The 111,563-nt window shown below is 63.2% G+C and carries 116 protein-coding genes and 1 pseudogene (2 of these 117 cut by a window edge); 66 read left to right on the top strand and 51 right to left on the bottom strand.

What is annotated here, in order from left to right:
- Together wrbA and KNJ79_RS21260 are read right to left on the bottom strand one after the other, a co-directional pair.
- Positions 1-368, bottom strand: the 5' portion of a protein-coding gene (gene wrbA / locus KNJ79_RS21265; RefSeq protein ID WP_021316557.1) for an NAD(P)H:quinone oxidoreductase. Its footprint begins 232 nt before the window's first position; the window shows 368 of its 600 coding nt (coding positions 1-368); it begins with the start codon at positions 366-368; its stop codon lies beyond the left edge, outside the window.
- A 154-nt stretch (positions 369-522) separates the two neighbouring features.
- Positions 523-930: a DoxX family protein gene (locus tag KNJ79_RS21260; RefSeq protein ID WP_021316558.1), complete on the bottom strand. Its 408-nt coding sequence runs from the start codon at positions 928-930 to the stop codon at positions 523-525.
- Positions 931-1,030: 100 nt separating this feature from the next.
- Between KNJ79_RS21260 and KNJ79_RS21255 the strand changes: the two genes are divergently transcribed.
- A complete protein-coding gene (locus KNJ79_RS21255; protein WP_021316559.1) occupies positions 1,031-1,903 on the top strand; it encodes a LysR family transcriptional regulator in 873 nt (290 codons plus the stop codon).
- An 83-nt stretch (positions 1,904-1,986) separates the two neighbouring features.
- On the opposite strand, the gene KNJ79_RS21250 is transcribed toward KNJ79_RS21255, so the two are convergent.
- The 3 genes from KNJ79_RS21250 to KNJ79_RS21240 all read right to left on the bottom strand — a co-directional run bounded on the left by KNJ79_RS21250 (position 1,987) and on the right by KNJ79_RS21240 (position 4,985).
- A complete protein-coding gene (locus tag KNJ79_RS21250; protein ID WP_021316560.1) occupies positions 1,987-2,625 on the bottom strand; it encodes a TetR/AcrR family transcriptional regulator in 639 nt (212 codons plus the stop codon).
- A gap of 85 nt (positions 2,626-2,710) precedes the next feature.
- Entirely contained in the window at positions 2,711-3,925 is a 1,215-nt protein-coding gene (locus KNJ79_RS21245; RefSeq protein ID WP_006954973.1) for an IS256-like element ISSpma2 family transposase, read from the bottom strand.
- 250 nt (positions 3,926-4,175) lie between these two features.
- On the bottom strand, positions 4,176-4,985 hold the full coding sequence (locus tag KNJ79_RS21240; protein WP_021316562.1) for an enoyl-ACP reductase FabI: 810 nt from the start codon (positions 4,983-4,985) through the stop codon (positions 4,176-4,178).
- 179 nt (positions 4,986-5,164) lie between these two features.
- On the opposite strand from KNJ79_RS21240, the gene KNJ79_RS21235 reads away from it, so the two are divergent.
- From KNJ79_RS21235 to KNJ79_RS21215, 5 genes are all read left to right on the top strand, one after another.
- The gene (locus KNJ79_RS21235) at positions 5,165-6,697 is read left to right on the top strand and encodes an efflux transporter outer membrane subunit (RefSeq protein WP_084490773.1); all 1,533 of its coding nucleotides are present in this window, start codon (positions 5,165-5,167) and stop codon (positions 6,695-6,697) included.
- Positions 6,694-8,262 (top strand): MFS transporter, encoded by a 1,569-nt coding sequence (locus tag KNJ79_RS21230; protein WP_021316564.1) that lies wholly within the window; start codon positions 6,694-6,696, stop codon positions 8,260-8,262. Before KNJ79_RS21235 ends, KNJ79_RS21230 begins: the two co-directional genes overlap by 4 nt.
- A gap of 7 nt (positions 8,263-8,269) precedes the next feature.
- Positions 8,270-9,361, top strand: a complete 1,092-nt coding sequence (locus tag KNJ79_RS21225) for an HlyD family secretion protein (protein WP_317154194.1) — start codon at positions 8,270-8,272, stop codon at positions 9,359-9,361.
- A gap of 225 nt (positions 9,362-9,586) precedes the next feature.
- The gene (locus tag KNJ79_RS21220) at positions 9,587-10,195 is read left to right on the top strand and encodes a TetR/AcrR family transcriptional regulator (RefSeq protein WP_170935514.1); all 609 of its coding nucleotides are present in this window, start codon (positions 9,587-9,589) and stop codon (positions 10,193-10,195) included.
- A 93-nt stretch (positions 10,196-10,288) separates the two neighbouring features.
- Positions 10,289-10,729: a YidH family protein gene (locus KNJ79_RS21215; protein ID WP_021316568.1), complete on the top strand. Its 441-nt coding sequence runs from the start codon at positions 10,289-10,291 to the stop codon at positions 10,727-10,729.
- A 574-nt stretch (positions 10,730-11,303) separates the two neighbouring features.
- Here the strand turns inward: KNJ79_RS21215 and KNJ79_RS21210 are convergent.
- Positions 11,304-11,675, bottom strand: coding sequence for a phasin family protein (locus KNJ79_RS21210; protein ID WP_021316569.1), 372 nt, complete (start codon positions 11,673-11,675; stop codon positions 11,304-11,306).
- 91 nt (positions 11,676-11,766) lie between these two features.
- Here KNJ79_RS21210 and KNJ79_RS21205 point away from each other — a divergent pair, with 91 nt between their 5' ends.
- Positions 11,767-13,050 (top strand): phospholipase A, encoded by a 1,284-nt coding sequence (locus KNJ79_RS21205; RefSeq protein ID WP_317154193.1) that lies wholly within the window; start codon positions 11,767-11,769, stop codon positions 13,048-13,050.
- A gap of 262 nt (positions 13,051-13,312) precedes the next feature.
- Here the strand turns inward: KNJ79_RS21205 and KNJ79_RS21200 are convergent, their stop codons facing one another.
- A complete protein-coding gene (locus tag KNJ79_RS21200) occupies positions 13,313-13,468 on the bottom strand; it encodes a hypothetical protein (protein ID WP_021316571.1) in 156 nt (51 codons plus the stop codon).
- Positions 13,469-13,632: 164 nt separating this feature from the next.
- On the opposite strand from KNJ79_RS21200, the gene KNJ79_RS21195 reads away from it, so the two are divergent.
- The 3 genes from KNJ79_RS21195 (at position 13,633) to KNJ79_RS21185 (ending at position 17,690) form a co-directional block, all read left to right on the top strand.
- Positions 13,633-14,385: an acetoacetate decarboxylase gene (locus tag KNJ79_RS21195; RefSeq protein WP_317154192.1), complete on the top strand. Its 753-nt coding sequence runs from the start codon at positions 13,633-13,635 to the stop codon at positions 14,383-14,385.
- A gap of 87 nt (positions 14,386-14,472) precedes the next feature.
- Positions 14,473-16,914 carry an FAD-dependent oxidoreductase gene (locus tag KNJ79_RS21190; RefSeq protein WP_317154191.1) on the top strand — a complete coding sequence of 814 codons (2,442 nt, stop codon included), beginning with the start codon at positions 14,473-14,475 and terminating at the stop codon, positions 16,912-16,914.
- Positions 16,911-17,690 (top strand): 3-hydroxybutyrate dehydrogenase, encoded by a 780-nt coding sequence (locus tag KNJ79_RS21185; RefSeq protein WP_317154190.1) that lies wholly within the window; start codon positions 16,911-16,913, stop codon positions 17,688-17,690. Before KNJ79_RS21190 ends, KNJ79_RS21185 begins: the two co-directional genes overlap by 4 nt.
- 118 nt (positions 17,691-17,808) lie before the next feature.
- On the opposite strand, the gene KNJ79_RS21180 is transcribed toward KNJ79_RS21185, so the two are convergent.
- A complete protein-coding gene (locus KNJ79_RS21180) occupies positions 17,809-18,714 on the bottom strand; it encodes a LysR family transcriptional regulator (protein ID WP_317154189.1) in 906 nt (301 codons plus the stop codon).
- Positions 18,715-18,958: 244 nt separating this feature from the next.
- On the opposite strand from KNJ79_RS21180, the gene andAc reads away from it, so the two are divergent.
- The 9 genes from andAc (at position 18,959) to KNJ79_RS21135 (ending at position 26,489) form a co-directional block, all read left to right on the top strand.
- Entirely contained in the window at positions 18,959-20,209 is a 1,251-nt protein-coding gene (gene andAc / locus KNJ79_RS21175) for an anthranilate 1,2-dioxygenase large subunit AndAc (protein ID WP_317154188.1), read from the top strand.
- Complete coding sequence (locus KNJ79_RS21170) at positions 20,206-20,682, top strand: aromatic-ring-hydroxylating dioxygenase subunit beta (protein WP_317154187.1); 477 nt, start codon at positions 20,206-20,208, stop codon at positions 20,680-20,682. The genes andAc and KNJ79_RS21170 overlap by 4 nt, the downstream gene beginning before the upstream one ends.
- Positions 20,683-20,818: 136 nt before the next feature.
- Positions 20,819-21,592, top strand: coding sequence for a chlorocatechol 1,2-dioxygenase (locus KNJ79_RS21165; protein ID WP_317154186.1), 774 nt, complete (start codon positions 20,819-20,821; stop codon positions 21,590-21,592).
- A 13-nt stretch (positions 21,593-21,605) separates the two neighbouring features.
- On the top strand, positions 21,606-22,328 hold the full coding sequence (locus tag KNJ79_RS21160) for a dienelactone hydrolase family protein (protein ID WP_317154185.1): 723 nt from the start codon (positions 21,606-21,608) through the stop codon (positions 22,326-22,328).
- Positions 22,325-23,386 (top strand): maleylacetate reductase, encoded by a 1,062-nt coding sequence (locus KNJ79_RS21155; RefSeq protein ID WP_317154184.1) that lies wholly within the window; start codon positions 22,325-22,327, stop codon positions 23,384-23,386. The genes KNJ79_RS21160 and KNJ79_RS21155 overlap by 4 nt, the downstream gene beginning before the upstream one ends.
- Before the next feature lie 69 nt (positions 23,387-23,455).
- Positions 23,456-23,782 carry a non-heme iron oxygenase ferredoxin subunit gene (locus tag KNJ79_RS21150; protein WP_394357203.1) on the top strand — a complete coding sequence of 109 codons (327 nt, stop codon included), beginning with the start codon at positions 23,456-23,458 and terminating at the stop codon, positions 23,780-23,782.
- Complete coding sequence (locus KNJ79_RS21145) at positions 23,772-24,995, top strand: NAD(P)/FAD-dependent oxidoreductase (protein ID WP_317154183.1); 1,224 nt, start codon at positions 23,772-23,774, stop codon at positions 24,993-24,995. Before KNJ79_RS21150 ends, KNJ79_RS21145 begins: the two co-directional genes overlap by 11 nt.
- Complete coding sequence (locus tag KNJ79_RS21140) at positions 24,992-26,146, top strand: muconate/chloromuconate family cycloisomerase (RefSeq protein ID WP_317154182.1); 1,155 nt, start codon at positions 24,992-24,994, stop codon at positions 26,144-26,146. The genes KNJ79_RS21145 and KNJ79_RS21140 overlap by 4 nt, the downstream gene beginning before the upstream one ends.
- Before the next feature lie 7 nt (positions 26,147-26,153).
- On the top strand, positions 26,154-26,489 hold the full coding sequence (locus KNJ79_RS21135; protein WP_317154181.1) for a YciI family protein: 336 nt from the start codon (positions 26,154-26,156) through the stop codon (positions 26,487-26,489).
- Positions 26,490-26,506: 17 nt separating this feature from the next.
- Here KNJ79_RS21135 and KNJ79_RS21130 read toward each other — a convergent pair whose 3' ends face one another.
- Positions 26,507-27,409 carry a LysR family transcriptional regulator gene (locus KNJ79_RS21130; RefSeq protein ID WP_317154199.1) on the bottom strand — a complete coding sequence of 301 codons (903 nt, stop codon included), beginning with the start codon at positions 27,407-27,409 and terminating at the stop codon, positions 26,507-26,509.
- A gap of 217 nt (positions 27,410-27,626) precedes the next feature.
- Between KNJ79_RS21130 and KNJ79_RS21125 the strand changes: the two genes are divergently transcribed.
- The 6 genes from KNJ79_RS21125 (at position 27,627) to pcaF (ending at position 34,076) form a co-directional block, all read left to right on the top strand.
- Positions 27,627-29,384: an FAD-dependent oxidoreductase gene (locus tag KNJ79_RS21125; protein ID WP_317154180.1), complete on the top strand. Its 1,758-nt coding sequence runs from the start codon at positions 27,627-27,629 to the stop codon at positions 29,382-29,384.
- Between the two features lie 64 nt (positions 29,385-29,448).
- Entirely contained in the window at positions 29,449-30,096 is a 648-nt protein-coding gene (locus KNJ79_RS21120) for a glutathione S-transferase family protein (protein ID WP_021318767.1), read from the top strand.
- A gap of 201 nt (positions 30,097-30,297) precedes the next feature.
- Complete coding sequence (locus tag KNJ79_RS21115) at positions 30,298-31,488, top strand: muconate/chloromuconate family cycloisomerase (protein ID WP_021318766.1); 1,191 nt, start codon at positions 30,298-30,300, stop codon at positions 31,486-31,488.
- Positions 31,489-31,498: 10 nt separating this feature from the next.
- Positions 31,499-32,209: a CoA transferase subunit A gene (locus tag KNJ79_RS21110; RefSeq protein ID WP_021318765.1), complete on the top strand. Its 711-nt coding sequence runs from the start codon at positions 31,499-31,501 to the stop codon at positions 32,207-32,209.
- Entirely contained in the window at positions 32,209-32,871 is a 663-nt protein-coding gene (locus tag KNJ79_RS21105) for a 3-oxoacid CoA-transferase subunit B (RefSeq protein ID WP_021318764.1), read from the top strand. Before KNJ79_RS21110 ends, KNJ79_RS21105 begins: the two co-directional genes overlap by 1 nt.
- Positions 32,868-34,076 carry a 3-oxoadipyl-CoA thiolase gene (gene pcaF / locus KNJ79_RS21100; RefSeq protein WP_021318763.1) on the top strand — a complete coding sequence of 403 codons (1,209 nt, stop codon included), beginning with the start codon at positions 32,868-32,870 and terminating at the stop codon, positions 34,074-34,076. The genes KNJ79_RS21105 and pcaF overlap by 4 nt, the downstream gene beginning before the upstream one ends.
- A 56-nt stretch (positions 34,077-34,132) precedes the next feature.
- Here pcaF and KNJ79_RS21095 read toward each other — a convergent pair whose 3' ends face one another.
- Positions 34,133-35,428, bottom strand: a complete 1,296-nt coding sequence (locus tag KNJ79_RS21095; protein ID WP_021318762.1) for a tyrosine-type recombinase/integrase — start codon at positions 35,426-35,428, stop codon at positions 34,133-34,135.
- Positions 35,429-36,244: 816 nt separating this feature from the next.
- On the opposite strand from KNJ79_RS21095, the gene KNJ79_RS21090 reads away from it, so the two are divergent.
- Genes KNJ79_RS21090 through KNJ79_RS21080 form a run of 3 tightly spaced genes read left to right on the top strand, consistent with a single transcriptional unit; the run spans position 36,245 to position 38,793 of the window.
- On the top strand, positions 36,245-36,376 hold the full coding sequence (locus tag KNJ79_RS21090; protein WP_267960734.1) for a hypothetical protein: 132 nt from the start codon (positions 36,245-36,247) through the stop codon (positions 36,374-36,376).
- Between the two features lie 57 nt (positions 36,377-36,433).
- Positions 36,434-37,075: a lasso peptide biosynthesis B2 protein gene (locus KNJ79_RS21085; RefSeq protein WP_317154179.1), complete on the top strand. Its 642-nt coding sequence runs from the start codon at positions 36,434-36,436 to the stop codon at positions 37,073-37,075.
- Positions 37,075-38,793 carry an asparagine synthase-related protein gene (locus KNJ79_RS21080; protein WP_317154178.1) on the top strand — a complete coding sequence of 573 codons (1,719 nt, stop codon included), beginning with the start codon at positions 37,075-37,077 and terminating at the stop codon, positions 38,791-38,793. Before KNJ79_RS21085 ends, KNJ79_RS21080 begins: the two co-directional genes overlap by 1 nt.
- On the opposite strand, the gene KNJ79_RS21075 is transcribed toward KNJ79_RS21080, so the two are convergent.
- The 12 genes from KNJ79_RS21075 to KNJ79_RS21020 all read right to left on the bottom strand — a co-directional run bounded on the left by KNJ79_RS21075 (position 38,788) and on the right by KNJ79_RS21020 (position 50,384).
- Positions 38,788-40,941, bottom strand: a complete 2,154-nt coding sequence (locus KNJ79_RS21075) for a prolyl oligopeptidase family serine peptidase (protein ID WP_317154177.1) — start codon at positions 40,939-40,941, stop codon at positions 38,788-38,790. The two genes, KNJ79_RS21080 and KNJ79_RS21075, sit on opposite strands and share 6 nt — an antisense overlap.
- A gap of 25 nt (positions 40,942-40,966) precedes the next feature.
- Positions 40,967-43,504, bottom strand: a complete 2,538-nt coding sequence (locus tag KNJ79_RS21070; RefSeq protein WP_317154176.1) for a TonB-dependent receptor — start codon at positions 43,502-43,504, stop codon at positions 40,967-40,969.
- Between the two features lie 99 nt (positions 43,505-43,603).
- Positions 43,604-44,593, bottom strand: coding sequence for a FecR family protein (locus tag KNJ79_RS21065; RefSeq protein ID WP_317154175.1), 990 nt, complete (start codon positions 44,591-44,593; stop codon positions 43,604-43,606).
- Positions 44,590-45,198, bottom strand: a complete 609-nt coding sequence (locus KNJ79_RS21060) for an RNA polymerase sigma factor (RefSeq protein ID WP_317154174.1) — start codon at positions 45,196-45,198, stop codon at positions 44,590-44,592. Before KNJ79_RS21060 ends, KNJ79_RS21065 begins: the two co-directional genes overlap by 4 nt.
- A gap of 254 nt (positions 45,199-45,452) precedes the next feature.
- Entirely contained in the window at positions 45,453-46,064 is a 612-nt protein-coding gene (locus tag KNJ79_RS21055; protein ID WP_317154173.1) for a GntR family transcriptional regulator, read from the bottom strand.
- A complete protein-coding gene (locus KNJ79_RS21050; RefSeq protein ID WP_317154172.1) occupies positions 46,061-46,939 on the bottom strand; it encodes a phytanoyl-CoA dioxygenase family protein in 879 nt (292 codons plus the stop codon). The genes KNJ79_RS21055 and KNJ79_RS21050 overlap by 4 nt, the downstream gene beginning before the upstream one ends.
- On the bottom strand, positions 46,936-47,562 hold the full coding sequence (locus tag KNJ79_RS21045; protein ID WP_317154171.1) for an acyl-homoserine-lactone synthase: 627 nt from the start codon (positions 47,560-47,562) through the stop codon (positions 46,936-46,938). Before KNJ79_RS21045 ends, KNJ79_RS21050 begins: the two co-directional genes overlap by 4 nt.
- Before the next feature lie 97 nt (positions 47,563-47,659).
- Positions 47,660-48,421, bottom strand: a complete 762-nt coding sequence (locus KNJ79_RS21040) for a helix-turn-helix transcriptional regulator (RefSeq protein WP_317154170.1) — start codon at positions 48,419-48,421, stop codon at positions 47,660-47,662.
- 254 nt (positions 48,422-48,675) lie between these two features.
- Entirely contained in the window at positions 48,676-49,326 is a 651-nt protein-coding gene (locus tag KNJ79_RS21035) for an SOS response-associated peptidase (protein ID WP_317154169.1), read from the bottom strand.
- Between the two features lie 14 nt (positions 49,327-49,340).
- A complete protein-coding gene (locus KNJ79_RS21030; RefSeq protein WP_317154168.1) occupies positions 49,341-49,850 on the bottom strand; it encodes an SOS response-associated peptidase family protein in 510 nt (169 codons plus the stop codon).
- A gap of 11 nt (positions 49,851-49,861) precedes the next feature.
- Positions 49,862-50,191, bottom strand: a complete 330-nt coding sequence (locus KNJ79_RS21025) for a hypothetical protein (RefSeq protein ID WP_317154167.1) — start codon at positions 50,189-50,191, stop codon at positions 49,862-49,864.
- Between the two features lies 1 nt (position 50,192).
- Complete coding sequence (locus KNJ79_RS21020; protein WP_089216810.1) at positions 50,193-50,384, bottom strand: DUF6771 family protein; 192 nt, start codon at positions 50,382-50,384, stop codon at positions 50,193-50,195.
- Between the two features lie 238 nt (positions 50,385-50,622).
- Between KNJ79_RS21020 and KNJ79_RS21015 the strand changes: the two genes are divergently transcribed.
- From KNJ79_RS21015 to KNJ79_RS20980, 8 genes are all read left to right on the top strand, one after another.
- Complete coding sequence (locus tag KNJ79_RS21015; protein ID WP_317154166.1) at positions 50,623-51,024, top strand: DUF2958 domain-containing protein; 402 nt, start codon at positions 50,623-50,625, stop codon at positions 51,022-51,024.
- A gap of 123 nt (positions 51,025-51,147) precedes the next feature.
- The gene (locus tag KNJ79_RS21010) at positions 51,148-53,229 is read left to right on the top strand and encodes a ParB/RepB/Spo0J family partition protein (protein ID WP_317154165.1); all 2,082 of its coding nucleotides are present in this window, start codon (positions 51,148-51,150) and stop codon (positions 53,227-53,229) included.
- A 218-nt stretch (positions 53,230-53,447) separates the two neighbouring features.
- The gene (locus tag KNJ79_RS21005; RefSeq protein WP_317154164.1) at positions 53,448-55,046 is read left to right on the top strand and encodes a hypothetical protein; all 1,599 of its coding nucleotides are present in this window, start codon (positions 53,448-53,450) and stop codon (positions 55,044-55,046) included.
- Positions 55,047-55,049: 3 nt separating this feature from the next.
- Positions 55,050-56,012: a M28 family peptidase gene (locus KNJ79_RS21000; protein WP_317154163.1), complete on the top strand. Its 963-nt coding sequence runs from the start codon at positions 55,050-55,052 to the stop codon at positions 56,010-56,012.
- A gap of 252 nt (positions 56,013-56,264) precedes the next feature.
- A complete protein-coding gene (locus KNJ79_RS20995) occupies positions 56,265-57,317 on the top strand; it encodes a DUF7146 domain-containing protein (protein ID WP_317154162.1) in 1,053 nt (350 codons plus the stop codon).
- 317 nt (positions 57,318-57,634) lie between these two features.
- Positions 57,635-58,576, top strand: coding sequence for a DUF2493 domain-containing protein (locus KNJ79_RS20990; RefSeq protein WP_317154161.1), 942 nt, complete (start codon positions 57,635-57,637; stop codon positions 58,574-58,576).
- Between the two features lie 65 nt (positions 58,577-58,641).
- Positions 58,642-59,568 carry a HEPN domain-containing protein gene (locus tag KNJ79_RS20985; RefSeq protein WP_317154160.1) on the top strand — a complete coding sequence of 309 codons (927 nt, stop codon included), beginning with the start codon at positions 58,642-58,644 and terminating at the stop codon, positions 59,566-59,568.
- A 227-nt stretch (positions 59,569-59,795) separates the two neighbouring features.
- The gene (locus tag KNJ79_RS20980; RefSeq protein WP_317154159.1) at positions 59,796-60,710 is read left to right on the top strand and encodes an Abi family protein; all 915 of its coding nucleotides are present in this window, start codon (positions 59,796-59,798) and stop codon (positions 60,708-60,710) included.
- A gap of 128 nt (positions 60,711-60,838) precedes the next feature.
- Here the strand turns inward: KNJ79_RS20980 and KNJ79_RS20975 are convergent, their stop codons facing one another.
- Genes KNJ79_RS20975 through KNJ79_RS20960 form a run of 4 tightly spaced genes read right to left on the bottom strand, consistent with a single transcriptional unit; the run spans position 60,839 to position 63,406 of the window.
- Positions 60,839-61,255 (bottom strand): hypothetical protein, encoded by a 417-nt coding sequence (locus tag KNJ79_RS20975; RefSeq protein ID WP_011542785.1) that lies wholly within the window; start codon positions 61,253-61,255, stop codon positions 60,839-60,841.
- Positions 61,256-61,288: 33 nt separating this feature from the next.
- On the bottom strand, positions 61,289-62,728 hold the full coding sequence (gene merA / locus KNJ79_RS20970; protein WP_011542784.1) for a mercury(II) reductase: 1,440 nt from the start codon (positions 62,726-62,728) through the stop codon (positions 61,289-61,291).
- 10 nt (positions 62,729-62,738) lie between these two features.
- Entirely contained in the window at positions 62,739-63,023 is a 285-nt protein-coding gene (merP, locus tag KNJ79_RS20965) for a mercury resistance system periplasmic binding protein MerP (protein WP_317154158.1), read from the bottom strand.
- Between the two features lie 11 nt (positions 63,024-63,034).
- Positions 63,035-63,406 carry a mercuric transporter MerT family protein gene (locus KNJ79_RS20960; protein ID WP_011542782.1) on the bottom strand — a complete coding sequence of 124 codons (372 nt, stop codon included), beginning with the start codon at positions 63,404-63,406 and terminating at the stop codon, positions 63,035-63,037.
- 74 nt (positions 63,407-63,480) lie between these two features.
- Here KNJ79_RS20960 and KNJ79_RS20955 point away from each other — a divergent pair, with 74 nt between their 5' ends.
- Positions 63,481-63,936, top strand: a complete 456-nt coding sequence (locus KNJ79_RS20955; protein WP_011542781.1) for a MerR family transcriptional regulator — start codon at positions 63,481-63,483, stop codon at positions 63,934-63,936.
- 121 nt (positions 63,937-64,057) lie between these two features.
- On the opposite strand, the gene KNJ79_RS20950 is transcribed toward KNJ79_RS20955, so the two are convergent.
- From KNJ79_RS20950 to KNJ79_RS20915, 8 genes are all read right to left on the bottom strand, one after another.
- The gene (locus KNJ79_RS20950) at positions 64,058-64,984 is read right to left on the bottom strand and encodes a cation diffusion facilitator family transporter (RefSeq protein ID WP_317154157.1); all 927 of its coding nucleotides are present in this window, start codon (positions 64,982-64,984) and stop codon (positions 64,058-64,060) included.
- Positions 64,971-65,348 (bottom strand): DUF190 domain-containing protein, encoded by a 378-nt coding sequence (locus tag KNJ79_RS20945; RefSeq protein WP_317154156.1) that lies wholly within the window; start codon positions 65,346-65,348, stop codon positions 64,971-64,973. Before KNJ79_RS20945 ends, KNJ79_RS20950 begins: the two co-directional genes overlap by 14 nt.
- Positions 65,341-68,598, bottom strand: a complete 3,258-nt coding sequence (locus KNJ79_RS20940; RefSeq protein WP_317154155.1) for an efflux RND transporter permease subunit — start codon at positions 68,596-68,598, stop codon at positions 65,341-65,343. The genes KNJ79_RS20945 and KNJ79_RS20940 overlap by 8 nt, the downstream gene beginning before the upstream one ends.
- 3 nt (positions 68,599-68,601) lie before the next feature.
- Positions 68,602-69,759 (bottom strand): efflux RND transporter periplasmic adaptor subunit, encoded by a 1,158-nt coding sequence (locus KNJ79_RS20935; RefSeq protein ID WP_317154154.1) that lies wholly within the window; start codon positions 69,757-69,759, stop codon positions 68,602-68,604.
- A 91-nt stretch (positions 69,760-69,850) separates the two neighbouring features.
- Positions 69,851-71,155, bottom strand: coding sequence for a TolC family protein (locus tag KNJ79_RS20930; RefSeq protein WP_317154153.1), 1,305 nt, complete (start codon positions 71,153-71,155; stop codon positions 69,851-69,853).
- 66 nt (positions 71,156-71,221) lie between these two features.
- Positions 71,222-71,578: a hypothetical protein gene (locus KNJ79_RS20925; protein WP_317154152.1), complete on the bottom strand. Its 357-nt coding sequence runs from the start codon at positions 71,576-71,578 to the stop codon at positions 71,222-71,224.
- 145 nt (positions 71,579-71,723) lie between these two features.
- Entirely contained in the window at positions 71,724-72,722 is a 999-nt protein-coding gene (gene dmeF, locus KNJ79_RS20920) for a CDF family Co(II)/Ni(II) efflux transporter DmeF (protein WP_317154151.1), read from the bottom strand.
- Between the two features lie 9 nt (positions 72,723-72,731).
- A complete protein-coding gene (locus KNJ79_RS20915; protein WP_317154150.1) occupies positions 72,732-73,004 on the bottom strand; it encodes a metal/formaldehyde-sensitive transcriptional repressor in 273 nt (90 codons plus the stop codon).
- A 117-nt stretch (positions 73,005-73,121) separates the two neighbouring features.
- Here KNJ79_RS20915 and KNJ79_RS20910 point away from each other — a divergent pair, with 117 nt between their 5' ends.
- Positions 73,122-73,397: a hypothetical protein gene (locus tag KNJ79_RS20910; protein WP_317154149.1), complete on the top strand. Its 276-nt coding sequence runs from the start codon at positions 73,122-73,124 to the stop codon at positions 73,395-73,397.
- Here the strand turns inward: KNJ79_RS20910 and KNJ79_RS20905 are convergent.
- Positions 73,363-73,845, bottom strand: a pseudogene (locus tag KNJ79_RS20905) (tyrosine-type recombinase/integrase); the annotation flags it as partial. The gene KNJ79_RS20910 and the pseudogene KNJ79_RS20905 sit on opposite strands and share 35 nt — an antisense overlap.
- A 181-nt stretch (positions 73,846-74,026) precedes the next feature.
- On the opposite strand from KNJ79_RS20905, the gene KNJ79_RS20900 reads away from it, so the two are divergent.
- The 14 genes from KNJ79_RS20900 (at position 74,027) to mobF (ending at position 85,510) form a co-directional block, all read left to right on the top strand.
- Entirely contained in the window at positions 74,027-74,251 is a 225-nt protein-coding gene (locus KNJ79_RS20900) for a hypothetical protein (RefSeq protein ID WP_317154148.1), read from the top strand.
- A 607-nt stretch (positions 74,252-74,858) separates the two neighbouring features.
- On the top strand, positions 74,859-75,179 hold the full coding sequence (locus tag KNJ79_RS20895) for a DUF736 domain-containing protein (protein ID WP_317154147.1): 321 nt from the start codon (positions 74,859-74,861) through the stop codon (positions 75,177-75,179).
- Positions 75,180-75,646: 467 nt separating this feature from the next.
- Entirely contained in the window at positions 75,647-75,811 is a 165-nt protein-coding gene (locus KNJ79_RS20890) for a hypothetical protein (protein ID WP_317154146.1), read from the top strand.
- Between the two features lie 84 nt (positions 75,812-75,895).
- Positions 75,896-76,366, top strand: coding sequence for a hypothetical protein (locus tag KNJ79_RS20885; protein ID WP_317154145.1), 471 nt, complete (start codon positions 75,896-75,898; stop codon positions 76,364-76,366).
- A gap of 310 nt (positions 76,367-76,676) precedes the next feature.
- Positions 76,677-76,991 (top strand): DUF736 domain-containing protein, encoded by a 315-nt coding sequence (locus KNJ79_RS20880; RefSeq protein ID WP_317154144.1) that lies wholly within the window; start codon positions 76,677-76,679, stop codon positions 76,989-76,991.
- 50 nt (positions 76,992-77,041) lie between these two features.
- Complete coding sequence (locus KNJ79_RS20875) at positions 77,042-77,323, top strand: transcriptional regulator domain-containing protein (RefSeq protein WP_317154143.1); 282 nt, start codon at positions 77,042-77,044, stop codon at positions 77,321-77,323.
- 151 nt (positions 77,324-77,474) lie between these two features.
- Positions 77,475-77,891, top strand: coding sequence for a DUF2285 domain-containing protein (locus KNJ79_RS20870; RefSeq protein ID WP_317154142.1), 417 nt, complete (start codon positions 77,475-77,477; stop codon positions 77,889-77,891).
- A gap of 102 nt (positions 77,892-77,993) precedes the next feature.
- Complete coding sequence (locus KNJ79_RS20865; RefSeq protein WP_170935583.1) at positions 77,994-78,236, top strand: helix-turn-helix transcriptional regulator; 243 nt, start codon at positions 77,994-77,996, stop codon at positions 78,234-78,236.
- Positions 78,236-78,781 carry a DUF2840 domain-containing protein gene (locus KNJ79_RS20860; protein ID WP_317154141.1) on the top strand — a complete coding sequence of 182 codons (546 nt, stop codon included), beginning with the start codon at positions 78,236-78,238 and terminating at the stop codon, positions 78,779-78,781. The genes KNJ79_RS20865 and KNJ79_RS20860 overlap by 1 nt, the downstream gene beginning before the upstream one ends.
- Positions 78,778-79,368, top strand: coding sequence for a S26 family signal peptidase (locus KNJ79_RS20855; RefSeq protein WP_317154140.1), 591 nt, complete (start codon positions 78,778-78,780; stop codon positions 79,366-79,368). Before KNJ79_RS20860 ends, KNJ79_RS20855 begins: the two co-directional genes overlap by 4 nt.
- A complete protein-coding gene (locus tag KNJ79_RS20850; protein WP_317154139.1) occupies positions 79,365-80,093 on the top strand; it encodes a lytic transglycosylase domain-containing protein in 729 nt (242 codons plus the stop codon). Before KNJ79_RS20855 ends, KNJ79_RS20850 begins: the two co-directional genes overlap by 4 nt.
- Before the next feature lie 346 nt (positions 80,094-80,439).
- Complete coding sequence (locus KNJ79_RS20845; RefSeq protein WP_317154138.1) at positions 80,440-80,811, top strand: hypothetical protein; 372 nt, start codon at positions 80,440-80,442, stop codon at positions 80,809-80,811.
- Positions 80,808-82,700, top strand: coding sequence for a type IV secretion system DNA-binding domain-containing protein (locus tag KNJ79_RS20840; protein WP_317154137.1), 1,893 nt, complete (start codon positions 80,808-80,810; stop codon positions 82,698-82,700). The genes KNJ79_RS20845 and KNJ79_RS20840 overlap by 4 nt, the downstream gene beginning before the upstream one ends.
- Positions 82,700-85,510: a MobF family relaxase gene (gene mobF / locus KNJ79_RS20835; RefSeq protein ID WP_317154136.1), complete on the top strand. Its 2,811-nt coding sequence runs from the start codon at positions 82,700-82,702 to the stop codon at positions 85,508-85,510. Before KNJ79_RS20840 ends, mobF begins: the two co-directional genes overlap by 1 nt.
- 85 nt (positions 85,511-85,595) lie before the next feature.
- Here the strand turns inward: mobF and KNJ79_RS20830 are convergent, their stop codons facing one another.
- The 4 genes from KNJ79_RS20830 to KNJ79_RS20815 form a co-directional block, all read right to left on the bottom strand.
- The gene (locus KNJ79_RS20830) at positions 85,596-86,408 is read right to left on the bottom strand and encodes a JAB domain-containing protein (RefSeq protein WP_317154135.1); all 813 of its coding nucleotides are present in this window, start codon (positions 86,406-86,408) and stop codon (positions 85,596-85,598) included.
- A 125-nt stretch (positions 86,409-86,533) separates the two neighbouring features.
- Complete coding sequence (locus KNJ79_RS20825) at positions 86,534-87,007, bottom strand: hypothetical protein (RefSeq protein ID WP_317154134.1); 474 nt, start codon at positions 87,005-87,007, stop codon at positions 86,534-86,536.
- A 41-nt stretch (positions 87,008-87,048) separates the two neighbouring features.
- A complete protein-coding gene (locus tag KNJ79_RS20820) occupies positions 87,049-87,381 on the bottom strand; it encodes a hypothetical protein (RefSeq protein WP_317154133.1) in 333 nt (110 codons plus the stop codon).
- A 59-nt stretch (positions 87,382-87,440) separates the two neighbouring features.
- On the bottom strand, positions 87,441-87,896 hold the full coding sequence (locus tag KNJ79_RS20815) for a helix-turn-helix transcriptional regulator (RefSeq protein ID WP_317154132.1): 456 nt from the start codon (positions 87,894-87,896) through the stop codon (positions 87,441-87,443).
- Between the two features lie 254 nt (positions 87,897-88,150).
- On the opposite strand from KNJ79_RS20815, the gene trbB reads away from it, so the two are divergent.
- From trbB to KNJ79_RS20760, 11 genes are read left to right on the top strand one after another with little or no spacing between them, the layout of a single operon-like run.
- Positions 88,151-89,134: a P-type conjugative transfer ATPase TrbB gene (gene trbB / locus KNJ79_RS20810; RefSeq protein WP_317154131.1), complete on the top strand. Its 984-nt coding sequence runs from the start codon at positions 88,151-88,153 to the stop codon at positions 89,132-89,134.
- Positions 89,131-89,463, top strand: a complete 333-nt coding sequence (locus KNJ79_RS20805; protein WP_317154130.1) for a TrbC/VirB2 family protein — start codon at positions 89,131-89,133, stop codon at positions 89,461-89,463. The genes trbB and KNJ79_RS20805 overlap by 4 nt, the downstream gene beginning before the upstream one ends.
- A complete protein-coding gene (locus KNJ79_RS20800; RefSeq protein ID WP_317154129.1) occupies positions 89,463-89,729 on the top strand; it encodes a VirB3 family type IV secretion system protein in 267 nt (88 codons plus the stop codon). The genes KNJ79_RS20805 and KNJ79_RS20800 overlap by 1 nt, the downstream gene beginning before the upstream one ends.
- The gene (trbE, locus tag KNJ79_RS20795) at positions 89,729-92,164 is read left to right on the top strand and encodes a conjugal transfer protein TrbE (RefSeq protein WP_317154128.1); all 2,436 of its coding nucleotides are present in this window, start codon (positions 89,729-89,731) and stop codon (positions 92,162-92,164) included. Before KNJ79_RS20800 ends, trbE begins: the two co-directional genes overlap by 1 nt.
- 13 nt (positions 92,165-92,177) lie before the next feature.
- Positions 92,178-92,897, top strand: a complete 720-nt coding sequence (trbJ, locus tag KNJ79_RS20790; RefSeq protein WP_317154198.1) for a P-type conjugative transfer protein TrbJ — start codon at positions 92,178-92,180, stop codon at positions 92,895-92,897.
- 1 nt (position 92,898) lies between these two features.
- Entirely contained in the window at positions 92,899-93,153 is a 255-nt protein-coding gene (gene trbK-alt / locus KNJ79_RS20785; protein ID WP_317154127.1) for a putative entry exclusion protein TrbK-alt, read from the top strand.
- Positions 93,150-94,430, top strand: coding sequence for a P-type conjugative transfer protein TrbL (trbL, locus tag KNJ79_RS20780; RefSeq protein ID WP_317154126.1), 1,281 nt, complete (start codon positions 93,150-93,152; stop codon positions 94,428-94,430). The genes trbK-alt and trbL overlap by 4 nt, the downstream gene beginning before the upstream one ends.
- Before the next feature lie 6 nt (positions 94,431-94,436).
- Positions 94,437-95,120: a conjugal transfer protein TrbF gene (gene trbF / locus KNJ79_RS20775; protein ID WP_317154125.1), complete on the top strand. Its 684-nt coding sequence runs from the start codon at positions 94,437-94,439 to the stop codon at positions 95,118-95,120.
- Positions 95,117-95,971: a P-type conjugative transfer protein TrbG gene (trbG, locus tag KNJ79_RS20770; protein ID WP_317154124.1), complete on the top strand. Its 855-nt coding sequence runs from the start codon at positions 95,117-95,119 to the stop codon at positions 95,969-95,971. Before trbF ends, trbG begins: the two co-directional genes overlap by 4 nt.
- A complete protein-coding gene (locus tag KNJ79_RS20765; RefSeq protein WP_394357199.1) occupies positions 95,968-97,194 on the top strand; it encodes a TrbI/VirB10 family protein in 1,227 nt (408 codons plus the stop codon). Before trbG ends, KNJ79_RS20765 begins: the two co-directional genes overlap by 4 nt.
- Positions 97,191-97,412 carry a DUF2274 domain-containing protein gene (locus KNJ79_RS20760; RefSeq protein WP_317154123.1) on the top strand — a complete coding sequence of 74 codons (222 nt, stop codon included), beginning with the start codon at positions 97,191-97,193 and terminating at the stop codon, positions 97,410-97,412. Before KNJ79_RS20765 ends, KNJ79_RS20760 begins: the two co-directional genes overlap by 4 nt.
- A gap of 142 nt (positions 97,413-97,554) precedes the next feature.
- Here the strand turns inward: KNJ79_RS20760 and KNJ79_RS20755 are convergent, their stop codons facing one another.
- The 12 genes from KNJ79_RS20755 to copC all read right to left on the bottom strand — a co-directional run bounded on the left by KNJ79_RS20755 (position 97,555) and on the right by copC (position 110,283).
- Positions 97,555-97,923 carry a copper-binding protein gene (locus tag KNJ79_RS20755; RefSeq protein ID WP_317154122.1) on the bottom strand — a complete coding sequence of 123 codons (369 nt, stop codon included), beginning with the start codon at positions 97,921-97,923 and terminating at the stop codon, positions 97,555-97,557.
- The gene (locus tag KNJ79_RS20750) at positions 97,920-101,054 is read right to left on the bottom strand and encodes an efflux RND transporter permease subunit (protein ID WP_317154121.1); all 3,135 of its coding nucleotides are present in this window, start codon (positions 101,052-101,054) and stop codon (positions 97,920-97,922) included. The genes KNJ79_RS20755 and KNJ79_RS20750 overlap by 4 nt, the downstream gene beginning before the upstream one ends.
- The gene (locus KNJ79_RS20745) at positions 101,051-102,283 is read right to left on the bottom strand and encodes an efflux RND transporter periplasmic adaptor subunit (protein ID WP_217373001.1); all 1,233 of its coding nucleotides are present in this window, start codon (positions 102,281-102,283) and stop codon (positions 101,051-101,053) included. Before KNJ79_RS20745 ends, KNJ79_RS20750 begins: the two co-directional genes overlap by 4 nt.
- The gene (locus KNJ79_RS20740; protein WP_317154120.1) at positions 102,280-103,509 is read right to left on the bottom strand and encodes a TolC family protein; all 1,230 of its coding nucleotides are present in this window, start codon (positions 103,507-103,509) and stop codon (positions 102,280-102,282) included. Before KNJ79_RS20740 ends, KNJ79_RS20745 begins: the two co-directional genes overlap by 4 nt.
- A gap of 64 nt (positions 103,510-103,573) precedes the next feature.
- Entirely contained in the window at positions 103,574-103,840 is a 267-nt protein-coding gene (locus KNJ79_RS20735) for a hypothetical protein (RefSeq protein WP_186401294.1), read from the bottom strand.
- A 66-nt stretch (positions 103,841-103,906) separates the two neighbouring features.
- Positions 103,907-104,272 carry a hypothetical protein gene (locus KNJ79_RS20730; RefSeq protein WP_186401293.1) on the bottom strand — a complete coding sequence of 122 codons (366 nt, stop codon included), beginning with the start codon at positions 104,270-104,272 and terminating at the stop codon, positions 103,907-103,909.
- A gap of 129 nt (positions 104,273-104,401) precedes the next feature.
- On the bottom strand, positions 104,402-104,860 hold the full coding sequence (locus KNJ79_RS20725; RefSeq protein ID WP_217373002.1) for a YybH family protein: 459 nt from the start codon (positions 104,858-104,860) through the stop codon (positions 104,402-104,404).
- Positions 104,861-104,913: 53 nt separating this feature from the next.
- Entirely contained in the window at positions 104,914-107,235 is a 2,322-nt protein-coding gene (locus KNJ79_RS20720; RefSeq protein WP_317154119.1) for a heavy metal translocating P-type ATPase, read from the bottom strand.
- 166 nt (positions 107,236-107,401) lie between these two features.
- On the bottom strand, positions 107,402-108,079 hold the full coding sequence (locus KNJ79_RS20715) for a class I SAM-dependent methyltransferase (protein ID WP_217373493.1): 678 nt from the start codon (positions 108,077-108,079) through the stop codon (positions 107,402-107,404).
- A gap of 125 nt (positions 108,080-108,204) precedes the next feature.
- Positions 108,205-108,894, bottom strand: coding sequence for a helix-turn-helix domain-containing protein (locus tag KNJ79_RS20710; RefSeq protein ID WP_217373004.1), 690 nt, complete (start codon positions 108,892-108,894; stop codon positions 108,205-108,207).
- A 32-nt stretch (positions 108,895-108,926) separates the two neighbouring features.
- Positions 108,927-109,844, bottom strand: coding sequence for a copper homeostasis membrane protein CopD (gene copD, locus KNJ79_RS20705; protein WP_317154118.1), 918 nt, complete (start codon positions 109,842-109,844; stop codon positions 108,927-108,929).
- A 55-nt stretch (positions 109,845-109,899) separates the two neighbouring features.
- Positions 109,900-110,283 carry a copper homeostasis periplasmic binding protein CopC gene (gene copC, locus KNJ79_RS20700; protein WP_217373006.1) on the bottom strand — a complete coding sequence of 128 codons (384 nt, stop codon included), beginning with the start codon at positions 110,281-110,283 and terminating at the stop codon, positions 109,900-109,902.
- Between the two features lie 88 nt (positions 110,284-110,371).
- Between copC and KNJ79_RS20695 the strand changes: the two genes are divergently transcribed.
- The 3 genes in view from KNJ79_RS20695 to KNJ79_RS20685 are tightly spaced (at most 1 nt apart) and all read left to right on the top strand, a layout consistent with a single transcriptional unit that may run on beyond the window.
- Entirely contained in the window at positions 110,372-110,692 is a 321-nt protein-coding gene (locus KNJ79_RS20695) for a hypothetical protein (protein ID WP_286750440.1), read from the top strand.
- 1 nt (position 110,693) lies between these two features.
- Positions 110,694-111,131, top strand: a complete 438-nt coding sequence (locus KNJ79_RS20690) for a periplasmic heavy metal sensor (RefSeq protein WP_217373008.1) — start codon at positions 110,694-110,696, stop codon at positions 111,129-111,131.
- Positions 111,128-111,563, top strand: partial view of an RNA polymerase sigma factor gene (locus tag KNJ79_RS20685; protein ID WP_217373009.1) — the 5' portion only. 131 nt of this gene lie beyond the right edge of the window; the window shows 436 of its 567 coding nt (coding positions 1-436); the start codon lies at positions 111,128-111,130; its stop codon lies off the right edge, out of view. The genes KNJ79_RS20690 and KNJ79_RS20685 overlap by 4 nt, the downstream gene beginning before the upstream one ends.

Here is a 111,563-nt window from a genome sequence, read left to right as displayed (position 1 = left end):
GTTTCTTGTCCGCCATGTTGCGAAGCGGTCGAAGTGAACGCTGCACCGACCTTGCCGTTGAGCGCGCCACGTGCCCAAAGGCCGCCAGCCTGATCGAGGAATGCAGCCATTTGAGAGGATAGCCGGCCGAAGCGCGTGCCGGTGCCGATGACGATCGCATCGTAGTTCTCGAGATCGTCCACCGTTGCAACAGGGGCGGCTTGCTCAAGCTTAAAATGTGCGCCCCTTGCGACGTCTTCGGGCACCGTTTCGGGCACGCGCTTGATGTCGACGATGGCGCCCGCCTCGCGGGCACCCGCAGCGACAGCTTCGGCCATGTTTTCGATATGGCCGTAGGTCGAATAATAGAGAACAAGAACTTTAGGCATGGCGTAACTTCCTTTCGAAATGAGGGCTGGTCAGTTTACGAAGGCGTAGGAATCTCAATGAAATGCGCGGTGGGTGTTGCTCGCATCGAGCTGGGTTGAGGCCGCGTTCGGACCGACGTTTCGTGCGTACACGAACGGTGGCCTCAATAACGCGTTAGCTGTTGCGCTTCGTGGGATCGCCCAGGGCATAGGCGCCATCGCCGAGCATGGCCTGCACAACCAGGACAAGCGACCAGAAGACCGGAAATTCCCAACCGCCGCCCGGATTGGAAAAGAGCAAGCCATTGCCCGCATGTGGAATGATCGAACCAATCAGGATCGGCAACGCGGCAAGCGCCGCCCATCGTGTCATAAAGCCCAACACAAGCGCCAATCCGAGCACGACCTCACCAGCCATGACCGGATACGCAAGGATTCCGGGGAAACCGATGCTCTCAAAAAAGCCGACAGTGCCTGCCGGCGTAAATACGAATACCTTGATCAGCCCGTGAGCGAGGAGAAAGCCTCCACTCGCGACCCGCAGCAGGGCGATAGCCCGCGAAGCCGATTCAGATTGTGTCATGCTGAACCTCCAATGTCGTTGGCGACCTCCTACCTCTCATCGAACGGGCATGAAATTCTCAAATATTGACTAGCATCCATGCGTTTTCGTATAATTGGGGATGGACTGGGACGACCTCCGCACCTTTCTCGCTATTGCCCGCCACGGAACATTGTCCGGCGCTGCCCGAGCATTGGGCGTAACCCAGCCGACTATGGGGCGCAGGCTTGCCGCGATGGAAAGCCGCACCGGTGCTCGCCTGCTGCAACGGTTGCCTGGACGTTTTGCCCTGACTCCACTTGGTCAGAGCGTGCTCAGCAATGCTGAGCGGATCGAACTCGAAGTGCTGTCAGCCGAGAGAATGATTACGGGGCGAGACGTAGCCCTTGAGGGTGTGGTGCGGATGACGACGGTCGATACGTTGGCTGCTCAGCTTGTCGTGCCCGCCTTGGCGGCCTTGCAGGAAAGGCACCCGGGGATAATCGTTGAGCTTGTACCCGATACGCGATCACTCAGCCTTTCCAAACGGGAAGCTGACATAGCATTACGCCTATCGCGCTTCGAAGGGCATGAAGTGGTCGCAAGGAAAGTCGGTTCGCTCGCGCTGGGTCTCTATGCGAGCCCAAAATGGCTAGAAGCCGAAGCGCTTGTCGAAGCACGCGTGATCACAGTGCTCGACGATCAAGCCCACCTTCCCGAAGCAAAGTGGCTGCACGCCCAGTTTCCCAACGCCGAGGTAGCATTGCGTTCCAATAGCCGAGACGTTCAAGTCTGGGCTGCAAAGTCTGGAATTGGTATAGCCGCCTTCGCCTGCTACTATGCTGAGGAAGAACCTGGCCTTGTCCGCTTGAAGCAGGATGTACCGAACCTAACTCGTGACATCTGGCTGGGCGTACACAGCGACATGCGTGACATGCCCCGCATTCGAGCGGTCATGGACGCGGTAATTAAGACGCTGCGCGACAGGAAAGGGGTACTTGTTCCCGTCCATTAAATTGATCGGAGGCTGATCTGCTCGGCCGCGAAATGTCATCTCTTCGCCGTGGCATCTCTACTCCATTTCAACTGCCCATGCGCTCATCGATGAACATCGTCGTTGGTGTTGCCCCCGTTTAGACGGACACCATCAAGCAGTATGTCAACCGCCGACCGGACGATGGTATCTGCCTCTTTCTTGCAGGGCGGTTCACGCAAGCCGAGCACCACCTGAAGGTGGAGGTTGCTCCGCAGCATGCCTACAAAATGGTTGGCCGCCATTTGGCAATCATCGATATCGATCTCGCCTCGAGAGCGAGCTTCTTCCAAGACTTCTGCAAGGCGAGTTGCCGAGCGTTCAGGGCCTTTTTGGTAAAAGGCACTTGCCAGGTCGGGAAAGCGAGAAGTTGCGGTAACAATCGTACGATAGACGCCGACCAAATTTTTGGACATATAGATCGATAATAGACGCCGGCCAAATTCCAGAAGTGTATCCTCGATATTCCGACCAACCATTTCTTCAACCGCCAATGCGGTAAGCGCCTCGTCTGCGCTCTCCGTTACTAGCGCAGTGAACAGCCCTTCCTTATTCCCAAATTCATTGTAGATGCTGCGCTTTGATCCACCTATGCGCTCAATGATTGCGTCGATACTCGTCGCTTCATAGCCATGCTCAAAGAAGGCTTCTGCGGCAGCCTTTAAGATGGTGGCCCGACGTTCCTCTGAGGATGGTCTCTTCATTGTTAAGCAGTCTGTCTACCCATGGAATTCGGTAAGGTCGCGTCCGTCAAGGTGGTGTAATTTCGGCTGTGGCCGTGGGCCATCGTCAGGCGGCTTTGGCGGTGATGTGTAGGGGCTGATTTTCCTCCTCGATCATGGGTTGGTTGAGTTCGGCCATGCCTTCGATCTGCATGTATCGGTGCTGGAGCTGCCACTCGTCGTTCTGCTCCATCAGCACAGCCCCGACGAGGCGGATGATGCTGTCTTCGTTCGGGAAGATTCCGACGACGTCGGCGCGGCGCTTGACCTCCTTGTTGAGCCGCTCGAGCGGATTGGTTGAGTGTAACTTCGTGCGGTGCTGGGTGGGGAAGCCGGTGTAGGCGAGCACGTCGGTTTCGGCCTCGTCCATGCAGGCGCCGAGCTTGGGCCAACGGGTGCGCAACTGGTCGGCGACCTGTCGCCAGACCTGCGTTGCGCTTTTCTGATCGGGCTGCAGGAAGACCTGGCGGATCGCGGCGGCGACGACAGTGTTCTGGCCCTTGGGCACATAGGACAGGGCATTGCGCATGAAGTGCACCCGGCAGCGCTGCCAGGTGGCGCCCATGACGCGGGTGATCGCGCCCTTGAGGCCCTCGTGAGCATCGGAGATGACCAGCTTCACGCCGGTAAGACCGCGCCGAACAAGGTCCTTCAGGAAGTCGGACCAGAAGACCTCCGCTTCCGAGGGGCCGATATGCAGGCCGACGATCTCGCGCCGGCCCTCGGTGTTGACGGCCATGGCGATTATTGCGGCAACGCTGATGATCCGCCCGCCTTCGCGTACCTTGAGATAGGTGGCATCGAGCCAGAGATACGGCCATTCGCCGGTGAGCGGGCGTTTCAGAAAGGCATGGACGCGCTCGTCAATGTCCTTGCAAAGCTTGGAGACGGTGGACTTGGAGATGCCGGTCATGCCCATGGCCTGGACGAGTTCATCGACCCGCCGGGTGCTGACCCCGCCGATCCACGCTTCCTGGATCACCGCAACCAGCGCTTTCTCGACCATCTTGCGGGGCTCAAGGAAGCCCGGAAAATAGGACCCAGCACGCAGCTTGGGGATTTTCAGGTTCAGCGTGCCTACCCGGGTATCCAGCGAACGGTCGCGATAGCCGTTGCGCCAGGTCGCGCGCTCGCTGCTGCGTTCGTGGCGACCCGCGCCGATCAGGCCATCAACGTCGGCCTCCATGATCAGCTGCAGCACGTTCTCGGCGATGGTGCGCAAAAAATCCGGTTGGCCGCCCTTTGCAGCCAGCTCTTCGATCAGTAATCTGTCCTCGGTCATCGGGAACTCCTCTTCGTCACGGTTGAAGTGTGCAAACTCCACCATAACGATGAACCCGGTGGCCACCAGCGACGCCGCATTCCGGGGTGGGGCATGCCCCACCCCGGAATACACCATCGCCTACACCGGAAATTACACCACGAGCGCGGACGCTAACATTCGGTAAGGCAAGGTACCATACCAATCTAGTCCAACGAACCTTGCCTAGCCTATGGAGTGAAATAAGTGTCCGGCATGTTCCGGCGTCTCGTCATAGATTTTCTTCGGCGGCCATTCCCATGATGTTATAGCCGCCATCCACATAGATGACCTCACCGGTTATGCCGGCGCTAAGATCAGACAGCATAAAGAGAGCCGCGCTGCCGACTTCGTCTAATGTGGCATTGCGGCGGAGCGGTGCGTTACTCGCAGCTTCCATATGAACTTTTCGAACGTTGCGGATGCCAGAGGCAGCCAATGTCCTCATTGGACCTGGAGAAAGAGCGTTTACGCGAATTCCCTCAGAACCGAGGTCGAAGGCGAGATAGCGCATGCTTGCTTCAAGGGCGGCTTTGGCCACACCCATGACATTGTAATTTGGAATGACTCGCTCTGAACCAAGATATGTCAAGGTGAGCAAGGATGCTCCGGGCCTCATCAGGGGACGCGCCCGCTTCGCCAAATCCGTGAACGAAAAGCAGGAAATTTCCATGGTATTCAAAAAGTTGTTTCGGCTGGTGTTGAGATAGCGCCCCTGCAATTCAGTTCGGTCAGAATGGGCGATTGCATGTAGCAGAAAATCGAGGTGCCCCCATTTCATCTCTATTGCCTCAAATAGTGCATCCAAGCTGCTTGCGTCTTGTACGTTAGCCGGCAGCACAAGCGGGGCTGCGACGCGTTCTGCCAACGGTGCAACACGACTCTGGAAAACATTGCTCTGGTAGGTGAAGGCCATTTCGGCACCATGAGCATGCAACGCTTGGGCAGCGGCCCACGCGATTGAACTCTGGTTGGCTACTCCCATCACTAAGCCGCGTTTGCCCTCCATCAACCCAGCCGCCATCATTTCTCCGTTGCCCATTCCTCGTATCTTCAGTTTGTTAGAACGCCTCTTGACGGATACGGTACGTCACCTTATCCGTCAAGGGAAGTGGTAACGCCTCGTACCCCTTCTGCTTGCGCGGCGGGGCGTTGCGATCATCCGGGCAAACAAGTCAGCCACAAGCATGTGTGAATTGCGTTGAGGGTAGTGGTAGAGAAATGAACGGACGGATCACGAATTCGTACAATCAACGGCGACTATGCACTTCTGGCTCGCTGCTATTTGCGGCCTTGCTCTCTGGTTGCACCGTAGGCCCAGATTTTGTTCGACCGACCAGTGGGCTCGAACAGGCAACGTTGATTCCCAGAGTCAGCTATCCCGACGGGACTCAGATCAAAGCGGCCGACGTTCCATCGAATTGGTGGCTGCTTTTCGACGATCCGGTACTCGCGGAACTGGAAGCCCACGCGCAGACTTCCAGCCTTACTCTGCAGATGGCTTCGATGCGGATTCAAGAGGCCCAGGCCCAGTTAGGAATCGTCAGCTCTCAACTATGGCCGGTTATCGGTACTGGCGGCAATTATTCTCGGCAGGCATTAAGTGAGAATGGAAGACTCGCAGCGTTGGGTGCGCCGACAGAGCCGAGTAATTATTGGCAGCTTGGTTTCAATGCGAGTTGGGAGATCGATCTATGGGGAAGAGCGCGGCGGGCCAATGAAAGCGCAGCGGCATCTTTGGAAGCCGCGACGTTTGAGCGAGAAGCGGTCCGTGTATCACTGACCGCCGAAGTCGCACGCGCATATCTATTGCTCCGTCAGACACAGGCACAGATCGGAATTGCGGAGAGTAATCAAGAGATAGCCACCAGAGTAGAGGCCCTCACGGAAAGTCGACAGCGCAACGGAGTGGCTACTCGCTTTGACGTCGCAACCGCTCGGAGCCAAGTCGCGATCATAGACGCAATGCTTCCTGAACTGCTTCAACGTCGCAATGCATTGATGAACACATTGGCGTTGTTGTTGGGTGAAGCGCCTCGTGCGCTCGATACGGCGCTTCAAGAAGCCTTGCCTCTGCCGTCGCTTCCCGAAGCCGTCCCTGTCGGGCTGCCTTCGGAACTTGCGCGTCGCAGGCCTGATATTCAGCGTGCGGAAGCGCAATTGCATGCGGCGACGGCCGCGATCGGTGTGGCGAAAGCGGACTTCTATCCTCGCATAAGCCTGACCGGAGCGTTGGGGACGGAGTCCTTCGAAGCGTCCGATTTGCTTGACTGGGACTCTCGCGCCTTTTCCGTCGGCCCGACTGTTTATCTACCAATATTTCAGGGGGGACGACTAACTCAGCGCCTAGCATTGACCGAGGCGCGTCAGAAGACGGCAGCCATCTCTTACAGACAGACTGTGCTTAGCGCTTGGCATGAAGTCGACAACGCCTTGGATGCATGGGTTTCGCAGCAACGTCAGCACGCTGACCTGCTCATCGCATATGATCAGAGCCGCCAAGCTCTGCGCGCGGCTGAACGAGGTTACGAGGAAGGTTCGGCGGACTATTTGACGGTGCTGATCGCACAACGCAACGTTCTCACCAGCCAGACACGCCTCAATTCGAGTTCAACCAACGTCGCTCTCGCACTTGTCAATCTTTACAAGTCATTGGGCGGAGGGTGGGTCCCTGGAGAATTGGCACCCTTATCTGCGAGTGCTGATGACACACATCTTTCGGCGCAAGGAGAGATTGCGGGGGAAAGGCCATGAGCAGCATTGCGGACAGCCCCGCTTCCGTAGCGCCGCCTGCGCCCCCGACGGCAAAGCCCAATCCGCGCGTCATTGGCGCGCTCGTTGGGATTCTCCTGGCAGCAATGATTTCGGGGCTCAACAATCGCGTCGGCGCACTGGCTCTGGCCGATGTGCGCGGCCTGCTCGGCGTCGACTCCGATGAAGGGTCCTGGATCGATACCGCTTACGCTGCCGGCGAACTCGTCATAATGCCTTTTGCAGCCTGGTTTGCGATCACGCTTTCAGTGCGGCGTTTCCAATTGTGGTTCCTGGGAACGTCAGCTGCACTCGCAGCGATCTTGCCTTTCGTTCACAATCTCAATCTCCTGGTGGGCCTGCGGTTTGTTCAAGGCGTCGCCGCTGGCGGGCTAATTCCCATCCTGATGATGGCAGCGCTGAAGTTCCTGCCACCGGCTATTCGCCTTCACGGTTTGGCGCTCTACGCTCTGACCGCCACTTTTGCGCCCAATCTCTCGATCTGGCTTGCCGGGCAGTGGACGGACGCATTGTCCGATTGGCGCTGGATATATTGGCAGTTCATTCCTGCTGCCCTTCTCGCCGGGTTTCTCATGGAGCGCGGCCTGCCACGAGAGCCTATACAATCGGAACGGTTTCAGCAAGGAAACTGGCGTGGCATGGCGTTCGGGATTCCGGCACTTGTTCTTATTGCTGTAGCGCTTACTCAGGGCGTCCGCCTGGACTGGTTCAATTCACCACTCATCACACAGTCGCTCATTGTCGGCATCGGACTTTTGGCCATCTATCTGATAACGGAGTGGTTTCACCCCACGCCTTTCGTCAGGCTTCATCTGCTAGGTCGGCGCAACCTCGGATTTGGCTTTCTGCTTTTTACCAGTATTCTGATCGTATTGCTGTCCGGGGTTCTACTTCCAGCGCTCTATCTCGGCGCTATTCAGGATTATCGTCCGCTGCAGACCGCTCCCGTAGGCCTGATCGTTGCTTTGCCACAACTGGTACTGGGTTTTTTTGTTGCAGCGATATTGTACCAAAAATGGGTTGACGCGCGTGTAGTCTTCGTTCTCGGCCTTTTCACGATCGCACTGGCCTGTTTAGAGGCATCGCAATTGACCTCTGATTGGAACTGGAGACAGTTCGTTCTTCCACAGGCACTCCAGGCTATCGGTCAGCCCTTGGTTGTCGTGTCAACCCTGTTCTTGATTACGAGTGTGGTGAGACCAGACGAGGGGCCCTCCGTCTCCGGCATGATCAACACACTCCGGGTCTTCGGTACGTTGATCGGTAGCGCCCTCATCCAGCAGCTTGTCACAGTGCGTGGTCGTTTCCACACTGAAATGCTTTTGGATCATGCGGCTTTCATTGGCAATTCGCTGCCTCAGCAACCCGACCCTTCATCACTCATGGGCATCATCGGTTCGCAAGGCTTAGTGTTGGCGACCGCCGATGCGTACCGCGTACTCGGCGTATTGGCCGTCCTACTGATCCCCATTGTCTTTTTACTAAACTACATTCCCGCGCCCGACCTGAAGAGGGCCGCAGATCAATCTTCGTCTTCGCAAGGGTGAGATAAAAATGGCGCGAAAGCCAATCAAAATCGCTGTCGCTTTTCTGCTGGCTGTAGCAGCTATCGGCGTGTTCCTGTTACTCAACCGTCCGGAATCCAGTTCATCAACTCAGTCCACGAACGATGCCTATGTTCAGGCAGATTTTACGGTCGTCGCACCGCAAATATCGGGCGTCGTAGCCAAGGTATTGGTTGACGACAATCAGCGGGTCGAAGCGGGTGATTTGCTGGCGATGATTGATGATCGTGATTTTGTTGTTGCCCTGGAGGCTGCCAGAGCAAGAGTGGCTGCTGCGCAGGCGGATATTGATAAACTGGAATCGAGCTTGGGGTTGCAGCAAAGCGTTATTCGCCAAGCGCAGGCGGCGTTGGTAGCTGACAATGCGGCGCTCACTCTCGCTAGGGCCAACGCCGAGCGTTATCGTAACTTGGCGGCAGATGGTTCCGGTACGCAGCAAGCAAAACAGCAAGCTGAAGCGGAGCTAAGCATCAAGCATGCAGGCCGGGATAGGAGCCAGGCCGGGCTGTTGGCCGCGCGGCAGCAAGTGAGCCTTCTTGAGGCAGATATCCAACGTGCCCGAGCAGAACTGGCTCAGGCACAAGCCGCAAAGTCGACTGCTGAACTGCAGCTTTCTTACACAAAGATCGTTGCGCCTATCGGTGGGACGGTCGGTCAGAAAGCAATCCGCGTGGGAGCATTCGTCAATGCAGGAAAACCTCTTCTGGCGATCATTCCGCTGCAGGACGTCTACATCGCTGCCAACTTTCGGGAAACGCAGTTGGCGCGTGTGCGGGTCGGGCAGACGGTGAAAATCAGGGTCGATGCCTTTCCTGGAGAAGTATTGAACGGCACGGTCGAAAGCTTGGGACCGGCGAGTGGGGTGAGTTATTCACCGGTCCCGCCGCACAACGCCACGGGTAATTTTACCAAGATCGTGCAGCGTCTGCCTGTGAGAATCCGTTTAACTCCCGACCAGCCTTTAGCCTCCAGCTTGCGTGTCGGCATGTCGGTTCAGCCGGAGATTGATGTGACGAGCGCGCAATCGCAATCCACTGCTCGAAGCGAATCCGCCCGTCGCTCACACTCAACGAGACGGTGAAGCCGCGCCTAATGCGAGCCGCATAGCAATGCACTGTGGGCATCCGTTGTACCGCTCGGTCTCGCGAGGCCGACATTCGACCGAGACCGATTTCTGTGTTGGCCGAGACAAGAGCTGTTCGCACTGGCGAAGCGCTGGCTCGCAGTCCATAGTTCGTAAACCATGGTACTATCAAAAGGACACGATGAAATCGCGGTAGCGGGACACGCGCGAAATCGCAGAGACTTGCGCCACATAAAAAGGCGCCAGGCCATAATCGACATCGCCCGAAAGCAATTTCTGGCCTCGGGTTATTCGGCGACGTCGATGTCGCTAATCGCTGAAAACCTGGGCGGCTCGAAAGGGACGCTGTGGCGTTATTTTCCTTCCAAGGAAGCTCTCTTCAAGGCTGTGATCGAGCATGAAGCCGCGAAATTCCGACGCGAACTCATCGTGGATCTTGACCTGGCAGACGATCTCCAACCTAGCTTGCTCAGGTTCTGCCGGAGGCTGATCCAACTCATCGTTTCGCCCGACGCCTTGGCGTTACGCCGCGTTGTGACAGCAGAGGCCGTGCGCTTCCCCGACGTCGGCTGCTTCTTTTACTCGAAGGCGCCCGCACGCCTCCACAGTGCTTTGGCCGAAGCGCTGAAGGCGGGCATGACCAAAGGCCTCCTCCGGGAGGCCGATCCCCTCGAGGCGGCAGAAGTGCTCGCCGCGCTTTGCCACTCGCGATGCTACCGTCGCGCCGCTTTCGCGCTAACATCCTCGGTGAGTTTGAATGAGATTGATGCGGACGCCGCACTGGCCGTCGATATATTTCTGCGATCCTATCAGCGGCAAAGCGGCTTATGAATCGGGACTCTGCCCTATTGGAACGTGCGAAAACAACTGTGCTCGGTAACCTTCCATCGGGAAACACGAAGCCTGATTTTTCGTTGTGACGGCATGACTGATTCCGCCGAACACCGCGCTGAGACGACGCACACAAAACTCGAGCATAGCGCGCGAGTGATGAAAGCGAGCGCGGTTGAACAGGTTGATAGCGCCGATCACCGTACAGAACTGGCCGCTGATAGAACAGTGCTCGCGGCCGAGCGGACTTACGCGGCTTGGATGCGTACAGGCCTTGCCGCACTTGCGTCCGGGATCGGCGCACGCGCCCTGCTCGATGGTGTAGTCGCAGACTGGTTGATCGTCTCGACCGGTTGCCTGATCGTTCTATTCGGCGGATTTTGCTTCGTCACCGCGGTATGGAGAGAGCTGTTGCCAGACATTCGGCCTCCTCCGGCGATGCGGCGCCTGCCCGCATGGCTCTTCATTTCCGTGAACGGTTTCCTCGTGCTGGTTTCCATCGCCGCTTTTGTCGGGCTTCTGACCATCGACTAAGCTTGCACATTGCCGCTGTCATGTGCCGTAGACATGACTCGATTATGAGCCTCAAAGCTCCCGTTGGCGAGTCGAAACGAACGGCAGTGTGCAGGATCCAACTCACACATGGCGCGCGCTGAAACTAGGGCTGTGTAAAATATTTCGACCGTCCCCGAGTTCGAAAAGCGCTCGATCGCCAAGTTGGGACTGTCAATCAACCCGAGCAATTCATGCTCGTCAGAAGACAAGTAATGTCTTCGCCCCTCAAGGATCGACCTTCCAAGACAGGCTTCAAAGCTGGAAAACAATGCATCGAAAACAGGCGCAAGCATTTCGCCGCAATAGGGTGCCAAAACTTGGACTAGTCGCGGAAGGACAGCCAACTTCTCGCACCGCGCGGAGCACCACCAGCGCACTGCATATATGATAAGATCAGGGGGGTGTTCGGCCAGGCACGGAGCCGGACCAGCTCGCAGCTCCATTTTGGCATCCTCTCCGCGCCGCTTTTATCATGCTTGTATCTCTGACGGCGTCTAAGCTGGCATGCTCCAGTGTTTGCGACTCGAAGGGTGCATGCATCCACACATTCCGATTATTTCGGTTCGGCGCCACCAAGCATGGCTTCGGCCGCAGAACTGATGTCTTTGAGGTAGTCTTGGAACGCGTTGAGCCGCGCTCGAATGAATTCCGACTGAAGCTGCGTCGCTTCCTTGAGGTCGTGCGTTTTCGTCATTCGCATCAGGTGTTCTGCAGTTTCGGCGGCGGCTGCCTGGGAAAAAGCGAGGGTTTTGGTGGTCGTTTCGACGGCGAGCTTGCTGGCTTGAATACTTTTTTCGCCGGCAGCATTCAGTGACGAGCGACCCGTCTGCATCGCCATGTCGACAAATTTGTGCATCCTCTCAAAGTTCGCGTCAGCCTCTCGCTCAAAGCCCGCTTCGGTTCTTTTCACTGCATCTTGTTCCATGATTGCGTTCGCCTTTGTTCTGACAGAAGGTGCCATAAGCTCTCCAGGAAGGCGAGTCAACCGAACCGTTCGGTTATCTTAGGCGTCGTCGTTGGCCGTTTGGTTTGCCACTGACCAATCGCAAAAACTGGGGATGCCGGACGTGGGCGTAAAGAAAATGTATTATGTTGGTTTCGCCGCGCTGGCACTCATCTCGGCTCCAGCAAACGCCCAGAATCCTCTCGAGGTCGTCGTGGTGCGTGTCGGAGACCGGTTGGTTGACGGAACCGCGATTGTGGAGATCAGGATACTCAATGCAGGCGATCAGACGCAGAACGTCGATTTGCCCCAACGCATTTCCGCTCAATTGGTGATGCGCGATGACAATCGCAGAGTCTGGCTCGACCGCGCCGCGCAGACGCCGGCTTCGATTTCGATTGCTGCGCGCGGCTTCGCTTCAGCCCGATACTGCGTAGATCTGCCACAAATCGCCGACACCGCGATTCTTTCGGTTCCCGCCTGGAGCAATCAACACGTCGCCATCGTCGCCAACACCCGCAACCCATCCCATAGGGCTAACATTAAAGGCATTGCCGAAGACATGGCGACAGCGACTTCCGTTGCGCCAACGCCCATACCGCCGACGCCGCCACCGACAGACCGCGGGATAGGTAATGCGTTCCTCAGCAATCTCTCAGCATATGAGCCCATTTATGCTGTCTACGGTCCCGGTACAAATACCGATGCACGCATCCAGCTTAGCTTCAAATATCAGCTCTTTGGGAGCCATGCGCGCCAGGACGGCGCATCGTCCTTGGCCGATGGCCTCTACTTCGCTTACACCCAACGCATGTTCTGGGATCTGGAGGCGGAATCCTCACCGTTCCGCAATATCGACTACCAGCCTGAGCTTTTCTATCTCTCGCCAGCTATGACAGTCTCGCAAAAGGCGACGGCCAGTGGCCAGGTTGGCATTCGCCACGAGTCGAATGGCAAGGCTGGACCGGACTCGCGCAGCGTGAACGGAATTTACGTCTCTCCGATGGGCGCATTCTCATTGGGCGGGGATGCGAGGCTAATCGTAGCGCCCCGCTTCTGGCTTTATGTCGGAGACCGCTCCGACAATCCTGATATACGCCGGTATCGCGGCAATACAGGATTGGTTGTTCAGATCGGCAGAGACAATGGGCTTCGGCTCACCACATCGTCACGATTCAATTTCTCGAGCGGCAAAGCGTCGCTGGGCGCTGATTTGTCTTACCCGATGACCCGGCTCCTGGGGGGCGGCCCCGATTTCTATCTCTTCGCACAGAGCTTCGTTGGCTATGGCGAAAACCTGCTGGATTACAACAAGAGCACCACGCGTCTGCGGATCGGGGTGGCGCTAGTACGGTAGGCGCAGAAACACTCCGTATCGTACAAGCTGGAGAAAATCAGCGCTCACCTTACTCAATCGAGCGCGCGAGCATCGAGAATTTTCCGCTAATCTGATCACTCGTAGTCACGGACGAGTCCACTGACCGCCACGGACGAAAAGCGTCCTATGGCTCGCAGGATCGAGCCTGGGGCCATCCAGGACAGGTCTCGAGGGCCGAGACGAACACTACGCCAAAAGGCGCGGCTCACAGCCATCGCATTTCACCTAGCAAGTCGAGCGATCATTTCTTCCGGTCGGGGATCGCGGACGACGTGGGCCGCGCAGCCTTGTGCTTTCGCGCGCTATAGGAAAGCGACAGCTTCTCCCGTCCACGCTTGACCTCGGCGGTCACTTGCTCGTCCCGCTCGTCCGGGCGATCGCGATCATCTGCAGCCATGAGTGATTGCACTCCTGATTGGGACTGATTCGGGCCTACTAGGCAGAGCAGCGCAGCAAGTCAACCGAACGGTTCGGTTGACTTGCTGCGCGGTATCGACCTATTGTCTCGCGTGCGCGCCATAACGGGATTGTCGCAGGGACGAGTCACAGGAGCATCGCCTAATGAACATCGATGAGGTTAAGGAACGCGCATTCGCGATGCCGGTTTGCAACCCTGCCTATCCGCGACCGCCATACCGCTTCTACAATCGCGAATATATCGTGATCAAATACCGCACCGATCCCGATGCGCTGCGCGAAGTAGTCCCCGAACCCCTCGAAATCGTCGAACCAGTCGTGAATTACGAATTCATCAGGATGCCCGATTCAACGGGCTTTGGCGATTACACCGAAACCGGCCAGGTCATTCCCGTGCGCTTCAACGGCGTCGCGGGCGGCTTTGTCCATTCCATGTATCTGGATGACGACGCGCCGATCGCCGGCGGCCGCGAGATCTGGGGTTTTCCCAAGAAGCTGGCCAAGCCTTCGATCGCCCACGAATCGGACGTGATCGTCGGCAAGCTCCACTACGGCAGCGCGCTCTGCGCGCTCGGCTCAATGGGCTACAAGCACGTCATCCTCGACCACGAACCCGTTCTGGCGGCCATGCAGCAGCCTAATTTCATGCTCAAGGTGGTGCCTCATGTCGACTGCACACCGCGCATCTGCGAGCTGGTGCGCTATTATCTCGAGGATATCGAACTCAAAGGCGCATGGAGCGGTCCTGCCGCGCTTGACCTCTATCCGCACGCGCTTGCCGACGTCGCGCGGTTGCCAGTGCGCGAGGTGATCTCGGCAACGCATTTCATCGCCGATCTCACGCTTGGCCTGGGTGAGGTCGTCCATGACTATCTGGCCGATCAGCAGCAGGCATGAGCGGGAACCCGTGGAACGGCCGTCCACGCAGCAGATGCGCGTGCCAGTGGCCAGTGTGTAGTGATGTCCCCAGCGGAGCGCAGTCTCATGGCGCCTGAGGCTTTCGACTTCTTGCTGCTCGGCGGCGGACTGGCGAGCGCGACCGCTGCGGAAACCCTGCGGCGAGAAGGCGCGGTCGGCACGATCGGCATTCTCTCAGCGGAGGAATTTCCCCCCTATCACCGGCCGCGTCTTTCCAAGCAATATCTTGTCGGCACGTCGAGCGATATCGATATTCTCGTCCACCCAGTCGACTACTACCGCCAGCACAACATCAAGCTCATCCTCGGCATGGATGTCGTGGGAGTCGATCCTTCCGCGAAGACAGTTCGGACGAGCGACGGCAGCGAAATCGAATATGGCAAGCTGCTTATCGCCACCGGCGCCGCCCCGCGCCGCCTTGGGGTGCCGGGCGCCGATAAGGCGGGTGTCTGCTATCTGCGCCGCAAGTCCGAATGCGATGCCGTGCGTGAAATGGCAAAGCCCGGCCGCAAAGCCGTCATCCTGGGGACCAGTTTCCTTGGCATGGAAATCGCGCTCTCGCTCCTTGAACTCGGGCTTGAGGTGACAATGCTCGATGTCGGTGAGCGTGTGCTGCCGCATGTAGAGTCCGAACCAATCTCCGCCTTTTTCCAGCGCCACGCCGAAAGCAAGGGCGCCACGGTCGTGCTCGGCGACACGGTGAGCGAAGTGCTCGGCGACGATCATGTGACCGGCGTTCGCACGGTCGGAGGCAAAGAGCTGGCCTGCGACATGGTGCTTGTCAGCATCGGCGTCGAGCCGGCCACGCATTTTCTCGATGATAGCGGGATAGTGCTCGACGACGGGTTCGTTGCGGTCGACGACAGGCTGCGGTCGAATGTGCCGGATGTCTTCGCGGCGGGCGACGTCACGCGCTTTTACGATCCCGTGTTCAGGTGCCGACGGCATATCGAGCATTGGGATAACGCCGTTCGGCAGGGTCGCCTCGCCGCCCGCAACATGCTCGGGCAACGCCGCCGATACGACGAGGTGTCCTATTTCTTTTGCGAGATGGGCGAACTCGGCTTCGACATGCTGGGAATTCCGGAAGGTGCATCGGAATGGGTCAGTCGCGGCAAGCTGGAAGACGGGTCGTACACGCTATTCTATCTCCGCGACGAAGTTCCGCGCGCGATTTTCTCGATGGGGCGGCCACCAGGCGAAATCCGGGTCGCAGAAGGACTGATCCGGTATCGCGTGAACATCGAGCGCTATAAAGAGCGGCTTGGCGACCCCGCCTATCTACTCGACAAGATTCCGATGCAGAACGTCTTGATCCTTCAGGGTGGCGGCGCGCTCGGTGCCTTTGAATGCGGTGTCATCCGAGCGCTCGAAGAAGAGAACGTCTATCCCGATATCGTCGCGGGAGTGTCGATCGGCGCGTTGAACGGCGCAATCTTGGCGGGCAATCCACGCCATGCTTCCAAAGCGCTCCACGCCTTTTGGAATGATCTAACGGTGGTAGCGCCGCCACTACCATTTGAGGAGATGCGGCGCGCGGCTGTGGCCGCCCAAATTCTCACCTTTGGTATTCCCAAATTCTTCAAACCCATCTGGATGCCTCCATTTGATCTGCTGGCACCCTGGACGGGCTATTATGACACCTCTCCGATGCGAAAGCTGATCGCGGACTATGTCGATTTCCCGAGCCTGAAAAACAGTCCCGTGCGGCTGCTGGTGGGTGCAGTTAACGTGACCACGGCGCAGATGGAGGTCTTCGACAGCTATGTCGATGATATCACGCCCGATCATATTCTTGCGAGCGGGAGCCTGCCTCCCGGCTTCTCCTGGACGATGGTCAACGGTACGCCCTACTGGGACGGCGGCATCGTCAGCAATTCGCCGCTCGATCTGGTACTCGACCGCTGCGGCCCGGATGGAAAGCAGGTCTACATCGTCGATCTGTTCGAAGGAGAGGCGCCGCTTCCCGGCAACATGATCGAAGTGCTCGCACGCCGTGATGAGGTGCTCTACTCAGAACGCGTTCGCAGCGACCTGCGCACGCGCGAGATGATGGATGCCTATCGCAGTATGATCAATGTCATCGTGTCGGGAATAGGTCCGGTCGATCGCGCCAAGATCATGCGCCATCCGCGCTACATCCAGTTGATGGGCGATGGCTTTGCCAATGAAATCACCCGGTTCCAGCGTCCGCGCAGACCCGGCGAGGCGTCCTCGCGAGACTATGATTTTTCCGATGAATCGATCCGCTACCTGCAGGACGAAGGCTATGCCCTGGTGAAGCGGACGCTCGCGCAGACGAGCAAGGCGGGCGTCACGGCGACGCCCAAGGCCAGCGCGGCGCTCGAACAGATCAAGGATGCGGAAGCGGCCGCAGGCACATCGTCGCCGGGCAAGACCCATTCGGGGGCCGATGCGCTCCTCCAGGGGCTGGCGCAGGCGGATGCTCAAGCTGCGGTCGCTCGGACTCCCCCGCGCAAAAAACCAAGCAGGAAGGCAACATCATGATGCTATCAGACAAGGTCGCCGTCATTACCGGTGCGGCAAGCGGGATCGGCAACGATATCGCCCTCGAATTCGTTCGCAACGGCGCGAAGGTGGTGATCGCCGACCTGCAGCTTGCCAGAGCACAGGCGGCAGCCGAAGCGCTCGATTCGAGCGGTGAGGCCGCAATGGCGGTCGAAATGGATGTTGCCAACGAGGATCAAGTGGAGGCGGGGATCGCCAAAGTCGTCGAGCGTTTCGGCCGCATCGACATCCTCGTGTCCAACGCCGGCATCCAGATCGTGGCGCCGCTCGACGAGTTCAAGTTCGCGGACTGGAAGCGCCTGCTGGCGATCCACCTCGACGGGGCGTTCCTGACGACCCGGGCATGCCTCAAACACATGTACGCGCAAGGCGGCGGCAGCGTGATCTACATGGGCTCGGTCCACTCGAAGGAAGCCTCGGTGCTCAAGGCGCCCTATGTTACCGCTAAGCATGGGCTGATCGGCCTCGCCAAGGTGGTCGCCAAGGAAGGCGCGGCCCATGGTGTGCGCGCCAATGTGATCTGCCCCGGCTTCGTTCGCACGCCCCTGGTCGAAAAGCAGATACCCGAGCAGGCGCAGGAACTCGGGATCAGCGAAGAAGACGTCATCAAGAAGGTGATGTTGAAGGAGACCGTCGACGGGGAATTCACGACCGTCGACGATGTCGCTCGCACGGCGGTGTTTCTCGCCGGCTTTCCCACTAATGCGCTCACTGGCCAGTCGATCGTCGTCAGCCATGGCTGGTTCATGCAATAAGCCGGCCGGGTCTTTGAAGGCCCCGGCGTACTGTCAAGAAAACGAGCGCGGAAGTCGCGTCACGCCAGCCATTCAATCCTACCGCGATGCCGAGCACGTGTGATTAAGCGCTACAGATTCAGACGACCTGTGGCCCGATCGTGCAGATTTCGCGCATTCGTTCGACTAGCGGCATTTGATCATCCCGTCGCGAAATCATGAACACGGTGATGCGCGGATCTTCTTCAAGAGGGATCAGCCGGATTGCGCCCTGATCGGCGAGTGTGCCGCGCAGATCCGGTACGAGCGCGACGGCATAACCCGCCGCCGCCATGGCGATGGCGATCGGCATGCTTGCCACTTGCTGGCGGATAAACGGTTGGAAGCCCGCCACATCGCAAATCTGGCAAAGACGTTCATAGGAAGCCGAATAACCGTGCCGGCTGAGCGCGACAAAAGGAAGGCCCTCGAGATCCCGGGCCGCGATCTGCGAGCGCTCAGCCAGCGGATGGTCGCAAGAAACGCAAAGCAAGAGATGTTCTTCCAGCGTGGGTCTGACGTCGAGACGGTCCGCGTCTGTGATTTCCGCATGATCGAGGGCGAGGTCGACAAAACCGACGTCCAATTCGCCGCGCAGGACTGCCATATACTGTTGATCAGATGGCATGCGTTCCAGGATCAAATCGGCTGACGGCACGTCACTACAGAAACGCTTCAAATAGGCTCCGAGCTTGAGCAGCATGACCGAGCTCATATAGCCCACCGAGAGGGTGCCAGCAGACCCGCGATCCGCCCATTGCGTCTCTTCTACCGCCTCCTGTGTGAGCGAGAGGATCTCGCGAGCACGCTTCAGGAACGTCCGCCCGGCAGCGGTGAGCTCAACGCCGCGGCTGTTTCGGACGAGTAGCTTCGCTCCCAACTCTGCTTCCAGCGCGGCGATCTGCTGGCTCAAAGGCGGCTGCGAGATGTTGAGGCGGGTTGCCGCCCGGCTGAAGTTCAGTTCCTCAGCTACCGCTACAAAATATCTGATATGCCGTAGCTCCAAACCCCGCCTCCTTGTGGGGACGAGGCTAATGAAGCTCTGGCAGTCAGGCAAGAGTCCTCCGCCATACGTACAACCTATCGGAGCGATCCGCCGAAGATATTTGACCTGCTCCTGCAGGTAAATGATCCTCTCATTTGTGCAGCCTACCGCGATTCATGAATAAAGCGCGGCTCATCTTAGACATGTGCTCCTGACGCAATCAGACAAATCGCGTTCGGCAAGACAACATTGAGGGTCATAAGCTATGCAAGTCGAGAATGTTACGTTTCCCAGAAGTGATGGCTCGCGAGTTCCTTATGCCGTCTTCAGCAGTCACGAAATATATCAGCGCGAGCAAGAGCGTATCTTTCGCGGCGAAACCTGGAGTTTCCTCGGCCTCGAAGCGGAAATCCCCAACCCGAACGATTTCAAGCGGACGTTTGTAGGCGACACGCCGGTTGTTATGACCCGCTGCGACGACGGAGCCTTGGCGGCGTGGGTGAACCGCTGCGCACATCGCGGGGCAGAAGTGTGCCGGCAGCTTCGTGGCAACGCCAAGACGCATGACTGCGTCTATCACCAATGGAGCTACTCGCCGAATGGCGATCTCATCGGCGTCCCTTTCCGCAGAGGATTGAAAGGCGCGCCAGGGATGCCGCGGGATTTTCAACCGAAGGAACATGGCCTGCGGACCCTGCGCGTCGAGAGCTATAAAGGGCTGGTCTTCGCCACATTCAGCGACAAGACGGTCCCGCTTGCCGATTATCTCGGCCCGATCATGCGGCCCTATATAGATAGAATTTTTGGCAAGCCTGTCGTGTATCTCGGCTGCACGAGACAATATTCGAGCTCGAATTGGAAACTTTACTTCGAAAATGTGAAAGACGCCTATCACGCCAGCCTGCTTCACTTGTTCCACACGACGTTCAATATCTACAGGGTCAGCGCCAAGCTCGCCCTGAAGCCCGACGATGACGGACTAAGCAGTCTCTTCTTCGCCGCCAAGGGCGACGACAATGAGGCGGTCGATGCCTACAAGGCGCAGAATATTCGTAGCTTCGCGGACGGCTTTCGGCTTGAGGACGATTCGATTCTCGGCCTGGTCAAAGAATATGACGAGGTGACCACCAACCAGATTCAGGCCATCTTTCCGCAGCTCGTCATTCAGCAAATCCACAATGTCCTTTGCGCCCGGCAATTGCTGCCGAAGGGGCCGGGCAATTTCGAGCTCATCTTCCACTTCTTCGGATATGAAGACGATACGCCCGAACTGCGGGCGCTGCGTATCAAGCAGGCCAATCTTGTCGGCCCCGCCGGTTACATCTCGATGGAAGACACCGAGGCGACCGAATTGGTTCAGCGTGGAACCGCGACCTCTCCTGGCGCCTGCTCGATCCTCGAGATGGGGCGCGATGCCGACGGAAACGAATCCTCGACCATCTCCGAGCACATGATCCGGGCGTTCTGGCAGGGATATGCCCACATCATGGATCTTCCGATGGAGAATGGCCAATGATGGCCGCGATCGAATTGCGCATGCAGATCCTTGCGCTGCTTGACCACTATGTTGATGCGATCGACAACGACGATCTCGAGGCATGGCCGGACTTTTTCGTCGATGATTGCCTGTACGAGATCATCCCGAAGGAAAATGTCGACTTTGACCTGCCGGCTCCGCTGATCCGGTGCGAGAACAAGCGGATGCTCCGGGACCGCGTCATCTCGCTGCGCAACGCGAATATCTACCCGCCCACGACGTACCGCCACATCATCTCCGGACTGCGGATCGTCACCGAGGACGCAGACGGCGTGGCCTTTACCGCCAATTACGCCGTCTTTTCCACGAACGTCGACGGTGAGACGCGGATTTATCAGACCGGCCGCTACATCGATCGCGTCAAGAAAATCGGTGACGCCTGGAAGTTCGTCGAGAAGCGGGCCGTCTTCGACACGAGCCGCGTGCAGACGCTGCTCGCGCTGCCCATTTGACCATGTCAGGCGATACGGTCCGCGTATCGCGGAACCTCGGATTTAGTATTTTACGGTATTCCAAGCGGAGTTGTACGATCTCACCGCACAAAGACCGCGGGCATGTCGAACGCGGCTTGGGACGAGGAGTGGATCAATGAGCAGCAATCGAATCGAAACAGTCGTCTCGGACATCGTCGACAGCGTGCGTCACGTTCTGATGAGACATGATGTCACTTTCGACGAATATCGAGCCGGCGTGATGTATTTGGTTGAGACTGCGAAGGCCGGCGAAATTCCGCTGCTCGTCGACGTATTTTTCAACTCGACAATCAGCGACATCGAAAATGCCGTGTTCGGAGGCACAGAGGGCACGATCGAAGGACCATATTATTTGCCCGATGCACCCATCATCCCCAATGGCGGCGAGGTGCTCACTTATGAGGACGATCGCAACGTACCGATGATCGTGCGCGGCACCGTGCGCGACCTTGAGGGTAAACCCATCGCGGGGGCCGTCGTCGACATCTGGCACTCGACGCCCGATGGCTATTATGGCGGCATTCACAACGACATTCCCGCAGACTTCTATCGCGGGAAAGTGCTGACTGACGCTGAGGGCCAGTATCTTGTGCGCTCGACGCTTCCGGTTGCCTACAAGATTCCTGACCAGGGTCCGACCGGCGCACTGCTCGTCAAAATGGGCCGCCATAGTTGGCGACCCGCCCACGTCCATTTCAAGGTTCGTGCCGACGGTTTCCACACGCTCACTACGCAGAGCTATTTCGAGGGCGGCGAATATGTCGATGATGACTGCTGCACCGGCGTGCGAAATTCTCAGATCAAGGGCGATGTCCGCGAGGACGGCGCGAAGGTGATCGAAAACGACTTTCAGCTCGCGCCCGCAGCGGCGGCGCGCCGCGCCGCCTGATCGGAGTTCTCCCATGTGTCACACCGAAAAGAGCGGGTTCTTCGCCCTAACGGCCGATGGCGAGCCCTTTCACGACGACGGGATAAGCGGTTTTCGGTTCGGTGAGGTGGTGTCCGACCGACGCGTTGCAATCTTGCCCGACATCTATGGCTGCACGCCCTTCTACAAAGGATTTGCAGCGCACCTCGCAGCGCTCGGCGCCAAGGTCGACCTTATCGATATTTTTGACGGACTAGGTGACTTACCTGAGCAAACCCGCGAGCGCGCATTCGAACGGCGGCACCGGCTTAAGGATCGCGCGTTTCTCGACCGTTTCGAGGCATATGCGCGCCGCGCAAAGGTGAACGGTGTTGTTGGCTTTTGCATCGGCGGCCTCTTTGTCTACGAGCTGGCGCGTCGGGACCTGCCTGCGGCACTGGTCAGCTTCTATGGCTTTCCGCAGGGGCTCCCGAACCAGGATGCGCTCGATACGCCGCTCACTTATCTGGGCGACGTAACTCGGCCGCATCTCTCGCTTTTCGGGGAGCAGGACGAGCTTGTTCCGGTGCCGGTTCAACAGCAATTGCGGGCTGTCGCCGAGCGTCAACCCGCATGCCGCATGACCATGTTCGCGGGGTCCGGACACGCCTTCCTGGCCGATCTCGATTCCGCCGAACCGCGGCGACGGGACAATGCAATCGAAGCGCTTCGTCTGTGCGAGGAGGCGCTGTTTGCTACCGCGCCAACCCCAGCATGAACCCTTTCATTTATGACGTCGCGGCAACCCGTGTCGTGTTCGGCGTCGGCACGCTTGCAGCGCTGGGAGAGGAAGCCGGACACTTAGGGATGAAGCGCGCATTCGTCCTGTCGACGGCTGCGCAGGCCGGTACGATCAATGCCGCAGCGCACGCCTTGGGGGAGGCTTTTGCCGGCAATTTTTCGGAGGCCGCAATGCATACGCCCATTGCCGTCACCGAGAAAGCTCTGGAAGCTGCGAGGGCGAATGGCGCGGACGGCCTCATCTCGATCGGCGGGGGTTCCGCGATCGGTCTCGGCAAAGCGCTCTCGTTGCGTACAGGCCTTCCGCATCTTGTCGTTCCCACGACCTATGCCGGGTCGGAAATGACACCCATCCTCGGCCAGACCGAAAATGGTGTGAAGACGACGATGCGCGATCGGGCCGTTCAGCCCGCCGCCGTAATCTATGACGTCAATCTCACGCTGACGCTGCCCACCAAAATGTCGGGCGTGAGCGGACTTAACGCGGTCGCCCATGCCGTCGAAGCGCTTTACGCTCCCGATGCTGACCCGATCATCAAATTGATGGCTAAAGAAGGCATCCGGGTTCTCGCGAAGAGCCTTCCTGTGGTCGCCTCCACTCCGGGTGACAAAGATGCGCGCTCGGACGCGCTTTACGGCGCCTGGCTATGCGCGGTGTGCCTTGGACGGACGAGTGTCGCGCTTCATCACAAGCTTTGCCACGTCCTGGGCGGCGCGTTCGACCTTCCGCATGCGGAAACCCATGCTGCGGTGTTGCCGCACGCCTATGCCTATAACGCTCCGGCCGTACCGGAAACCGCGGCTGTCCTGCGTGAAGTGCTCGGGAGCGATCAGCCTGCCGGAGTGCTGTTTGATCTGACGGCCTCTTTCGGCTCGCCAACGGCCTTGCGCGATCTCGGTATGCCGGCCGATGGCATCGATCGCGCGCTCGAGCTGATCTTCCAGAACCCCTATTCGAATCCGCGGCCGCTCCAACGCGACGCGATCCGAGAACTGCTCGAGAATGCCTGGGCGGGTCGCCGGCCCCAAGCCTGAGCGCTGTTAACGCCGCGCGGGATTTGTTTCTCAGTCGCGTCCGCCCCCATGCCGAAACGAAGGAGCGATATGAACTGGATCGACATCGGACCAAGTGAAATGGTTGAGGAAGGCGATGTGGCGGCAGCGGACGCGCACGGCACGCCTCTGGCCATCTTCCGCAAAGAGGGGCGGTTCTTCGCGCTGCATGACCTTTGCACACATGGGCAGGCCCGGCTTTCCGAGGGCTTTGTCGAGGACGGCTGTATCGAGTGCCCCTTGCATCAGGGCCTTTTCGACATTGAGACGGGCGAGCCCCGATCCGCGCCGGTCACCGTTGCCGTCCGGTGCTACACCGTGCGCGAGAAGGACGGCCGACTGGGAATCGAGCTTGGGCGCCAGGCCGATGAGGAATGACGTCTATGTCATCGTCGGCGCCGGCCAGGCCGGCGGATGGATTGTCAAGACGCTACGGGCCGAAGGATTCGATGGCAAGATCGTCCTCATCGGCGCCGAGCGACATCCACCCTATGAACGGCCGCCGCTGTCGAAGAATCTGCTTCGCGATGCCGAAGCGATAACGGAAACGGCCCTGCTTTCGTTGGACGATCTCTCCGACGCCGAGGTTGAGGTGTACCTTGGCGAGAAGGTCCGGCGCATCGACCGCGCGCGGCAGACTGTCGAGTGCAGCGGCGGACAGGAGATGCGCTACGACCGTCTCTTCCTGACAACCGGGAGCCAACCACGGATCCCGGAATGGGCCGCAGGGATAAATTCAGATCGCGTCCATTTGCTGCGGACCATCGATGACGCTGCGACCTTGCGGAACGTCTTGCCGGACACCTCCCGGTTGCTCATCGTCGGCGGCGGATGGATCGGCCTCGAAGTGGCGGCCAGCGCGCGAAGCCTCGGCGTGCCGGTTACGATACTGGAATCGGCACCGCGGCTCTGCCAGCGTTCGGTGCCTGAGGCGGTTTCGACGTGGCTGAAGAATCTGCATGAGCGCCATGGTGTGGAATTCTTGTTCGGTCGTACCGCAACGGCACTTACAGCGCGTCCCGATGGCGTCGAGCTGATCCTCGACGACGGCTCATCGATCACCGCAGACCGCCTGTTGGCCTGTATCGGCGCGGCGCCGGATATGGCGCTCGCCGAACGGGCCGGGTTGGAGGTGTCCAATGGGATCGTCGTCGATCAATCCGGGCGGACGAGCGATCCGCGCATTTTTGCAGCCGGTGACGTCACCAATTTTCCCTGTCGCTATGCGGGCCGAGCGACGCGGCGCGAAAGTTGGGCCAACGCGCAAAACCAGGCGATCGTCGCTGCAAAGGCCGCGCTCGGTCACGAACTGAGCTATTGCGATCTTCCCTGGCTATGGTCCGACCAATATGCACACAATATTCAGATCGCAGGGTTCCCCGAGCAGGCTGCGCAGGTGCTCTTCAGGTCAGGTCCGAGCGACGAAAGCGGGTGCTGGCTCTGCCTCGACGAAGATGGTCAAGCCATCGGAGGGGTGGGCGTGGATACGCCGAAACTCTTCAGACCGGTCTTGAAGACCCTTAAAGCGCGCACGGCACTGGATGATGCAGAGTGGTCGACTGCGCCGCGCGCGCACGGAGCCGCCGCATGACCGCAGACAGACTCGTCGAGCGGCGCGAGGCGGCCGTGCTTCCGGCGGCGGCGATCCACAGCGTCGAAACGCATATCGTCGATATTCCCCTCCGGCGCCCCCACAAGCTCAGTCGTGCGGTCCTCGTTCACCAGAGCTACCTGCTTATCCGGATTAGCACGCAGGACGGCGTGGTCGGCATCGGCGAAGCCACCGTCCCCGGGGGGCCGTGGTGGAGTGGCGAATCGGTTGAAGCGATGCAGGCACTTTTCTCGAACGAGATCGCGCCCAGTCTTCAGGGCCGGGATATTTTCACATCGAATGCGATTCTCGCCGAAATCGATCGGATCGTTTACGGGAATGCCGCACTCAAATCGGCCATCGAGACGGCGTTGCTCGATGCCGTTGCGCGTACGCTCGGTATTCCCCTCAGCAGTCTGTTCGGCGGACGGCTCGCGGATGAGCTCCCCGTGCTCTGGGTGCTGGCCACCGGCGAACTGGAAGCCGACATCGAGGAAGCCAAGGATAAGCTCGCGCAAAAGCTGCATCGTCGCTTCAAGATCAAGGTCGGACGAGCCGAGCCAGACATCGACGCTCGACGGGCCGCTATGACGGCCGACGCGGTGGGTTGTCCCTGTTCCATTGATCTCAATGAAGCCTGGAGTCTCGCCGACAGCGCAAGAGCGCTCGCGATTCTTGAGGGCTCCGGCGTCGACATTCTCGAGCAGCCGCTGCCACGGGCTGACATTGCTGGTCTGGCCGATCTCGCTCGCAGATCGAGCGTCGCGATCATGGCGGACGAAAGCGCGTGCGCGCAGAGTGACCTCACCGCGATCATTCGCGAAAGGGCCGCATCATACATCTCGCTGAAGATTTCGAAATCGGGCGGTCCGAGCCGCATGCTGGCGATTGCCCGCGCCGCGCAGGCCGCCGGTATCAACCTCTTCGGGGGCACGGCGCTCGATAGTTCGATCGGCACCGCGGCCAATCTGCAATGCTGCGCAACCCTCTCGCTTGCAGGCGGCACCGAATTGTTCATGCCGCTGCTTCTCGCTGACGATATCATCGAGGAGCCGCTCCAATATCGCGATTTCTCGGTCGCCGTTCCCATCGGCCCTGGAATTGGCGTGACAATCGACGAGGACAAGCTGCGCCATTACGCGCGCGAGTGAGGAACGGATGCCGCTTTACATCGCAACGATCCAGAACAGGCAGGGCGACGAATGTGACCGCGCTTCAAGCGTCGACGCCCATCGCCAGTATCTTCGCGCGCATGCATGGCGCATTCTGCTCGGCGGGGCGGTGCTGGACGAAACCGAGACGAAGCTCATTGGCGCTGTCTACGTGTTCGAGGCTGACGATCTGACGTCGGCACAAGGCTTTGTGAATGACGACCCGCTCAGCGTTGCGGGCCTGCGCGAGACGATTATTGTTCGGCCATGGCGTCAGGCGCTGTTCGATAGGGAATTTGTCCTGGGTACGGCAAAGGCCGGCGCCCCCTTTCCGGGTGAATAGACGGCCGAGCACCGTGCTTATTCCACACGCGCGACCGGAACTTCGGCCATCGCGTGGACGAGGTTGATAAACGCCCTTGTCGCGGGTCGTACTTCGTCTGTGCAGTAGATCATATTCACCGGAATTCGCGTGTTGGCGCCCCGTATCGGGCAGAACGCCACATGGGGCCAGGTCAGGGCGGCAATGGATTCGGGCACGATCGTCGCACCGATCCCGCTGGCGACCAGGCCCATGGCCGAGGTTACATCATCGGCGATCTGGGTCACGCGCGGTGCGATGCCCGCGTTTCCGAGAAAGCGCAGGATTTCATCGGCAAAATTCGGTCTGCCCCCTTGCGGGAAGAGGATGAGTGCGGCGTCGCTGAGCGCCTTGGGCTTTGCCTCCACCAGCGACGCTTCGGGCGCCGAGGCTGGAAACGCGGCCATGAGTTGCTCATCGCTGACCGTCTCGATCGTCATGTCGGGCTCACCGCCGTAATAACGGGCAAAGCCGACGTCGAGGCGGTGCGCGCGCAGAGCTTCCACTTGTTCGCTCTTGCTCATGGCATGGAATACAATTTCGACGTCGGGCACCTCTTCGCGAAAGCGCCTTAGCACAGCGGGCAGGTAGGCATAGATGCTAGAACCGAAAAATCCGATCTGGAGTTGCCCGCGCTCGCCTCGTCCTGCTGCGCTGCTCCTGTCGACCATACGCTGAACCTGCGCGAGCGTCTTGCGCGCTTCGGCTAGAAATTCCCTCCCGGCAGCGGTCAGACTGACCCCTTTTGTGCTGCGGACAAGCAGCTTGTGCCCGACCTTGCGTTCGAGCGACTGGATTGCGCGGGTCACCGGTGGCTGCGACACATTGAGTAGGCGGGCTGCAGCCGTGACGTTTTGCTCTTCGGCGACAGCCACGAAATAGCGCAATTGGTATAGTTCCATCACTCCTCGCGATACAGAATTCGTATCGTGAAGGCTATGCAATAGTATTTTTCTAGCATGGCTACCAGACGTTAGTGTCATCCTTCGCAGCGTCAGATCGGGCGGGCATTCAGGAACGTAGACACGGCTCCTGGCGCCAAAGACGACGCGCTGCCCAGGCCGGCTTCGTAGGAGGAAGCCGAAGAAAGTACAAAGAACGATCGCTTTGGGAAGAGGAATGATGCCAAATAACAAAGAACAACTTGAAACAGATGTGCTTATCATCGGGACCGGGCCAGCAGGATCAACCTGTGCCGCTGCATTGGCAATGTACGGCGTCAAGCCAATGGTCGTGAACAAATTTGGATGGACCGTTCGCACCCCACGGGCTCACATAACGAACCCAAGAGCCGTCGAGATTTTTCATGATCTTGGGGTCAAAGATGATCTCTTGGATCATGCGACTCCACATACGCTTATGGGAGAGCATGTCGTCTGTACAAGTATCGCCGGCGAGGAGCTTGGGAGGTATCGCACCTTTGGCACAGAGTACGATTATGGCCTTAACTACCGGAAAGCATCCCCCGAGAACTTTGTCGATCTGCCTCAAAACTACCTTGAGCCGATCATGTTGGGCGCGGCATGCCACCGTGGCGCGACCTATTTGAATCATACCGAATTCAAGAGATTTGAACAGGATGACGACGGCGTTACCTCCTATTTGACCAACAATCTCACCGACGAGGAGATCGTTGTTCGCTCAAAGTACCTTGTGGGAGCCGACGGCGCCAACTCGCAGGTGGCCAAAGGCGCGAACCTGCCGTTCGAAGGTCAATCCGGAAAGTCGGCTTCAATGAACATCGTGTTCAATGCTGACTTGACGAAACTCGTGGCGCACCGTCCGACGGCGCTCTTCACGGTAATCGCGACCGGAGCCGATGTTGGTGGTTTGGGTCTGGGCGTGTTCCGCATGGTGCGGCCGTGGCACCGCTGGCTGTTGATCTGGGGACATGACAAGCAGGCAGGGACGCCGGAGCAGGATGACGAGGAGGCGCTGCGCATTCTGCGAACAGTCATCGGCGACGATTCCATCCCTATCGAGCTCGATTCCGTGTCATTCTGGACCGTCAACGAGCGATATGCCACGCAACTGTCAGAAGGCCGGGTATATTGCATGGGCGACGCGGTGCATAGTCATCCGCCGGCGAAGGGACTCGGTTCGAACACGTCACTTCAGGACGCCTACAACCTCGCTTGGAAAATGGCCTATGTGCTCAAAGGCAAGGCTGGAGCAGCGCTCTTGGATAGCTACAACCAAGAGCGCGCTCCGATTGCGAAGCAGATCGTCACTGCGTCGAACAAGAGTCTGCAAACGTTTCCCGCAGTTCTTCAAACGCTCGGCGTTTTGGATACATGTGATACAGAGATGATGGTTAGGCGAATCGAAGCGCTCAAGGAGGCGAGCCCTGCGGCGGCCAAACGCCGGTCCGAGCTTCGGAGTGCGATCGAAGCAACGCATGATTGTTACAATGATCCGGGGATCGAACTAAACCAGCGCTATGTTTCCGGCGCGGTGGCAACAGATGAGCCGCACCCATCATTTTCGGTCGACCCTGAGCGATACCACGAAATATCCAGCCACCCCGGCGCGCGTCTGCCGCATGCTTGGGTCAAGGATGGGGAAAAGCTGATTTCCACGCTATATCTGTGTGGCGGCGGTGCGTTTTCAATCCTGACGGGTGTGAACGGACAGCCTTGGAGGGAAATCGCAAAACAGGTGTCCGAGAGCCTTGATGTACCGATCAATGTGCATGTGATCGGCCACGGCCAGCGCTATGCTGATAGCCATGGCGAATATGCCCGTGTGTCCGAGGTTGAAGAAGACGGCGCGTTGCTGGTCAGACCAGATGTCTACGTGGGATGGCGCAGCAAGACGCTGACGTCAACGTCCCAGAAAGAGCTTGAGGATGCTATGAGGCAAATCCTCGCGCTTTGACCACTTCGATGACGAATAGTTCACTCCGCTGAAGCCAGCGGCCTTCTGAAAAGGCAGGTGCAAGATGATCCTCTACTACAACAGCGGATCGTGTTCGTTGGCGTCGCATGTCGCTCTCGAAGAGACTGGATTGAAATATGAGGCAGTGCGGGTCGATCTTTCCAAGGATCAGCATCATGCACCCGAGTATCTCTTGAAGAACCCTTGGGCGCGCGTGCCGGCCCTCGACGTTTCGGGCAGCACGCTTACGGAAAATGTCGCGATACTCCAGTATCTCGCCGATCTCGTTCCCGAACGCCGCCTCCTTCCAAAGCCGGGGACTTTTGACCGTGCTTTGGCGACGAGATGGCTCGCCTTGCTTTCGAGCACGGTCCATGTGGCATTTCGACCGCTGTTCCGTCCCAATCGTCTGGCGACGACGCCGGAAGGGCAGGAAGATGTGCGCGACACAGGTGTGCGTGCCCTCAACGAAGTCCTGGGAAGGTTGGAGGCTGAGCTCGGCGACCGCGCGTTCTTGTTGGGGGACGAATACTCGCTCTGCGATGCCTACGCCCTTGTCTTTGCACTGTGGACGCTACGACCGAACGCAAGGACCATCGTTATTCCGACACCGAATCTCCATCGGATCGCCAAGACAGTTTCGCAGCGGCCTGCCGCGCTGGCGGCCATGCGCCAGGAAGGCCTCGCTTTCGTCGAGCCATCTTCCGAGTGAGACCATGCGAGCGAGCACATGACTGCGGCCTCCAGTGGATTTGACGCCGGACTAAGCTGAGGCACCGACAGAATTGGCTGCGGTCGATACGTGCGACGCATGAGCAACCCGCGTCCTTAGTATTAGAACGCATGGCAAGTGATTGTTACTTTAGATCAAGCGGCCGGCTGACCGCAATTGAGAGAAGCGAGGCAAACCGACGTGACACAACTCATTATCCGCGACATCGAGACCATCATCGTGGACTTGCCGCTGCGGCGTCTGCAGCGCTTTTCCGCGCTTGCCGCGCGAAGCCAGAGCCTTGTGGTGATTCGGGTGCAATCGGGTGACGGCGTGGTCGGCATCGGCGAAGGCTCGATACCGAGTGGCCCCTGGTGGGGCGGCGAATCGGTCGAGACCATCAAGACGATTATCGACAGCTATCTGACACCGGTTCTGGTTGGCCAGTGCGCCACCGACATGACGACGCTGCGCGCGCGCATGGATGAAGTAGCGTTCGGCAACAGCTTTGCCAAAGCTGGCGTCGAAATGGCGCTATGGGATCTGATCGGCAATACCCTTGAGCAGCCTTTGCATGCCCTGCTCGGAGGAAAGGTGCGTGACAGCCTCGCCGTTGCATGGCCGCTTGCGACCGGCGATCGACAGCAGGAAATCGATGAAGCGCTTGGCAAGCTCGAAGCTGGCGAGGCGTCTGCGTTCAAGCTGAAGATGGGCGCGGTCGAGCTCAAGAAAGATGTTGAACGCGCCTGTGACGTCACGCTCGCGCTGCGCGAAAAGGCGGGCGTGCGGGTCGATCCGAATGAACGCTGGACCGAGGTTGATGCGCTGTGGGCGTTACCCCGTCTGTCCGAGGTCGGCGTCGAGATGATCGAACAGCCGCTGCCGCGGTGCGATCTCGACGGCGCAGTGCGATTGCAGGCCCGCAGCCCGATGCCGATCATGCTGGATGAGAGTATCCGGACCACACGCGACATGCTTGAGGCAGCGAAGAAGGGTGCCGGTGCGCTCATTTCGCTCAAGCTCATGAAGTCGGGAGGGATCGTCAATTCCCGCGCGGTCGCCGATGTTGCGCTTGCAGCCGGGTCAGCACTCTACATGGGAACCTTTCTTGAATCGTCGCTGGGCACCGCCGGTAATATGCAATTTTGCTCAACGCTCCCGCAGCTTCCTCTGGGCGGCGAACTCGTCGGGCCAATGCTGATAGCAGATGACATCACGGAAGAGCCGGTGCGCTACGTCGGCGGGGCACTTCAACTTCCTCCCGGCAACGGGATTGGTGTGCGGATCGATGAAGACAAGCTCGCGGCGTATCGCCGTGACCGATCGCGCAGCGCGATCGCGATGGGGTCCAGTTGCGCGCAGGCGCCAGCGTCTGCTGGCGCCGGGGCATAAAGCACTAGCCATGGCGAACAAGATCTTCGGCAACGCTTACGATGCCCTGCATGATGTCTTGCACGATGGGATGACGATCATGTCGGGTGGTTTCGGGCTTTCGGGCAATCCCGAGAGCCTGATCCCGGAGATCCGGGCAGCAGGGGTGCGCGGTCTGACGGTCATCTCCAACAACGCCGGGGCCGACGGCTTCGGCTTGTGGATGCTGCTCGAGAGCCGGCAGGTGAAGAAGATGATCTCCTCCTATGTCGGCGAGAACAAGCTGTTCGAGCAGCAGTATCTCTCGGGCGAGCTGGAGCTGGAACTCAACCCGCAGGGCACGCTGGCAGAGCGCATCCGGGCGGGCGGCGCGGGTATCCCGGCCTTCTACACCAGGACCGGCGTCGGCACGGTGGTCGCCGAAGGCAAGCCCACCGAAATCTTCGAGGGCGAGGAATATGTGCGCGAGACCTGGCTGCGCGCCGACCTCGCGATCATCAAGGCGTGGAAGGGCGATCCGGCCGGCAACCTTGTGTTCCGCAAGACCGCGCGCAACTTCAACCCCAACATGGCGACTGCGGCCCGGGTGACGGTCGCGGAGGTCGAGGAGATCGTCGAGGCCGGCGCGCTCGATCCCGACTGCATCCACACGCCGGGCATCTATGTCGACCGCATCGTCAAGAGCACGATCAACGAGAAGCGTATCGAGAAACTCACCACGCGCCCGAGGGAGGCTGCCTGATGGCCTGGACCCGCGACCAGATGGCTGCCCGCGCCGCGCAGGAGCTTCGGGACGGCTATTACGTCAATCTCGGCATCGGCATCCCGACGCTAGTGGCCAACTATATCCCCGACGGCCTCGACGTGACGCTGCAATCGGAGAACGGGATGCTCGGCATGGGGCCGTTTCCCTATGAGGGCGAGGCCGATCCCGATCTGATCAATGCTGGCAAGCAGACCATCACCACATTGCCGACCTCAAGCTTCTTCTCCTCGGCCGACAGCTTCGCGATGATCCGCGGCGGCCATATCGACATGGCGGTGCTGGGCGCGATGGAGGTGGCCGCGAACGGCGACCTCGCCAACTGGACGATCCCCGGCAAGATGGTCAAGGGCATGGGCGGAGCGATGGACCTGGTGGCCGGCGTCAAGCGCGTCGTCGTCGTGATGGATCACATCAGCAAGGCAGGAGCGTCCAAGATACTGGAGCGCTGCACCCTGCCTCTGACAGGCCGAGGCGTTGTCGACCTCATCATCACCGACCTCGCGGTGATCGCCTGCGACAAAGCGGCCGGCGGCCTCACCCTGGTCGAGCTGGCGCCGGGCGTCAGCGTGGATGACGTGAAGGCGAAGACCGGCGCGGCCCTCGATACGGGCGCCGTCGGGAGCGAGCCGGCGCGATGAGCGACGCGTTCATCTGCGATGCAATCCGAACCCCGATCGGCCGCTTCGGCGGCGCGCTGTCGACAGTTCGCGCGGACGACCTCGCCGCCATTCCGATCCGGGCATTGATCGAGCGTAATCCAGGCGTGAACTGGCAGGCGGTCGACGATGTGCTTCTCGGCTGCGCGAACCAGGCGGGCGAGGATAATCGCAACGTAGCGCGCATGGCGACCCTGCTCGCAGGCCTGCCCAAGGAAGTCTCGGGCTCTACCGTCAATCGGCTCTGCGGTTCGGGGCTGGACGCGGTCGGATCGGCCGCGCGCGCAATCCGGGCCGGCGATGCTGAGCTTATCATCGCCGGCGGCGTGGAGAGCATGAGCCGCGCGCCTTATGTGATGGGCAAGGCCGATACTGCCTTCTCGCGCGGCCAACGCCTTGAGGACACGACGATCGGATGGCGCTTCGTCAACCCCGCGATGAAGGCCGCCTATGGCGTCGATACGATGCCCGAGACCGGCGAGAATGTCGCCCAGGAATGGGGCGTCAGCCGCGAGGACCAGGACGCCTTCGCCCTGGCAAGCCAGCGGAAGGCGGTCGCCGCACAGGCCAATGGCCGCCTCGCGTGCGAAATCGTGTCCGTCATCATCCCGCAAAAGAAGGGCGATCCAATCACCGTCGCGCAGGACGAACATCCTCGCCCGAATACGACGCTCGAAGGCTTGGCGAAGCTGAGGCCCATTGTGCGCCCGGATGGCACGGTGACCGCCGGGAATGCCTCCGGCGTCAATGATGGCGCGGCGGCGATGGTGGTCGCCAGCGAAGAGGCAGCAAAGCGGCATGGACTCAAACCCCGCGCCCGCGTGGTCGCTATGGCGGCGGCCGGCGTGGCGCCACGGGTCATGGGCATTGGTCCGGTGAACGCCGCTCGCAAGCTCCTGGCGCTTGGTGGCGGCCTCAGCATTGACCAGCTTGACGTGATCGAGCTCAACGAGGCGTTCGCTTCGCAGGCGATTGCCGTGCTGCGGGATCTCGGTCTTCAACCCGATGACGAGCGCGTCAACCGCAATGGCGGCGCGATCGCGCTCGGCCATCCGCTTGGCATGTCTGGCGCCCGGATTGCAATGAGCGCAGTCGAGGAACTCGATCGCTCGCGTGGCCGCTACGCGATGGTGTTCATGTGCGTCGGCGTGGGCCAAGGCATCGGCCTACTGCTGGAGCGGATCTGATCGCAACGATCGATGCATATTCCACCGATCGGCTGTAGGTGATCCGCCACGATGGATCATTGCTGCAGTGACGCGTACATTTCCGAAAAGCGGCGGCGCTTCACTTCCTTCATCGTCATGATCTCCCCTCCATCCAACAGCCTTGCGATTTCAGCAGCGACCTGATCAGCGGCGATCACTAGTGCAGCGTCGAGGTGGACATAGCGTTGCGTGACGCCCCGCGGGCCGTGTCCAAGCAGACCCGCGATTGTCAACTCGCTGAACCCGAGCGAAGCAGCGATGCTGGCGAATGTGTGGCGAAGAACATGGGGCGTCACGTCTTCGAGGCCGGCGCGCGCGCAGACGCGATCGAGAACGCGAACCACGCCAACAAAATGGCCATCACCCCAATCCGCCGGGAAAACAAACGCAGACCGACTGCGTTGCGCCTGCCGCAAAAGGTGAATGACCGCATCATCACCTGCCGCGCGCATCTGAGCACCCGACTTCGTCTCGGGGAAGGCGACGCAGTTGTCGTCGGCTTCGATCCATTCCTTTCGCATGGCCAGGACTTCCATCCGCCTGAACCCCGTCAACAGCATGGCGCGGATGGCCGCGAGCCCGGTCGGATGTTCTCCTTCGCGTTCCATCTGGGTCATGATCTTCCCCAGGTGACGCACCTCGCCGACGCTGAGATGGCGCTTGAGCCTGTCCGAAGCAATCACGCGGACGCCGTTGGCGGGACTTTGCTCGATCATGCCATGACGGCGCGCATGGTTGAGGAGGCTGCGCAGCGTGCTGATCGCTCGTCCTGCAACACCGGCACCGCCTGACGTTTTTCCGCCGCGCCCGCAGGTCTTCTTGCGCGCTGATTTGCCGGCGGCGATATCGGCCTGCAGCGCTTCGATATCGCCCAGCTTCAAATGGCTCACAAGCCGCGTCCCCACGAGCGGCTTAATGTGCTGTTCGATCCGGCTTCGGTCGCCCGCAACCGATGACGCCTTGATCGGGCGTCGATTGCGACCGAGCAGGCGACCGGCTTCGGCTTCCTCAAGATACCAGTCGCAAATCTCTGCCACGGTCAACCCGTCGCGCGCTGCGTGCCGCTCCTCCGATGGGTCACCGCCGTCGATTACAGAAGCAAGCTTCTTCTGCGCCAGATCGCGGGCGCGTTCGACGGTCAGGATCCCATATTGACCGATGACGTAGCGGCGCGTGCGGCGTTCGGCATTGCGATACTGAATAAGGAAAGTCTTCGTGCCCGAGGGCTTTACGCGGATGCCAAAGCCGCGCACTTCTGTGTCCCAAGCGAACATATCGCGCCCCGACGTATGTTGCAGTGCATCAACGAATTTCTTGGTTAGTTTAGGCATCTTTGGACTCCTTTCGCATGTGAGAATTGCGGTAAATCAGCGGCTTGTTGGGAGCGTGCGTCGGGCACGCGACGCCATCTGCTTCCCCACGCAGGTGCAGCATGGCCGGGGAAGCAGGGGGGAAGCAGCAGAACGCGTGTTGCCGGTTTTGCCAGCGTATTGTCGGCGGAACAGGTGTCAATGAAAGCACTTGAAACATCGTGCTTTTTCGCGCAATGGCGTGTAATTGCCTGCTGTAGCGTAGACCGCCTGATCCGGTTGCCAAGGTTGGGGTCGAGGGTTCGAATCCCTTCGCCCGCTCCAGTTTTCCGACATTTTTCAGTGACTTAGACCTCCAAGCGCACTGCGACGTTTGGTGACAAGGTGGTCTGCGTGGGGGGTTGTCCTCATAATGTCACCACTTGGGATCGTGGCATCGGAAAGAATCTGCAAGGTCGACCATAAGGCCGTCTACGAATGGGAGAGGGCTGCGGCCATCGCAGGCCGCGCCTTGTAGACCTGTCTATCGAACCTCGATGCAGTTCATAGAAACATCCAATTCCGGTTCCAGTTATCGTTGCGAATTGGTCAATCGATCGGGGATGAGATCGCGCACTTCGCAATTGTTGAAGTGTGTGACCGGGTTCCGCTACGCATGTCCAGGCGAAAGCTAAAGGTAGTGGTGCGCGCCCCGACGTGCGCTTCCTTGGCTCGGTCACCTTTTCCGCGGATTTAGGTTATGAATAATAATTGAATTATAAATTGGAAGCGGCCTGCCGCAAAACATACTTTTCACATGCGACTCATTTTAGTCGCGATGCTGGAAAGGAATGTGACATGAATACGCATGACGACATCATCGACCTCGGCGCCGCCCAGGACGAAACCCATGGTGCGCTGCCCGCGGGCCAACCGGACGTGCAGCCCGGCGATCGCTTCATCCTCGGCGGTATCAGCGCCGACGATTGATCGATGCGTGGCGTGCGGTCTCGGCACTGCACGCCACCTTCGCTCGGCGATCTTCCCATGAAAAAGCCTGCCCCCGCTGCAACGCACTGGTGCCGAACCGGCAATGGCTTCATATTTCTGGATTTGGCTTCAGACCGCTACTTCACACTTGAATCAGGCGCAGCGGATCGGTTCTCGCTCATCGTTCATCGCGGACAAGATGCCGCAGACGACGATTGGCTTGCTGAGCGAGGATTGCACAATCTCGCCCGGCCGGTGGATCGAATCTTCCCTGAAGCAATCGCACCGACGTCAAGCTATCTGGATTCTCCAGGTACGGAGAGAGCGTCCGCAGTCGATACGATACGCGCGATATACGCCTTGGCCCTGGCGCGACGACATGTTCGAAAGCTTCGGCTGGCGCAGATTTTGAGTACCATCCCCCAATTCGAGCCGCTACCTGCGGAGGACCAACGCTCGGCCGCGCGCTGTGCGGCGGCCGCGTTTCAGCGCGCAAGGCACTATTTTTCCGGTATGGACGAATGTCTTGGCCGCGGCATTGCAATTCGCCGAGTGCTGGCCGGAAAGGGCTGCGACGCCCGGTTGGTGATCGGGGTGACCTTGCCTTTTGCTGCGCACTGCTGGGTCCAGCTCGGTTCCGCCGTGCTGACAGATCCGCTTGATGTCGTGCTTCCCTACACCCCCATTTTGATTGCCTGATGCCAGGCTATTTTCGCCTTGAAGTTCCCAGACGTTCGGATCGCAACGGCGGCAAAAGGGCCGAGGAGGACCCGTCTGCGCTCCTGCTCCACGGCGCTCGGCTCTGGTGCGACGAACATCCGCTGGAAATTGGCGGCGATGGCTATCTGATCGGTCATCTGTTCAAGCGAGGTGCAACGAGCCGGGTGCTCGACCTGTGCGAGGCGGCGGCCGAAAAAATCCTCGCATCTGGCGGCAGATCGCTCGCGTCCGACTATTGGGGCGGCTATGTCGCAATCTTGGCGCGACCTGATGGACATATTGCCGTTTTTCGAGATCCTTCAGGATTGCTGCCCGTCTATTATCGCGAAGATGATCGATGCTTGACCCTGTCGAGCGATGCTGCGGAACTGGGCAAACACGGCGGGGTCAATTATCCTGCAATGCTGAGGTTCCTGGCCAGCGCTGGCGCGCCGAGCAGGGAAACCTGCCTCGAAGATGTCCGGCTACTGCTTCCCGGAGAAGGGCTGATAGTCGCCGGAGGCTCTCATCAGCTGGAAAGCTGGTGGTCGCCTTGGGATTGGACGCAGGTCAGACACAGATCATATGCGGCAGCCGCCAAAGAGCTTCGCGCCGTCGCGCTCGACTGCATTGGAAGCTGGACGTCCTGCTTTGACTCGATACTTGTCGGTGTGTCTGGAGGTCTCGATTCCTCGATCGTCGCCTGCGCCGCCGCTCGCCGCGCAGCGGCACTTCATTGCCTCACGATGGTCGAAGACGACGCTATCGGAGATGAGCGTCGCTATGCGTCCATTCTCACTACGGCACTCGGCACCCCATTGCTCGAAGCGAACTACGACCTCGGAGCGGTCGATATTGGTCGCGCCGTGGCGCCGCACCATCCATGGCCTCATGCTCCTTTCTACATGCAGGCGATCGAGGCGGTGCACGACGGCCTCCGCCGCGAGCAGAAAATCGATGCATTCTTCTCGGGCAATGGAGGAGACAATATCTTCTGTTCGATCCGCAGTGCTACGCCATTCGTCGATCGCTTCATGGCGCAGGGGCCGCGCCATGGGCTCTTCGACACGCTGCGCGACTTAAGCGATTTGACGGGCGCGAGCGGTACGACCATCCTGCGACATGCCTGGGACCGATATCGTGATGTCGCTCGTCCCCCCTCCCTTCATCGTGACTATTCCGGACTTTCTTCTGCGGCGATTGCCGAACTGGAGCATCCCCGCCCTTCGCACCCCTGGATGCAAGCGCCCGAAGGCGGCCTTCCCGGCAAGGCGGCGCACGTCAGACTGCTTGCCCGCGCGCAGCGCAGCATTGAACTTTATCCCCGCCGCACCCATCCGCGCCATATCCCGCCCCTGCTTTCGCAGCCCATCGTCGAAACATGCCTGTCGATCCCGACATGGCAGTGGGTAGCCGGGGGCCGGGATCGGTCCGTTGCGCGAGCGGCCTTCAAATCCGTCGTGCCAGCCGAACTGCTTCGCCGCACCTCGAAAGGCGGACCGGGCGGCTTCATGCACCGTATCTATCAGGCAAACGCCGAACGCGCCGGCGACCTGCTTCGCAACGGCCTGCTCGCGCGCGCAGGCCTGCTCGACTTGTCGATATTGGAAGCGGCGTCCCGGCCGACCGCGCAGGGTTTCGAAAAGGCGCAGCGTGTACTCGAGCTTTGCGCGGCAGAAAGCTGGGCCCGTTGGTGGAGCGATGCCGCCCGGTCATGACGGCTCACGCTGCAGGGCGCTGGGCGGTCGCGAGCAATCCCGCAATTGCGCTGCCATCGTTGACCAGCGGTCATATGTGCTAATGGGGGCCATGTTCGGATCGCGTCGGCCGCGAAGCCAGAAATCGAACCAGGCCATATTCTCGCGCATCGCGCGCAGCCGGTTCGATGGGATGTGAAACAAATGCGTTTCGTCGGTGGCAATATCCTCGCCGGGATAGAGGCTGATCTGGGCCGGCACCTCCGCATCGCGAAGCGCGGTATAGAAATCGATCGCTCCCGCAAAGGGAGACGCCATTTGCTGCAACACGGGCGCGCAGACCTTCTCTGCGCGAAGCGACGGCGACAGCTGACGATAGGAAGCGAGATGGCGCCCCGACGGCGGGCCGCCGAAAATGGCGTGATACCCCTCTTTCGGATCGGCATAGGATGCCGGCTCAAGATAATTGCCGTCCCCGCTGGATGCGGCTCCAAATATGGTCGATTGGGTCACAGCGACATTCACCATCTGCGATCCGCGGCTATAACCCGCGATCCCAATCCGTTCGCGATCGATAATGCCTTTGCCGACCAATTCGTGGATCATGTCCTCGAAACTATAGACCCCGTTGAGCCAGATCAGTTCGCGGAGCCGCGACGGCCCGAGTACACTCGGGCCGCCGGACCATTCCATATAGGCATTCCAGAGCTCTGCCTGCTGCCGCGCCGAAGGATCATTCTGAAGGATGACGACAAAGCCGCGCTCGGCGAACAATTGGGCGGGATAATTCCATTGCAAGTCCGGGCTGGCGAAGCGCTCGTCGGCGTCGCTGCCATGCGTGATGAGGATCGCTGGATAGGCCTTCCCTTTCTGATAATCGCGCGGCCAGACTATGAAACCCGTCGACCGATAGCCTAGCCGGTTCGTCCATTCATGCGCGGTCACGCGGAGCGGCGCTATTGACTCATGAACAGACGAGAGCGAGGCGAGCGCCCGCACCTCCCCGGATTCCGGAGCGACATGCACCAACCGCGGGGCTTGATTGAGGGATTCTTCTACGCAAACACCCCACGCGAGGTCCTGGCGGAAATCGCAAGCGGTTAGGCTACCTGCGACGAGGAGTGGCTTGACCTTCCGGCTGCCGAGCAGAACCAGCCCATAGCGTGGGTGCGGTATCGTCCGCACGCCAAGCACCGCCTTGCGCCCGTCGTTCGCCAGCCAATTGCCTGCCGCACGCGGATCGCCAATATAATAGGGTTGTGGGCCATAATGGATTTTGCGGCCATCCGGGCGCGTCTCCGTGAGGTCGAGCTCGCGGCCAAAGCCTTCGCTCGCGAGCACGCCGCCATGCGGACCGCTGACCAGGCCGATCGACGGGAAACCCGGTTCCTGCTCCGCGGGATGGCTTGATCCTGTTGCAAAGCTCCAAATGAAGGTCCCGGTGCCACCCGAACGCTCCGCATCGCCTTGCTCCAATTGGTAGCGGGGGCCCTCGCGCGTCCACTGCACATTCGCACCATAGTAGAAAGCGAGACGATCTTGAGCTGGCCGCGATGCCACCAGCCACTCTTCGCCCGCGGCCGATCTCAGTCGCAATTCCACTGTTGCCTTTACCGGCGCGCGCCGCCGGTAGCGCTGTGCGACGACCGCAGCGTCGATCGACATGGCGAGCGGTTCGGGACGCGGCCTGAGCGTCGCATACCAAAGCCATCGTCCGTCAGGAGACCAGTCGTGATATAATATGCCGATCCGGCGCGGTGCGCCGCTTCGCACGGCGAAGAGCCCGCCTTCCGTCTGCCCGACGGTAACGACGGCCTCTCGCTTGAGCAGCAGCGTGAGCGTCCCGCGCGCGTCCAGCTTATAGAGTTGAAGCCCATCTCCGCGATCGATCAGGAGGCTCCAGCCTCGGCCATCCGGCAGACGTCTGAGCTGTTCGGCGCTTGGCGCCCGCAAAATTTCGCGGGACCTGTGCGAGTCGAGATCGTACAGATGAAGGATCGAGACGCTTTTATCGGTTTCGATATCCGCTCGCCGCTCGAGATAGGCGAGCGACCTGCCATCGCTGGCCAGGCTCAGATCGAAATCGGTCGGCACGGTCGCGATATTCTCGATCGTCCATCGACGGCCTTCCGTGGCTTCGACCGGACCGCCAGTGCCGAGGATCGCCACGAAGGCAAGCGCCGACGCAGTCGCCTTACCAGTCATGTCGGACCGTCACGCTCAAAAAGCGTGCAATCGCCGACCCGTTGGTCGTGTCGAACGGCGTGTCGAACGGTGACGTCGTGAAAATCGGCGCGGGCTTGCGGTTGAACAGATTCTGCGCGCTCAACGCGACTTCCGTCCCCTTAGCCAGCTTTATGCGGCCGGTGAGATCGATCGTCGTCGCCCCCTCTATCTTGACGGACGCCGGACGGCGGTTGTCGGTGACGGCGCCACTGTGATTGAGGAAAGCAGAGAGCGAAAAGTTCTTGCCGCTCAGCGTCAGCCCGCCGCGCGCCCGGAAATGCGCCGGATGGAAGATCGTCCCGGCAAGGTCGGTCACCGGCAGGCCAGAGAGAAGTTGCTGGCTGCTGTCGAGCCAAGTAGCACCGGCATTGAGGCTGAGCTGGCGGTTGCTGCCCAGCGCGGCGTCATATCGTACGGCCACATCAACCCCGCGGTATTTTTGCCGTGCGACATTGCGGTCGCGCGCATCGAGGAAGGCCACAACGCGCGCGGGATCGTAAAGCGCGCCCGTTATGTTCTGGAGCCCGCCATCGGCACCATCGAAGATGGCGTCCAGCAGTGCCGGTGCCGGATTGCGGGTCACGAGATCGGCATAGATCGGGTTGTCGAGAACCCCGGCACCCGAAGCCAGCGGCGGCGCGACCCGGTCCTTATAGTCGATCCGGAAATAGCTCGCGGATAGCGCGAGCTCCGACAGTGGCCGCACGGTTGCGCTGAAAGTCCAGTTTTCCGATCGCTCGGGCCCGAGCCGGTCATTTGCCCCCAGCGCGTAGGCAAGGGTTGAACCGGCAGGAAACCCTTGGCCGAAGCCGCCAACCGGGACGAGCAGTGCCGCATAGCCAGAATATTGCTGATAGAGCGTCGGGAGTTTGAAGGATCTGCCCCATGACACCCCGAGCCGGAGCTGCTTTATTGGGTCATAGACGAAGCCAAGCTTCGGGGTGACGATGTCTCCGGAGTCGGAATAATCCTCGTAGCGCAGCGCCGCGGTGATCGAAGCGCGGTAGGCGAGCGCGATATGCTGGTCGGGACTCGTCAGCGGAAGCAGCAACTCGCCATAGGCGAAGTGATTGCGGCGCGAGCGGGCAAAGCTGCGCGTGCCGATCTCCGATGAGAAGCGATTGATGCGATAGCCTCCACCCAGCGCAAGGCGCGCGGCGCCCGCGGGCAGGTCGAATAGCCGACCCTCGAGCCCGGCCTCAACGGCGATGTTCCGGTTGAAGAAATGTCGCGCGGTCGCGCTACTCGGCGCACCGCCGCTGTAATTCTGACTGAGGCCGTCGGTCGTGTCGGTTCCGAAAAATGCTCCGACATTGAGTTTCCAACTCGCCGACAGGTCAGCTGACAGGGTTGGAGCGAGACCGAATGTTTCAAACTCGGTGCGCGCTTCGAGCCCCGCGTTGCGGAGTGGCTGGGCGACCGTGAAGCCCGTGGCCGTTTTCATTCTTCCGCGCTTGTAGATGAGGTCGGCTGCCAAGGTCACACCGCCTCCGAGCGACTGGTGCCCGCTCAAGAAAAGCGCGTGTCTGCTCAGGTCGGGATACAGAGTGGAATCGGGATTATTCGCGCCCGCATAGCTGCGATCCTTTGCCCGGATCGCGGTGCCGCGCGAATAATCATAGGCCGCGATGATGCCGCCCTCCGACCAGGCCGAGCCGCCAAGAAGATTATATTGCTGCTGGAAATTGCCGCCGTCGGTCGACGCCCCGAGCCGCGCGCTGGTCGACACGCCATCATAGTCCCGCTTGAGCAGAATATTGACCACCCCGGCCACCGCGTCGGCGCCATATATGGCGGATGCACCATCGGCCATGATCTCGACGCGATCGACCGCGGCGATCGGAATGGCGCTGACGTCGATGACCGAGTTCACGCTGCTATAGGCAAAGCGCTTGCCGTTGATCAGCGTCAGCGTGGCATTGGGACCGATCCCGCGCAGGTTGAAGGTCGATGCGCCATTGGCGTTGACATTCTCATTGGCCGCGCCCTGCGTATTGCCGATCCCCGGATTCTGCCCGCCGCCGAAATTCTGTGGGAGGCTGCGTGCCACCTCGCCGAGGTCCGCCTGTCCCGCGTTGCGGATATCCTCCGCCTTGATTTCGATCACCGGTGCAGCCGCAGGCGCGCCAGCGATCCGCGAGCCGGTCACAATGATGGCTTCCGGTTCCGCGGCAGGGGTGATTGCAGCGGACGCGCTGTTCAGGATGACGACCGTACGGTCGTCGAAATTTGCTTGGAGTCCGCTTCCGGCAAGAAGCGCCTTGATCGCTTCGCGGGCTGTCAGTTCGCCCTTGATGGCGGGAGCGGTCTTCCCCTCGATATCTTCCGAGGCGGCATAGAGTTCAATGTTGGCGACGTCGGCAGCCCGGCGCAGCGCCTCTCCCAGATCCTGCGCCGGAATATCATAGGATTGGCGCGGCGCCTGCATGGCCTGCGCGCCTTCGGGCGAAAGCAAGGCTGCCGTGCCGACGAGCAGTGCGGCCAGCGAACGGGATTTAATCGACATTTCCACTCCCCCAATATTCTCGGCCGTGCATCAGGCAGACGGCCAGTGGGGGTGCGTTGACGGGAAGATAGGAGCGACCTTAGTCGCTCGGTGAAAAAATTATCGGCGGCGGAGGTGGATGGCGTCAGACCTCCGTTCGACGGCGAGGCCGAACAATATGGCGATCCGATCGGCGAAAGCGTCGGTCTGGCTGATATGGAAGCGGCCCGACACTTCGCGCGCGGCTATGTCGGTGTCGTCGATCACGATCGGCACCGCGGCGTAGCGATTGGCTTCGGCGACGAGCGCGCCGAGCTTGATCGATCGATACTCTGCCCACCCTTCGGTCCAGTCTGGCTGAATGACGGCAGCCAGCGCCGCGACAGGCTCCAACCGGCTATCGGGTCCATAGGCGAGGGCGCTTCCCGCCTTGAGGGGCATGGTCTGATCGACGTCTGCATCGGCGCGCACCTCTGCTGCGCCTCGGCGCAACGATGCGACCACGGTCCCCGATGCGGCGAGACTCAGATCGATTTCGGCATCATTTGCCGTCGCTCCTCCGCGCCCAGCCTCGATCCGGAGTGGGACATCGCCCGGCGCGACCGACAGTCGGACCCGGCCCCTCACGAGACGAACGCTTCGTTCGCCATGCGAAAAGGCCACGTCGAGCCGGCTGTCGGTGTCGAGCGTCGCGCGCGAACCATCGAAGAGCCGGAAGGTGCGGATCTCGCCGCGCTGCGTCTCGAGCGGTTCGGCAGCAAAAGCCGTCGCGCCGCCGCCTGGCTGGCCGGGAAAGGGCGCGCCTGCGGCCCCGATCGCGATGATCAGGAGCGCTAGCGCGGTAGCCGCAGCTCCCCATGGGAACCAGCCGCGCATCCGACCGCGACGCGCTCCGGCATGCGTCGTTCCGTGGCGCTGTGAAGTCTTGAGGATCGCGAGCGCCGCCATCCGCTTCTCGGCGCGCCGATAGGCTTCGCGATGTTCTGCAGATGCTTGTAACCACGCGTCGAATTCGCCGCGCAGCACCTCCGCATCCTCGCCGCGCATCTTGACGAGCCACGCCCGCGCGACCTCGTCGGCCGCATAATCGTCGTCGCCGGTCTTGGTCATTTCCCGCTGTCCACCACCTTCGCGATCCGACCGAGCGCCTTCATCATATGATATTCCACCGTCGCAATGCTGATGCCGAGCTGTTCATGTATCTCGCGATAGGAAAGTTCGTCCACCCGGTGCATCAGAAAGACGCGCCGCGTCTTGGGCGGCATTGCGTCAACGGCTTTCTCGTAGAGCTCCAAAAGGTCCGCCGCTTCGAGGTTCCATTCTTGCGTGGCCGGGGTCACGGCATCCCTCTCTTCGCGCAGCGAAAATAGAGCGATCGGCGCAGACTTGCTTCGCCGAGCCCGGTCGATCAGGAGATTCTGCGCAATACGGCGAAGAAAACCGCCCGGGTTGACGAGCTGGTGCCGTTGCTCGCTGCCCGCTGCCCGCGCAAAGACTTCCTGCACCAGGTCGGGCGCTTCCTCGGGGCCCGCCTTGCGACGCAGGAAATGAAAGAGCGACGAGCGGTGCGTGCGATACACCGTCTCCAGATCCTGTCCGATGACGGGCCGATGTTCGACCGGCGCCGGACGGTCGTCGGGATGCACATGGCAGGCCGACGACACCGAAAAGGGGTGGCGTAGCGGAGCGTCGTCGCAGCAGGTACAGGAAGACACAGCAATTGTTCCGAGGGCACGAGCAGAGCCATCCCGCCGTAGCCGGATGCCCGTCTCCCAGTGCTGTGCCGCCGTTCGGTCGCTTGTGCGATCCAGGGTCCGGTTCGGCCGCCGGTCCGGTCAAGGACTGGCGCATATAATGCCTGGCGAAATAGTCCGCGCGAAAGCTGCCAGCAATGCTCCAGCGCGCCCGAATCATGTCAATTGCGGGCGGCTGTGACAAGCAAAAGCGTCGATCCGGCAATATTGGCCGCTCAAGACTGGCGGCCGGGATGCGCAGCTAGCGTCCGTGCATAGGAAGTGGCCTCGCGCGCGCGCCGCTCATGATAGCCAAGCAGCAGGCTCCGCATCTCGGTCTGCGGCGCGGCATCGACAATGGCGGCCTCGAGCAATTTATATTCGGCCTCGACATCGCCAAGGATCGCGGCGTCGAAATGGCGCGAGAACTGGAGCCGGTCGCCGATTGCGGCGATGCTCGCCACGATCTCGGCATTCGAAGATCGATCCGCGACCGCGAGGAACAGATCGGCGATCCGATCGGGATAGGGCTGATCGGCACTCACCGGGATTGCCAGCCGATTTGGCGCCGTCGCGAGCGCGGCGAGTTGCAGGATCAGATGCAGCTCGAGCAGATCGCGAAACTCGGTCTCGGTAAGGCGGTGAACATGAAAGCCTTCGCCCGGCGTGAAGTCGACCATGCGCTCGCCATTGAGGCGGTAGAGACTGTCGCGCACCGGGGTCATGCTGACCCCAAGATCATCCGCGAGACGCGCCGCCTCGATCCGGGCGCCGGTCGCCCATTCGCCTGTCATCAGCCGGCGCTTGATCGCCTCATAGGTCGGCTCGAACACATGCGCGGGACTCATGCGCCTGCCCTTTCGACGGCGGCAAAGGCGGCGACCGCCTCGGCCTGGTCGGGGCGCAGCGCGTCGATCGCGCCTAGATGAGCGGGCCTTTCATCCTTCAGCAGAACAGAGGGGCATTGGCCTTCATAATTGCCGAGATTGGGACGGTGCTGCGCATAACCGGCGAGCGCTGCCAGTTCGGGTGGAAAATGTCGCGCGACCTCGGGGGGATAGGCCAGCCACAAATTCTCATAGGGCTTGAGCCAGCCAAGGCTGTAGCTGACCAGCACGCCGCGCCTCACCTCCTTGCTGAGGTTCGTGCCCGCACCGTGTGCGGTCGATCCGAGAAAGCAGATCGCCGACCCCGGTTCACATTCGGCGAATATCGGCTGGCCGAGATCGGTCTTTGCCATTCCCGCCGCCCCATGGCTGTTCGGAAAGATACGCGTCGTGCCATTTTCCTCCGTGAAGGGCGTGAGCGGCCAGAGGACATTGACCAGATATTCCTGGGTGCCGTTGGCGCCGCGCCACATATCCTGGTCGCGGTGCGGAAACTGCCGGACTTCGCCCGGATGGATCTCGATCGCCTGGGTGAGGTTGAGCTGTATCCGGTCGCACCCGCTTGCGAGGATCGTCTCGACCGCGGGGAGGATGATCGGATTGAGCACCAGTGCGGCCATATGCTCCGATCGCTTGAGCAGGCTGCCGAAGCGCTTCGTGCGGCGACCATAGAAATTGCCATCGCAGAAGGGTGTCGCGTCGAAGATCGGATCGAGATCCTTCGCCAGTGCGTGGACGCGGGCGATCGCCTCGTTGCGGATGATGCAATAGCCGGTGCGGCGCAATTCCTCGACCAGCATCGCGCTGACATCGGCTTCGGGGAGGTCCCTTTTCATAGCGCCGGCTCCCCGCCTTCCTCAAATTTGAGCATGAGCGGCGCATAGGTCCCCGTTCGTTTCAGGCCCGGGAGCGTGTCTTCGTCGATCGAAATGTTGAGCGCGACGATCCGGCAGCTTCCATCTCTGTGGACGGGGCCCAGCGTGCGGCAGGCCCAGCCGAATTTGCTGATGCTATGGTACCATCCCGCCTCGGCGATCCCGACATAATCGCTGATGCCATTGTGCAGGGCATGGTCGGCGAGCGCGGTCACGAGCTGGTTGCGGGCGTCGCGGCGCTCTGCGGGCGTCTGCGCGGGGTCGAGGCAGAAGCGGCTGATCTCCCACATTCTGGTGCCGGTCGGCGGGCCATCGGCGCAGAGGTGCGGATAGATGTCGCCGAGAAGGTGCGGCGCCGTAGTGGGCAGGAGGCGCGCCGAAGCGCGATGACGCAGATCCTCGGGGTCGAGCAGGATCAGATAACGGGCGTCGGGCGTGTCGAACTGATCCAGCTCGAAGCGGCCGTCGAGGGCTGGCAAATCCCATTTGAGCTTGTCGATGAAGACCTGCTTTCGCGCGGCGAACATGCCGCGCAGCGCGGCATTCCCGGGCGCGTGCGGCGCCCGCGTGGACTGTTCCAACATGATGATTCCTTGGCTGTGGAGCCGGAATCAGACCATCGATCCTTCGCGGCGGCTATGCCCATTTCTGGGCAAGGATTTTGCGATTATGCGCGGCGCGTCAGTTCGGGCGCCACCAGTCGTAGATGTCCGAGAAGCCGATCAGCCCGTCGAACAGCGCGCACAGGATCAGCATCGAGCGGCAATGCACCGAATAGCGGTCGCGCGCCATCTTCAGGTGGCGCACGACCGTCTCTTCGCTGATCCCGAGAATATCGGCGATCTCGCCGGCGGTCTTGCCGCGCGCCGACCAGAGCACGCATTCGCGTTGCCGCTCGGTAAGTATCGGGCGTGGCCGTAAAGGAGAGGAGCCGATCAACTCGCGCGCCGAAGCGATGGCGATCGCGCCGAGGATTTCGGCGGCGTGGAGCATCTCTGCCGGAATGTCCGCGTGCGGACGGACTGCGAAGGAGCAGGTCCCCGATGCCTCGCCGGGCAAATGGCGGGGAACCGTGAAGCCGTCACCGACGCCGCTCTCGCGTGCTACCGACAGCAATTGGCGGTCGCCGCGGCTCAGCGGAATATAGCGATCGACGTGGCGCCATTCGAAGCCGGTCAGCGATCGCTCGCTAGCGCGGCGGATCGGATCGGTTCCGCTGAGATCGAAGCCGACATAGACCTTGGCCCAGGCGTCGGGATAATTGTGCACGAGGATCGACGCCGGTTCGCCGGTTCCGCGCCGATCGAAGGCAAGCGCGAAATGGTCGAACCCCATTCGGCCCGCAGCCTTGGTCAGTGCGGCGAAGAGCTGCTCTTCTCGGTCTACTCCTGTAAATTCCTGTGCGAGTTCCTCTGTCAGATAATAATGCTTCACGTCGTTCATCGGCCGCCGGCGCGTTCCCGACCCGCTCGCCTGCGGTCCGCTCCAACTATCGCCGCGGGCCTCTTCCTTTCGGCGCGGGCGAACGGGGGAATTTCCGACGGGTCCTCACGCCATGTCCGTCCGCTGTTCCCGCAGCCTGGCGCACGGCGATCGATCGGTGAGCAAGATGTAACAGGCTGATAATCCGGGTAAAGGGCCCGGTCCCGACAATCGGACCCGCTTCTGGATCTATTCCTGTCGAACGTGGCGGCTTGTCAGAGCAGCGACGGCGCATCTGCAGGCGGCGCCTTGCGGCTGAACCAGGGTACTTCGGTGCGCTCGACGGCGAGGCGATCGGCAGGATATCTTGCGACCAAGGCCATCGCCTCTTCGGCAGGCGCGTGAAGCCAGGCATCATGATCTTCGGGATGCAGGATAACGGGCATGCGATCATGGATGTGGAACAGTTCCTCGGTCGCATCGACCATCACGCCCGTATAGCAATCGCCCCATTCGTTGGTCGGCCGCCAGAGACCCGTCCAGGCCGCAAGCGGCTGGTCGGTGACGCTGATCCAGGTTCGCGTCATCTTGCCCTTCTCGCCTTCGGCTTCGGCGAAGGAGGTGAAAGGGATGAGGCAGCGATGGACCGGGTTGGTGAACCAGGGCCGCCAGAAGGACATCAGCTTGTCGTCGCGCGCATTGTTGACCGGCTTCGGCTTGCTGGTCGGTTTCATATGTTTGAGGCGCACCGGGAAGCCCCAGGTCATGGCCTGAAGAACGCGTTCGCCGCCGTCCTGCCTCACCACGAAACCCTGTCCGCCAGGATAGACGTCGCCGGGCGATGCGTTGGTGGCCTGCGGCCGGCGCGATTTGAAATAGGATGCCACCTCGTCGACCGTCGAATTCAGCGTCACCAGGTTGCACATGGGGCGGCCCTCCGTCAGGCCGCTCCGAGCAGGTCGTCGAAATTCTGCTGGATCGGCGGCGCGATCCTGAAGCTATTCTTGGGGAAGGGCCGCAATAAGTCCAGCGGCGGTCGCGTTGCCATCAACCAGTCGAAAAGGTCGCCTGGGTGAACCACCCCGACATGGCGGTCCTTATGATGGGAAAGATCGGCATAGGCGGGGACCGTGAGCGCCGCGAAACTGTCGGGCCAATCGCGGCTCCCTGGACGCCATGTCGCCGCGATGCATAGGAAGGGTTCGCCGATGAGGCTTGCCGAATAGACCGTCTTGCCTCGCTTCACCAAGCCGAACTCATTGGCAAGCAGCAGGCACGGACGGTCGATGATCGCGGTCTCGGACTTGAGCAGCGGGATCTGGAAAATGTCTGGATCACGCGACGGCAGGCCCCAGTGAAGCTCCTTCTCGCGTTCCTGATTGCCGTCCCAGATCATGACCCGGTGCGGCTTTCCGATCCCCACCAGGGCGTCGTCATTCTCGATGTCCATCGGACAGTCTCCTAGGCGCGGAAGCGGCTCAGCGCGCGCTTCCATTCGCGTTCGTCGGGCATGGGCAATTGGATATCGTCCTTGCTCGGCGCGACCAGTTCGAGCCGGATCGGCCGAATACGTTTGCCGGTCCGTGCCTTGCAGCGCGCGCACCAGAATTTTTCACGGGCCTTGCCAAGATCATCGTCCCACATCTTGCGCTGGAACTTCCACCACAGACCATAAGGATCGAAGGTCGCGCTATGGCCGCAGCGGCACACCGGCCTGACCGCCTGATACCATGCCGCCGCCTCGAACAGATGCGTCGCGCGCCGCCCGCCTTCTCTGGTCCAGCCGCCCACGTCACAGCGAAAGCCCAAGCTGGTCGATATGCGCGGGCTCGGGGCTTCCACCCACGCTCTCGACGATGACGCGGGCGAGCTCGAACGCCGCTTCGACGCGCATGTGACTTGTAGGTGCGGTGAGGCCCACGCGCGCCCAGCCGGGAGCGGCAAGCAGGGTTTCTGCGACTCGGGCGGTATCGATCCTGTCCATGCTCATATGAGAACATAGGAAGAACAACATGACAAGCCCGCTGCGCACGGCTGGGCCTGTCCATGATCCTCGGTCCCGCGGCGGCAGGCCGCCGCGAGCGAGCGCGAGGGTTGCCGGACCGCGTGGCGGACGGAGTGCGGCGAGAGAGGCTTGCTGCCGGTCCCCCGCGGAGAAGCGAAATGAACCATCAAGCAAAGCCTTGCCGCCGCGGCAAAGATTTCAGGGGGAGGATCGCGGCATGAAACTCCTCACTCCCGACATCGCCGCCGCGCTCGCTGCCAATGCTGCCGCAAGGCACGACGCGATCGCGCGCGGCGCGCGCGAACCCGATCCCAAGCCCGTCGTGCGCTTCTTCAGCCCCGTCGGCGCCGCCACCTGGCTCGCAACCGAGATCGATGCCGACGGCATATTGTTCGGTCTTGCGGACCTGGGGTTCGGCTGTCCCGAACTCGGCAGTTTCTCGGCCGCCGAACTCGAGGGCGTGCGCCTGCCCTTCGGGCTCGGCATCGAGCGCGACCTCCACTTCGAGGCGCGCCATCCCCTGTCGGTCTATGCCGAAGCGGCGCGCGCGGCGGGCTCGATCATCCTTGGCGAGCAGCGCCTGCACGCAGCGGCGCGCCGGCCTTCGCGGCGGGGCTGAGGCCGCGGACTTGTTCGGGGCCGCCGGTGGCGGCCCCGTTCGAGGAAGAGGGAAGCAGGGGCTTCGTGACGGGTTTCAGGAGCCGGGAGAGTGTCTCTCGGCGGCCCGTCATGGAGAAGGCCCATGGCCAAATCGCTTCCGAAAATCACCCTCGCCCCGTCGCGCGACATTCCTCTCGACCGCTTGCGCCTGTCGCAGGCCAATGTGAGGCGCGTGAAGGCAGGCGTATCGCTCGATACGCTGGCGGCGGACATCGCCCGCCGCGGATTGCTCCAGAGCCTCAACGTGCGACCGCTGCTCGATGGCGAAGGGCAGGAAACGGGGCAGTTCGAAATTCCGGCCGGAGGCCGGCGCTTTCGCGCGCTCGAACTGCTGGTGAAGCAGAAAAGGCTCGCGAAGGACGCGCCGATCCCCTGTGTCGTGGGCGGTGCGGCCAATGACATACTCGCCGAAGAGGACAGCCTCGCTGAAAACAGCTTTCGCGAGGCGCTGCATCCGCTCGACGAATTTCGCGCGATGCAGGCGATGGTCGACAAGGACGCCGGCATCGAGGAAATCGCCGCGCATTTTCACACCACCCCCGCCGCGGTGCGCCAGCGCCTGAAGCTCGCCGGTGTCTCGCCCAGGCTGCACGCGCTTTACGCCGAAGAGGCGATGACGCTCGATCAGCTCATGGCCTTCACCATCGCCGAGGACCATGCGCAGCAGGAAGAGGTCTGGGACCAGCTCGAACATAGCTTCAACAAGTCGGCGACCTGGATCCGCCAGAAGCTCACCGAGAACAGCGTTCGCGCGGGTGACAAAAGGGCCTGCTTCGTCGGTCTCGACACCTATCTCGAAGCGGGCGGCAGCATCGCGCGCGACCTGTTCGAATCCGATGGCGGCGGCTGGCTCACCGACCCCGCGCTTCTCGACCGGCTCGTCGATGCCAAGCTGAAAGCCGAGGGCGCGCGCATCCTCGCCGAGGGCTGGAAATGGGTGACGACCGCGATCGACCTGCCGTGGGACGCGACGCGCGGGTTTCGCGAGATCGACCGCGAAGAGGTCGCGATGACCGAAGCGGAAGCAGCCCGCGTCGCCGAGCTTGAAGCCGAAGGTGAGGAGCTCGGCGATGAATGGGCCGATGCGCACGACGTGCCCGACGACGTGCATGCGCGGATCGAGGCGATCGATGCCGAACTCGGTGCTTTGGTCGACCGTCCGCTGATCTTCGCTCCTGAGGACATGGCGACGGCGGGGGCATTCGTCTCGCTCGACCGCGATGGGTCGGTGCGCGTCGAGCGCGGCTTCGTGAAACCCGAGGATCAACTGCAGGAGGGACTCGGCGACGACAGCGCGTCGGGGCCGGGCGGCACCACGCGCTCCACCGGCAGCGATGGCGAACCCGTGAAGGCTCAGGATGACGCCGAAGGTGCCGAAGAAGCGGGCGGGCTGCGCCCGCTCCCCGACCGTCTCGTCTCGGACCTCACGGCCTGGCGCACCCTCGCGCTGCAGGACAGGGTCGCGCAAGACCCGGCGCTCGCTTTCGCCGCCGTTCTCCACGTCCTCGTGCTGGGCTGCTTCTACAGCTTCAGCCGCGAATGCTGTGTCCAGATCGCGGCGAACCGGGTCTCCTTTTCCAATGCCCCGAGCGGTTTGCGCGACTGCGCGCCCGCGCAGGCGATCGACGCGCGCGCAGCGGCATGGAAGGATCGGCTGCCGCAGTCGGACAAGGAAGTGTGGAGCTTTCTGCTCACCCTCGATGGGGAGGAGCAGTCGCAGCTCCTGGCGCATTGCGCGTCGCTCTGCATCAACGCCCAGGCCGAGGTCGTTCCCAAATATGACAATGGCCGCATCTCGGCGCATGGCGTCGAGCGCCGCATAGCCCACAGCCATGTCCTCGCGCTGGCTGCGGGGCTCGATGTGCATGGCGCGGGGTGGCGGCCGACCGCGGCAGGCTATTTCAGCGGTGTGACCAAGCCGCAGATCCTCGCCGATGTCGCCGAGGCGCGCGGCGACGAAGCTGCCCAGATGATCGGCCATCTCAAGAAAGCCGACATGGCCCGCGAGGCCGAGCGGCTGGTCGAAGAAACGACCTGGCTCCCGGCGCCGATGCGAACGCCGGGTCTGGACGACTTCGATCCGGACGGCGGTGAAACGGCGGTGCCCGTCGATGCCGACGAGGGCGATCCCTGCGACGCCGAACTGCCCGTCGCGGCCGAGTGAGCCATCTGGCGGGGGCGCATCCCCCGCCGGATATCCTTCACGGCGCAGCCGCATCCGGGAAAGTCGCCCTTTGACGGCTTGACGCGATCCGGGGCCGGTCACGGCCCGCAGTCCGGACGCTGACCCCGACCCTCGCTGACCCTGCGCCACCCCAACAGCAATGCGGCCCGTGCTCGCTCCTCTTCGGGGCTCGCGCGCGGCTGCGCGGAGTCCCATCCATGGCACAGTTTCAAATCCTTTGCCCGCACTCGGAAGCCGAGTGGCGGCCGGTCACGATTGAATTCCTTTTCGCACCCAATGGCGACCAGCAATATCTCTGGCCCTCCTTCGACGAAGCCGAAGCCGCGCGGAAGCAGCTTCTCCTCCGCGCGCCCGATGCGCAGCTCCGTATCGCGCTCGCGGGCGCCGAGATCGGCGACGTCGACTGGCCGGTCCGCGAAAAGCTGCGCTTCGCCGACGGCACCTATGCGCCGACGCCCTGGCACGAGGAGCCCTGGTACCAGGAAAAGCACGAAGAGCATTTCTGCCATGTCTCGACCGAGCAGGCGGGCAAGATCGCTTTCACCGAGAATGCCGCGAAGGGTGAGGTCGACCGGCAGCTCGTCATGTCGCCGGGCCGCTATCTTCATCGCTTCTTTTCGGCCCATCTCGACAACAATGCGATCGAGGGCTGGTGCGCCCGGCTCTCGGTTCAACTCGCGGAAGATGCGCTCAAGATCACGCAGGACGCCGACGAAATCGAGGAGGTTTATGTCGGCGGTCCCGGCAGCTGCATGTCGCACGGCGCGAGCGACTTCGAGAGCTATTGCCATCCGGTGCGCGTCTATGCCGGTCCCGACACGGCGCTCGCCTATATCGGCGCCCGCGACGATGCCCGCGCGCGCAGCGTGGTGTGGCCCGAGCTCAAAATCTACACCAGCATCTATGGCGATGTATCGCGGCTCAAGCTGCTGCTCGAAAATGCGGGGTACGCCAAGGGCAGCCTCAACGGCGCCCGCATCAGGCGCCTTGTCGACGGCGGCAGCTTCGTCGTTCCCTATATCGATGCGGGCGATGACCTCGCCGACGACGGCGAATATCTCATCATTGGTCATGGTGAGATTCCGTCCGAGAATACCAACGGACTGGGGGACCGATGCTGGTACTGCCCGCGGTGCGACCGCGAAACGACGCCGCATGAGGAAGTGTATTTCGGCGACGGCTCGTCGGAAGAATGGTGCTATAATTGCTTCACCGATCACACGGTCTTCTGCGCGCATAATGAGCGCAGCTACAGCGATGCCGAAACCTTCATCACGGTGCTCGCCGATGGCGACGAGCATGACGTGCTTGACGGTTATGTCGAGGCCTTCGGTGCGGTCTATCTCGAAGATCGCGGCGAATGGTGGCTAGCGACCTGCTGCCGGAAATGCGACGCGTCGGGCGAATGGTATCATGCGGCCGATCTCATCGAATATCACGGTGAATGGCTTTGCGCCGAATATCTGCCCGATCCTGTCGACGATGACGATCCGGCGCTCGCCAATGCCCATGTCCTCGCGCGCGATTGGTTTCTTTACGAAATGTCCGCGATCGAACTCGAGGTCGCCAAATGGCAGGCAGCCGGGGAGCGTGCCCGCGAAGAACGGCTGAGGCGCGAGCAAGAGGCGGCCGAACGCCTTCGCCGCGAAACGATGCAATCCCCGCCGCTCGAACCGTGCGCCTGCGGATGCGCCCACGGCAATTCTCCCGAAACGCCAGGCTTGGCCGATGGCCTCGCCCCCGCCGTCGCAGCGTCCGTGGCCGCGATGGCCATCCCTTGCCAGGCAGGAGCCTGATCCATGACCCATGACCTTGCAGGCCGCGCCGGCCTCCTCGAAATCCTGTCCTGGGCACGGCCCCATGACAGTGCGACCGAACGCGCCTTTTGCCGCGAATATCTCGATCCGGTACCCGGCATGCGCGCCGACGGCTTTGGCAACCGGATGCTGGAAATCGGCGATCGTCCGCGCACATTGTGGAGCTGCCATGTCGACACCGTCGCGGCCGTCGGCGGGCATCAGGCAGTGGGCGTCGACGAACATGGCATCGCGCAGCTGTGCGACGGCAAGGCGGGTATGTCGCTCGGCGCCGACGACGGCGCGGGGCTGTGGATCATGCTCGGCATGATCGCGGCCGCACGTCCGGGCTTCTACCTCTTCCATCGGGGCGAGGAGCAGGGTTGCCTCGGCTCGCGCTGGATCGAGCGCCATACGCCCGAACTGCTCGCGGACATCGACGCGGCGATCGCCTTCGACCGCGCCGGGCTTGGCGATGTCATCACCCACCAAAGCTATGGGCGGACATGCTCCGATGCCTTCGCGACCAGCCTTGCGGCGGCGCTCAACCGCCGGAATTCAGCGTTTCGCTATGCCCCCGACGACACGGGGGTTTACACCGACACCAACGAATATGCCGGTATCGTCCCCGAATGCACCAACCTGTCGGTGGGCTATCAGCGTCAGCATGGGCCGCGCGAGACGCTCGATGTCGTCCATTGCGAGCAATTGCTCGAAGCCATGCTCGAACTCGACGCGTCGCAGCTGGTGATCGAGCGCGATCCTTCCGTCCAGGAAGAGGTCGGCTGGTGGTTCGACCGCGGGCGCAGGCATGGCGACGATTTCGTCGAGGCGGTCGCCGATCACCCGGAACTTGCGGCCTGGATGCTCGAGCAATGCGGGGTCAGCTACGATGATTTCCAGATGGCGCTGTGGGCCGAGGAAATGGAGCATGACCCGGGTTATCGCCCGCTCATGCCGACCTGATGCACGGCATCCGCCGACTTAGACTGCGGGCCGATACAGTCCGCCATGTTTGGACTGGCTTCGACGCCGCCGGTTCCGCGGGTCCCGCCGCGGGATAGGCAGGCAGATCATGCTTGAATCTGAATCCCCGTTTGTGAGAAAATGACGCTCTACGCGCTGGCAGGGGCTGCCGGTGCCGAGCTGTCCGTGCGGATCGCCGATCGCCTTTCGATCGACATCTGCGCGGGCGCAAGGCCTTGGAAGGAGCCCCGCATGGAAAGTCCAGCCCGAGAATTGGCGCGCCGCCTTGCCGAAAATGCCGAGGCCGTCTGCCGCCACTATCTCCCCAACGGCCGCCGCGAAGGCCGCTACTGGCTTGTCGGCGATGTCCGGGGCACGCCGGGTCGCAGCCTTTACCTGTTGCTGTCGTCGTCCGGTGATGCGCGCGGCCGGGCGGGAAAATGGACCGATGCCGCGAGCGGCGAACATGGCGATCTGCTCGATGTCATCGCCGCCAGTTGCGGTCATGTCGATTTGCGCGAGACCCTCGCCGAGGCGCGGCGATTTTTGAGCATGCCGATGTCGATGCCGCAGCCAGCGGGGTCTCGATCGCGGCGATCGCGCAAGGCGTCGATGGGAACGCCTGCGGCGGCGCGGCGGCTTTGGGCTGCGTCGAAGCCGATCGCCGGGACGTTGGCCGCTGCTTATCTTGCATCGCGCGGGATCGATATTGACCCAGGCAATGGTGCCATCCGCTTTCATCCGCGCTGCTATTACCGGGCGTCGAGCGATGACGCTCCCGACGTCAGGACCGCCTGGCCGGCCATGATCGCAGCAGTGACCGACGAGACCGGCCAAATCGCGGGCGTCCATCGTACCTGGCTCGGTCCGGCGGGCGGCAAGGCGCCCGTCGCCTGTCCCCGCCGCGCGCTGGGCAATCTGCTTGGGCATGGCGTGCGGTTCGGACCCGCTGCGGACGTCATGGCCGCTGGCGAAGGTATCGAGACGATCCTGTCGCTACGCGAGGTGCTGCCCGGCATGCCGATGATCGCCGGTCTGTCGGCGGCGCATCTTGCCGCCATCCATTTCGCCGAACCGCTGCGCCGTCTCTATGTCGCGCGCGACAATGACGCTGCCGGGTCCTGGGCAATGAAGACCTTGATTGAGCGCGCCGAGCCACTCGGGATCGTGATCGTCCCGCTCGATCCGCGGCTCGACGATTTCAACAGCGATCTTGTTCGGATGGGCCGGGAAGAAATGGCGGCCCGGCTTCGCGCCCGGCTGATGCCGCTCGATGCGGCCCGCTTCCATGTCCGAAATATATAGTGCTATTTCGGACATCGCGATCACCGCTTCATCTAACGTCCGACCGCTTTGGCTATTGCTTCCCTGTGGAAGCCGCGCCTCCGGCCTTCGCTGGAGGGCGACTGCGGCGGCGGGAGCGGGCGTCGCAATGGCGGATGCACGGCTATTTTCCGCCGGGGCTGCGCCCCTTTGCATCGCGAAACAAAATAGCCGCACCCTCGCCATCCTCCGCTGGCGCTTCGGCCGCGCGTGCCGCGCGGTGCGGACCCGCACCCCCCGCCGCGGGGGCGTCGCCGCGAAGGCCGCGAGAGGCGCGGCCACCAGAACCGAGGCACCACATGACTGACCTTTCCGACTTTTCCGAACGTAGCGAGCCCGATGAGCCCTGCGCCAGCGCACATCTCCTCCAGGAGATGCAGCTCTACGGCTATCGCCCCTTCGAGGACGAACCCGACGGGCGGCCGCTTCCCGATGACCGGCTCGCCGGCGGCGCCGTTGCCGACATCTTCGATGCACTCGCGGGGTGCCTCGTCGAAACGCGGATCGAACCCGATCTCGAAGATTTGCTCTGGGGCGTCGTCAATCTCTTCCACGGCGCGGGCACGCGGATCGAGCGCGAGCTCGACCGCAACGAGGCGGCGCAGCGCGATCTCCAGCGCGAGCAGGATGGCAGCGAAATCCGCTCGGTCGAACTCGAACGTGCGATCGCGGAGGGCATCACCTTGATCGAGCGGCGCGACGCCATGGAATTTTTCCGCGAATGTGCTGCCGAACATTATCGCATCCATGCCCGCAAGGCCTGGATCCCGCGCACCGGATCGCGCATCCGCCATCAGACGATGACCGCGGCGATAATCGACAGCCGCGACTTCATGGACCGCCGCCTCCGCGAAAAGGCCAAGGCGCTGATCCCCGAGGGCACGCGCATCGCCTTCAGCGGTGGGCCGTCATGCAACGATCATCGGCATATCTGGTCGGCGCTCGACAAGGTTCATGCCCGTCATGCCGACATGGTCCTGCTCCACGGCGCAACCCCGACCGGCGCCGAACGCGCTGCTGCCTGCTGGGCCGATGCGCGAAAAGTGCCGCAGGTGCCATTCCAACCCGACTGGAACCGCCATCGCAAGGCAGCGCCCTTCAAGCGAAACGAGCGCATGATCGACGCCATGCCCGCCGGGCTTATCGTCTTCTCGGGCACAGGCATCCAGGACAATCTCGTCGACAAGGCGCGCGCATTCGGCATTCCGGTGTGGGACTTCCGCATCCGCGAGGCTCCATGAGGTGTCGATCTGGACCCGACCATGCTTGCCATCGGGCGAGCTTGTGACCACAGAAGGAAGGAACGATGCGTAACGATCTCGATCATCTTCCGGCAAGCAAGCAGCGCGAACTCGAGCGCGTGAAGGCGATCATCTTCGAAGAATTCGAAAATGCCGTCGCGCTTTCGACGATGGGCTGGAAGAAGAAGGGCCGGATCGACAAGATCATCCTCTACGGAAGTTATGCCCGCGGAGGCTGGGTCGACGAGCCGCACACGGCGAAGGGCTATCGCTCGGACTTCGATCTGCTCATCATCGTCAACGACAAGCGCCTCACCGACAAGATCGACTTTTGGTCCAAGCTCGAGGATCGGCTGACCCGCGAGCTTGCGATCGACAAGACGCTGCACACGCCGGTGAATTTCATCGTTCACACCCTGCAGGAGGTGAACGACGGGCTGGCGCATGGGCGCTATTTCTTCATGGACGTCGCGCGCGACGGGATCGCGCTCTACGAATATGACGATAAGGAATTGCACACGCCGAAGCCGAAGACGCCTGAGCAGGCGCTGGCGATGGCGCGCGAGTATTTTGAGGAGTGGATGCCTCAGGCAAACGCATTCTTCAAAATGCATGAGGCAGGACGCGCCGAAGGCGCATTCAAGCAGGCGTCATTTGTTCTTCATCAAGCGGCGGAGAGCCTTTATCATTGCGTCCTATTGGTGTGCACTTTCTACACTCCGCACGTTCACAATCTTGGCTTCCTGCGAACGCAGGCGGAACGAATCGACATGCGGTTGGTGGACGCATGGCCCCGCGCGTTGAAGGCCGATCGCTCACGCTTCGAGAAGCTGAAAGAGGCTTATGTGAAGGCTCGCTACTCGAAACATTATCGCATCAGCGAGGCGGACCTGCTGTGGCTCGCTGCGCATGTCGAGGAGCTCGGCCGGGCGGTGCATGCGATTTGTTCGGAGCGCATCGCCGAACTGGAGGCTCGTATTCCGGCGGCTTGATGTGCAGTGGCGGCCCTTGGCAGGGCCTTTGGGCGTGCCTTCCTTTGTCCGGATGATGTCGGGGTGGAAGGGTCCTATTTCGTGTTGCGCTGCAACGCTTGTTATTGATTTGTTCGCTTGCCTACCCTATGTGGGTATCAATCGCACCCGCCCGGCCTCTGTCCGCAAGGATATGCACACTGGGCGGGTCTTTTATTTTGGGCGCCGTTGACGCATGACGATGGTCAATGTCACGCGCCTATTCCAAACCGACTCTCACCTACACCCAGCAAATCGCTCACCTCCGGGCAAACGGCATGATCGTTGCCGACGAGCCGGCGGCCGAGGCGTGGCTCCGCCATGTGAGCTACTACCGGCTGAGCGCCTACTGGCTTTATTTCGAACATCCGAAGGGACAGGCGGGGCCGCGCTTTCTTCCGGGCACGACCTTCGAGCGCGTCACCGCACTCTATGATTTCGACCGGCTACTCCGGCGCCTCCTAATGCGCGGCACCGAGCATGTCGAAGTGGCCTTGCGCGGGAGTTGGGCATATCATCTCGCCGGGCTCGGCGACGGGCACAGCTATCTCGACGCCAGTCTTTATAGCGATCGCACCGATTATCATCTTCGCCTCTCGAAACTAGCCGGCGAAGTGGGGCGATCGAACGAGACCTATATCAAACATTATCGGCAAAACTACGATCTGCCCGCTTTGCCGCCGGTCTGGATGGTCGCCGAAATGATGTCCTTCGGCCACCTTTCGCGCTGGTATTCGAGCCTAGCAGACCGCGCTCTTCGAACACGAATTGCTGCGCCCCTCGGTCTGCCGGAGACCGTTCTGGTGCCCCTCATCCGCCATGTGACGGACATCCGAAATATCTGCGCGCATCACGGCCGGCTGTGGAACCGGGGCTTCCTTACGCCTCCGAAGCTCGCGCAAAAGCCCAAATCCCTACAGGCGACCATCGACCAGAATGCCACTCAGGCACCGGCGAAGCTTTACAACGGCATCTGCATGATCGGCCACGTCATCAATACCGTGGCGCCGGACTCGACCTGGCTTGCCGATGTGGCGGCGCACATCGTGACCCATCCCGAGGGCGATACGCGTTCGATGGGTTTTCCCGCGAACTGGCAGCAGCGGCCACTTTGGCAAGTCTGAGGCGCACGACAATCGGTCGGCTTTGCGCCCAAGCCCGGCCATTCACCGCCAGCGACGCGTGGCCCAAAACCAGTCGTTCGCAAATGGGCCATTATAGCAGTGGCCGGACGTCCGATCTCCCACGAAACCTAACAGCTGCGAGAAACGCCTTTATCTTTGGAACGCGAGAACTTGCCCCATGCCCGTTCGCTGCCCCACCACAGAGCGGCAAACCCGCCAAGCGTGACTCCGCCCAGAATACCCCAGCCATGTGGCCCCAGCGGCAGCATCCCAATCGCGTAGGCGACGACCAGTATCGCCATCCCAATCAGGAACGGTCCGGTGAAACGGCAATGAGTCCGGCCGCACCGTCTGGCGTTCATGATACAAGCCGCACCCATGGAGGCCAGCATGACGGTCCAGATGACCGCGCGGGGCGTAGGTTCCAGCCACATGGCGGCCAGCATGGCTAGGCCGGGAATAGCCCAGAGCCCGACAAGCGTGCGCCAGTTACCCGACCAATCCCCGGCGCCGCTGGCGGGATCGGAACCGCGCGGGCTACTCATGTCATCTCACCGCCGCGACGCGACCGAGCAATCTTATCCTGCACAGCAGGACAGCCTTTTCACATCCCGATCGAATGTCTGCGCAGCCAGCTTCAGTCCTTCGACCGTGGTCAGATAGGGGAAGATCATCTCCGCCAGATCGTCGATCGTGAGGCCGCAGCGGATCGCCATGGCGGCGGTCTGGATACTGTCCGCACCTTCCGGCGCCAAGATATGCGCGCCCAGCAGTTTGCGGGTCCGGCCATCCGCAACCAGCTTGATCAGGCCGCGCGTGTCGCGAGCCGCCAATGCGCGCGGAACATTCTCGAGCGGGAGGGTCGAGGTTCGCGTTGCATATCCTGCCGCGATAGCCTGCGCTTCGGTGAAGCCGACACTGGCTACCTGCGGATCGCTGAATACGACGGCCGGCATGGCCGAATTGTCGTACCGCAGGCTATCGCCGTTCAAGGCGTTCTTGGCGGCGATCTTTGCGCCATAGGCTGCCATGTAAACGAACTGGTCTCGGCCCGTCACATCGCCGGCGGCATAGACGCCGCGCACCGAGGTTCGCATATGGTCATCGACAATGATGGCACCGCTGAGCGTCTGCTTCACCCCTGCCTCGATGAGACCGAGGTCCTCCACATTCGGGGCGCGCCCGGTCGCTACGAGAAGGCGCTCCGCGACGATGGTTTCGGCGACCCCGTTGCGCAGGACGGTGAGCGCAGTGCCCCCTTCCGCCGTCTTGTGGGCCGACTGATAGGCGAGGTCGCCCAGAACCGTGATGCCTTCGCTCGAAAGATAGTCGGTCAGCGCGGCACCGATCTCCGGCTCCATATCGGGGAGAAGGCGGCTGCGGAAAACGAGCGTCACGTCGACGCCGGCGCGGGAGAACATCTGGGCGAGTTCCACACCGATATAGCCGCCCCCGAGGACGATCATCGATTTCGGCAACTCGGTCAGGTCGAGCGCGGTAGTGCTGTCGAGCGCATCGACGTCCGGAAGGCCCGGGATAGCCGGCACCGCCGGACGCGTACCTGTCGCAATCACGATCCGGTCAGCGGTGAACCGCCTTCCACCGGCCTCGACGCCATTTTCGACGAGCCGCGCCGTGCCTTCATGGTAGGCGATATTATTGTAGAGAGGCAGGAGATCCGCATATTTCGCCTGACGAAGGCCCGAGACGAGCGAGTCCTTTTCGGCGATCACCTTGCCCCAATCGGCCATTCGTGCCCCGGCCTCGACACCGTTGAACCGCATCGGCGCGGCATTCGCGTGGTGAATGCTCTCGACCGCGCGGATCAGCGCCTTGGAAGGAACGCAGCCGACGTTGACGCAGGTTCCGCCGATGGTGCCGGCACCGATAACGGCGACTTGGGCTCCTTGCTCCGCCGCGGTAATCGCGGCCGAGAACCCAGCCGAGCCGCCGCCCACGACGATAAGGTCGTACTTCTTGGCCTGAGAGCCGTCGCCCCGATTGCAGCAATCACTCATGATACGACTTTCACTTGCGGACTCGGGAAGGGTAGCCAGCGTTGGTGGTCGCCGCGATCAACGCCGCGGTGCTGGTCTTGGCGTCGTCATAGGTGACCGTCGCGGTATGCGTTTTGGCCGACACTTCGACAGCGGTCACGCCGGGTACGCGCGACAGGCTCTTTTTGACGGTGGGAGCGCAGGTCACGCAGGTCATGTTCTCGACCGCCAAGGTGGTGGTCCGGATTGCGGCAAAGGCCGGCCCGGATGCGAACAGCGCAGCCGCGGCCGCGAACAGGGTAAGCTTCTTCATCATGGTCTCCTTGTTCAAAGGTCGAGGAATAGGGGGGCGAGATAGGGGAAGAGGACGGCGAGTCCGATCAGCGCCGTTGCAAGCCACAAGGCCGTCTTTGCCAAGCGGTTGGAGGAAGGCGTGCCGCACTCGCCCTCGGCGCAGACCACGCGCGGCTGACGATAGATCCGCCAGAACCCGGCGGCCAGGAAGGCGATCGCCACCGCCAGGAAGATGGGCTGATAGGGGGCGAGCGCGGTCAGGTTGCCGATCCATGCGCCACTGACGCCCAGTGTGAAGAGCACTAGCGGGACGATGCAGCAAGAGGCCGCGCCGAGCGCGCCCAGACTTCCTCCAACAATCGCTATCCACGCACCACGTCTGGAAGCCGTTTTCGGCTGGGTCATTTTCTGTTCTCCGAATCACGTTGTTGACCCTAGATAGGATCTGTAGCGGCTACAGGTTCAAGAGGTATTTCAGCATGGATCGGAAAAATCTGCAGGACACAGCGCCCCGGCTCCCCATCGGAGCACTGTCGCGGCGCACCGGATGCAACATCGAGACGATCCGCTATTATGAGAAAATTGGCCTGCTCTCCGCGCCTGCGCGCAGCGACGGCGGTCACCGGCTCTATGGCTATGGTCATCTCATGCGGCTCGGCTTTGTGCGGCGCGCGCGGGAACTGGGCTTCACGCTGGACGAGATCCGCGCGCTGCTTCGGCTGGCCGAGGACCGCGATCGCCCATGCACCGAAGCGCGCGAGGTCGCCGTGGTCCATCTGACCGACATTCGTACCAAGATCGCGGATCTTCAGGCCATGGAGTCGGTGCTTGCCGAAACCGTCGTGCGATGCGCGGATGGCAAGACCCCGGAATGCCCGCTGCTGGAAACGCTATTCGGTTCGATCGATCCGTCTGCCCGGCCTCCTGCCGGCTAGCCGCCGTCGGCCAGCACAGACCAATGTCGGTTTTCGCAAGGACGACGCTTTGGCGAAGCTCAATGTCTGCTTCTTTCATTTTCAGTCCGAAAGCCGACAGGCTGGAAACGGCCAGAAAAACTTAAGGATGAGTTGCGTTCTCACAAGACGCTTCACCTGACTCCACCTGAAGCGTTATATGGTCGATGCCAAATTCTTCGATCAGCGTGTCGGCAACGCGGACCCGTAAATCCTGCTCATTTTCCGTCAGGTCGATGACGATATGCGCTGTCAGGCTCGCGTCATGACCCGCGATCGACCAAAGATGTAAGTCATGAACGCTTGCGACGCCGGGGACCGTCGCTATCGCGGCGCGCACCTCGTCGAGATCGACGCCGCGCGGCACACCCTGAAGCAGGATGTTGCTGGTGTCGCGCAGCAGGACCCAGGTGCGCGGCAGCACCCAAAGGCCGATTGCGATCGCGACAAGGGCATCGACCCAGGTCCAGCCAGTCGCCCAGATAATCGCAGCAGCAGCGATGACGCCGAGCGATCCCAGCATATCGGCCCATACCTCGAGATAAGCTCCCTTCACATTAAGGCTCTCGTCGCGCCCGCCCGCTAGAACGCGCATCGCGATGAGGTTGACCACCAAGCCGAACCCCGCAACCACAAGCATCCCGATCGATCCAACCGGCTGGGGGTCGAGGAAGCGTTGGATTCCCTCGTAAAGCACATAGGCAGCGATCGCGAACAGGAGCAGCGCGTTGAACGCCGCCGCGAGAATCTCGAAGCGTCTATAGCCATAGGTCCGCTTTTTGTCGGCGGGCCGCTGGCCTATGCGGATCGCGGCGAGCGCGATCCCCAGCGCCGCTGCATCGGTGAACATATGCGCTGCGTCCGAGAGCAGCGCGAGGCTGTTGAACAGCCACGCCCCGATCAGTTCTGCGAAGAGGAATGTTCCCGTGAGGGCGAGCGCGATCGCAAGGCTGCGAGCATTGGCTCCGGCGGTGTGATCGTGGCTATGCCCGCCCCCCGAAGCGTCGTCGCCATGATTATGGCCTGCCATTTTTGTCTCCTCTCTCTTGGCTAACGCCGTCGTCGCGGTTCAGATGCGCCGACTTGCCGCCAAGTAGTTCGATTGCCTCGAGCGTGATCAGCCCGATGTCGCTCAAATCGGCGATGCGCGCCGCGAAATCGCGGAGCCGTGCCTCTTCGTCGATGATCTCGATCACGACAGCGCGGTCGTTTTCAAGCGCATGGCGCCGGTGGACGTGGGCCGCGCGGCCGAAGCCAAGCATTGCCTCGAGGATTGTCATCCCCGCCATCTGCTGCTCGCGCGCGAGCGCGGCGATGAATTCGAACAGGCGCTGATCGCCGAGATAGGCCGACTCATCGGTGTAGATGCGGAGCAATTTCGATGTCTTATTCATGATCCTCTCCATTTTGGGCGGGGGCAGTCTCGCGCGGTATCCACCGCATCTTTCGTCCACCCGGTCGCCAGTTCAGAACCACCTTGGCGATCGCGGGCAGCACAAGCAGCGTCAGCACGGTGGCGGCGATCAGGCCGCCGATCACCGTCGTTGCGAGCGGCTTCTGCACTTCGGCACCGGTGCCGGTCGCAAGCGCCATCGGCACGAAACCGATTGCGGGAACGAAGCCGGTCATGATTACCGCGCGCATTTTCTCGATCATGCCGTCGCGGATGGCCTCGTCGAGCGCCATCCCGCCTTCGATCCGTTCGCGGATCGCGGTCATCACGACAAGGCCATTGAGCACCGCGACGCCGGCAAGGCATATGAAGCCGACCGCCGCCGACACCGAGAAGTTGATCCGGGTGAGTGCGAGGGTGAATACGCCGCCGGCAAGGCCGAGCGGCACCGCGAGAAACACTGCGCCGGCGCGTCCGAAACTGCCCAGGGCAAGGTAGAGCAGCACGAAAATCCCTGCGAAGCAGAGCGGCACCATGATCGCGAGCCGGTTCGATGCGGCTTGCAGACTCTCGAACTGACCGCCCCATTCGAGATAATAGCCCGGGGGAAGCGGGACCTTGGCGATTTTTGCCCGCGCCTCGGCGACGAATGACCCGGCATCGCGGCCCTCGAGATTGACCTGCACAACAACCCTGCGCTTGCCATTTTCACGGCTGACCTGGTTGAGACCCTCGGTGTGCCGGATTCGCGCGACCTGCGCGAATGGCACCTGCTTGCGCACGCCGGCACCGGCGTCGGGGAGCAGCACGGGCAGCGCAGCAATGTCGTCGAGATTGCTGCGCGTCGCTTCGGGAACCCGAACAATGATGTCGAAGCGCCGGTCACCCTCGTAAAGCAGCCCCGATTCGCGTCCGCCAAGCGCCGCAGCGATAGTATCGGCCACTTCTTCGACGGTGAGGCCGTAGCGAGCGATTGCGGCGCGATCGAGCGCAACGTCGAGCGTCGGGGCGCCGCCGACCTGGTCGGCCTTGACGCTTCCGGCACCCGGAATCGTCTGGAGCACGCGGACCATCTCGTTCGCCGCTTGCGACATCTTGTCGAGATCGTCGCCGTAAAGCTTGATCGCAACGTCGCCGCGCACGCCCGCAATCAGTTCGTTGAAGCGTAATTCGATCGGCTGGCTGACTTCATAAAGCTGACCGAGCACCCCGCTCGCCGCCTTCTCGACCCGCGCGATAACGTCGGCCTTGGTCGTGACGCCGGCAGGCCATTGTTCCTGGGGTTTGAGAATGACGAAGCCGTCGGAGACGTTCGGCGGCATCGGGTCGGTGGCGACCTCGGCCGTTCCGGTCTTCGAGAACATGATGTCGACTTCGGGAAGGCTGCTGACGGCTTCTTCCACCTTGCGTTGCATTGCCAGCGACTGTTCCAGGCTGACCGAGGGGACACGCGTCGAAGCGAGCGCGAGATTCTTCTCGTCCAGCTTGGGAATGAACTCCGATCCCAACATCCCGAAGACCGGTATTGCGGCCAGGAAGAACAGGAGGCCCGCTCCGATGAACCGCCAGGGCCGCGCGATCGCCTTGTCGAGCAGCGGCCGATAACGATCCTTCGACTTGCGGATCAGCCAAACTTCCTTTTCGGCGACGCGCCCGCGAATGATGAGCGCGACAAGCGCCGGAACAAGCGTGATCGCGAGGATGAACGCCGCGATCAACGCAAGCATGATCGTAATCGCCATCGGCGAAAAGGTCTTGCCCTCGATCCCGGTGAACATCAGCAAGGGCGCAAAGGCGAGGAGGATGATCGCCTGGCCAAAGACGGTCGGCCTGATCATCTCCTGCGAGGCCCGCATGGTTTCTTCGAGCCGTTCGCGCAGTTCGAGCAGGCGACCTTCGGACTCCTGGCGGTGCGCGAGCCGCGCAAGGCAATTCTCGATGATAATCACCGCGCCGTCGACGATCAGGCCGAAGTCCAGCGCGCCGAGGCTCATGAGATTTCCGGGAACGCGAAAGGCGTTCATTCCCATCGCCATCATCAGGAAGGAAAAGGGGATGACGAGGACCGCGATGATCGCCGCGCGCCAGTTGCCGAGGAGCAGAAAGAGCGCCGCGGCCACGAGCAGCGCCCCTTCGGTCAGATTCTTTTCGACCGTTCCCACTGTCGCGTTGACCAGCTTCGCGCGGTCGAGGACGATCGCCACCTCGATGTCGGGGGGCAGTGTCTGCCTGACCTGGTCGATCTTTGCCGAGACATCCTCGGCGACCGTGCGGCTGTTCTCGCCGATCAGCATCAGCACAGTGCCGATCACCGCCTCCTTGCCGTTCATGCTGCCAGCGCCGGTCCTCAGATCGCCGCCGATCGTCACATCGGCGATCTGGCCGACCGTCACCGGCACCCCGCCGCGCGTCGCGACGACGGCATTTCGGATCTGGTCCGCCGAGCGCACCCGCGCATCGACGCGCACCAGATAGGCCTCGCCCGCGCGGTTATAGTAGTTGGCACCGACCGCGAGATTGGCCTTTTCCAGGGCTTCGCCGAGTTCGCTGTAGGATATCCCATAGCTGGTGAGCCGCGTCGGATCGGGCTCGACGACGAAGGTCTTGGCATAGCCGCCGATCGAATCGACTCCCGCCACGCCCTGGACTGATTTGAGCTGCGGACTGACGATCCAGTCCTGTACGGTGCGCAGATAGCCGGCAATGGCCACCTCGCTGGCGAGGAGGTCGCCCTCGGGCGTGAGATATCCACCGCCCGGCTGCCAGCCCGGTCGTCCAGCGACGGTCTTGGCGCCTTTGCCATCGGGGTGGGCATAGCCCACAGTGTACATGACCACTTCGCCAAGCCCGGTGGTTACGGGGCCGATCTGCGGCTGGACGCCGTCCGGAAGATTATCCTGCGCCTGCGACAGCCGCTCGCCGACCTGTTGCCTTGCGAAATAAAGGTCGGTCGAATCCTTGAAGATCGCGGTGACCTGGCTGAAGCCGTTGCGCGAGATCGAGCGCGTTGTTTCGAGGCCGGGAATTCCAGAGAGCGAAATTTCGATCGGATAAGTGACGAGCTTTTCGATCTCGACCGGTGAAAGCCGGGGGTCGACCGTGTTGATCTGGACCTGATTGTTCGTGATGTCGGGAACCGCATCGATCGGAAGCTTCGTCAATTGCCAGGCACCGAGGCCGGCAATGATGAGGAAGAGGAATAGGACCGCCCAGCGTGCGCGGACGGCAAGAGCCATCAGTCGTGCAATCATCGCTTATTCCTCCTCGCCCGCGCCCTTGCCGAGTTCGGCCTTGAGCAGAAATGCGTTGCGGGTGGCGATCATCGCGCCCGCTTTCAGTCCCGAGAGGATCTCGACCCGTCCCGCGCTCCGCTGGCCCACCGTCACGGGCCGCGCGCGAAAGCCCGTCTTGGTGCGAACGAACACCACGTCGCGACCCTCGAGCGTCTGGAGCGCGTCTTCGGCGATGGTGATGTGACCGGCTTCGGCGCCGGTCCCGCGTGACGGGAAGAGCCGCGCGCGCACCGCGAGCCCGGGCTGGAGATTGCCCACGACATCCAGCACCGCGGTCGCGGCGCGCGTGTCGCCGGCAAGGCCCGGCGTTATGGCGCGCACGCGGGCGTCGAGGCGGCGCCCGTCGGGCAGCTCGACGATGGCCTTGTCGCCGCTCGCGAGCCGCTCGGCATCGACGGGGGTCACCGGTGCGTCGACCTGGACGCGCGACGGGTCGGCGACGCGGAACAATTCGGTTTCGGGCTGGACGAAGGCGCCCAGGCTGACATTCTCGGCGGTCACGCGGCCCGAGATCGGGCTCGCGACGATGACGCTGCTGCCATCGCGTGAAACCTGCGCGGCGCTCGCGGCCGCGCGCGCGCGCCGCGCTTCGGCTGCGGCTGCCGCTGCTTCGGCTTGCGCCTGCTCATAATCGACGCGGGCCGACACTTTCTGCTCGAAAAGCGTGCGCTCACGCTCGAGGTTGCGCTGTGCAAGCGTCGCGCGGGCTTCGGCAGCGGTTCGATCGGCCGCGATCTGCGCCGCCTCGCGGCTCTGCACGATGGCCAGCGGCTCGCCCGCGCGAACGGGGTCGCCGAGCTGTTTGAAAAGCCGCGTCACAGCTCCGCCGGCGCGGGCGGTCACGACAGCCTCGCCGTTCGGCGTGGCCGTTATCGTCGCCTGCGACAATATCTCCGAACCGAGCCCGCCGGCTCTTACCGCCTCGACGCCCAGGTCAGCCGCCTCGATCGCCGCCGGGGTAATCGCGAGGCTGTCGGATAGGGCGTCATTTTCTTCGGCTTCGGCATTGGGTGCGGTAACGGGTTCGGCCGTGCATTTTGCCAGGGAAAAGCCGGCGGCGCCGGCAAGGGCGATGGCGCCGGCCACGGAGGCCAGCAGTCGCTTATCAGTAGTTATCATCGAGAATCTCCGGAAAGGTAGAAAGGGCCGCGCGGTAGGCAGCCCGAAATAGGGAAGGCGGCGTCGCCGCGGGCGCGTTGGGCCAATCGGCTCATGGCTGCTCACCGCCCGGAATCGCGGCAGCCTGACGTAGCAGGACCGCGCGCGCTTCGGCTCGGGCACGCCGCGCCGCGATCAGTGCGGCCTGTGTTTCCGCATAGGCCTGCTGTGCATCGAGATATTCGACGAGCGACGATTTGCCGGCCCGATAGGATAGCTCGGCAAGCCGCACCGCCTCGCGCGCCTGTTCGATCGCGCTGCCTTCAAGCGCGGCCAATCGCGCTTCGGCGCTCGCGAGTTGCGCTTCGCCATTGGCGATTTCTGCTTGGGCGGTCAGTATCGCATCGTCGCGCCGCGCCACCGACGCCGTGATGTCGGAGCGCGCCGCGGCGACATTGCCCTGGTTGCGATCGAAAATCGGCAATGGCAGCGATAGGCTGGCAACGAGCGCACGATCACCCGTCTCGCTGATCTGGCGCACCCCGACGCCGACGCTGGGATCGACACGGCCCTCGGCGCGTGCGCTGCCGAGCCGGGCTTCGGCGATCGCTCGTTGGGTCTCGGCAAGCCGCACATCGAGCGTCGTGCGGGGATCGATGGCTTCCGGCATCGCCGCGGGGTCGCTGTCGATCAATTCGGCGGGCGGCGTGTCCAAGCCGATGAGCGCTGCGAGCGAGCGCCGCGCGGTGCGCTCGGCGGCCTCGGCCGAACGCAGGTCGGCTACCGTCTGCACGAGCGCGGAATTGGCGCGCAGGGCGCGCAGCGGCGGCTCGTTCCCCGTATCGACCAGCGTCTGGGCGACGCGGGCCAGTTCGCGTGCGCGCACTTCATTCTCGCGAGCGAGGGCGAGCGTGTCGCGTGCGGCGATCGCATCGGCGAAACTATCGCGGATCGCGAGCGCGAGGTCGGCGCGCGCGATTTCGAGGCGGTATTGCGCAGCAATCAGTTCGGCATCAGCCAGCGTCATGCGCGCATGGCGGCGCTCGCCGAGATCGAGGCGCTGGTTGATCGCGACGGTCGTCTCGCGGCCGTTGAAGCCCGAATAGGCACCGGTGCCGGCGAAATTCTCGATCTCGACGCTGATCTCGGGATTGAAGCGAAAGGAGGACTGCCGACGGCGCCCTCTGGCGGCCTCGACCTCGGCCGCGGCGGCGGCGATACGCGGCGAGCGCGCGTCGGCAGCCTCGAGTGTCTGTGCCAGCGTGAGCCGCGCCGGCAGCGGCGTCGGCGCCATTGCCGCTCCCGGCGGCGTCGGCGGACCGACCGGCATTGGATCGGACGCCTGCGCAGCCGCAGGCGTAGCGTGCGACGAGGCCGCAAGCGCCGCGAGCGTCGCGGCGACAAATAGAAATCGCATGAAGGAAAAACTCCTGACGGTCGAAGGACGTGCGCCTCGGGAAAGGCAGGCGCGACCCCTGGATCGTCAGGCGATGGGTGGTCTGAAGGTTCCGAATACGGCGGCGGGCGGCAGCGCGGCCGAACGGGGCGGAAAGCGGCGGGATGAAAAGGCCAGCCGGATCGCGCCTGTCGCGTAATCCGCGGTTACGCCCGAATGATGTCCGTGACAGCCGTGGAATTTCTCGGACGATTGCTTGTCGCTATCGGGTGCATGATCGCCCGAAGCCTTTGCAGATGTCTGCGCTTGCGCCGGAGAATCGGCCTCGAAAGCGATCGCTGGGTCCATCCCGGCGACGGGCGCCTCGAAGGCATGCGCGCGTTCTTCCGTCACCGTGCCGATGAGGAAGAACAGGCTCGCCATGAAGATGACCAGGTGCCGCATATCGGGCGCGCATAGCAGCGGGCTGGTGGCTTGCAAAGAAGCGAGGCGAAATAAATCGAAATATTGTAGCACAATACTGTAATGATATTACATACGCTTCTGGATTTGGGACGCTACGGAATCGATAACCGTCGCCCGGCCCGCATCAGACTGATGTCGGGTGGCTTGTGCTCGTAACAGGCGCAGCGCGGCGTGCCAGGCCGATGGTGAGATGCGCGATGCCGGCTATGTCCAGGAGCCGCCGATCGAGCGCCACGGCTTGTTCCTTATCCTCGACTTCGACGATCGCAGCGCGCGCGTTCGGTCCCACACGCCAGACGTGCAGATCGGTGACCTTTACGCCTCCCAACGCTTCGATACGTTTGCGAAGCGTCGCTTCTGCATATTGGTCGGTGGTATCGAGGAGAACGGCCGCGGTATCGCGCATCAACGACCACGACCAGCGCGCGATGACGATCGCGCCGACGATTCCCATAACCGGATCCATCCAGGCAAGGCCAAGATAGCGTCCCGCGAGCAATGCGGCGATCGCGAGCACCGACGTCAGCGCGTCGGCGAGGACGTGGAAATAGGCCGAGCGCAGGTTGTTGTCATGCCCATGGTGGTGATGACGATGATGGCTGTGGCCGCCCGCGTCATCATGTTCGCTGTGATGATGATGGCCATGATTATGATCGTGACCGTTACCGCCCATGAGCAGGAACGCGCTGACGATATTGACGATGAGGCCGAGCACCGCAACGAGCGCTGCATTGCCGAAATCGACCGTGACGGGATCGATCAGCCGCAAAGTCGATTCAAAAGCGATGCCGAGCGCGAAGATGCCGAGAATCAGCGCCGAGGCGAAACCGGTGAGGTCACCGATCTTTCCCGTCCCGAAACTGAAACGCGGATCGGCGCGATGTTTCTTGGCGTAACGATAGGCGAGCGCCGCGAGAGCCAGCGCGCCCGCGTGCGTCGCCATGTGAAAACCGTCGGCGAGCAGCGCCATTGACCCGGTGATGAAGCCCGCGGCGATTTCGCCGACCATCATCGCGGCGGTGAGCAGCACCACCCAAAGGGTGCGACGCGCATTTTCGTCGTGCGACGCGCCGAGGAAGTCATGGCTGTGCGCCGGGGCCGGCACAGAGTGCGAATGTGGCATGGAAAAATCCTACTTCGAGTAGCGGCGGATGACCGCCAGCAAATCCGCGGTGCCCTCGGCGCGCTCGGCGTCCGACAGGCCGGGGGCCGCTACATGCGCCTCGAGATGGTCCGCGATCACCTCGTCGAGCAAGCCGTTCACGGCGCCGCGTACCGCGGCGATACGGTGAAGGACGGTGGCGCAAGGCGCATCGGCATCGAGCGCCTTCTCGATCGCGGTCACCTGTCCGGCGATGCGGCGGACGCGCGCGACGAGATCGGCATTTGATGTGAGATGGCTCATACCATACCCTGCTAAGGTATATTAGAAACCAATGCAATACTCGCGCGATCTTGAATGGGGGCCCGGCCAGACAGCGGCGGGCAATCCGAAATCCCGCGGACGCGAAAGGAGGCGAATGTGAAAGACGAATCCCATATTCAGCAGGGAGCGAGCTACGGGCGCTTCGTCGCGATGATCGCGACTTCGACCCTTGCAATGTTCGCGCTGACTTATCTCAACAGCTACGCGAGCGACCATATTTTCTGGAGTCAGACGCGCTTCTGGATGGCCTTAGTGATGGGCGCGGCGATGATAGCGGTGACGCTCTGCTTCATGTGGGGCATGTATCTTAGCCGGCGCATCAATTTTTTGATCCTGCTCGCCGCAGCATGCGCTTGCTGTCAATATCGCTGACCTTCAGCGCCGACACCTCGGCGACGCGCACGCCCGCGCCATAGGCGACCGACAGCGCGGCCTGGTGCTTGAGGCTGCGGGTCGCATCGAGCAGGCGCTTCACCTCGGCCATCGCCAGCACCACGGGGATCTTGCGCACCTGCCTGGTGCGGACGAGCTTACGCGCGAGGTGGGGGCGGTCGAGCGTGTGCGTGAAGAAGAACCTCAGCGCGCCAACGATGCTGTTCATCGTCGGCGCCGGGGCGCCCGCCTCTTGCTGCTCGATCTGGAACTGCCGGATATCCTCGGCGCTCGCGGTGTGCGGCGAGCGCCCGAGCCAGGTCGCGAACCGTCCGACGTCGCGCAGATAATTACGCTGCGTCTCCTTCGAGAAGCGCCGCATGGTCAAGTCGTCGATCAGCCGCTGGCGCAGCGGGCTGATCGGGCCAATCTGGATAAGCTCATTCATCGTTCGACTCCTCAGTTGAAGGAGTCGAAAGGGTCTGCCTCCGGTGGCCCTCGTTCAATCAGGCGCGGCGCTCGCTGGACCGCTTTACATCCACAATAGCGCCAATCCACGAAGTGGTTCGTGCAACGGCCAATCTCGCAGGAGGCTTCCGTTTGCCGATCAGCCCAACTATCGCAGCATAATGACTAAGCGGCCGACCATCGCAGAACAAGTGTCAGGACTGGTCCGCAGGATGGACGGGACGCCGCTTTGCGACGAATGTATCGCCGACCGGCTCGACCTCTCGTCGATCGCACAGGCGAGCGTCGTCACCAGTTCGGCGAGCGGGACCGGAGGTTTCGAGCGGTTGAGAGGACCGTGCGGCCTATGCGGAGAGCCAGGGCCGGTCATTCGCTGCAACGGCTGAACGTCCGGGAAATTGGCCGGCCAAATCGAGCGCGGCTGAATTGGGCGTGCTCTGGCGCCGGCAGGCGGCGCCAGGGGCCGCACGTTGTTTTGGGCCGCGCGGCGCACTCGGCTCGCTATCCTTGCCGGACGGCGGCTGGCCCCCAGGCCCGCGCGCACGCCGCCCGGCTGCGGGCTCGCCAAGAGCGCCTTCTTCTCGGGCGCTTCGCGCAGGCGTCGAGGCCCATTGGAACGAATTTTGGGCCTGGAACGGCAATTGTCGGCCTTGTTTACCCTAACAAATTTTGCCCTCTTCTCCGCCCGTTGTCGCACTGAGGGTTGCACCATTTCCTCGTTCGTAGCGCGGGAATTCCCTTGCGAGATCTCAGCGACGGAGCCCGCTCGGACCTGACGGTGCATCGCGCATCGACTAGGTTTGGGCAGCCTGGGCAACGCTCCTTGGCCTGCCCGAGGTCACCCCTTCCTGTCGCCCTTTTGCGGGTCCGGCTCGCCTCTGGCCGTCAACCCCATGCGGGGTTCGCCCTCGCGTGCCGCTCGGTGACGGCAGCTCGCGGCCCCTTCTTCCGGCGCCATCGGGGATGTCCCCGAGCAAGCGAAGGAGATTTGATATGCCCACCATTGCCAACCTCAACGTCAAGGCCGACGGCAGCTTCGAAGGCACGCTGGCCACCCTCAACGTCACCGCGCCGATCGCGATCGTGCCCAATGGCCGCAAGACCAAGGAAAACGAGCCCGATTACCGCATCCTCAGCCGCAAGAACGGCTTCGAGCTCGGCGCCGGCTGGAAGCGTTTCTCGCAGAGCAACGGCGCCGAATATGTGTCGGTGACCATGTCGGCCCCCGAATTCCGGACCATCTACGGCAATGTCGCCAATGCGCCGGGCGACGACCCGATGAAGAAGGTCATCATCTGGAACCCGCCGGCCTGACAGCCACCCGGCTCCGCCCTCGGGCGGAGCCGGTTTCTCCCTTCTGTCGATGGACGGCGGTCTTCGGGCCGCCGTTCGGCATGTTCGGCCCGGCAGACCCTGGCGAAATGGGCAACTGTGTTGGGGATCACCCTGACGGGCCGCATGTCGCGGCGCTTCGAAAATCATGATTGATCGGCGTGAGGGATCGCTGGTTTGGCGTGTCGGTAAGAATTCGGTCAGGCGCCGGGAAGCGGCGGCAAGGGGGCGATTGGGCGGTATGGGGGCTGCCGCATGGGGGCGGGCCATCCCCGCTCTCGATTGACGCTGATCCCTTGGCCGAGGCCCGGCCTCCTTCAATCAACCCGTAAAGGGTCCCCACGCTGCGCTCGGGCCGCGGCTTTGCCGCGATGATTGCGGCCAGTCCCCGTCCGGCGGGGCGCCTGTCGAGCGGGAATGGCCCGCTCCCAAGGACAGGAGTTCATCCCATGCCGCTCACCACCGCCCAATCGCTCGGCTGGAACCTCGCCCGGACCATGATGACCGTAATCATTCTCGTCGAAACCAGCGCCGGATATTCGGTCATGCCGCTCGACGAATTCGATGGCGACCCCGAAACGATCGTCTGCGAATATGATCCGTTCAATCGCTGACCCATTGAAAACAGGTCCATATAGGGGCCGGTTCGGGTTCGTCCCCGGACCGGCTTCTGCTATGCTTCGCGCGCAGGTTGCGCTGTGGAGGTGGTGGCGGGCGCGTCCGACAGGAGGACGTTCATGACCCTTATGCTCATTCTCGGCGCCATCGCAGCGCTCTATTGTCTCCGGCTGCTATTCCGCAGCGCCAAGTTCGCGATGCCGGTCGGCGCCGCGATCGCGCTCGGCTTCGCATTGCGCGATCTCGGCTTTGGCTGGTTGACGATCCTGGGGTCGGCGCTGATCGTAGGAGTTGCTGTTCTGGCTCTTGGCCGGCGGTTGGTCGGCGGCACGGCCCCGCTCCCCGTGAAGCTCGGCATCATCCTGATGTTCGTTGGCGCTGCGGCCTTTGCCGGCCATCAGGCCGGAACCGCGCTAGGCATTTTGGGCGGGCTTGAAGCGGGTGCGAAGCATGGCCTCGCGATCATCGCTGGCCTTGTGACCGGCTATGCGAGTTGGTCTGACCTTCTGTCACCTGCGGTTTCAGCCGAGCGACCGGCCTTATCCGTTTAGGTCGCCTCCCCCTCTCCATCCTCGCTCTCCTTCCCGGCCGATTGCCGATGCGTCCGTCCTGCGGACCTCCCGTCGCGATCTCTCGACATGCGCCATCTGTCATCGGGACGCTTTGCTGACCGGCTCGGTGCAACGGCGCGCTTCCGACTTTCTTCCCCCGGCGTGCCGCCGTTCCTCGCGAGCCAAGAAAGACGGGTGCGCGCCGTCCTCCGCCTTGCTCCGGGCCCGCGGCTGCACCGCCGGTCCCCGCTGACCTTCGATGCGCATCGAGACCGCGATGGTGCGGTCCGAGCCAAGGAAGGAATGCATCATGGCCAAGATCGGCACATTCAAGAAAGTCTCCGGAGAATTTCGGGGGAGCATCGTCACCCTCTCGGTGCAGGCAAAGTCGGTTCGCATCGCGCCCGAGGAAAATCCGACCGGCAACGCCCCCAGCCACCGCGTCTTCGTGGGCGACGTCGAAGTCGGCGCGGCCTGGGAAAAGCAGACGCAGGACAAGCGCCCCTATCTGTCGGTCAAGCTCGACGATCCCAGCTTCACGGCGCCGATCTTCGCGCAGCTTTTCGCGGGCGAAGGCGATGAGCATGACCTCGTCTGGAACCGACAGTCGCGCCGGGGCGACTGAACCTCGGCTCCCGCCCGGCACCGCCGGGCGGGATACCCATTTCTGGGGATATGGCTCCCCGTGCCATGGAATTGCCGGCTTGCATGCCGTCGCCAAATCTCGTGCCTTCCAAGGAGGCGCGCATGGCGGAGGAAGCAAGGGACAAGGGGGTCGGAGGCTCCCGGCTCGATTTCCCTGGTTTCGCGCAGGAATTTCTTCGCCGCAGTCCCGCATATCGCTGCGACTATGAGAGGGTCATGTCGGATCCCGAGGGCGATCCGACGGCGCAGGAGGTGATGGCCCGGCGATGGGGCCTCTGCTTTCCCGGCCGATCCCCATCTGTCGGCGCGTGACGCGCCTGCCTTCTGGGATCCGGCCGTCTGCCCCCAGGTCATAATCCTCGGCCCTGCAATCGCCGGTATGAAGAATAGGCCGCTTTTCGACTCCGGCCATTGGCCTCGGGCCATAGCGTCGCGCTCAGCGGGCGACGAAACGCACGTGGTGATGAGCGATGCGGTGTCGCTTCATCGGGTCTGTCTGCGCAGTGTGCCCGTTGGCGAGCCGCTTGCCGCGCTGATCCCCTGCGATGCGCTGCTCGATGCCCGCCTGCAGGCGCTCGCGGGCCTCGATCGATGGCTGCGCGGCGCGCGGCGGGGCGCGCAAATATTCGGGCCGACCGCCTATCAGGCGCGGCGTCTTCACCTGCTGCTGGCGATCCTCGACCTTCGCCAGCGCGGCGGGGGCACGAGCCATATGGTGGCGCAGCGCCTCGTCTATCCGCGCCTTTCGATCGGACAGGGCGCGTCGTGGAAGTCTTCCCCCGAGCGCCGCCGGACCCAGCGCCTTATCCGCGAAGCCGAAGCGCTTGCCGCAGGCGGCTATCGCGCGCTGCTCGCCGGCCGCGCGGGGCGACAAAAATAGCCCGGCGATTCAGCCGCTCCCCCGCGCTCCCGCTTTCGCGCCACGACGCCCCATCGCGCGCTGCCCCGCCTTTTCAGGAGCCGCCGCTGGAAGGAGCATCCCATGACCGCCGCGCACCCTCCCCGATATCTGAGGACCCCCGATGCAGCGCGCCGCGTCGGCCTCTCGCCGCGCACGCTCGAAAAGCATCGCTGCTATGGCACCGGCCCGGCCTATCGCAAACTCGGCGGGCGCGTGGTCTATGCGATCGACGAACTCGATGCATGGGTCGAACTCGGGCGGCGCTCGTCGACCTCCGATCCGGGCGTCGGCACCGTGCATCCGGCGCGCCGGGGGCTCGCCTGATGCCGCGCGCTGTCGCAGCGCCCGGCGTTTCGCTCTCCCGCCCCCGCGACGGTAGCGGATGTGTTTCCGCGTCGCCCCACGGCTGCGGCTTGACTGAGGTCGAACTGACCTGGATCGAGGGCCGCCACGAACAATGGATCCGCTTCGGCCGCGTCGCCGCCGAGCGGATATTGAGCCGCAGCACCCGCGTCATGGCCTTTCGTCCCGGCGCGGTCTTTGGCTTCGTGCGGTGGACGTCGAACGACTTCGGTACCATCCATTCGACCATCGCGATCGCAATTGCGATGACGCCCGGCGAACCATTTTCGACGCTGCCTTTCGTCCGCCCCGGCGCCGAAATCCTTGCGCGGATCGACGGCTGGCCGAAGGTCCAGCAGGCGCTCGCAGCGATCAACGCGGTGGAGGCGGCTGGCATCGAGGCGTGCGATGCATCGCCCGACCATTGGCGCCATGTCGGCAACCGGCTCGCCGCCGGCCTGCCTTTCCGGCCCTATAGTCTCGATCGCCATACGGCATGGCTCCGCCGCCGGGCGATCGAGGCATGAACCGCCGGTTCTTGTGCGCGACGGTCGGCGCAGCGGCGCTGTTTACCGCTTCTTTCGTCGCAGTCGCCTGGCTGAAGCCGGCGCCGCGACTGCTCTGGAATGCGAGCGCCAGCGCCGCCATCGGCGTGTACCGGATCGATGTCGGTGCGCGGCCTCGGCTCGGCGAGCTTGTCGCCATCGACCCGCCGCCGGCGCTTGCGATCTATCTTTCCCGTCGCGGCTATCTGCCGCGCGGCGTTCCGCTGCTGAAGCGCGTCGCCGCGCTTCCGGGCTCTCTGGTCTGCCGTTCGGGTGCATCCGTCACGATCGACGGCGCGGGCGTCGCCCGTGCGCTGGCGCGCGACGGGGCGGATCGTCCGCTCCCGGTCTGGCGCGGTTGCCGGATCGTCGGGGCGCGGGAATTATTCCTGATCAATGCCGCGCGGGGCAGCCTCGACGGGCGATATTTCGGGCCGATTTCGGCGTCCGGACTGATCGGCACGGCGCACCCTGTTTTGACGCGCGCCAGCGCCGAAGCATCGCTTCGCTGGCACCACGCGAGCCCTTCCTTCGAACCAATTGCCGACGAGATGGAGCAAGGACGATGATTGTTGCGCGGCTGCGGCGAAGTCTCGCCATCCTGTCTGTCCTGTGCTGGCCTATGCGCGTCGTTGCACGGCGCGCGGCCATATCGGCTGCGCTGCTTTTGCCGCCGATCTGCACTCCGGCTGCCGCGGCGGCGCAGTCGGAGCGCCACCCCTATGCCGATCGGGTCGCCGAAGCGGCGCAGCGCTTCGGTATCCCGGAGCTCTGGATCTGGCGCGTGATGCATGCCGAAAGCCGCGGCCGGATCGGCGCCGTGTCGCACGCCGGCGCCATGGGGCTGATGCAGATCATGCCCGCAACCTGGGCGACGCTGACGGCGCGCCACCGGCTCGGCTCGGACCCCTTCGACCCCCGCGCGAACATCCTCGCGGGCGGCGCCTATCTGCGCGCGATGTGGGACCGCTATCGCGATGTCGGACTGATGCTCGCGGCCTATAATGCGGGTCCCGGTCGCGCCGATGCCTATGTTGCGGGACGACGCGGACTGCCTGCTGAGACGCGCGCCTATGTCGCCAGGATTGCGCCCGAACTGCAGTCGTCGGCGGGCGATTTACCGGTCAGTCCGCCCCCGCGCGCTGCGCCCGGCTGGCGCGATGCAGCGCTCTTTGCAGTGCGTCCGGCTGCAACCGGTGGCGCCGAACCCGGCCCGCCTGCCCCAGCGAATCCTCAGGCAGGGGCAGCTCATTCTTCGATCTTCATTGTGCTGTCGGAACGGAGTTATCGGTGATGTTGAATCCTCCAGATTATCTTCGCGGTTGCCACGTCTCTCGCAGCGTGACTGCCTTTCGAAAACAGTTTCACGGCGCCAGTTCATTGCCTACGGCAGCCTGGCAACCTCCGTCTCCGGCAGCCTGGATAATGTCTGACCCGGCCGTCTTTCAGGCAAGGTTGCGGGGCCGCGATGCTACGCATCGGACCCGTAATTTGGATACACACCTCACGCACGGGTGCATCCAGCTTTTCTGCCACTTTTCGAGCGGCGGATCCGACGTCACGTCGGCTGGCCTACGCAGAAATGGAGGAATTTCGCCACTTTTGGAGACGTCGCATCGGCGTCGCAATCGGGCCTCACGATGAAGCTGGTCAGGCACACGGTTCGTTTGCCGGTCGAGGTCGACAAGGCGGTCGGCGAGCTAGCAAAGGCGAAAGGCGACACCGCCTATGCGATCCTCGCGACCTGCGTCGAAGCCGGGGTTGCGGCGCTGTCGAGCCCGGTTGGTGACGGGTCCGACAATCGAGAACTCGTCGCCGAGATCGTGTCGATCAGTGCCCGGCTGGTCGATGTCGAGCGCATGCTCGACCGCACCCTGTTCACTGCCTGCGCTGCCTATTGCTATGCGCGCAGCGCCGCCTTCGGTGGCGGGAAGAGCGACGAGGAGATCAGCGCCGAGATCGGCCGTGCCTATGATCGCCAGCGACGCCTTGCGGAGGAGGACCGGTCATGATGCGCGATCGGGACCAGCGCATCCATGCCGATGCGCTGCGGCGCCACTGGCGTTCGAACCAGGCGCGGCGGTTCAAGCACCATGCGATCGTCTTCGCGGGATCGATCGCGCTCGGCGGCCTGACGCTCCCCTATCTGATGCTGACGCCGACGACGATGCAGGCGACGGGGACATGGTATGTCGCACGATTGAAGACCTGGATATCGAGCGGCACCGACGCCGAGCCCGGCGTCATGATCAGTCATGGCGAAGAGCGCTACGAAGCATCGGCCCGCGCGGTCGCGGCGCATCCCTATTATCGCCGGTCAGCCGATACGGTGATCGCCTTCTTTGTGCGCGGATGCTGGCTGGGGTTCATCGCGTGGCTGGCGGGCCTGTTCTTGCTGCGCGGCGCGATGGCCCGGCGGCGGGAACAAATGCTTCGCGATCGCGTGATCGGCGGGACGATCGTTACGACCGAGAAGAAGCTCGCGCAGCTGACGCGTGCCGAAGCAGGGGGCCATGCCCTGGCCATCGCGACAGTGCCCATCCCGCCTCGCCTCGAAACCCGCCACATGGCAATGGTCGGCACGACAGGCAGCGGCAAGACCACGGTGCTGCGCCAGATGCTCGATGGCATCGAAGCGCGCGGCGAGGCGGCGCTTGTCTATGACACGAGCGGCGAGTTCGTCGCCCAATATTATGATCCCCAGCGCGGCGACATCATCCTCAATCCGTTCGATGCGCGCTGTGCGACCTGGACACCGTTCGCCGAGATCGCGCATCCGGCGGATGCCGACCGGATCGCGCAGCAGCTTATCACCGAAACCGGGCAGCATGACCGCGACGTGTGGCTGGAGACGAGCCGCATCCTCGTCGCGAACATGATCCGCGCGCTGTGGCGCGAGGGTAAATGCACGCTCCCCGATCTGCTCCACGCGTTGCAGGTGCGAACCAAGGACGATCTCAAGCTATGGCTCGGGAACAGTTCGTCGGCGCGCACTTTCGCCGACGACGCCGACCGCGCGACGGGGAGCGTGCTGTTCATGCTCGCCAAGGCCGCGAACCTCATCCAGTTCCTGCGCATCGACGGGGGCAAGGAGACGGCGTTCGCATTCCGCGATTTCATATCGGGGCTCGACATGCATCCCGGTCCGAAGCCCTGGGTCTTCGTGCCGCGGAAGGAGGATTATTTCGAGGCATCGAAGCCGCTGCTCGCCTGCTGGCTCGAATGCGCCGCGAGCGCCCTGCTCGGGCTGTCGCCCTCGACCGACCGCCGTGTCTGGTTCATCCTCGACGAACTCGCCGACCTGCCGCGCGTCGACAATCTCGCGCGGCTGCTACCCGAGGGGCGCAAGTTCGGGGCGGCGGTCATCCTCACCTTTCAGGCGATCGGGCAGATGCGACATCGCTACGGACAGGATTTGTCCGAATCGATGCTCGGCTGCTGCAACACCAAGCTGTTCCTCCAGATGACCGACAGCGAATCCCGGCAATGGGCGAGCGACACCATCGGAAGCTGCGAGGTCGAGCTGCCGACGATGACCGATGCCCTCGCCGACGGCGACTACAAGCCGCGCACGACGCTCGGCCGCCAGCGCAAGGTCCGGCCCGCCGTCCTCGAGAGCGAACTGCGCCTTCCCAGGCATCGCGGCTATTTGCTGTTCCCCGATGGATTGCCGGTCGCGCGCATCGCGCTCACCGACGACCATATCGTGCGGCGCGGCAAGGCGCGCCAGCTCGGATATGTCGCGGGCGATCCCACGACCAGCCTCTGGCAGCAGTCCGTCGAAGCGCCGCCGGTCGGGACACCGCCGGTTGAAGCGGAGCCCGCCGTGCAACCATCGACGGTGCCGCCCACCGAGCCGGAGCCGCCGAAACCACAGCCGAGCGGCGACGGACCAGTCTGATGGTCGCGTCGGTATCGGCGCTGACGAGTTCGGCGCAGGCGAGCAGCTATTATGAGGCCGACGATTATTATGCCGAGGGCGGGCTGTCGCCGTCCGAATGGCACGGCAAGGGCGCCGAGGAGCTTGGGCTGACGGACGAGGTCGATCGCGACACCTTTCGGGAATTGCTCGACGGCAAGGTCGCGGGCCAACAGCTCGGCACGGTTCGTGACAGCCAGCTCGAACATCGTCCCGGCTGGGATGTGACCCTCAGCGCACCCAAGTCGGTGTCGATCATGGCCGAGGTTGCGGGCGACCGGCGGTTGATCGAGGCACATGGGCAGGCCGTGAAGACGACGCTCGCGCATATCGAGGCGCATATGGCCGCGACCCGCGTTCGGCACGGCGGCAGCGTGACGCGTGAGGCCACCGGCAATCTCGTTGTCGCCGGCTTTCAGCACGGGACCAGCCGGGCGCAGGACCCGCAGCTTCATACCCATAATGTCATCATGAATGCGACGCAGGGCGAGGATGGATCGTGGCGCAGCCTCGAACCGCGTGCCGTCTATCAGCTTCAGAAGCAGATTGGCGCCATCTACCGGCAGGAGCTGGCCGTGAAGGTCCGCGAGCTCGGTTATGAGATTGCACCGGGCAAGGAGTCCATGTTCGAGATCAAGGGCGTCTCCACAGACGTGATGGCGGCGTTCAGTACGCGCAGCGCCGAGATCGAGGCGGCGCTCGGCGAACGCGGAACTTCGCGCGAAGAAGCCAGCGCCGCCGAGAAGCAGGTCGCCGCGCTCGATACGCGGCAGGCGAAGGTCGCGACCGATCATGGCGCGCTTGTCGCCGACTGGCGCGCGACCGCCGACCGGGCGGGATTCGATGCCGAGGCCCGGCTGGCGTTGGTGCGCGAGGCCGAGGCCAGGGCGGCAAATGGGATTCACCTTGCCGATCCATCGATCGCCGATCGCGCCGTCGCCCATGCCGCCGAGAAGCTTGGCGAGCGGCAATCGGTGTTTGCGGTGGCGGCGCTTCACGAGGAAGCGGGACGGGTTGGTCTTGGGAAAGTCGGATATGCCGAGATCGGCGAGGCGATCGGGCGGGCGGCAAAAGAGGGCGAGCTGGTCGACCGCACCTTTATCGATCGGCGCGGTGCCGCGTTCGACGGATTCACGACTCGGCAGAATATCGCGGCCGAGAAGATGCTGCTGCGGATTGAAGCGGAAGGGCGGGGTGCTCTCACGCCGATCGCGTCGCAGCTTGCGGCAGCCCAGGCTGTCGCGGGTGCGGCCGCGCAGGCGGAGCGGTCCGGCTTTGGCTGGAATGCCGACCAGCGCGCGGCGACCGAGCAGCTTCTGACCAGCCGCAACCGGATCACCGCGGTGCAAGGCTATGCCGGGACCGCCAAGACGACAACGGTTCTTGCGACGTTCGCGCGCGAGGCCGAAGCGCGTGGCGTGTCGGTGGTCGCGCTGGCGCCGACCGCGTCGGCGGCGATGACACTCGGTGAGGCGCTTGGCACGCGTGGCGATACCGTTGCGCGCCATTTGCTCGTGCCCGAAGGTTCGGCATCCGGCCAGCCGGTCGCGTGGATCGTCGATGAGGCCTCGCTCTTGTCGGCGCGCGATACCGCGCGGCTGTTTGAGTTGGCCGAGCAGGATGATGCCCGCGTCATCCTTGTGGGCGATGTGAAGCAGCTCGGATCGGTCGAAGCCGGCGCGGCATTTGGGCAGCTCCAGACCGCCGGCATGGAAACCGCCACGCTCGGCGAGATCGTCCGGCAGAGCAATGCGGCCACGAAGGAGGCGGTGCTCGCGTCGATCGAGGGCGATGCGAAGAAAGCGCTCGCCGCGCTCGACCGTGGCGGCGGCCAGATCGTCGAACATGCCGATCGCATTGGCCGCTTCGCCGCGATCGCCGAACGCTATGCCGAACTCGACAAGGCGGCGCGCGCGCGAACGCTCGTGATCGAACCCTCGCGCGAAGGGCGCGACGCGTTGACAGCGGACATAAGGGAGGCGCTCGTCAGGTCAGGCGCACTTTCCGGTCCGGCCGTCGCCGTCGAAAGCCTCGTCAACAAGGGGCTGACCCGCGCCGAGGCGCGCGACCCGCTAAGCTACGACCGGGGCGATGTCGTGCGCTTCACGCGCGACTATGCCGACAAGGGCGTCGCGCGCGGCGAAGCCTATCGTGTCGAGGCGGTCGATCCGGCGAAAGCCGCCATTGCGCTCAGGTCCGAGGATGGGCGCGAGGTCGACTGGCGGCTTCGCCAATGGGGTGCCGGCAAGGCGCAGGTGTTCGCGCCTCAAAATATGGACCTCAGGACTGGGGACAGCATCCGCTTTACCCGTAACGATCGCGAGGCTGGGCGGATCAATGGCGCGCGCGGCGAAATTGCCGCAATTGACGAGCAGGCGCGGACGGCGACGGTGCTTGGCGCGCGCGGACAGGTGCAGACGCTCGGCCTCGATGCCGCGCGCGACCGGCATATCGCCCACGCTTATGTCGATACCGCTTTTGCCGCGCAGGGACGCACCGCCGATTATGTCATAATCCACGCCGATAGCAAGGCGACCAATCTGGTCGACCAGAAGAGCTTCTATGTTGGCATTTCGCGCGCGAAGGAGACGGCGACGATCGTCACCGATGATCGCGCGAAGCTGATTTCGGCGATCAATGAGCGCGCCGGCGTTGTCCAGACCGCGCTATCGCGGGCGCCGGTCGCGGGCGCCGCAATTTCGCGGGCGGCCATCGCGGCGCCCGCTGCCGACAAGGAGATCAGCGCGTCGGTCTCGCAAGCGGCGGCATCGCTGCCCGGCATGGGACTCTAGCTTTTGCGAGCGATCCAATCATCCGATGGATGAATTGCGGAAGAGCATCCGCGGACGAGGAGCCCTTGCAAAACGTCGATAGCTGTCAATCATCGCGTTCCGCAAAATAGGCCATGAGGCGATGCCCGAGATCGGGGTCGAGGCGGATGAAGTTGCGCCGCCCATCGGTGCGGTCGGCTTCTCGCGTGACAAGGCCGGCGTCGGTCAGGCGCTGCAGGAGCCGGAGCGCGCTGCTCATCGGCAGTCCCGACGAGATGCAGAGCGAGCTCGTCGAAACGGGCCTTGCTTCAGCCTCGTGAATGAAAAGTTCGATGAGCATGTCCCAGGCGGGTTCGCCGAAAATGTCGGGCGCCCCGACGAGCTGCCGGCGAAGCAGTCGCCGACGCGCCGTGCGCTGCGCGTTCGCCAGCGCACGCGGGGCCGCGGGCGCGTTTCGCCAATTGTTGGATTTGTCGCAAAGACGATAGTCTGGCGCGGGCGAGGAGCGCCGTGTGGCCTTGCGGTCGAGGATGGGTCGGTGGCCGCGAAGCGCGACGACGATATGTTCGAGCAATTCGACATCGAGCGAACGGCCGATGGCGGACAGCCTCGTCGTTGCCGCGACGTCGGCTTCGCTCGGCGTGGGATCGCCGCTCGGATGATTGTGCACGAGGATGATCGCCGCAGCGTCGAGCTCGATTGCGCGGCGGAATATCGTGCGGGGATAGATTGCGAGATGACCGATCGTACCCTGCTGCAATTGTTCGTCGGCGATCAGGCGGCGCGCCGCGTCGAGGAACAGCACCCGCAGCGTTTCATGGGGTAGTGCTCCCATCGACAGTTTGAGATAGCTGATCAGTCTGGGGCTGGCGGGGTCAATGCCACGGTCGTCGAGTTCGGCGCGCATCGATTCGATCATGGCCGCCCGGGCCGCGACCAGCAGTGCGCCCACAGGGCTGTCTCGGCCCAATGTACGTGCCAGTGCCTCGGGAGTCTGCGCGAGAAGGCGGGCCAGCGTGTGATATTCGGCGAGCAGGGTCTCGGCTAGCGCGGCGCCATTGTCGGGTTCGATGACGGCGACGAGATCTGCCAGGATGGCTCGCTGTCGCCTCGCGCCAGCCGTCGCCGGTGACGCCAGGTTGCTAGGATGAGGATTGCGGGGACGAGCCAGGACGTCGCCACCTGCATGGTGAGATAGGCTGCAGGGTGAAGATGGACGTCGATTATCCGGCTTGTGTGCGCCAGCAGTGGGGTAATGTGCAAAGCAGCGACGCACATGGGCCAGAAGCGATGCGCAAAAAGCGCGAGGATGATCGTCGCCGCCGCTCCGAACAGGTCGATCGCGAGGTGACCGCTGTCGAGCGACAGGAAATTCGGCGGGACGAAGGCATGGAGCAACTGATCGAGCCCCACCATCGTTGCCGCGATCACTGCCATCACGCGTTCCGGGCCGCCACCCCGCCAGGCGGCATAGCTTATGGCAACCGCCAGAAATCCAAGGAACAATGCGATGCGCATGAACCAAGACTTTCATGGCGGTGCCTGCCCGTCAATCCGCGTCAGGCCGAAACGGTCTGGACGCCAGTGTGCGTCCCGGCGATCGACGGGCATTCGTGAAGGTCGTAGCCTGCGGTTTCGCGGCCGATTTCGGCAAGCTCGCCATGAACACGCAAGATTTCGCCGCTGACGCCGACCAGCGCCACCTGTGCCTTCATCAACCGGCGGATCGTGGAATGTCCCTTGATCGCGGGCACCCCGGCTGTATCGCGGCGGGCGGTGACCACGCTCGCCATCAGCGAGGATAGTGCGATGAGCGCGTCGTCGATGCGCACTTCGGCCGCAGGGACGTCGCGGATGAGACGTGCGGCCGTGATGGTGATTTCGTTGGACATGACTTCTCCTCTGCCGAAAGCCAGTGCTCCGGCTGTAGATGATCGACTGTGCGAAAGGGTCAGCTGGAAAAGAGACGCGTCAGCGTTTCGCCGATCGTCACCGCCGCGAGGGCGAGAAAAACGATAGAGGCCAGCATGGCTACCATGATCCAGCCCCGGTTCGCGCGACGATGATCGTGCCTCCAGAGACCCTTGGACGGCGGGTCGGCCATGATGTCGTTCAGCGCCAGCGGAGCCGGCTCGCCGTCCGGGAAATCGGATGGCACGAGGTCAGTGCCCGGCGGTAGTATGACCGGATCACATGGTATCCGGTCGTAGGTCTGGCGCAGCCGGGCGTAGATGAGCGCGGCCTCGTCGCGATTGGCGGCGCCGAGGATATGCCGGGCAGTGGTGATCCTCAGATCGACTGCCTGCTTCGATATCTGGAGGCGGCGCGCGATCTGTTTCGAGGTCTGGCGCTCGAGCAGCAAATCGAGACATGCGCGCTGTTTCCCGGTGAGACGCGCCCAGCGCAAAGGCTCGTCCGACGGCTGCGACCCCGAATCAGTCATTGCTACACTCTTGCCATAATCGCGCGCGACGCAAGTTGTCGCGCCCGCGTTCCGGGCTGGACCGGTTCTCGAGATCGCCGGCACCTACGCCACCGCCTGTCTTTCATCGCCACGCTACGACGCCGCGAAAAGCTTGTTGAATCCGGCGCTTTGCTGCGTCTCTTACTCATCCCCGTTGAGCGGGGCGCCCTTGTCCCGCGTCAAGAAACGGGGACCCGATGGGCGCAGAACCGATCCGGCTGGAGGCACGTCACCGCAGCGCACGCATGCTGCGCACGGCCATGGGCGGCGCGATCGCCGAGTGGCTCTCGGACCGCGAGATCATCGAGATCATGCTCAACCCCGACGGCCGCCTCTGGGTCGATCGGCTGGGCCACGGGATCGAGGACAGCGGCGAGACGCTGAGCGCGGCCGACGGCGAACGCATCATCCGGCTTGTCGCGCATCATGTCGGCGCCGAGGTCCACGGGGCGGCGCCGCGCGTGTCCGCCGAGCTTCCCGATGGCGGCGAGCGCTTCGAGGGATTGCTGCCGCCCGTCGTTGCCGCGCCGACCTTCGCCATCCGCAAGCCGGCAATCGCCGTCTTCACGCTCGCTGACTATGTCGCTGCGGGTATCATGACGTCCGAGGCCGCGGAGATCCTTCGCGCCGGCGTGCGCGACCGGCTCAACATCCTTGTCGCTGGCGGCACCGGCACCGGTAAGACCACGCTGACCAACGCTCTCCTCGCCGAGATAGCGGGCAGCACCGACCGGATCGTCCTGATCGAGGACACGCGCGAGCTTCAGTGCGCTGCGCCGAACCTCGTCGCGATGCGCACCAAGGATGGTGTCGCCTCGCTCTCCGATCTCGTCCGCTCGTCGCTCCGCCTTCGCCCCGATCGCATTCCGATCGGCGAGGTTCGCGGCGCCGAGGCGCTCGATCTTCTGAAGGCATGGGGCACCGGCCATCCGGGCGGCGTCGGCACGATCCACGCGGGCAGTGCGCTCGGCGCGCTCCGCCGGATGGAGCAACTCATCCAGGAAGCGGTGATCACCGTCCCGCGCGCGCTGCTCGCCGAGACCATCGATCTCGTCGTGGTGCTGGTCCGCGACGGAACCGGTCGGCGCCTTTCCGAACTCGCTGGCGTCGACGGGCTCGATCCCGCGACTGGCGAATATCGCCTGACCGCCCTCATCACCCCCAAAGGAGAAAATCGATGATCCAAGCCCTGCGGCATGGCGCGCGCCGCGCCATGCTCTCCTCGACCGCGCTTTTCGTCGCGCTCACCGTCGCGGCGCCCGCCCATGCCGGCGGTTCGTCGATGCCGTGGGAAGCTCCGCTGCAGTCGATCCTCGAAAGTATCGAGGGTCCGGTCGCCAAGATCGTCGCGGTGATCATCATCATCGTCACCGGCCTCAGCCTCGCCTTTGGCGACACGTCAGGCGGGTTCCGCCGGCTGGTGCAGATCGTCTTCGGCCTGTCGATCGCCTTCGCCGCCTCGAGCTTCTTCCTCTCCTTCTTCTCCTTCGGCGGCGGAGCGCTCGTCTGATGAACCGCGAAGAGGAAGCGCCGGGCTTTTTCGCGCCGGTCCACCGGGCGCTGGCCGAGCCGATCCTGCTCGGCGGCGCGCCGCGCAGCCTTGCGATCGTCAACGGCACGCTCGCGGGTGCCGTGGGGCTGGGCCTTCGCCTGTGGCTCGTCGGCCTCGCCATTTGGCTGATCGGTCATGCCCTCGCTGTCTGGGCCGCGCGCCGCGACCCGCAGTTCGTCGACGTCGCCCGGCGTCACCTCAAATATCCCGTCTGGATGCGCTGATGATGAACCTTTCAGAATATCGCACGAAATCCGCGCGCCTCGCCGATTTTCTCCCCTGGGTCTGCCTGGTGGCGGAAGGCGTGGTGCTGAACAAGGATGGATCGTTCCAGCGCAGCGCGCGCTTCCGCGGACCCGACCTCGATAGCGCCACGCCCGCCGAACTGGCCGCGGTCACCGCCCGCCTCAACAATATGCTCCGCCGTCTCGGGTCGGGCTGGGCGGTGTTCGTCGAGGCGCAGCGCGTGCCCGCTCTATCCTATCCGGTGTCGGAGTTTTCCGATCCGGTGTCCGAGCTGGTCGATGTCGAGCGCCGTGAGCAATTTCGCGAAGAAGGGGCGCATTTCGAGAGCTTCTACTATCTGACCCTGCTCTGGATGCCGCCTGCCGAAGAGGCGGCGCGCGCCGAGGCATGGCTCTACGAGGGTCGCTCGAAGGTGGGCGTCGACGCACAGGAGCTGCTGAAGGGCTTCATCGATCGCTCGGGGCGCGTTCTCCATCTGGTCGAGGGGTTCATGCCCGAGGCCGAATGGCTGAGCGACGGCGAGACGCTGACCTATCTCCACACCTGCGTATCGACCAAGATCCAGCGCGTCCGCGTCCCCGAGACGCCCGCCTATCTCGATGCGCTGCTCGCGGACGAGACGCTCGTCGGCGGCCTCGAGCCCCGGCTCGGCGATCATCATCTGCGCACGCTCACGATCACCGGCTTTCCGAGCGTCACCTTTCCGGGGCTGCTCGACGAGCTCAACCGCCAGGCTTTCGGCTATCGCTGGTCGTCTCGCGCGATCATGCTCGACAAGACCGACGCGACCAAGCTGCTGACGAAAATCCGTCGCCAGTGGTTCGCCAAGCGCAAGTCGGTCGCCGCGATCCTCAAAGAGGTGATGACCAACGAGCAGTCGGTGCTCATGAACAGCGACGCCTCGAACAAGGCAGCCGACGCCGATATGGCGCTGCAGGAACTCGGCGCGGACGAGGCGGGCATCGCCTATGTCACCGCGACGATCACGGTGTGGGACCGCGATCCGGCGCTGGCCGCCGAGAAGCTCCGGCTGGTCGAGAAGATCATCCAGAGCCGCGACTTCACCTGCACCGTCGAGGGCGTGAATGCGCTCGAGGCCTGGTTCGGGAGCCTGCCCGGCCATGTCTATGCCAATGTTCGCCAGCCCCCCGTCTCCACCCTCAATCTCGCTCACCTGATACCCCTCTCGGCGGTGTGGGCGGGGGCGGAACGGGACGAGCATTTCGGTGATGCCCCCTTGCTCTATGGCAAGACCGAAGGTTCGACCCCGTTCCGCCTTTCGCTTCATGTCGGCGATGTCGGCCATTGCCTCGTCGTCGGCCCGACGGGTGCCGGCAAATCGGTACTTCTCGCGCTCATGGCGCTGCAGTTCCGGCGCTACGAGGGCAACCAGATCTTCGCCTTCGATTATGGCGGCTCGATCCGCGCCGCCGCGCTCGCGATGGGCGGCGATTGGCAGGATCTCGGTGGCGCCCTGCACGATGCCGGCAGCGACGGATCGGTCGCGCTGCAGCCGCTCGCACGGATCGACGAGCCGCCCGAGCGTGCTTGGGCCGCCGAATGGCTCTCGGCGCTGCTCGCTGGCGAAGGCGTCGCGGTCGATCCGGCGGCGAAGGAGCATATCTGGTCGGCGCTGACATCGCTCGCGACCGCACCGGTTTCCGAGCGCACGCTGACCGGTCTCGCGGTTCTCCTCCAGTCGCAGGAACTGAAACTCGCCCTTTCGCCCTATCTTGTTGGTGGCCCCTGGGGCCGCCTGCTCGATGCCGAGGCCGAGCACCTGGGCTCAACGCGCGTGCAGGCGCTCGAAACCGAGGGCCTGGTCGGTGCCTCGTCGGCAGCGACCGTGCTGTCCTATCTGTTCCACCGGATCGAGGGCCGTCTCGACGGCTCGCCGACGCTGATCATCATCGACGAGGGCTGGCTCGTCCTCGATAGCCCGGCCTTCGCGGCGCAGCTGCGCGAATGGCTGAAAACGCTCCGCAAGAAAAACGCGAGCGTCATCTTCGCGACCCAGAGCCTCGCCGATATCGAGGGATCGAGCATCGCCCCCGCGATCATCGAGAGCTGTCCGACGCGGATCTTCCTGCCCAACGAGCGTGCGGCCGAACCGCAGATCGCGCGGGTCTATGACCGCTTCGGTCTCAATAGCCGGCAGGTCGAGATATTGAGCCGGGCGACGCCGAAGCGTGACTATTATTGCCAGTCGCGGCGCGGCAACCGGCTGTTCGACCTCGGGCTCGGCGACATCGCGCTCGCCTTCGCTGCCGCCTCCTCGAAATCCGACCAGATACGCATCGGCGAGCTCATAGCCGCGCACGGACAGGACCAGTTCGCGGCGGCCTGGCTCCGCCACCGCGGCCTCGAGTGGGCCGCCGATCTGCTCGGAAACCTCGAAATCGCAGCCCCCTGAAGGAGTGAATATGATGAAAATGTCTTCTTTGTCCCGTGCGGCGCTGGCCGGCCTGATGGTCGTGGCGATGCTGCCGGCGGGTTCGGTCATCGCGCCCGCGAGCGCGCAGATCGGTGGAATCGTCCATGATCCGCGCAACTATTCGCAGAATATTCTGACCGCCGCGCGCACGCTCGAGCAGATCAACAACCAGATCAAGCAGCTGCAGAACCAGGCGACCTCGCTCGTCAACGAGGCGCGGAATCTGCAGAGTCTGCCGGTCTCGACCTTGCAGGAATTGCAGGGACAGGTCGATCGCACGCGCGAACTGCTTGGGCAGGCGCAGCGCGTCGCCTTCGATGTCGGCGACATCCAGAAGGCATTCGACGCGCGCTACAAGAGCGCGGCGCTTTCGGTCCCGCAGGCGGCGATGGTCGCCAATGCCGAGGCGCGCTGGAACAACAGCGTCGGCGCCTTCCAGGACGCGATGAAGGTGCAGGCCGGCGTCGTCACCAACATGGGTGGTGCGCGTCAGTCGATCGGCACGCTGGTGACCGCAAGCCAGTCGGCGACCGGCGCGCTGCAGGCTGCACAGGCAGGCAATCAGTTGCTCGCGCTCCAGTCGCAGCAGCTCGGTGACCTCGCCGCGGCGATCGCGGCGCAGGGCCGCGCCGAAATGCTCGAAGCTGCGCGAGCGGCGGCCGCCGAAGCCGAAGGACGCGAACGCTTCCGCCGCTTCCGCAAGGGCCATTGAGATGGGCCGGACGGGCAAGCTCGTGGTCGGGGCGGTGATCGGCGGCATGGCGCTGGCGCTCGTCCTTATGGCCGCGGTGGACCCGCCCGCGCCCCGTGCGTCCGCTCCCCCGCAGATATCCGGAGCGGACGCACGACCCGACCTCGACGAAATGCTGCGCCGCTGCCGCACCGTCACCGTCGCGGATCCCGAATGCGAGGCCGCGTGGGAAACGAAGCGGCGGCGCTTCTTCGGTCAAGAGAAGGACGAGCGATGAACGATACCGGCGTAATCGATCAATTTCTGTCGGTCTTCTCGACCTATATCGACAGCGGCTTCGGCCTGCTCGGCAGCGAGGTCGGCTTTCTCTCGTCGACGCTGATCGTGATCGACGTGACGATCGCCGGGCTCTTCTGGGCGTGGGGCGCCGACGAGGATGTGCTGCAGCGGCTCGTCAAGAAGACGCTCTATATTGGCGTCTTCGCCTTCATCATCGGCAACTTCCAGAGCCTCGCGACGATCATGCTCGAAAGCTTCGCGGGCCTCGGTCTCAAGGCGAGCGGCGGCGCCATGGCGATCGGGGACTTCATGCGCCCGGGCGTCGTCGCTGCGACGGGGCTCGATGCGGCAGAACCTTTGCTTGACGCGAGCGCCGATCTTCTGGGGCCGGTCGGGCTCTTCACCAATTTTGTCCAGATCATGATCCTGCTCGTCGCATGGGTGATCGTCGTGCTCGCCTTCTTCATCCTCGCGGTGCAGGTCTTTGTGACGATCCTGGAGTTCAAGCTCGTGACCCTCGCGGGGTTCGTCCTCATCCCCTTCGCCTTCTTCGGGCGCACCGCCTTCATGGCGGAACGGGTTCTCGGTCACATCATATCGTCGGGCATCAAGGTGCTGGCACTTGCCGTCATCACCGGGATCGGGACCACGCTCTTCGATCGCTTTCTCAACGCGGGCATCGGCGCCGAGCCCGATATCGAACAGGCGATGGCTGTCGCGCTCGGCGCGCTCACCCTGCTCGGTCTCGGCATCTTCGGTCCGAGCATTGCGAATGGCATCGTGGCGGGCGGACCGCAGCTCGGGGCCGGCGCGGCGGCCGGAACTGCCGTCGCGGCCGGCGCGACGCTGGCTGCCGGTGCGGCCGGCACCGCTCTAGTCGGCGGCGCGGCAGTGGGTGCTACGCGCGGCGCTGCCCTTGCCGGGGCTCGCGGTGCGGGCAGCCTATCCGGGGCTTATGCCGCAGGCGCGGCCGGGAAGAGCGGTGCGAGCGCCATGGGCTCTGGCTTGGCGAATGTCGCACGCACTGCGGGTAGCGCCGCCTCCTCACCGCTGCGCCGCGCGGCCGAGGCGATGCGGATCAATTTCAAGGCTGGGCGCAACGGTGCGGTCGATAGCGCAGCGCCCGCCAAGGCTGCCGACGCGCCGCCGGCATGGGCCGCTGCGATGCGCCGCCGTCAAATGGTGACGCAGGGAGCGACGACGGGCGCCCGGATCGTGAAGAGCGGCGACAGCCACGGCGGCGGCAGCGCGCCCGACATCAGCGAAAAGGACTGATCTTCGATGTTCAAAAGACCCACCAATCATTATGGCCGCGCGCCCGAGCCGGTCACCCCCTATCAGCGCGCTGCGCAGGTCTGGGACGATCGCATCGGCTCGGCCCGTGTTCAGGCGAAGAACTGGCGCATCGCTTTCTTCGGATCGCTGCTGATATCGGGCGGTCTCGCTGCCGGGCTGGTCTGGCAGTCGGCGCGTGGCACGATCACCCCTTGGGTGGTCGAGGTCGACAAATTGGGCGAAGCGCGCGCCGTCACGCCCGCCGACGGCGAGTATCGGCCGACCGATCCGCAGACCGCCTTCCACCTCGCGCGCTTCATCGAGCATGTCCGTTCGATCCCCGCCGATCCGGTGGTGCTCCGCAAGGACTGGCTCAGCGCCTATGATTTCACGACCGCGACCGGGGCGCAGGCGCTCAACGATTATGCGCGCAGCAACGATCCCTTCGCCGAGGTCGGGAAATTCCAGGTCGCGGTCGATGTGTCGAGCGTCATCCGCGCGTCGAAGGACAGCTTCCGCATCGCCTGGAGTGAACGCCGCTATCAGGACGGCAGTCTGATCGAGCAGTCGCGATGGTCCGCGATCGTCACTGTCACGATCCAGCCGCCGCGCACCCCCGACGCGATCCGCCGGAACCCGCTCGGCGTCTTCATCACCGCTATCAACTGGTCGAAGGAACTTAGCCAATGACGAAAATCCGCCCTATTGCGCTCGGGCTTGGCGCTGGTCTGTCGTTGCTCGTGGCTCCCGCAGCCGCAGGCGAGCCCGCCGATCCGCGGCAGCGTATCGGGCGCGCCAATGCCGACGCGCGCGTCCAGCCCGACGAGCATCTCTATCGCAATGCGATCCAGCAATATGCATGGGCCGAGGGCGCGCTCTTCCAGGTCTATGCGGCGCCGGGTCAGATCACCGACATCGTCCTTCAGGACGGCGAGCAACTGGTCGGGCCGGGACCGGTGGCGGCGGGTGATACGGTGCGCTGGATCATCGGCGACACGGTGAGCGGAACCGGCGCGGGGCGCCGCGTCCATATATTGGTGAAACCGACGCGGCCCGACATCATGACCAACCTCATCATCAATACCGACCGCCGCACCTATCATGTCGAGCTGCGGGCGACCGCTTCGACCTATATGGCATCGGTATCATGGACCTATCCGGCCGACGAACTGCTCGCGCTACGAATGGCGGAGGCCGAAGCGATGCGAACCAGGCCCGTCGCGGCCGCGATCGATCTCGCGGCGCTCAACTTCCGCTACCGCCTGTCGGGTGACAAGCCCGCCTGGCGGCCGCTCCGCGTCTTCGACGACGGCCGCCAGCTCTTCATCGAATTTGGCGAGGCCATCGCGACCGGCGAGATGCCGCCGCTTTTCGTCATCGGGGAATCGGGTGAAGCCGAACTCGTCAACTACCGTGTCCAGGGACGCCATATGATCGTCGATCGCCTGTTCGATCGCGCCGAACTGCGGCTCGGTGCGGGAAAGCACGCGGATATCGTGCGCATCATACGCGACACGCCGCGCCCCCGGGGCCGGTCATGACCGGCCTCGCAGAAAAGATGTCTGCCGACGAGACGTCTGAGCCCGGCGCGATGCAGGCCGATGAACCCGATGCCTTTTGCCTGCGCGGTGAACCACCCCGCGTCATGCGCCTGTCGCGCAAGACGCTGGCGGCCATCGGCGCCGTCGGCGGAACGGCGATCGGAGGTGCTTTGCTCTTCGCGCTGCAATCCCCCACACCCAAGACCGCCGAAAATCTCTACTCGGCCGACAATACGAACCGCGCCGACGCGGTAACTGCTGCCCCGGCCGACTATGGCAAGGTGCCGAAGCCCGGACCGCCGCTGCCGAGAGACTTGGGACGGCCGATCGTATCGGCGCAGCGCGAGGGCGATATGGTCCCGGTGCCGTCTATGGGCAGCGCGCCACTTGCCGGTGGTCGCTCGCCAGCCGGTGAGGCCCGCGAGCGCGCAAGGCAGGAAGCCGACACCGCCAAGTCGAGCCGGCTCTTTCTGGGAGCAGATGGTACGGCGGCGCCGGTATCGGACAGCCTTCGCGCGGGAATGGAACAGCCCGCCGCTTCGGCCCCGGCGTCCGGCGCGTCGGCGCTCCCGCCCGTGTCGGCGCAGCGCGCCTTTCTGGAAGGCGGGGCGCGTCGGCCCTTCGAAAGCGCCGAGCGCATCGAGGCGCCATCGTCGCCCTTCATCCTTCAGAGCGGCAGCGTAATTCCCGCCGCGCTGATCACCGGCATCCGCTCCGATCTCCCCGGGCAGGTAACCGCGCAAGTGACCCAGAATGTCTATGACAGTCCGAGCGGGAAGATCCTGCTTATTCCCCAGGGCGCGCGCCTCGTCGGCGAGTATGACAATGAGATCGCGGCAGGACAGCAGCGCCTCTTGCTCGCCTGGGATCGGCTCATCCTGCCCGGCGGCCGGTCGCTCCGTCTCGATCGGCAGCCCGGAGTCGATGCCGCCGGCATGGCAGGGCTCTCCGACCGGACCGATCATCATTGGGGACGGATGCTCCGCGCCGCCCTCGTCTCCACCCTGCTCGGGGTCGGGGCCGAACTTGGATCGAATGGCGATGACGCGCTGATAAGGGCGCTGCGCGACGGATCGCAGGATACGATCAACCAGTCGGGTCGTCGGTTGGTCGAGCGCCAGATGAATGTGCCGCCAACCCTGACCGTCCGGCCGGGCTTCGCGCTGCGTGTCATCGTCACCCGCGACCTGATCCTCGAGCCCGCGGCTGGTACGGCGCTATGAGCAAGCTCAGACTGGGGCCGATCGCCGACGACAAGCCGGTGAAGCTGTCGATCGAACTGCCGGGGGCGCTGTACCGCGATCTGATCGCCTATGCCGAGGTGCATGCCAAGGCGACCGGTCTTGCCGAGCCCGTGCCGGCCGAAAAGATCGCCGTCCCTATGATCGAGCGCTTTATCGCAACCGACCGAGGCTTCGCGACCGAGCGGCGGCGGCGCTGATCCGCTAGCAACCGGACCGATCGTCAGCCATGGTAGGAGTTCGCGGACGTCGTCGAGATGGAAGCCGGATCGCGCGCACCGAATGAAGGGCAGACGCTGCCCGATGATGCCGCGCCGGACGTGCAGGGAGCCCCAGGGTGGGCTAGGGCGCCTTGTCGAGCTTGGTGATTGTTCCAGCCTTGCCGTTCCAGTCCAGTTCGAACGCGACCTTGTTGCCAACCTTGATGTCTTTCAGCAGTTCGGGCTTTGCGGCGAAGGCCATCGTCATCGGCGGCCATTCGAGCTCGGTGATCGCGCCATGATCGAGCGTAACCTGGTCATTCGCGCTATCGATCGCGGTCACGGTCGCCGTGCCCTTGCCATGCTTGGTTTCGGCCGGCGTCGCCATGGTTCCAGCATCATCGGCCATGGCTGCCTTCTCTTCGGCTTTCGGCGCTTCGCCTTGCTTGTCGCAGCCGGCAAGCGCTGCGGCGAGCGCAAGGCCCAGCGCGATGATCGACAGTTTCTTCATTTCGTTTCTCCTTTGGGTTGAGCTGGTTTTGCCGCTCGCCTGCGCATCAGCAGATAAGCGGCGGGAATGATGAACATCGACAGCAGCGGCGCGGTGAGCATGCCGCCGACCATCGGTGCGGCGATCCGGCTCATCACCTCGGAGCCGGTTCCGGTCCCAACGAGGATCGGGAACAGGCCTGCGAGGATGACCGCGACGGTCATCGCCTTGGGCCGTACGCGCAGCAGCGCGCCGTCGCGCACCCCCGCCGCGACATCGCCGTCGCTGCGTGCAGCGAGCGCCTGCTTGAGGTAGATCAGCATCACCACCCCGAACTCGGCCGACACCCCCGCCAGCGCGATAAAGCCGACGGCGCTGGCGACCGACTGGTTGTAGCCGAGCAGATAGAGCAGCCACAACCCGCCGGTGAGCGCGAACGGCAGGGTCCCCATGATGAGCAACGCCTCGTCGAGCCGCCGGAAGGTCAGATAGAGCAGCCCGAAGATGATCGCGAGCGTCACCGGGACGACTATCTTCATCCGCTCGGTCGCGCGCACCAGAAATTCGAACTGGCCGGTGTAGGAGACGCTGACCCCCGGCGGCAGCTTGACCTCGCGCGCGATCGCCGCCTGGATGTCGGCGACCAGCGTTTGCAAATCGCGCCCGCGGCCATCGACGTAAATCCAGGTCACCGGGCGGCCATTCTCGCTGCGCAGCATCGGCGGACCGTCGCTGATCCGCACTTCGGCGACGGTGCCGAGCGTGATCTGCTGGCGCGTCGGGGTCAGCACCGGCAGGTTGATGATTTCATCGAGGCTGTCGCGGATTTCGCGCGGGTAGCGCACGCTGATCGGATAGCGCGCCAGCCCCTCGACCGTCTGCCCGATCGTCGCGCCGCCAATCGCGCCCGATACGATGGCTTGAACATCGGCGATGTTCATTCCATAGCGCGCCGCTGCACCGCGATCGATCTGGACATCGATGTAGCGCCCGCCGGTGAGCCGTTCGGCGAGCGCCGATGCGACGCCGGGCACCGTCTTGACGACATCCTCGATCCGCTTGGCGCTGGCGTCGATGGCCTTGAGGTCGGATCCCGCGACCTTGATCCCGATCGGGCTTTTGATCCCCGTCGCCAGCATATCGATCCGGTTGCGGATCGGCGGCACCCAGAAATTGGCGAGCCCCGGCACGCGCACCCGCGCGTCGAGTTCCTCGATCAGTTTTTCCGGTGTCATCCCCGCGCGCCATTCGCTCTTGGGTTTGAACTGGATCGTCGTTTCGAACATTTCGATCGGCGCCGGATCGGTCGCGGTGTCGGCGCGCCCCGCCTTGCCGAACACACGGCTAACCTCGGGGACCGTCTTGATCAGACGGTCGGTCTGCTGGAGCAATTTGCCCGCTTCGGCCACCGAAAGCCCGGGCAGCGCCGAGGGCATATAGAGGAGGTCGCCTTCGTTCATTTGCGGCATGAACTCGCCGCCAAGCCGCGCCATCGGCCACAGGCTGGTCGCAAAGACCAGTAGGGCGATGAACAACGCCTGTTTCGGACGCGCGAGCACCCAATCGAGCCCGGGGCGGTAGAGGCGGGTCAGCCAGCGATTGATCGGATTGGCATTCTCGCCGGGAATCTTGCCGCGAATGAGCCAGCCCATCAGCACCGGGACGAGCGTGATCGAAAGCAGGGCCGCCGCCGCCATCGCATAGGTTTTGGTGAAGGCGAGCGGCGCGAACAGCCGATCCTCCTGTCCCTGAAGCGCGAAAATCGGGATGAAGGAAAAAGTGATGATGAGCAGGCTGAGGAACAGTGCCGGGCCGACCTCGGCTGCCGCGCCGGTGATCGCGCGCCAGCGTTCGGTCCCTTCCAATTTCCGGTCGGGATTCTCGTGCGCCCAGCGTTCGATATGCTTGTGCGCATTTTCGATCATCACGACCGCTGCATCGACCATCGCTCCGATCGCGATCGCGATGCCGCCGAGCGACAATATATTGGCGTTCAGGCCTTGTGCGCGCATCGCGATGAAGGCGATGAGGATGCCGAGCGGCAGCGTCAGAATCGCCACCAGCGCCGATCGCGCGTGCCACAGGAACAGCGCACAGACGATCGCCACGACGATGAATTCCTCGACGAGCTTCGAGGTCAGATTATCGACCGCGCGGTCGATCAGCCCCGAGCGGTCATAGGTGGTGACGATCTCCACCCCCGGCGGAAGGCTGGCCTTTAGCGAATTCAGCTTGGCCCGGACATTCTCGATCACCTCGCGGGCGTTCTTGCCTTGCCGCATGACGATCACCCCGCCGGTGACTTCGCCTTCGCCATCAAGTTCAGCGATTCCGCGCCGCATCTCGGGACCGATTTGCACCGTCGCAATGTCGCCCACCGTCACCGGGACTCCGCCCGCGGCGGTGCGGATCGACACGGCGCGGAAATCGTCGAGGGTCTTCAGATAGCCGCTGGCGCGAACTATATATTCGGCCTCGGCCAGTTCGACCGTCGCGCCGCCGGTTTCCTGATTGGCGGCGGTCAGGGCGTCGCCGACCTCGCGCACGGTGACGCCATAGGATGCCAGTTTTTGGGGATCGAGGACGATCTGATATTGTTTGACCATCCCGCCGATGGTCGCGACCTCGGCGACGTCGGGGACGGCTTTCAATTCGTAACGCAGGAACCAGTCCTGGATCGAGCGCAGTTCGGCCAGATCATGCCGTCCGTTTTTGTCGACCAGCGCATATTCATAGATCCAGCCGACGCCGGTCGCATCGGGTCCGATCGACGCGGTCGCGCCGTCGGGCAATTTTCCCTGCACCTGGCTCAGATATTCGAGCACCCGGCTGCGCGCCCAATACAGGTCGGTGTCGTCGTCGAACAGCACATAGACGAAACTGTCGCCGACAAAGCTATAGCCGCGCACGACGCGCGCGCCCGGCACCGACAGCATCGTCGAACTGATCGGATAGGTCACCTGATCCTCGACGATCCGCGGCGCCTGCCCCGGATAGGTGGTGCGGATGATGACCTGAACGTCCGACAGATCGGGAATCGCATCGACTGGGGTCGTCCGCACTGCGGCGACACCGACGAGGGTCAGGATCAGTGCCGCGGCAACGACCAGTCCGCGTGCCGCGACCGAGGCGCGAATGATCCGCTCGATCATTTCGCGTCACCGAGCGGGCGGACGGCGATGCCGGTCAGGCTCGCCTCGGAATCGAGCAGGAACTGGCCCGATGCGACGACCCTCTCGCCCACCGCCAGCCCCTGCAGGATTTCGGTCTGGCCGCCGCCCTCGCGCCCTGTTTGCACTTCGGCGGGATGATAGCGCCCGTCGCCCGTCGCCAGCATGACGATGCTGCGCGTGCCGGTGCGGATGACCGCCTCGCTCGGCACCAGCAGCGCGGGTTTGGCGTCGCCGCCGAGCGTGACATTGGCGAACATGCCCGGGCGCAGCCGGCCGCCGCGATTGGCGAGTTCGATGCGCACGGTCAGCGTCCGGCTGTCGACCTGCGTCGTCGGCAGGATCGCGATGACGCGCCCGCCAAATGTTTCGCCGGGAAAGGCGGTGAGCGTCGCAACCGCGCGCTGGCCGACGCGCACCGCCCCGGCCTGAGCCTCGGGCAAGGAGGCGTTTAGCCAGACGGTGGCCAGCCCCGAGATTTCGGCGAGCGTCTGGCCCTGCGCCAGCGTAACGCCCGCCCGCGCGCTGAGGCTCTGCACGACGCCGCCGATCGGCGAACTGATCGTAACGGTTCCGCTTGTCCGCCCGGTCCGATCGACCCGGTTGATAACGGCGTCGGACATGCCGATCAGACGCAGCCGCTGCCGCGCCGCCGCTGTCAGCTCGGGCCGGCCGAGCTTCTTGACGCTCAGATATTCGGTCTGCGCGCCGCCCCAATCGGGCGACTGAACATCGGCGATCGGCGTCCCGGCGCCGATGACGTCGCCCGGGGCCAGCCGATAGACGCGCTCGACAAAGCCGTCCGAACGCGCCTGGACGATCGCGACGTCGCGTTCGTTGAAATCGACCGCGCCGGTGACGTCGAAGGTCGCCGCGAGGCTGCCCATCTCGGCGGCGACGACGCGCATTCCGAGATTTTGCATCGCCGACGGATCGATCGAAAAGCCCGGCGCGGCGTCGGCCCCGCCGCCTTCGTCGGCATATTTGGGTTCCAGCTCCATATCCATGAAGGGCGACTTGCCCGGCTTGTCGAACTTCTGGTTCGGGAACATCGGGTCGTAATAATAGAGGATCTTGCGCCCATCGCTTGTGGCGCCCGTCGGCACGTCGTCCGCGCCGCGCTGCCCGATCCAGTAACCGCCGCCGCCCGCGATCAGCACCGCGGCCAAAATCCCGGCGCGCCACCGCACCGCTGTCGTCGCTTCGGTCATCGCCCTGTCTCCCCATAGATATAATTGATCCGGATCGCGTCGCGCGCGACCTCGGCCTCGCGCGCCAGTACATCCACTTCGGCTTCGGCCAGCGCGAGCGTCGAGAGCAATGCGGTCCCGAGGTCGAGCTGGCCGGCGGCGTAGCTGGCGAGGTCAAGCTCGGCGCGCTTCTTCGCCAGTGGCACCAGCCGCGACTGCGCATTGCCGAGCTGTTCGTGATGCATGTGATGATCGGCGAGATCGGCGTCGAGGGCCGCGGCGATGTCGCGCTTTGCCGCTTCGCGATCGAGCCGCGCGCGCGTCGCCTCGCTCGCCCGCGCGGAGATCTTCGGGTCCTGCCGCTTCTTGGCGAAGAGCGGCAAGTCGATGGTGACGCCGAGCGTGACGAGGTCGCCATAATTGGGCTCGCGCCGCCCATAGGCCACCGAGACGTTCCAGTCGGGCCGCTTGTCGGCGCGTGCGAGCCCGGTTTCGGCATCGGCCGCCAGCGCGCGCGCATCGAGCGCGCGCAGCCGCGGCAGCGCGTCGATTCCGGAGCGCAGCGCGCTTTCATCGACGACCGGCGGCGGCGGCGCGCCTGCCGTGTCGGCGGCGGCGTCGCCGGTGAAGCGCGCGAGCTGCGCGCGGGCGCGCGCAACCTCGGCGGCGAGCCCGCTGCGGCGATCCTGAATCTCGGCGCGGAGCTGTTCGGGTTCGAGCGCCTGCGCCGGCCGCGCCGCGCCGCTGGCCAACCGCGCGGTCACCGTCGCCTGCAAATCGTCGAGCTCGGCATCGAGCAATTCGAGCTTCTTGAGCCGTTTCTTGGCATAGAAAAGGTCGATCCAGGCGAGCGCCGTCGCCAGCCGGACGTCCTGCGCCGCGACCGCTTCGTCGGCGCGCGCGATCCCGATTTCGGCCAGCGCGCGCGTCGCACGCGCCCGGCGCTTGGCGGGATGGGTGAATTCCTGGCTGATACCGATCACCTGCATCGTGAAATTGTCGCGGTTGAGGCGGCCCGCGTCGGGGCCGGTGACCGGGAAATCCTTGATGGCCAGATCGAGTTTGGGATCGGGCAACCGGTCGGCCGCGATCGCCGCCGACTCGGCGGCGTCGATCCCCGCTTCGCGTCCGCGCAGTTCGGGCGCCTGGGTTTCGGCCAGCCGCAGCGCGGCGTCGAGTGTCAACGGCTCGGCATGAAGCGTCGCGGGCAGCGCGATCAGCATGGTCGCCGCAAAAAAATTGCGCATGATGTCCCCTTTTGTGGACCGGACAAGACCGCCCCCGACGCCTCTGTGCCGAGGGCGGAGAGCTTTACGCGCCGGGGTGTGGCATGGAGCCGCGGGACATTTTCTTCATGCAACCGGCCGGATCGGCCTTCATCATGTCGCAATCGCACTCGGCCATTTGCGCCGGTTTGTCCTTCACCCAGACGCGGACTCGCGACGTGGCATTGGACTTGTTCGGTCCCGGAACCTGGCGGGTCTGCCATTCATAACGGCCGCCCGATTGCACTTGGGCAAAAACGGGAGCGGCAAGCGTCGCTGCCGCGAGCGCGGCAACGGCAAAAAGCGGTTTCATGTTGAATTCCTCGGTTGAGAAAGCAAGAAAATGAGCGCCGAAACGGGTCGGCGGGCATCGTGCAATTCAGCCGAGAATTAGCGGTGGATTGGGTTCGGGCCCGAATGTCCGGCCATCCAGCGGCTGGATCGGTAGCGGGTCGAGCAGCCCTGTCATGTGAGTCGCCGCCACGATCAGCATGGGCGACGAAATGACGAGGGGCGGGAGCGCGCAACCCATCTTGGCAATGCAATCGAACGTCAGACCCTTGCAGGGCGCGTCGCCCTCGGATTTGTCCATTCCCATCATTTCGGCGCACTCGTCGCTCATCGACGTCGCCGCGGTTGTCGTATCGGACATCGGGATTGCCGGAGCAGACGCAAACGCGGCTTCCTGGCCGAGAAGGCCCAGCACAGCTCCGAAGAGAAGCAGCAGAGAAAGCCAACGTTTCACGGTCGAAGCATGTTCCTTGTCACTCCTGGCGTCAAACTGAAATTGCGGCGCCTGGACTGCTGCGTTGTTCGTGAGCAGCCCCTCCGCGGTTACACCCGGGCCAGATAATCCTTGCCCCGCCCGCCGCCATCAGGCCTTCGGCTTGCGCGAAGAACTGTGCAGGCTGATGATCCGCCATTTGCCGTCCGTCCACTTAAGCACGCTCGTCGCAACGCCATCACGTTCGACCGTTTCGCCGCTCGCGAGTATGATCGTGTAGGAATAGGTCTCGGTGGCGATCGCAACCTCGCCTTCGCCCCGCACCGAAACCTTATAGTCCTTGAAGGCGAAGGACCTGAACGCCTTGAGCTCGGGCGCGAGATGATGGTCGCGATAATGGGCGAAATTTCCTTCGACGCCGCCCGACTCGAAGATCTGGGCGTCGGGCGCGAACAGGGCTTCGACGCCCGACAGGTCGCGGCTCTCGATCGCCTGCTTATATTGCGCCAGCGTCGCGGCGGCCGCCTGATAATCCGGGGTTGCGGCCGCTTGGGCGGGAATCGCCATGGCCAGCGCCAGTCCGATCGCCGCTGCAATGAAACCTCTCATCCCCATTCTCCCTTTCTCAATACCCGCCGCCGAACGGCGCGGCGACGCTTCGATCAGATTTTCACGAACCGCAGCCGCAGCGAATTGGCGATCACGCTGACCGACGAGAGCGCCATCGCCGCGGCGGCGATGATCGGCGACAGGAGCAGCCCGAAGATCGGGTAAAGCACGCCCGCCGCCACCGGAATGCCCGCGGCATTGTAGGCGAAGGCGAAGAAGAGATTCTGGCGGATATTCGCCATTGTCGCATGGCTGAGATGCCGCGCCCGCACGATGCCGAGGAGGTCGCCGCGCAATAGTGTGACGCCCGCGCTTTCGATGGCGACGTCGGTTCCCGAACCCATGGCGATGCCGACATCGGCGGCGGCAAGCGCGGGGGCGTCGTTGACCCCGTCGCCGGCCATGGCGACGATCCCGCCCTCTTCGCGCAGCCGCTGGACGACGGCGCTCTTCTGGTCGGGGAGGACGTCGGCCTCGACATTGTCGATGCCGAGCCGCCGTGCGATCGCCTCGGCGGTGACGCGATTGTCGCCGGTGAGCATGATGACCTTGATTCCGGCTTCGCGCAGCGCCGCGAGTGCTGCGCTTGTCGTCTCCTTGACCGGATCTGCGATAGCGATGACGCCGGCCGCCTTGCCGTTGACCGCGATGTAGATCGCCGTCGCGCCGTCAGTGCGAAGGCGGTCGGCCGCCGCGGCGAGTGCGCCCAGATCGACGTCATATTCTTCGAGAAAGCTCGCATTGCCAAGGACGATCGCCTTGTCGTCGACCGCCCCGACGATGCCCTTGCCGACCGGCTGGTCGACCCCCGATGGCTCCACCAGCGCGAGGCCGCGGTCTTCGGCCGCCCTGACGATCGCGGCCGCCAATGGATGTTCGCTGCTGCGCTCGAGGCTCGCGGCGATCCGCAGCACATCCTGCTCCTCGAAGCCGTCGGCGACTTCGATCGCGACGACCGAGGGTCTGCCTTCGGTCAGCGTCCCGGTCTTGTCGACGACGAGCGTGTCGACCTTCTCCATCCGTTCAAGCGCCTCGGCATTCTTGATCAGCACGCCGGCTTCGGCGCCGCGACCCACGCCGACCATGATCGACATCGGCGTAGCGAGGCCGAGCGCGCAGGGGCAGGCGATGATGAGCACCGAGACGGCGGCGATAAGGCCATAGGCCATGGCAGGCGCGGGGCCGAGAAGCGACCAGACAATGAAAGCGACAATGGCGACCACTATGACGCCGGGTACGAACCAGCCCGAAACGGTATCGGCAAGACGCTGGATCGGCGCCCGGCTGCGCTGCGCGTCGGCGACCATCTGTACGATCCGCGCGAGCATCGTATCGCGCCCGACCTTCTCGCTGCGCATGAGCAGGCCGCCGGTCTGGTTGATCGTCCCGCCGATCAGCGCCGCGCCGGCCTCCTTGGTCACCGGCATCGACTCGCCCGTGACCATCGATTCGTCCACCGTTCCGCGGCCTTCTGCGACGATGCCATCGACGGGGACTTTTTCGCCCGGACGGATGCGCAGCATGTCGCCGACCGCGACCTCCTCGAGCGCGACCTCTTCGTCGCTCCCGTCAGCGCGGACGCGCCGGGCGAGCTTCGGCGTCAGGTCAAGTAGCGCGCGGATTGCGCCGCTCGTCGTCTCGCGGGCCCTGAGTTCGAGCACCTGCCCGAGCAGCACCAGCACCGTGATTACCGCGGCGGCCTCGAAATAGACCGCGACCGAGCCGTCGGCGGCGCGGAAGGCTGCCGGGAAGATTTGCGGGACAATCGCCGCGATCATGCTGTAGCCCCAGGCAACGCCCGTTCCCATCGCAATGAGGGTGAACATGTTGAGGCTCTTGTTGCGGATCGAGAGCCAGGCGCGCTCGAAGAAGGGCCAGCCAGCCCATAAAACGACGGGGGTCGCGAGCAACATCTGGATCAAGTTGCTCGTCTGGCGGCCGACGACCTCGTGGAGGCCCGTCAAATGGCCGCCCATCTCAAGTGCAAAGACTGGAAGGGCGAGAAGGAGGCCGACCCAGAAGCGACGCCGCATGTCGTGATATTCTTCGCTGGGGCCGTCCGACGCGGTTGGCATGACGGGCTCGAGTGCCATGCCGCAGATCGGGCAGCTTCCAGGGCCGGGGCGTTGGATCTCGGGATGCATCGGGCAGGTCCAGATGGCCCCCTCGGGTGCGTCGGCTGCGGTCGGCTCGCTTTTTGCGGCGTAAAGATCGGGATCGGCCTCGAATTTGGCGAGGCAGCCCGCGCTGCAAAAATGATGATGGTTGCCGCCGTGCGTCGCCTTGTGCGGCGTGGTGGCCGGATCGACCGTCATGCCGCAGACCGGATCGGTGGTGCTCCCTCTGCCTTTTTCCGCGCCCTGATGATCGTGCATCGTCGCCGCTCCTGTACATGTAGGATGCCCGCTTGGTGGCGGGGCGTCCGAACGCCGCCGGCCGTGTTCGCCGTAGGCGGCTTTCCCTGACGGTTCCAGAATGAAGCCGCTCCTATCGATACGCAAGAAGAGCGGTTATCCCTCGGATTTTCTTTGCCCTGTGCAATCAGATCCGGGGTTTGTTGGCCTCGATGATCGCGATCGCACCGGTTGGCGTGCGAAACGTCTCAGGTTCGCGAACATCGCGAAAGCCGGCCTCTCTCATCAGCACCGGTAGCAATCCATCGGCATTGGGTTGGGTGTCTTGGACGCCATCGAGCTGCTGGATCGTCAGGCGGAACAGCAACCGCATGAGGCGGCTGCGCTGTTCCCCATAGTCCGCGACATAGAGTTTGCCGCCGGGTGCGAGCACCTGCCAGGCCTCGCGAAGCAGGCGTGCTTTTTCCTCAAGCCCGACCTGATGAAGAACGAGGCAAAGCGCTATCTTGGCGGGCGAAGGCCAGTCATCGATCGCCGAAGCCCCGAAAAAGCCAACACGAAACTCCGGCGGTGGAACAATCTGCGCGGTCTTGGTTTGGGCAATTCGCGTTGCTACTTCGTCGGGGTCGATGCCAAGATAGCGGACGCCCGGGCTATGGCGGGCGATCGCCAGCGCGAGATTGCCCGTACCCGAACCGATGTCGAGAATGACCTCTCCTTCGGCGAGCGCCATATGGTGAACGAGACGGTCGCGCCACACGCGCTCGCGCGTAGTCACCGCGACGCCGAAATCATAAAAGGGCGTCAGGAAGTGATATCCTGCCGCTGGCGTGTAGGAACGCGCCTCGGGTATCGGGTCGGGCATGGCCGTCTCCTTTCGACGCTTTGGCTTGCCGCTGGATTGCGGCCACGCGCGGGTCTCGACGAGACGTTTAGGGGCGAGCTGGCGCGCCCGTCTTGAATGTTTCGCCGGAGCCAGGCGCATGCCGCTCAGGGCACGATTTCGAAAGCGAAGGCGCTGAGGCCAGCCGAAGGCGTCACTCCGAGCCATTGGGCGCAGCGGCGCGTGAAGTGTGACTGATCGGCAAAGCCTCCCGCCGCCGCGGCGTCGGCGAGACCTCCGCCGCCGACCAGCGTCCGCACTGCGCGCTGAAGCTGGAGCCATTGCAGCAATTTGGCCGGAGGCACGCCGAAGTCGCGGTTGACGATTTCGCGCAGGCGCGAGGGTGAGAGGCAGGCAACGTCGGCCAGGGCGCGGGCACTCGACAAATCATCAGGGGCCGCGAGCGCCTCGGACAGGCGTGCATCCACCGGATGCGCCCGCGACCGATCGAGATAGCCGGACGCCCAGCGCTTCGCGTCCGCGCCGCTTGCTTTCCCGTCGAGGCCGGCCAACTCACCCGGCGTCAACAGGATCGGCATCGATCCGACGGACAGCCCGGTGCCGGCACGAAAAAGCGGGTCGAGATAAAATGACCGCACGAGGGCGCCCGGCGGCCCCAGGCAGTGCCGGACTTGCGATGCTATGGCAACGGCGTGTCCGGCAGGGACTATCATGTCGGCGTCGCCGGAAATTTCGAGGTCGCGTTCGACGGCGAGGCTGATCTGATGCGCCACATGGCTATGGGGACGGCTGGTCCCGATGCGCGCATCGATCAATGCCCAGCCGGTCCCGAGCATGATCGAGCCGGACCAAGAGGCGGTGCTGAGCGTCAAACCGGATCGGCGGCGACGAAGGGTTCGAGCGTCCCGAACCAGGCAACCAGCGCGAGTATGGCGAGCGCGGCCGACGCTTCGATGATCAGGCTCCTGCGCATGGCCGCGAGCGCTGCATCTGGATCGGAATCGACGCTTTCTGCATCGTCGCCTGCAGCCGCCACCGCGAGCGCAGGCGTCAGTCGCCAGCGATTGGCGGCCGCGAGCGCAAGCATCAGTCCAAACAGCGCGAGCTTGGCAAGGAGCAATTGTCCATAGGGCGACGCGAGAGACCGGCCGAGATTCTCGGCGCCGACGATCATCTGGCTATTGATGAGGCCGGTGGCGGCGATGACGAGGACGCAGATCGTGCCGACGCGCGAGAATTGATCGAGGCTCCGCACCGCAATTTGGAGTCCGCCCGGCCATTCGCGGACATGGCGCGGTGAGATCAGGATCAGGAAGGCGCCGATCGCGCCGATCCAGACGGCGGCTGCGATCAGGTGCAAGATGTCGCTGATCCGGTGCACGGTGCCTACGGCACCTTCGGTCGCGCCGGCGTGGCCGGACCAGACCAGACTCGCGACGGCCACCGAGCCTGCGGCCGCGAGTACGGCGGCCGAAGTTGTCGGCCAGCGGACCATCCAGATCGGGACTGCCAGCGCGAGCAGCAGCGCTGCGCTCCGGTAGACCCAGGCTGTCCCGACGTCGGTCTCGCGTACAAGGTCCCAGAAAGGCTGGAGTTCCAGCGATAATAGGCTTACGCCCTGCATCGAAGCCGCGAGCACGCCCATTCCCAAGATGGAGAGAAGCAGTCCGGCGGTGCAGAGCCATCGCTCAGCGCGCCAGATCGCGGCCATCATCGACTGCGGCGCAAGGCGTTCGCTTCGGGTCAGCGCATAGAGCGGGAACGTCGCGAGGCCGGCGATGAGCATCAGGTCCGCGTAGAGCGCGAACCTGATGCCGATCAATAGGGGGTCGCTCACCGCCTTACTTGACGGTGAAGCTGAATTCGCTGCCCATACGATGCGTGTCGGCGCCCGCGGCCGACCAGCTGACCTTGTAGGTTCCGGGCGAGAGCGGCCGCTTGAGCATCAGCATCGCCGACTTGCCGTCCTTGCCCATCATCGACGAGTAAGGCACCTTCATCGGCGCGTGATTGGCCATGCCGGGCATTCCGGTCATGACCAGTTCGGTCTTGAGCGTCGAGGCGATCACCTTCTCGTTGAACTGCAAATTGACCGACGTCACTTTGGCAACGGTCGAATTGGCGGCCGGCGTCGAGCCGACGAGCTTTGTGTGCGCGTTGGCGGCGGCCGGCATAAGCAAGAGGGCAAAAGCGGCGGCAGCCGAGGGGAGAAGCGATTTGAACATGAAACACCTCCAATTGCGTGTCTGTCCTGCTAATACGCAGGATATTGGCATGGCCCTCAAATATTGTGCCATGATCGCGATGTGAGGGATGGCGCGCTTCGGCGCGTATTTAGGATTACGGAACAGCTGGAAGAGACGATCCATGGATGAGGAACTTCGCATTTTGAAACGGGTCGACTTGCCCGCTGCGCTCGATGCGCTCGACGACCGCGTCATGGGCGCGCTCCGAATCCGTCGCCGCGAAGCGGTGGCGATGCGCCGCATCATGGCACTTGCCGCTTTTGTCTCGCTCGGCGGCGGAATGGTTGCGGGAAGTGCGGTATCGCAGCCGGCGGTCGCGGCAAGCCCGCTCAGCCCCTTTGGCCCGTCGAGCGCTCTGGCCCCCTCGAGCCTGCTGGACACGCAATAGGATGGCATCACGCCGCCTCATCCTTGTGGGACTCATCGCATTCGCCGCGGCAATTGCGGGTGTCTTTGTGGGCCGCGCCGTATCCGACGCGCCGAAGGCGAGTGAAACGGAATTGCACGCGCTTCTTCACGGCGATCTCGATCTGACGGCGGCGCAGAAGGCGAAGCTGGATAAGATCGAAACCGACTTCACGGTGCGCCGCAGGGCGCTCGAGCTCGAGATGCGGGGCGCTAATGTGCGGCTTGCGCAGGCGATCGAGGCCGAACATGGCTATGGGCCGCGCGTCACCGAGGCGATCGACGAAACGCACCGGGTGATGGGCGATCTGCAAAAGGAAACGCTCCGGCATTTATTCGCGATGCGAGGGGTGCTGACCCCCGCCCAGGCGGAAATGTTCGACAAGAGCGTGGTCAAGGCGCTGACCGCCGACGCGCGGTGAATATCGACCTGACGCAATGTAGCGATCAGGAACTGGCGGCGCTTGCCGACACCCGCGGCGACGAAGTTTGTCGCGAATTTCTGCGCCGCTACAAGGCTGGTGTCTACCGACTGATCGTCAAGCAGATCGGCGATGCCGATGAGGCGCTGGATTTGACGCAGGAGACGTTCATATCGGGTCTGGCGGCGCTCGGCCGCTTCGATGGCGATCGCCCCTTCCGCGCGTGGATTGCCCGGATCGCGCTCAACAAATGTCGCGACTGGGCGCGCCGGCGCAAGGTGCGGGCCTTTTTTTCCCGCGCGCTTCCGCTCCAGAGCGCCCATCATGTGGCTAGCGATAGCCCTGCGCCCGACGCCGCGGTGACCGACAAACTTGAGATTGCGCGAGTGCGCCAGGCAATCGATCAATTGCCGAATAATTTGCGCGAGGTTC

This window comes from Sphingopyxis indica, assembly GCF_032879645.1.
In the GTDB taxonomy this organism is placed as follows: domain Bacteria; phylum Pseudomonadota; class Alphaproteobacteria; order Sphingomonadales; family Sphingomonadaceae; genus Sphingopyxis; species Sphingopyxis indica.
This window is presented reverse-complemented; position numbering and strand designations above follow the sequence as displayed.

Coding starts and splice junctions, on each gene's coding strand:
- KNJ79_RS20800 (WP_317154129.1), top strand. CDS start 89,463: ATGAACCGCGAAGAGGAAGCGCCGGGCTTTTTCGCGCCGGTCCACCGG.
- KNJ79_RS21200 (WP_021316571.1), bottom strand. CDS start 13,468: ATGGCTGCAGATGATCGCGATCGCCCGGACGAGCGGGACGAGCAAGTG.
- KNJ79_RS21110 (WP_021318765.1), top strand. CDS start 31,499: ATGGCGAACAAGATCTTCGGCAACGCTTACGATGCCCTGCATGATGTC.
- KNJ79_RS21155 (WP_317154184.1), top strand. CDS start 22,325: ATGAACCCTTTCATTTATGACGTCGCGGCAACCCGTGTCGTGTTCGGC.
- KNJ79_RS21235 (WP_084490773.1), top strand. CDS start 5,165: ATGAACGGACGGATCACGAATTCGTACAATCAACGGCGACTATGCACT.
- trbE (WP_317154128.1), top strand. CDS start 89,729: ATGATGAACCTTTCAGAATATCGCACGAAATCCGCGCGCCTCGCCGAT.
- KNJ79_RS20895 (WP_317154147.1), top strand. CDS start 74,859: ATGCCCACCATTGCCAACCTCAACGTCAAGGCCGACGGCAGCTTCGAA.
- KNJ79_RS20870 (WP_317154142.1), top strand. CDS start 77,475: ATGAGCGATGCGGTGTCGCTTCATCGGGTCTGTCTGCGCAGTGTGCCC.
- KNJ79_RS21000 (WP_317154163.1), top strand. CDS start 55,050: ATGACCCATGACCTTGCAGGCCGCGCCGGCCTCCTCGAAATCCTGTCC.
- KNJ79_RS21090 (WP_267960734.1), top strand. CDS start 36,245: ATGAATACGCATGACGACATCATCGACCTCGGCGCCGCCCAGGACGAA.
- KNJ79_RS21045 (WP_317154171.1), bottom strand. CDS start 47,562: ATGTTGGAACAGTCCACGCGGGCGCCGCACGCGCCCGGGAATGCCGCG.
- KNJ79_RS21130 (WP_317154199.1), bottom strand. CDS start 27,409: ATGGAACTATACCAATTGCGCTATTTCGTGGCTGTCGCCGAAGAGCAA.
- KNJ79_RS20975 (WP_011542785.1), bottom strand. CDS start 61,255: ATGAGTAGCCCGCGCGGTTCCGATCCCGCCAGCGGCGCCGGGGATTGG.
- KNJ79_RS20945 (WP_317154156.1), bottom strand. CDS start 65,348: ATGAATAAGACATCGAAATTGCTCCGCATCTACACCGATGAGTCGGCC.
- KNJ79_RS21195 (WP_317154192.1), top strand. CDS start 13,633: ATGAACATCGATGAGGTTAAGGAACGCGCATTCGCGATGCCGGTTTGC.
- KNJ79_RS21035 (WP_317154169.1), bottom strand. CDS start 49,326: ATGTGCAACCTGGTGACGCTGAATTCGACGGTCGACGAGGTGGCATCC.
- KNJ79_RS21065 (WP_317154175.1), bottom strand. CDS start 44,593: ATGACCAAGACCGGCGACGACGATTATGCGGCCGACGAGGTCGCGCGG.
- KNJ79_RS20805 (WP_317154130.1), top strand. CDS start 89,131: ATGATCCAAGCCCTGCGGCATGGCGCGCGCCGCGCCATGCTCTCCTCG.
- KNJ79_RS20880 (WP_317154144.1), top strand. CDS start 76,677: ATGGCCAAGATCGGCACATTCAAGAAAGTCTCCGGAGAATTTCGGGGG.
- trbB (WP_317154131.1), top strand. CDS start 88,151: ATGGGCGCAGAACCGATCCGGCTGGAGGCACGTCACCGCAGCGCACGC.
- andAc (WP_317154188.1), top strand. CDS start 18,959: ATGCAAGTCGAGAATGTTACGTTTCCCAGAAGTGATGGCTCGCGAGTT.
- KNJ79_RS21250 (WP_021316560.1), bottom strand. CDS start 2,625: ATGAAGAGACCATCCTCAGAGGAACGTCGGGCCACCATCTTAAAGGCT.
- KNJ79_RS20725 (WP_217373002.1), bottom strand. CDS start 104,860: ATGAGAGGTTTCATTGCAGCGGCGATCGGACTGGCGCTGGCCATGGCG.
- KNJ79_RS21145 (WP_317154183.1), top strand. CDS start 23,772: ATGAGGAATGACGTCTATGTCATCGTCGGCGCCGGCCAGGCCGGCGGA.
- KNJ79_RS21055 (WP_317154173.1), bottom strand. CDS start 46,064: ATGAGTCCCGCGCATGTGTTCGAGCCGACCTATGAGGCGATCAAGCGC.
- KNJ79_RS20710 (WP_217373004.1), bottom strand. CDS start 108,894: ATGCTCGGGACCGGCTGGGCATTGATCGATGCGCGCATCGGGACCAGC.
- trbG (WP_317154124.1), top strand. CDS start 95,117: ATGACGAAAATCCGCCCTATTGCGCTCGGGCTTGGCGCTGGTCTGTCG.
- mobF (WP_317154136.1), top strand. CDS start 82,700: ATGGTCGCGTCGGTATCGGCGCTGACGAGTTCGGCGCAGGCGAGCAGC.
- KNJ79_RS20820 (WP_317154133.1), bottom strand. CDS start 87,381: ATGTCCAACGAAATCACCATCACGGCCGCACGTCTCATCCGCGACGTC.
- trbJ (WP_317154198.1), top strand. CDS start 92,178: ATGAAAATGTCTTCTTTGTCCCGTGCGGCGCTGGCCGGCCTGATGGTC.
- KNJ79_RS20845 (WP_317154138.1), top strand. CDS start 80,440: ATGAAGCTGGTCAGGCACACGGTTCGTTTGCCGGTCGAGGTCGACAAG.
- KNJ79_RS20865 (WP_170935583.1), top strand. CDS start 77,994: ATGACCGCCGCGCACCCTCCCCGATATCTGAGGACCCCCGATGCAGCG.
- KNJ79_RS20925 (WP_317154152.1), bottom strand. CDS start 71,578: ATGCGGCACCTGGTCATCTTCATGGCGAGCCTGTTCTTCCTCATCGGC.
- KNJ79_RS21020 (WP_089216810.1), bottom strand. CDS start 50,384: ATGGACAGGATCGATACCGCCCGAGTCGCAGAAACCCTGCTTGCCGCT.
- KNJ79_RS21240 (WP_021316562.1), bottom strand. CDS start 4,985: ATGGGCAACGGAGAAATGATGGCGGCTGGGTTGATGGAGGGCAAACGC.
- KNJ79_RS21215 (WP_021316568.1), top strand. CDS start 10,289: ATGACTGATTCCGCCGAACACCGCGCTGAGACGACGCACACAAAACTC.
- KNJ79_RS20760 (WP_317154123.1), top strand. CDS start 97,191: ATGAGCAAGCTCAGACTGGGGCCGATCGCCGACGACAAGCCGGTGAAG.
- KNJ79_RS20915 (WP_317154150.1), bottom strand. CDS start 73,004: ATGAGCCATCTCACATCAAATGCCGATCTCGTCGCGCGCGTCCGCCGC.
- KNJ79_RS20755 (WP_317154122.1), bottom strand. CDS start 97,923: ATGAAGAAACTGTCGATCATCGCGCTGGGCCTTGCGCTCGCCGCAGCG.
- KNJ79_RS20695 (WP_286750440.1), top strand. CDS start 110,372: ATGGCGCGCTTCGGCGCGTATTTAGGATTACGGAACAGCTGGAAGAGA.
- KNJ79_RS20840 (WP_317154137.1), top strand. CDS start 80,808: ATGATGCGCGATCGGGACCAGCGCATCCATGCCGATGCGCTGCGGCGC.
- KNJ79_RS20850 (WP_317154139.1), top strand. CDS start 79,365: ATGATTGTTGCGCGGCTGCGGCGAAGTCTCGCCATCCTGTCTGTCCTG.
- KNJ79_RS21120 (WP_021318767.1), top strand. CDS start 29,449: ATGATCCTCTACTACAACAGCGGATCGTGTTCGTTGGCGTCGCATGTC.
- KNJ79_RS20930 (WP_317154153.1), bottom strand. CDS start 71,155: ATGCGATTTCTATTTGTCGCCGCGACGCTCGCGGCGCTTGCGGCCTCG.
- KNJ79_RS20715 (WP_217373493.1), bottom strand. CDS start 108,079: ATGCCCGACCCGATACCCGAGGCGCGTTCCTACACGCCAGCGGCAGGA.
- KNJ79_RS21185 (WP_317154190.1), top strand. CDS start 16,911: ATGATGCTATCAGACAAGGTCGCCGTCATTACCGGTGCGGCAAGCGGG.
- trbL (WP_317154126.1), top strand. CDS start 93,150: ATGAACGATACCGGCGTAATCGATCAATTTCTGTCGGTCTTCTCGACC.
- KNJ79_RS20995 (WP_317154162.1), top strand. CDS start 56,265: ATGGAAAGTCCAGCCCGAGAATTGGCGCGCCGCCTTGCCGAAAATGCC.
- KNJ79_RS20830 (WP_317154135.1), bottom strand. CDS start 86,408: ATGATCGAATCGATGCGCGCCGAACTCGACGACCGTGGCATTGACCCC.
- KNJ79_RS21255 (WP_021316559.1), top strand. CDS start 1,031: ATGGACTGGGACGACCTCCGCACCTTTCTCGCTATTGCCCGCCACGGA.
- KNJ79_RS21005 (WP_317154164.1), top strand. CDS start 53,448: ATGGCACAGTTTCAAATCCTTTGCCCGCACTCGGAAGCCGAGTGGCGG.
- KNJ79_RS20985 (WP_317154160.1), top strand. CDS start 58,642: ATGCGTAACGATCTCGATCATCTTCCGGCAAGCAAGCAGCGCGAACTC.
- KNJ79_RS20960 (WP_011542782.1), bottom strand. CDS start 63,406: ATGACCCAGCCGAAAACGGCTTCCAGACGTGGTGCGTGGATAGCGATT.
- KNJ79_RS21135 (WP_317154181.1), top strand. CDS start 26,154: ATGCCGCTTTACATCGCAACGATCCAGAACAGGCAGGGCGACGAATGT.
- KNJ79_RS21050 (WP_317154172.1), bottom strand. CDS start 46,939: ATGAAAAGGGACCTCCCCGAAGCCGATGTCAGCGCGATGCTGGTCGAG.
- KNJ79_RS21245 (WP_006954973.1), bottom strand. CDS start 3,925: ATGACCGAGGACAGATTACTGATCGAAGAGCTGGCTGCAAAGGGCGGC.
- pcaF (WP_021318763.1), top strand. CDS start 32,868: ATGAGCGACGCGTTCATCTGCGATGCAATCCGAACCCCGATCGGCCGC.
- KNJ79_RS21170 (WP_317154187.1), top strand. CDS start 20,206: ATGATGGCCGCGATCGAATTGCGCATGCAGATCCTTGCGCTGCTTGAC.
- trbF (WP_317154125.1), top strand. CDS start 94,437: ATGTTCAAAAGACCCACCAATCATTATGGCCGCGCGCCCGAGCCGGTC.
- KNJ79_RS21085 (WP_317154179.1), top strand. CDS start 36,434: ATGAAAAAGCCTGCCCCCGCTGCAACGCACTGGTGCCGAACCGGCAAT.
- KNJ79_RS21160 (WP_317154185.1), top strand. CDS start 21,606: ATGTGTCACACCGAAAAGAGCGGGTTCTTCGCCCTAACGGCCGATGGC.
- copD (WP_317154118.1), bottom strand. CDS start 109,844: ATGCTCATCGCCGGCCTCGCGACGTTCCCGCTCTATGCGCTGACCCGA.
- KNJ79_RS20745 (WP_217373001.1), bottom strand. CDS start 102,283: ATGACCGAAGCGACGACAGCGGTGCGGTGGCGCGCCGGGATTTTGGCC.
- KNJ79_RS21030 (WP_317154168.1), bottom strand. CDS start 49,850: ATGGACATCGAGAATGACGACGCCCTGGTGGGGATCGGAAAGCCGCAC.
- KNJ79_RS20720 (WP_317154119.1), bottom strand. CDS start 107,235: ATGCACGATCATCAGGGCGCGGAAAAAGGCAGAGGGAGCACCACCGAT.
- merA (WP_011542784.1), bottom strand. CDS start 62,728: ATGAGTGATTGCTGCAATCGGGGCGACGGCTCTCAGGCCAAGAAGTAC.
- trbK-alt (WP_317154127.1), top strand. CDS start 92,899: ATGGGCCGGACGGGCAAGCTCGTGGTCGGGGCGGTGATCGGCGGCATG.
- KNJ79_RS21080 (WP_317154178.1), top strand. CDS start 37,075: ATGCCAGGCTATTTTCGCCTTGAAGTTCCCAGACGTTCGGATCGCAAC.
- KNJ79_RS21070 (WP_317154176.1), bottom strand. CDS start 43,504: ATGTCGATTAAATCCCGTTCGCTGGCCGCACTGCTCGTCGGCACGGCA.
- KNJ79_RS20875 (WP_317154143.1), top strand. CDS start 77,042: ATGGCTCCCCGTGCCATGGAATTGCCGGCTTGCATGCCGTCGCCAAAT.
- KNJ79_RS20890 (WP_317154146.1), top strand. CDS start 75,647: ATGCCGCTCACCACCGCCCAATCGCTCGGCTGGAACCTCGCCCGGACC.
- KNJ79_RS21165 (WP_317154186.1), top strand. CDS start 20,819: ATGAGCAGCAATCGAATCGAAACAGTCGTCTCGGACATCGTCGACAGC.
- KNJ79_RS20765 (WP_394357199.1), top strand. CDS start 95,968: ATGACCGGCCTCGCAGAAAAGATGTCTGCCGACGAGACGTCTGAGCCC.
- KNJ79_RS21230 (WP_021316564.1), top strand. CDS start 6,694: ATGAGCAGCATTGCGGACAGCCCCGCTTCCGTAGCGCCGCCTGCGCCC.
- KNJ79_RS21140 (WP_317154182.1), top strand. CDS start 24,992: ATGACCGCAGACAGACTCGTCGAGCGGCGCGAGGCGGCCGTGCTTCCG.
- KNJ79_RS21095 (WP_021318762.1), bottom strand. CDS start 35,428: ATGCCTAAACTAACCAAGAAATTCGTTGATGCACTGCAACATACGTCG.
- KNJ79_RS20735 (WP_186401294.1), bottom strand. CDS start 103,840: ATGAAACCGCTTTTTGCCGTTGCCGCGCTCGCGGCAGCGACGCTTGCC.
- KNJ79_RS20980 (WP_317154159.1), top strand. CDS start 59,796: ATGTCACGCGCCTATTCCAAACCGACTCTCACCTACACCCAGCAAATC.
- KNJ79_RS21015 (WP_317154166.1), top strand. CDS start 50,623: ATGAAACTCCTCACTCCCGACATCGCCGCCGCGCTCGCTGCCAATGCT.
- KNJ79_RS20855 (WP_317154140.1), top strand. CDS start 78,778: ATGAACCGCCGGTTCTTGTGCGCGACGGTCGGCGCAGCGGCGCTGTTT.
- KNJ79_RS21210 (WP_021316569.1), bottom strand. CDS start 11,675: ATGGAACAAGATGCAGTGAAAAGAACCGAAGCGGGCTTTGAGCGAGAG.
- KNJ79_RS20740 (WP_317154120.1), bottom strand. CDS start 103,509: ATGCGCAATTTTTTTGCGGCGACCATGCTGATCGCGCTGCCCGCGACG.
- KNJ79_RS21150 (WP_394357203.1), top strand. CDS start 23,456: ATGAACTGGATCGACATCGGACCAAGTGAAATGGTTGAGGAAGGCGAT.
- KNJ79_RS20935 (WP_317154154.1), bottom strand. CDS start 69,759: ATGATAACTACTGATAAGCGACTGCTGGCCTCCGTGGCCGGCGCCATC.
- KNJ79_RS20990 (WP_317154161.1), top strand. CDS start 57,635: ATGACTGACCTTTCCGACTTTTCCGAACGTAGCGAGCCCGATGAGCCC.
- KNJ79_RS21010 (WP_317154165.1), top strand. CDS start 51,148: ATGGCCAAATCGCTTCCGAAAATCACCCTCGCCCCGTCGCGCGACATT.
- KNJ79_RS21190 (WP_317154191.1), top strand. CDS start 14,473: ATGGCGCCTGAGGCTTTCGACTTCTTGCTGCTCGGCGGCGGACTGGCG.
- KNJ79_RS20940 (WP_317154155.1), bottom strand. CDS start 68,598: ATGATTGCACGACTGATGGCTCTTGCCGTCCGCGCACGCTGGGCGGTC.
- KNJ79_RS20955 (WP_011542781.1), top strand. CDS start 63,481: ATGGATCGGAAAAATCTGCAGGACACAGCGCCCCGGCTCCCCATCGGA.
- KNJ79_RS20950 (WP_317154157.1), bottom strand. CDS start 64,984: ATGGCAGGCCATAATCATGGCGACGACGCTTCGGGGGGCGGGCATAGC.
- KNJ79_RS21040 (WP_317154170.1), bottom strand. CDS start 48,421: ATGAACGACGTGAAGCATTATTATCTGACAGAGGAACTCGCACAGGAA.
- KNJ79_RS20690 (WP_217373008.1), top strand. CDS start 110,694: ATGGCATCACGCCGCCTCATCCTTGTGGGACTCATCGCATTCGCCGCG.
- KNJ79_RS21125 (WP_317154180.1), top strand. CDS start 27,627: ATGATGCCAAATAACAAAGAACAACTTGAAACAGATGTGCTTATCATC.
- copC (WP_217373006.1), bottom strand. CDS start 110,283: ATGTTCAAATCGCTTCTCCCCTCGGCTGCCGCCGCTTTTGCCCTCTTG.
- KNJ79_RS20860 (WP_317154141.1), top strand. CDS start 78,236: ATGCCGCGCGCTGTCGCAGCGCCCGGCGTTTCGCTCTCCCGCCCCCGC.
- KNJ79_RS21105 (WP_021318764.1), top strand. CDS start 32,209: ATGGCCTGGACCCGCGACCAGATGGCTGCCCGCGCCGCGCAGGAGCTT.
- KNJ79_RS20900 (WP_317154148.1), top strand. CDS start 74,027: ATGACTAAGCGGCCGACCATCGCAGAACAAGTGTCAGGACTGGTCCGC.
- KNJ79_RS21260 (WP_021316558.1), bottom strand. CDS start 930: ATGACACAATCTGAATCGGCTTCGCGGGCTATCGCCCTGCTGCGGGTC.
- KNJ79_RS21225 (WP_317154194.1), top strand. CDS start 8,270: ATGGCGCGAAAGCCAATCAAAATCGCTGTCGCTTTTCTGCTGGCTGTA.
- KNJ79_RS20750 (WP_317154121.1), bottom strand. CDS start 101,054: ATGATCGAGCGGATCATTCGCGCCTCGGTCGCGGCACGCGGACTGGTC.
- dmeF (WP_317154151.1), bottom strand. CDS start 72,722: ATGCCACATTCGCACTCTGTGCCGGCCCCGGCGCACAGCCATGACTTC.
- KNJ79_RS20825 (WP_317154134.1), bottom strand. CDS start 87,007: ATGCGCATCGCATTGTTCCTTGGATTTCTGGCGGTTGCCATAAGCTAT.
- merP (WP_317154158.1), bottom strand. CDS start 63,023: ATGATGAAGAAGCTTACCCTGTTCGCGGCCGCGGCTGCGCTGTTCGCA.